Source organism: Heyndrickxia faecalis, assembly GCF_040267745.1.
GTDB lineage: Bacteria > Bacillota > Bacilli > Bacillales > Bacillaceae_C > Weizmannia > Weizmannia faecalis.
The window spans coordinates 2,651,278-2,766,620 of the sequence record NZ_CP158453.1 but is presented as its reverse complement, the minus strand read 5'-3'; the positions used below and the strand labels follow the sequence as shown (position 1 = coordinate 2,766,620).

Annotated in this window: 104 protein-coding genes, 1 tRNA gene and 1 riboswitch (2 of these 106 only partly in view); of the genes, 88 read left to right on the top strand and 17 right to left on the bottom strand. The window is 46.6% G+C overall.

The genetic code is table 11. The annotated features are described in order from the left end of the window. The 15 genes from ABR335_RS13470 to ABR335_RS13400 form a co-directional block, all read left to right on the top strand. Window positions 1–766, top strand: the 3' portion of a protein-coding gene (locus ABR335_RS13470; protein WP_110134300.1) for an ISLre2 family transposase. The gene continues 650 nt to the left of window position 1, outside the view; only the last 766 of its 1,416 coding nucleotides appear in the window; its start codon lies off the left edge, out of view; it ends in the stop codon at window positions 764–766. Between the two features lie 372 nt (window positions 767–1,138). Then, entirely contained in the window at window positions 1,139–1,981 is an 843-nt protein-coding gene (locus ABR335_RS13465) for a DegV family protein (RefSeq protein ID WP_014095894.1), read from the top strand. A gap of 301 nt (window positions 1,982–2,282) precedes the next feature. Then, window positions 2,283–3,668, top strand: coding sequence for a DEAD/DEAH box helicase (locus ABR335_RS13460; protein WP_014095892.1), 1,386 nt, complete (start codon window positions 2,283–2,285; stop codon window positions 3,666–3,668). Then, a complete protein-coding gene (locus ABR335_RS13455; protein ID WP_014095891.1) occupies window positions 3,661–4,368 on the top strand; it encodes a ComF family protein in 708 nt (235 codons plus the stop codon). Before ABR335_RS13460 ends, ABR335_RS13455 begins: the two co-directional genes overlap by 8 nt. A gap of 66 nt (window positions 4,369–4,434) precedes the next feature. Further along, a complete protein-coding gene (locus ABR335_RS13450) occupies window positions 4,435–4,830 on the top strand; it encodes a TIGR03826 family flagellar region protein (RefSeq protein WP_013858610.1) in 396 nt (131 codons plus the stop codon). 70 nt (window positions 4,831–4,900) lie between these two features. Then, entirely contained in the window at window positions 4,901–5,167 is a 267-nt protein-coding gene (gene flgM / locus ABR335_RS13445; protein WP_014095890.1) for a flagellar biosynthesis anti-sigma factor FlgM, read from the top strand. 12 nt (window positions 5,168–5,179) lie between these two features. Beyond that, complete coding sequence (locus tag ABR335_RS13440; RefSeq protein ID WP_014095889.1) at window positions 5,180–5,650, top strand: flagellar protein FlgN; 471 nt, start codon at window positions 5,180–5,182, stop codon at window positions 5,648–5,650. 22 nt (window positions 5,651–5,672) lie between these two features. Beyond that, window positions 5,673–7,289: a flagellar hook-associated protein FlgK gene (flgK, locus tag ABR335_RS13435; RefSeq protein WP_017551636.1), complete on the top strand. Its 1,617-nt coding sequence runs from the start codon at window positions 5,673–5,675 to the stop codon at window positions 7,287–7,289. 14 nt (window positions 7,290–7,303) lie between these two features. Then, the gene (gene flgL, locus ABR335_RS13430; protein WP_013858614.1) at window positions 7,304–8,197 is read left to right on the top strand and encodes a flagellar hook-associated protein FlgL; all 894 of its coding nucleotides are present in this window, start codon (window positions 7,304–7,306) and stop codon (window positions 8,195–8,197) included. A gap of 205 nt (window positions 8,198–8,402) precedes the next feature. Continuing rightward, window positions 8,403–8,852, top strand: a complete 450-nt coding sequence (gene fliW, locus ABR335_RS13425) for a flagellar assembly protein FliW (protein WP_014095887.1) — start codon at window positions 8,403–8,405, stop codon at window positions 8,850–8,852. A 4-nt stretch (window positions 8,853–8,856) separates the two neighbouring features. Further along, window positions 8,857–9,111, top strand: coding sequence for a carbon storage regulator CsrA (gene csrA, locus ABR335_RS13420; RefSeq protein ID WP_017551637.1), 255 nt, complete (start codon window positions 8,857–8,859; stop codon window positions 9,109–9,111). Then, window positions 9,101–9,442, top strand: coding sequence for a type VII toxin-antitoxin system MntA family adenylyltransferase antitoxin (gene mntA, locus ABR335_RS13415; RefSeq protein ID WP_017551638.1), 342 nt, complete (start codon window positions 9,101–9,103; stop codon window positions 9,440–9,442). The genes csrA and mntA overlap by 11 nt, the downstream gene beginning before the upstream one ends. Before the next feature lie 146 nt (window positions 9,443–9,588). After that, a complete protein-coding gene (locus tag ABR335_RS13410; RefSeq protein ID WP_052042106.1) occupies window positions 9,589–10,794 on the top strand; it encodes a YecA family protein in 1,206 nt (401 codons plus the stop codon). Window positions 10,795–11,079: 285 nt separating this feature from the next. Continuing rightward, window positions 11,080–12,324 (top strand): flagellin, encoded by a 1,245-nt coding sequence (locus tag ABR335_RS13405; RefSeq protein WP_035182248.1) that lies wholly within the window; start codon window positions 11,080–11,082, stop codon window positions 12,322–12,324. 442 nt (window positions 12,325–12,766) lie between these two features. Further along, window positions 12,767–13,330, top strand: coding sequence for a glycerol-3-phosphate responsive antiterminator (locus ABR335_RS13400; RefSeq protein WP_017551641.1), 564 nt, complete (start codon window positions 12,767–12,769; stop codon window positions 13,328–13,330). Between the two features lie 40 nt (window positions 13,331–13,370). Here the strand turns inward: ABR335_RS13400 and ABR335_RS13395 are convergent, their stop codons facing one another. From ABR335_RS13395 to ABR335_RS13380, 4 genes are all read right to left on the bottom strand, one after another. Beyond that, window positions 13,371–14,069: an MgtC/SapB family protein gene (locus ABR335_RS13395; RefSeq protein WP_017551642.1), complete on the bottom strand. Its 699-nt coding sequence runs from the start codon at window positions 14,067–14,069 to the stop codon at window positions 13,371–13,373. Next, the gene (locus ABR335_RS13390) at window positions 14,062–14,889 is read right to left on the bottom strand and encodes an HAD-IIA family hydrolase (protein ID WP_035182246.1); all 828 of its coding nucleotides are present in this window, start codon (window positions 14,887–14,889) and stop codon (window positions 14,062–14,064) included. Before ABR335_RS13390 ends, ABR335_RS13395 begins: the two co-directional genes overlap by 8 nt. A gap of 95 nt (window positions 14,890–14,984) precedes the next feature. Beyond that, window positions 14,985–15,761, bottom strand: a complete 777-nt coding sequence (locus ABR335_RS13385; RefSeq protein ID WP_017551644.1) for a sugar phosphate isomerase/epimerase family protein — start codon at window positions 15,759–15,761, stop codon at window positions 14,985–14,987. After that, window positions 15,745–17,103 carry an MFS transporter gene (locus ABR335_RS13380; protein WP_035182286.1) on the bottom strand — a complete coding sequence of 453 codons (1,359 nt, stop codon included), beginning with the start codon at window positions 17,101–17,103 and terminating at the stop codon, window positions 15,745–15,747. Before ABR335_RS13380 ends, ABR335_RS13385 begins: the two co-directional genes overlap by 17 nt. A gap of 436 nt (window positions 17,104–17,539) precedes the next feature. Between ABR335_RS13380 and ABR335_RS13375 the strand changes: the two genes are divergently transcribed. The 4 genes from ABR335_RS13375 to ABR335_RS13360 all read left to right on the top strand — a co-directional run bounded on the left by ABR335_RS13375 (window position 17,540) and on the right by ABR335_RS13360 (window position 23,632). Beyond that, entirely contained in the window at window positions 17,540–18,952 is a 1,413-nt protein-coding gene (locus ABR335_RS13375) for an amino acid permease (protein WP_350346244.1), read from the top strand. Between the two features lie 380 nt (window positions 18,953–19,332). Then, complete coding sequence (locus ABR335_RS13370) at window positions 19,333–21,753, top strand: Lon protease family protein (protein ID WP_035182240.1); 2,421 nt, start codon at window positions 19,333–19,335, stop codon at window positions 21,751–21,753. Between the two features lie 282 nt (window positions 21,754–22,035). Then, window positions 22,036–22,359 (top strand): hypothetical protein, encoded by a 324-nt coding sequence (locus ABR335_RS13365; protein WP_225620970.1) that lies wholly within the window; start codon window positions 22,036–22,038, stop codon window positions 22,357–22,359. A 691-nt stretch (window positions 22,360–23,050) separates the two neighbouring features. Further along, window positions 23,051–23,632 (top strand): DNA-3-methyladenine glycosylase, encoded by a 582-nt coding sequence (locus ABR335_RS13360; RefSeq protein WP_071452401.1) that lies wholly within the window; start codon window positions 23,051–23,053, stop codon window positions 23,630–23,632. Window positions 23,633–23,831: 199 nt separating this feature from the next. Here the strand turns inward: ABR335_RS13360 and ABR335_RS13355 are convergent, their stop codons facing one another. Then, window positions 23,832–24,083 (bottom strand): hypothetical protein, encoded by a 252-nt coding sequence (locus ABR335_RS13355; RefSeq protein ID WP_017551656.1) that lies wholly within the window; start codon window positions 24,081–24,083, stop codon window positions 23,832–23,834. A gap of 268 nt (window positions 24,084–24,351) precedes the next feature. On the opposite strand from ABR335_RS13355, the gene flaG reads away from it, so the two are divergent. From flaG to ABR335_RS13240, 23 genes are all read left to right on the top strand, one after another. Next, window positions 24,352–24,720 carry a flagellar protein FlaG gene (gene flaG / locus ABR335_RS13350; protein ID WP_017551657.1) on the top strand — a complete coding sequence of 123 codons (369 nt, stop codon included), beginning with the start codon at window positions 24,352–24,354 and terminating at the stop codon, window positions 24,718–24,720. 12 nt (window positions 24,721–24,732) lie between these two features. After that, window positions 24,733–26,841: a flagellar filament capping protein FliD gene (gene fliD / locus ABR335_RS13345; RefSeq protein WP_061577062.1), complete on the top strand. Its 2,109-nt coding sequence runs from the start codon at window positions 24,733–24,735 to the stop codon at window positions 26,839–26,841. Window positions 26,842–26,862: 21 nt separating this feature from the next. Next, entirely contained in the window at window positions 26,863–27,267 is a 405-nt protein-coding gene (gene fliS, locus ABR335_RS13340) for a flagellar export chaperone FliS (RefSeq protein ID WP_014095877.1), read from the top strand. After that, window positions 27,264–27,611 carry a flagellar protein FliT gene (locus tag ABR335_RS13335; RefSeq protein ID WP_026104639.1) on the top strand — a complete coding sequence of 116 codons (348 nt, stop codon included), beginning with the start codon at window positions 27,264–27,266 and terminating at the stop codon, window positions 27,609–27,611. Before fliS ends, ABR335_RS13335 begins: the two co-directional genes overlap by 4 nt. A gap of 248 nt (window positions 27,612–27,859) precedes the next feature. Next, on the top strand, window positions 27,860–28,423 hold the full coding sequence (hpf, locus tag ABR335_RS13330; protein ID WP_017551661.1) for a ribosome hibernation-promoting factor, HPF/YfiA family: 564 nt from the start codon (window positions 27,860–27,862) through the stop codon (window positions 28,421–28,423). Between the two features lie 639 nt (window positions 28,424–29,062). After that, on the top strand, window positions 29,063–30,673 hold the full coding sequence (locus ABR335_RS13325) for a gamma-glutamyltransferase family protein (RefSeq protein ID WP_026684156.1): 1,611 nt from the start codon (window positions 29,063–29,065) through the stop codon (window positions 30,671–30,673). A gap of 533 nt (window positions 30,674–31,206) precedes the next feature. Beyond that, entirely contained in the window at window positions 31,207–33,723 is a 2,517-nt protein-coding gene (gene secA, locus ABR335_RS13320) for a preprotein translocase subunit SecA (RefSeq protein WP_350346243.1), read from the top strand. Window positions 33,724–33,813: 90 nt separating this feature from the next. Next, a protein-coding gene (gene prfB / locus ABR335_RS13315) for a peptide chain release factor 2 (RefSeq protein ID WP_110134287.1) occupies window positions 33,814–34,915 on the top strand; the annotation gives its coding sequence in 2 pieces (ribosomal slippage) (window positions 33,814–33,885 and window positions 33,887–34,915; 1,101 coding nt in all). A gap of 137 nt (window positions 34,916–35,052) precedes the next feature. Further along, window positions 35,053–35,916 carry a YitT family protein gene (locus tag ABR335_RS13310; RefSeq protein WP_071451767.1) on the top strand — a complete coding sequence of 288 codons (864 nt, stop codon included), beginning with the start codon at window positions 35,053–35,055 and terminating at the stop codon, window positions 35,914–35,916. Window positions 35,917–36,009: 93 nt separating this feature from the next. Then, on the top strand, window positions 36,010–36,330 hold the full coding sequence (gene cccB / locus ABR335_RS13305) for a cytochrome c551 (RefSeq protein ID WP_017551668.1): 321 nt from the start codon (window positions 36,010–36,012) through the stop codon (window positions 36,328–36,330). Window positions 36,331–37,502: 1,172 nt separating this feature from the next. Further along, on the top strand, window positions 37,503–38,189 hold the full coding sequence (gene ftsE, locus ABR335_RS13300) for a cell division ATP-binding protein FtsE (protein WP_026684159.1): 687 nt from the start codon (window positions 37,503–37,505) through the stop codon (window positions 38,187–38,189). After that, the gene (ftsX, locus tag ABR335_RS13295) at window positions 38,179–39,063 is read left to right on the top strand and encodes a permease-like cell division protein FtsX (RefSeq protein WP_014095867.1); all 885 of its coding nucleotides are present in this window, start codon (window positions 38,179–38,181) and stop codon (window positions 39,061–39,063) included. The genes ftsE and ftsX overlap by 11 nt, the downstream gene beginning before the upstream one ends. 144 nt (window positions 39,064–39,207) lie before the next feature. Next, window positions 39,208–40,551 carry a murein hydrolase activator EnvC family protein gene (locus tag ABR335_RS13290; RefSeq protein WP_017551671.1) on the top strand — a complete coding sequence of 448 codons (1,344 nt, stop codon included), beginning with the start codon at window positions 39,208–39,210 and terminating at the stop codon, window positions 40,549–40,551. 228 nt (window positions 40,552–40,779) lie between these two features. Beyond that, window positions 40,780–42,225 carry a cardiolipin synthase gene (cls, locus tag ABR335_RS13285; RefSeq protein ID WP_014095865.1) on the top strand — a complete coding sequence of 482 codons (1,446 nt, stop codon included), beginning with the start codon at window positions 40,780–40,782 and terminating at the stop codon, window positions 42,223–42,225. A 99-nt stretch (window positions 42,226–42,324) separates the two neighbouring features. Next, window positions 42,325–42,432: riboswitch (SAM riboswitch) on the top strand. A gap of 103 nt (window positions 42,433–42,535) precedes the next feature. After that, on the top strand, window positions 42,536–43,834 hold the full coding sequence (locus tag ABR335_RS13280; protein ID WP_026684160.1) for an O-acetylhomoserine aminocarboxypropyltransferase/cysteine synthase family protein: 1,299 nt from the start codon (window positions 42,536–42,538) through the stop codon (window positions 43,832–43,834). A gap of 254 nt (window positions 43,835–44,088) precedes the next feature. Further along, entirely contained in the window at window positions 44,089–45,072 is a 984-nt protein-coding gene (locus ABR335_RS13275; protein WP_035182209.1) for a homoserine dehydrogenase, read from the top strand. 394 nt (window positions 45,073–45,466) lie between these two features. Further along, entirely contained in the window at window positions 45,467–46,903 is a 1,437-nt protein-coding gene (locus ABR335_RS13270; RefSeq protein ID WP_017551675.1) for a S41 family peptidase, read from the top strand. 249 nt (window positions 46,904–47,152) lie between these two features. Then, window positions 47,153–47,362, top strand: coding sequence for a hypothetical protein (locus ABR335_RS13265; RefSeq protein WP_046721397.1), 210 nt, complete (start codon window positions 47,153–47,155; stop codon window positions 47,360–47,362). 738 nt (window positions 47,363–48,100) lie between these two features. Beyond that, on the top strand, window positions 48,101–49,297 hold the full coding sequence (locus ABR335_RS13260) for a PDZ domain-containing protein (protein ID WP_434063164.1): 1,197 nt from the start codon (window positions 48,101–48,103) through the stop codon (window positions 49,295–49,297). A gap of 312 nt (window positions 49,298–49,609) precedes the next feature. Further along, window positions 49,610–50,560, top strand: coding sequence for an ABC transporter permease (locus ABR335_RS13255; RefSeq protein WP_276211039.1), 951 nt, complete (start codon window positions 49,610–49,612; stop codon window positions 50,558–50,560). Then, a complete protein-coding gene (locus tag ABR335_RS13250) occupies window positions 50,553–51,503 on the top strand; it encodes an iron chelate uptake ABC transporter family permease subunit (protein WP_277613376.1) in 951 nt (316 codons plus the stop codon). Before ABR335_RS13255 ends, ABR335_RS13250 begins: the two co-directional genes overlap by 8 nt. Further along, a complete protein-coding gene (locus ABR335_RS13245) occupies window positions 51,497–52,255 on the top strand; it encodes an iron ABC transporter ATP-binding protein (RefSeq protein ID WP_014095858.1) in 759 nt (252 codons plus the stop codon). The genes ABR335_RS13250 and ABR335_RS13245 overlap by 7 nt, the downstream gene beginning before the upstream one ends. A gap of 14 nt (window positions 52,256–52,269) precedes the next feature. Then, entirely contained in the window at window positions 52,270–53,208 is a 939-nt protein-coding gene (locus tag ABR335_RS13240) for a siderophore ABC transporter substrate-binding protein (protein ID WP_046721395.1), read from the top strand. 56 nt (window positions 53,209–53,264) lie between these two features. Here the strand turns inward: ABR335_RS13240 and ABR335_RS13235 are convergent, their stop codons facing one another. Continuing rightward, window positions 53,265–53,501 carry an indolepyruvate ferredoxin oxidoreductase subunit alpha gene (locus ABR335_RS13235; protein ID WP_026104642.1) on the bottom strand — a complete coding sequence of 79 codons (237 nt, stop codon included), beginning with the start codon at window positions 53,499–53,501 and terminating at the stop codon, window positions 53,265–53,267. Window positions 53,502–53,807: 306 nt separating this feature from the next. Between ABR335_RS13235 and ABR335_RS13230 the strand changes: the two genes are divergently transcribed. From ABR335_RS13230 to pnpS, 3 genes are all read left to right on the top strand, one after another. Then, window positions 53,808–54,110, top strand: coding sequence for a DUF5316 domain-containing protein (locus ABR335_RS13230; protein WP_014095855.1), 303 nt, complete (start codon window positions 53,808–53,810; stop codon window positions 54,108–54,110). 110 nt (window positions 54,111–54,220) lie between these two features. Continuing rightward, window positions 54,221–54,913: a response regulator transcription factor gene (locus ABR335_RS13225; protein ID WP_013858648.1), complete on the top strand. Its 693-nt coding sequence runs from the start codon at window positions 54,221–54,223 to the stop codon at window positions 54,911–54,913. 17 nt (window positions 54,914–54,930) lie between these two features. After that, window positions 54,931–56,718 (top strand): two-component system histidine kinase PnpS, encoded by a 1,788-nt coding sequence (gene pnpS, locus ABR335_RS13220; protein ID WP_350346241.1) that lies wholly within the window; start codon window positions 54,931–54,933, stop codon window positions 56,716–56,718. Window positions 56,719–58,271: 1,553 nt separating this feature from the next. On the opposite strand, the gene hemG is transcribed toward pnpS, so the two are convergent. Then, window positions 58,272–59,684, bottom strand: coding sequence for a protoporphyrinogen oxidase (hemG, locus tag ABR335_RS13215; RefSeq protein WP_014095852.1), 1,413 nt, complete (start codon window positions 59,682–59,684; stop codon window positions 58,272–58,274). A 220-nt stretch (window positions 59,685–59,904) separates the two neighbouring features. On the opposite strand from hemG, the gene ABR335_RS13210 reads away from it, so the two are divergent. From ABR335_RS13210 to ABR335_RS13065, 30 genes are all read left to right on the top strand, one after another. Beyond that, window positions 59,905–60,792: a phosphate ABC transporter substrate-binding protein PstS family protein gene (locus tag ABR335_RS13210; RefSeq protein WP_179234284.1), complete on the top strand. Its 888-nt coding sequence runs from the start codon at window positions 59,905–59,907 to the stop codon at window positions 60,790–60,792. A 722-nt stretch (window positions 60,793–61,514) separates the two neighbouring features. Next, window positions 61,515–62,369, top strand: coding sequence for a phosphate ABC transporter permease subunit PstC (pstC, locus tag ABR335_RS13205; RefSeq protein WP_350346729.1), 855 nt, complete (start codon window positions 61,515–61,517; stop codon window positions 62,367–62,369). Then, window positions 62,366–63,250, top strand: coding sequence for a phosphate ABC transporter permease PstA (pstA, locus tag ABR335_RS13200; protein WP_035189110.1), 885 nt, complete (start codon window positions 62,366–62,368; stop codon window positions 63,248–63,250). Before pstC ends, pstA begins: the two co-directional genes overlap by 4 nt. After that, window positions 63,247–63,612: a hypothetical protein gene (locus tag ABR335_RS13195; RefSeq protein WP_017551686.1), complete on the top strand. Its 366-nt coding sequence runs from the start codon at window positions 63,247–63,249 to the stop codon at window positions 63,610–63,612. The genes pstA and ABR335_RS13195 overlap by 4 nt, the downstream gene beginning before the upstream one ends. Continuing rightward, window positions 63,596–64,417, top strand: coding sequence for a phosphate ABC transporter ATP-binding protein PstB (gene pstB, locus ABR335_RS13190; protein WP_235601114.1), 822 nt, complete (start codon window positions 63,596–63,598; stop codon window positions 64,415–64,417). The genes ABR335_RS13195 and pstB (ABR335_RS13190) overlap by 17 nt, the downstream gene beginning before the upstream one ends. Before the next feature lie 27 nt (window positions 64,418–64,444). After that, window positions 64,445–65,230 (top strand): phosphate ABC transporter ATP-binding protein PstB, encoded by a 786-nt coding sequence (pstB, locus tag ABR335_RS13185; RefSeq protein WP_350346240.1) that lies wholly within the window; start codon window positions 64,445–64,447, stop codon window positions 65,228–65,230. Between the two features lie 158 nt (window positions 65,231–65,388). Beyond that, entirely contained in the window at window positions 65,389–65,607 is a 219-nt protein-coding gene (locus ABR335_RS13180) for an EamA family transporter (RefSeq protein ID WP_350346239.1), read from the top strand. A 115-nt stretch (window positions 65,608–65,722) separates the two neighbouring features. Then, window positions 65,723–66,367 carry an HD domain-containing protein gene (locus ABR335_RS13175; RefSeq protein WP_328004505.1) on the top strand — a complete coding sequence of 215 codons (645 nt, stop codon included), beginning with the start codon at window positions 65,723–65,725 and terminating at the stop codon, window positions 66,365–66,367. Between the two features lie 86 nt (window positions 66,368–66,453). Continuing rightward, window positions 66,454–66,699, top strand: coding sequence for a CsbA family protein (locus ABR335_RS13170; protein WP_014095840.1), 246 nt, complete (start codon window positions 66,454–66,456; stop codon window positions 66,697–66,699). A 14-nt stretch (window positions 66,700–66,713) separates the two neighbouring features. Continuing rightward, entirely contained in the window at window positions 66,714–66,959 is a 246-nt protein-coding gene (locus tag ABR335_RS13165) for a DUF2164 domain-containing protein (protein WP_014095839.1), read from the top strand. A 181-nt stretch (window positions 66,960–67,140) separates the two neighbouring features. Beyond that, entirely contained in the window at window positions 67,141–69,141 is a 2,001-nt protein-coding gene (gene uvrB, locus ABR335_RS13160) for an excinuclease ABC subunit UvrB (protein ID WP_014095838.1), read from the top strand. Continuing rightward, window positions 69,128–71,992, top strand: coding sequence for an excinuclease ABC subunit UvrA (gene uvrA / locus ABR335_RS13155; protein ID WP_350346238.1), 2,865 nt, complete (start codon window positions 69,128–69,130; stop codon window positions 71,990–71,992). Before uvrB ends, uvrA begins: the two co-directional genes overlap by 14 nt. A 383-nt stretch (window positions 71,993–72,375) precedes the next feature. After that, on the top strand, window positions 72,376–72,774 hold the full coding sequence (gene tagD, locus ABR335_RS13150) for a glycerol-3-phosphate cytidylyltransferase (protein ID WP_013858674.1): 399 nt from the start codon (window positions 72,376–72,378) through the stop codon (window positions 72,772–72,774). After that, window positions 72,767–73,957: a CDP-glycerol glycerophosphotransferase family protein gene (locus ABR335_RS13145; RefSeq protein WP_350346237.1), complete on the top strand. Its 1,191-nt coding sequence runs from the start codon at window positions 72,767–72,769 to the stop codon at window positions 73,955–73,957. The genes tagD and ABR335_RS13145 overlap by 8 nt, the downstream gene beginning before the upstream one ends. Window positions 73,958–73,964: 7 nt before the next feature. Then, window positions 73,965–76,112 (top strand): CDP-glycerol glycerophosphotransferase family protein, encoded by a 2,148-nt coding sequence (locus ABR335_RS13140; RefSeq protein ID WP_350346236.1) that lies wholly within the window; start codon window positions 73,965–73,967, stop codon window positions 76,110–76,112. Next, a complete protein-coding gene (locus ABR335_RS13135) occupies window positions 76,109–76,912 on the top strand; it encodes an ABC transporter permease (RefSeq protein WP_019721732.1) in 804 nt (267 codons plus the stop codon). Before ABR335_RS13140 ends, ABR335_RS13135 begins: the two co-directional genes overlap by 4 nt. A 46-nt stretch (window positions 76,913–76,958) precedes the next feature. Continuing rightward, on the top strand, window positions 76,959–78,509 hold the full coding sequence (locus tag ABR335_RS13130; protein ID WP_157775932.1) for a glycosyltransferase family 2 protein: 1,551 nt from the start codon (window positions 76,959–76,961) through the stop codon (window positions 78,507–78,509). A 366-nt stretch (window positions 78,510–78,875) separates the two neighbouring features. Then, on the top strand, window positions 78,876–80,021 hold the full coding sequence (locus ABR335_RS13125; RefSeq protein WP_251459931.1) for a DUF4097 family beta strand repeat-containing protein: 1,146 nt from the start codon (window positions 78,876–78,878) through the stop codon (window positions 80,019–80,021). Between the two features lie 124 nt (window positions 80,022–80,145). After that, window positions 80,146–80,490, top strand: a complete 345-nt coding sequence (locus tag ABR335_RS13120; protein ID WP_014095831.1) for a phage holin family protein — start codon at window positions 80,146–80,148, stop codon at window positions 80,488–80,490. Window positions 80,491–80,894: 404 nt separating this feature from the next. Continuing rightward, window positions 80,895–81,848: an HPr(Ser) kinase/phosphatase gene (gene hprK, locus ABR335_RS13115; protein WP_014095830.1), complete on the top strand. Its 954-nt coding sequence runs from the start codon at window positions 80,895–80,897 to the stop codon at window positions 81,846–81,848. Between the two features lie 63 nt (window positions 81,849–81,911). Further along, the gene (gene lgt, locus ABR335_RS13110; protein ID WP_014095829.1) at window positions 81,912–82,727 is read left to right on the top strand and encodes a prolipoprotein diacylglyceryl transferase; all 816 of its coding nucleotides are present in this window, start codon (window positions 81,912–81,914) and stop codon (window positions 82,725–82,727) included. A gap of 95 nt (window positions 82,728–82,822) precedes the next feature. Further along, window positions 82,823–83,476, top strand: a complete 654-nt coding sequence (ppaX, locus tag ABR335_RS13105) for a pyrophosphatase PpaX (RefSeq protein WP_014095828.1) — start codon at window positions 82,823–82,825, stop codon at window positions 83,474–83,476. Then, the gene (locus tag ABR335_RS13100; RefSeq protein WP_014095827.1) at window positions 83,473–83,988 is read left to right on the top strand and encodes an acyltransferase; all 516 of its coding nucleotides are present in this window, start codon (window positions 83,473–83,475) and stop codon (window positions 83,986–83,988) included. The genes ppaX and ABR335_RS13100 overlap by 4 nt, the downstream gene beginning before the upstream one ends. A gap of 99 nt (window positions 83,989–84,087) precedes the next feature. Continuing rightward, complete coding sequence (locus ABR335_RS13095; protein WP_014095826.1) at window positions 84,088–85,599, top strand: tetratricopeptide repeat protein; 1,512 nt, start codon at window positions 84,088–84,090, stop codon at window positions 85,597–85,599. Between the two features lie 182 nt (window positions 85,600–85,781). Further along, entirely contained in the window at window positions 85,782–86,729 is a 948-nt protein-coding gene (gene trxB, locus ABR335_RS13090) for a thioredoxin-disulfide reductase (RefSeq protein ID WP_014095825.1), read from the top strand. A 786-nt stretch (window positions 86,730–87,515) separates the two neighbouring features. Continuing rightward, window positions 87,516–87,974 carry an NUDIX hydrolase gene (locus ABR335_RS13085; RefSeq protein WP_350346235.1) on the top strand — a complete coding sequence of 153 codons (459 nt, stop codon included), beginning with the start codon at window positions 87,516–87,518 and terminating at the stop codon, window positions 87,972–87,974. A gap of 36 nt (window positions 87,975–88,010) precedes the next feature. After that, window positions 88,011–88,901, top strand: a complete 891-nt coding sequence (gene rapZ, locus ABR335_RS13080; protein ID WP_019721738.1) for an RNase adapter RapZ — start codon at window positions 88,011–88,013, stop codon at window positions 88,899–88,901. Then, window positions 88,898–89,878, top strand: coding sequence for a gluconeogenesis factor YvcK family protein (locus ABR335_RS13075; protein WP_014095821.1), 981 nt, complete (start codon window positions 88,898–88,900; stop codon window positions 89,876–89,878). The genes rapZ and ABR335_RS13075 overlap by 4 nt, the downstream gene beginning before the upstream one ends. Window positions 89,879–89,958: 80 nt before the next feature. Continuing rightward, window positions 89,959–90,912, top strand: coding sequence for a DNA-binding protein WhiA (gene whiA / locus ABR335_RS13070; RefSeq protein ID WP_014095820.1), 954 nt, complete (start codon window positions 89,959–89,961; stop codon window positions 90,910–90,912). A 199-nt stretch (window positions 90,913–91,111) separates the two neighbouring features. Continuing rightward, a complete protein-coding gene (locus tag ABR335_RS13065) occupies window positions 91,112–91,381 on the top strand; it encodes an HPr family phosphocarrier protein (RefSeq protein ID WP_014095819.1) in 270 nt (89 codons plus the stop codon). A gap of 81 nt (window positions 91,382–91,462) precedes the next feature. Here the strand turns inward: ABR335_RS13065 and clpP are convergent, their stop codons facing one another. Next, entirely contained in the window at window positions 91,463–92,053 is a 591-nt protein-coding gene (gene clpP / locus ABR335_RS13060) for an ATP-dependent Clp endopeptidase proteolytic subunit ClpP (RefSeq protein WP_013858693.1), read from the bottom strand. A 241-nt stretch (window positions 92,054–92,294) separates the two neighbouring features. On the opposite strand from clpP, the gene ABR335_RS13055 reads away from it, so the two are divergent. The 4 genes from ABR335_RS13055 to fumC all read left to right on the top strand — a co-directional run bounded on the left by ABR335_RS13055 (window position 92,295) and on the right by fumC (window position 95,768). Continuing rightward, window positions 92,295–92,366, top strand: a tRNA-Arg gene (locus tag ABR335_RS13055). A 344-nt stretch (window positions 92,367–92,710) separates the two neighbouring features. Further along, window positions 92,711–93,637, top strand: a complete 927-nt coding sequence (locus tag ABR335_RS13050; protein WP_071451782.1) for an Rpn family recombination-promoting nuclease/putative transposase — start codon at window positions 92,711–92,713, stop codon at window positions 93,635–93,637. Further along, window positions 93,634–93,909, top strand: a complete 276-nt coding sequence (locus tag ABR335_RS13045) for a hypothetical protein (RefSeq protein WP_014095817.1) — start codon at window positions 93,634–93,636, stop codon at window positions 93,907–93,909. Before ABR335_RS13050 ends, ABR335_RS13045 begins: the two co-directional genes overlap by 4 nt. 470 nt (window positions 93,910–94,379) lie before the next feature. Continuing rightward, the gene (gene fumC, locus ABR335_RS13040) at window positions 94,380–95,768 is read left to right on the top strand and encodes a class II fumarate hydratase (protein WP_350346234.1); all 1,389 of its coding nucleotides are present in this window, start codon (window positions 94,380–94,382) and stop codon (window positions 95,766–95,768) included. A 55-nt stretch (window positions 95,769–95,823) separates the two neighbouring features. On the opposite strand, the gene ABR335_RS13035 is transcribed toward fumC, so the two are convergent. The 7 genes from ABR335_RS13035 to ABR335_RS13005 form a co-directional block, all read right to left on the bottom strand. Further along, a complete protein-coding gene (locus ABR335_RS13035) occupies window positions 95,824–96,030 on the bottom strand; it encodes an alpha/beta-type small acid-soluble spore protein (protein WP_014095815.1) in 207 nt (68 codons plus the stop codon). Between the two features lie 222 nt (window positions 96,031–96,252). Next, the gene (locus tag ABR335_RS13030; protein WP_014095814.1) at window positions 96,253–97,347 is read right to left on the bottom strand and encodes an ABC transporter ATP-binding protein; all 1,095 of its coding nucleotides are present in this window, start codon (window positions 97,345–97,347) and stop codon (window positions 96,253–96,255) included. A 309-nt stretch (window positions 97,348–97,656) separates the two neighbouring features. Beyond that, window positions 97,657–98,544 carry a helix-turn-helix domain-containing protein gene (locus ABR335_RS13025; protein WP_014095813.1) on the bottom strand — a complete coding sequence of 296 codons (888 nt, stop codon included), beginning with the start codon at window positions 98,542–98,544 and terminating at the stop codon, window positions 97,657–97,659. Window positions 98,545–98,609: 65 nt separating this feature from the next. Then, entirely contained in the window at window positions 98,610–99,791 is a 1,182-nt protein-coding gene (locus ABR335_RS13020) for a YheC/YheD family protein (RefSeq protein ID WP_017550236.1), read from the bottom strand. Continuing rightward, window positions 99,788–101,149, bottom strand: a complete 1,362-nt coding sequence (locus ABR335_RS13015; protein WP_014095811.1) for a YheC/YheD family protein — start codon at window positions 101,147–101,149, stop codon at window positions 99,788–99,790. The genes ABR335_RS13020 and ABR335_RS13015 overlap by 4 nt, the downstream gene beginning before the upstream one ends. A 34-nt stretch (window positions 101,150–101,183) precedes the next feature. Next, window positions 101,184–102,281, bottom strand: coding sequence for a YheC/YheD family protein (locus ABR335_RS13010; RefSeq protein WP_014095810.1), 1,098 nt, complete (start codon window positions 102,279–102,281; stop codon window positions 101,184–101,186). Continuing rightward, window positions 102,271–103,614, bottom strand: coding sequence for a YheC/YheD family protein (locus ABR335_RS13005; protein ID WP_035182110.1), 1,344 nt, complete (start codon window positions 103,612–103,614; stop codon window positions 102,271–102,273). Before ABR335_RS13005 ends, ABR335_RS13010 begins: the two co-directional genes overlap by 11 nt. A gap of 282 nt (window positions 103,615–103,896) precedes the next feature. Between ABR335_RS13005 and ABR335_RS13000 the strand changes: the two genes are divergently transcribed. Beyond that, window positions 103,897–105,030, top strand: a complete 1,134-nt coding sequence (locus tag ABR335_RS13000; protein ID WP_017550233.1) for a DUF445 domain-containing protein — start codon at window positions 103,897–103,899, stop codon at window positions 105,028–105,030. A 338-nt stretch (window positions 105,031–105,368) separates the two neighbouring features. Here ABR335_RS13000 and ABR335_RS12995 read toward each other — a convergent pair whose 3' ends face one another. Then, window positions 105,369–106,592 carry an IS110 family transposase gene (locus tag ABR335_RS12995; RefSeq protein WP_350346233.1) on the bottom strand — a complete coding sequence of 408 codons (1,224 nt, stop codon included), beginning with the start codon at window positions 106,590–106,592 and terminating at the stop codon, window positions 105,369–105,371. A gap of 410 nt (window positions 106,593–107,002) precedes the next feature. On the opposite strand from ABR335_RS12995, the gene ABR335_RS12990 reads away from it, so the two are divergent. The 4 genes from ABR335_RS12990 to ABR335_RS12975 all read left to right on the top strand — a co-directional run bounded on the left by ABR335_RS12990 (window position 107,003) and on the right by ABR335_RS12975 (window position 109,449). After that, complete coding sequence (locus ABR335_RS12990) at window positions 107,003–107,350, top strand: YlbF family regulator (RefSeq protein ID WP_026684714.1); 348 nt, start codon at window positions 107,003–107,005, stop codon at window positions 107,348–107,350. A 117-nt stretch (window positions 107,351–107,467) separates the two neighbouring features. Next, complete coding sequence (locus ABR335_RS12985) at window positions 107,468–108,334, top strand: Cof-type HAD-IIB family hydrolase (protein ID WP_026684713.1); 867 nt, start codon at window positions 107,468–107,470, stop codon at window positions 108,332–108,334. 142 nt (window positions 108,335–108,476) lie between these two features. Further along, window positions 108,477–109,259 (top strand): enoyl-CoA hydratase, encoded by a 783-nt coding sequence (locus tag ABR335_RS12980; protein ID WP_350346232.1) that lies wholly within the window; start codon window positions 108,477–108,479, stop codon window positions 109,257–109,259. A gap of 4 nt (window positions 109,260–109,263) precedes the next feature. After that, window positions 109,264–109,449 carry a YhzD family protein gene (locus ABR335_RS12975; RefSeq protein ID WP_350346231.1) on the top strand — a complete coding sequence of 62 codons (186 nt, stop codon included), beginning with the start codon at window positions 109,264–109,266 and terminating at the stop codon, window positions 109,447–109,449. A 60-nt stretch (window positions 109,450–109,509) separates the two neighbouring features. Here the strand turns inward: ABR335_RS12975 and ABR335_RS12970 are convergent, their stop codons facing one another. Further along, the gene (locus tag ABR335_RS12970) at window positions 109,510–110,289 is read right to left on the bottom strand and encodes a TerC family protein (RefSeq protein WP_350346230.1); all 780 of its coding nucleotides are present in this window, start codon (window positions 110,287–110,289) and stop codon (window positions 109,510–109,512) included. A 230-nt stretch (window positions 110,290–110,519) separates the two neighbouring features. Between ABR335_RS12970 and ABR335_RS12965 the strand changes: the two genes are divergently transcribed. From ABR335_RS12965 to ABR335_RS12950, 4 genes are all read left to right on the top strand, one after another. Further along, the gene (locus tag ABR335_RS12965) at window positions 110,520–111,413 is read left to right on the top strand and encodes a permease (RefSeq protein WP_434063209.1); all 894 of its coding nucleotides are present in this window, start codon (window positions 110,520–110,522) and stop codon (window positions 111,411–111,413) included. A gap of 12 nt (window positions 111,414–111,425) precedes the next feature. Then, a complete protein-coding gene (locus ABR335_RS12960) occupies window positions 111,426–112,280 on the top strand; it encodes a TIGR03943 family putative permease subunit (RefSeq protein ID WP_350346228.1) in 855 nt (284 codons plus the stop codon). A gap of 157 nt (window positions 112,281–112,437) precedes the next feature. Then, complete coding sequence (locus ABR335_RS12955) at window positions 112,438–113,673, top strand: metallophosphoesterase family protein (protein ID WP_350346227.1); 1,236 nt, start codon at window positions 112,438–112,440, stop codon at window positions 113,671–113,673. Then, window positions 113,670–115,343 carry the 5' portion of an ATP-binding protein gene (locus tag ABR335_RS12950; RefSeq protein WP_350346226.1) on the top strand. Its footprint extends 1,314 nt past the window's final position, so the window shows 1,674 of its 2,988 coding nt (coding positions 1–1,674); it begins with the start codon at window positions 113,670–113,672; its stop codon lies off the right edge, out of view. Before ABR335_RS12955 ends, ABR335_RS12950 begins: the two co-directional genes overlap by 4 nt.

The following is a 115,343-nucleotide window of genomic DNA, read 5'->3' as shown; positions in this document are numbered from 1 at the left end:
GCCCACAGTCATCATGACGACGGAAGACATTCAGACATTTTGGGATGAAGTCCAAGCCACAGCTGCCAACACCTATTCCCTCGAAAAAGCGCATGTCATTACAAACAGTGATGGAGGTGCTGGGTACACAGCTGAACGGTTTCAAACAGCATTCTCACAGTCGGAATTTCCGGTGCTCAACCAGCTGGATACCTACCACGTTGCACAAGCCATCATAAGGACATTTGGGGGCGGAAAGAGCGAGATCAAGGAGCAAATTAGAAAAGCGATTAGAACGCATGACCTGGACCAATTCACGTTATATTTGGATACGCACGAAAGCACCTTGACGGATAAAAAGGCTCTCAAGAAAATCAAGGAATTCCGTTCGTATATCTTGAAAAACTGGGACCGCATTTTTGACTGGAGAGACAAGGTGAAAAACGTGCCGGAAGGTGCGAGAGGCCTAGGAGCGATGGAATCGAATCAAAGGCATATCTCCTTCAGGATGAAAAAAAGGGGCATGCATTGGAGTGAACTTGGCGCAGAAGCCATGGTGAAAATCAAACAAGGCATACTCAATGGGACATTGAGAGAAGCCTATCTGAAACACCGTTCAAGAAGCGAGAGAAAGCAACGGAACTTGAAACAATCCATCAGGATGTCTCAACTACTCAAGCAGCCTGTACGCCCGTCAGTGGGCGTAAAGCACGGATCAGTTGCCCTGCATTCAAGCAGTTCATCGGCAATGGGACATTTAAGCAAAATATTAGAGCTTTCGTTTTAAGCCTGGCTCAGTGGGGACTGATCGTTGAGGCGCGCGAAATTTACGAGACTCCTGCGGGAAAAGCGAGCCAGGAGAGACCCCGCAGCGAGGTACGAGCGAGGAGGCTCGCCGGCCGCCCGCGGAAAGCGAGTGAATTTCGCGCGCCTCAACATCCCCGTTATCCATCTTTATACGGAAATATCACATCTTTTCTGAAAATTACACCGAGCAAGTAAAGCATGGTAGCCGAAAGTGTACAAAAAGAGTGTCTTGGAATACCCGATATTTAAACCTTGTCGAGAAAAACTTGACACATACGCAAAAAGAAGACGGCTGACAAATGGTTCCTGATTCTATAAAATAAAAATAGGAAAGCGGAAGGGAGATGGAAAAATGAGGACGGCCATTGTGACCGACAGTACCGCTTATATTCCAAAAGAAGTACGCGAAAAATATTCGATTTACATGATTCCATTGAATGTGATTTTCGGGCAGGAAGAATACCGCGAAGAAGTTGACATTACAGCAGATGTGTTTTTTGAAAAAATGCGCATGGCGGACGAGCTTCCAACATCCTCGCAGCCGTCAATCGGCCAGTTTGTCGAACTGTTTGAACAGCTTGCCAAAGACTACGATGCCGTCATCAGCATCCACTTGTCCAAAAAAATCAGCGGGACATACCAGGGTGCCGTAACCGCATCCGGGATGGTGGAAGGGATAAAAGTGTACCCTTACAATTCCGGCTGGAGCTGCATGGCACAGGGATTTTACGCGATTGATGCGGCGAAAATGGCGCTTGCCGGAAAAGAACCGGAAGACATCCTCGCCCGCCTCGATGAATTAAAAGCATCCACGAAAGCCTACTTCATGGTCGATGATCTCACCCACCTTCAGCGCGGCGGAAGGCTGTCCGGATCGCAGGCCGTTATCGGCAGCCTGTTAAAAATCAAGCCGCTATTAACTTTTGTTGATGATGAAATTGTCCCGTTTGAAAAAATCCGCACCCAGAAAAAAGCGCTCAACCGGATTTTTGACCTGCTCGGCGAGGATGCCGCCAAAGGCTTGCCACTAAAAAGCTCCATCATTCATGCCAATCGGGAAGAACAGGCGCTTGAGATCAAAGATGAATTGGAAAAACGCTTTCCAACCGTCGACTTTTCGATCAGCTACTTCGGCCCGGTCATCGCGACCCACCTTGGTGAAGGCGCGATCGGCATCGCCTGGATGCTGAAATAAGAGCCAGGCTGTTCCAAATCGCTGGAACAGCCCGGCATGATGGGATCATCCGGGACAAACTTGGCATAACACGCCCGAGGACAAGTCTTGAAACCCGCCGGACAGTCAATCACTTTGGAGGATTTTACCTCTTGGGACAAGTCCAAAAACCCGCCGGACAGCCAATCCGCGATTGAATAAGCGAAAAGGCGGTTGCACTCCATTATCCATACGGTCCTTTGCCTGCCATTTTCCCAAATCCGTTAGAACCGGGCTGCCCCCATTTTCCCACCCCCGCGATTAAAACAAAGGAGTGATCAGTTTGCCTTCTGTTTTCTCCGAACAGCTTCAACGCCACCTCGCCGGACGGATCCTGTTCGAACCGGAAATCCCTTTTTCACCGGAACTGCTTGATCAGCACTTTAAACAAGGCTGGATCCGCGCTGAGCCGGCGATACAGGGCGAATTCCCGCACTGTGTCTGCTTGCGCTGCGGCAACCGCGCGCCGCATCTTTTTGCCGAATTCCCTTGCGCCCACTGCGGGAAAACGAGCATTTATTGCCGGAACTGCCTGATGATGGGGCGGGTCACCGCATGCAAGCCGCTTATCACATGGGCAGGCCCTGCGCCCGCATTCCACTCGCCCAGGCACCCGCTCCATTGGGATGGCACCCTTTCTGAAGGGCAGCAGGCTGCATCCGAAGCGGTTAAAGCAGCCATTCTTCAAAAAAACGAGCTCTTGATTTGGGCTGTTTGCGGATCAGGGAAGACAGAGATCGTTTTCAAAGGGATTGAAGCGGCGCTTGCAAACGGCGAACGCGTCTGCATCGCAACCCCCAGAACAGATGTCGTCCTTGAACTTGCCCCCCGCTTCCGCCGCGTTTTCCCGGATATTCCGATTGCCGCGCTCTACGGCGGCAGCCCTGACCGCCATAAATGGGCGCAGCTCGTCATCTCCACTACCCACCAGCTGTACCGCTTTGCATCCGCCTTTGATGTCGTGATTGTAGATGAAGTGGACGCTTTTCCGTATACTTTCGATGAAACGCTGCAGTGCGCCGTTCAAAAAGCGGCAAAAGACCGCTGCGCCCGCATTTATCTTACCGCAACACCAAGTGAAACATGGCAGCTTGAATGCAAGACAGGTAAGCGCCCGTTTGTCACGATCCCGGCCCGCTATCACCGCAAGCCCCTCCCTGTTCCTGTATTCAAATGGGCAGGCAACTGGCGAAAAAAGTTTGAGAAAGGCAAGCTCCCGGTTCCGGTTGAAGCATGGGTAAAAAAGAGGCTTGAATCCGGAAAACAGGCGCTTCTTTTTCTCCCGAACATCCGCCTCATGAAAAAAGCAGAGCCGGTTTTTAAACAGCTGCATCCAGCGATTGAATCGGTGCACGCAGAAGACCCGGATCGGAAAGAAAAAGTGGAAAGGATGCGCGCCGGCAAAACGCCGCTTTTGCTAACAACGACCATTCTTGAACGCGGCGTCACGTTTCCGAATATTGATGTCTGTGTCGTCGGGGCGGAAGATGCTATCTTTACGGAAGCTGCCCTCGTCCAGATCGCGGGCCGAGCCGGAAGAAGCGCCGATTTTCCAAGTGGGGACGTGACGTTTTTCCATTACGGAAAATCAAATGCGATGGTGAAAGCACAGCGCCATATTCTCTCCATGAATGAAGAAGCGGGAAAGCGGGGGTTGCTCGATGCATGAATATTGCCTGTTCTGCCATCAGCCGCTTACCCATAAACTGTCCTGGCGCACGCTGATTTTTCCGCAGCCCGGACCACTTCTTTGCGAAGATTGCCGCGCGCAGCTTGAAAAAATTACACCGCCTGTCTGCCCGAAATGTTCCCGACCCCTGGCCAAGTTGGATGCTTCTTATGTGGAGGGAGCTCTGTGTCTTGACTGTGCCAGATGGGAACAAGACCCGGAATGGGCGGGCGTGCTGGATGAAAACATTTCGCTTTATACGTACAACGATTTTTGTAAAGAAATTTTTACCCGTTTCAAATTTCGCGGGGATTATGCGCTTGCCGCCATTTTTGCGGATGGCATCAAAGAGGTGCTTAAGTCCCGCACATTTGACTGCATCGTGCCGGTCCCACTCAGCCCGGAGCGCCTTTCCGAACGGCTTTTTAACCAGGCGGAGGCGCTCGCCCGTGCTGCCGGGCTCGAAACGGCAAACATTCTTCACCGCGTCCACGCTGAAAAGCAATCGAAAAAAACACGGGCTGACCGCATTCATCAAGCCCAAACTTTTTATATGGAAAAAGAAGTTTCAATCGAAGGCCGTTCCGTTTTACTGGTGGATGATATCTACACGACGGGTTCAACCGTCCGCCATGCAGCAAAAGTGTTGCGTGAAGCGGGCGCCCGAAAAATTGTATCGTTAACTGTGGCGAGAAGTTAAACACAACGAAATTTCTGCCGATATAGAAGATAGAAGACAAATGTGCCGGAAAAGGAGGCGGGCCGAATGGCGGAGTTGGCAAACTGCCCGAATTGCGGTAAATTATATGTCAAAAATTCCGTCCGCGATGTGTGTGAAGACTGTTATCGCGAGGAAGAAGCTGCATTTGAACGGGTTTTTCAATTCTTGCGGAAACGCGAAAACCGTGCGGCAACAATCGAGACAATTGTTGAAAAAAACAATGTCCCGGAAAAACTGGTTTTCAAATGGGTGCGGAGCGGCCGGCTTTTGATTGCGCATTTTCCGAATCTGGCATATCCTTGCGACCGTTGCGGAAAATTAATCCAGTCCGGAAAGTTATGCGAAGAATGTGCAAAAACGATTGCAAAAGATCTTGAACGTTTTGAAAAAGAAAAGAAACGGCAGGAAGAAATAAGGAAAAAGACTTATCACATCAAGTAAACATTGCGCAGCTTTATCCGATATAATAAACATAATGGAACGGATACTGTTTGAAAAAGGGGTGAGCCGAATGAAAATCAATCCGGTCAATACTTCAGGGATCAATCCGTATCAGCAGCAAGCCAGGCGGGATGTGCAGCAAACCGCCTCCAGCACCCGGAAAACGGATAAAGTGGAAATTTCTTCAGAAGCGAAACAGTTGCAAAAAACGTCCCAGTTTGAGCAGGAACGGAGCCGGAAAATTGAGGCTTTAAAACAACAGGTACAGCACGGAACCTATCAGCCGGATGCGGAAAAAACCGCTGAAGGCATTTTGAAATATTTTACAGGCAAGTAAGGAGGGGCGTAAATGGCTGCGGAAAAATTGATCCGATGTCTTGAAAAATTGCAGAAGCTCCATGAAAGCCTGTTTATCCTTGCCACCGAAAAAACCGAAGCGGTGAAAAAGCAGGAGATAGAACGGCTGCAAAAAATTACGCAGGAAGAACAGGCCCATATCCGTGCAATCGGCGCACTTGAACAGGAACGGGAAACGCTGGCAAAGACGCTTACCGGCGGCAATGGGACGCTGTCGGACTGCATCGCGGCCGTATCGGGGGAAGCACGGTCCCAGCTCGAAACATTGAGGGACAGCCTGATTGGCATCACAAAGAAGCTGAAACAGCAAAATGAGCTGAACCAGATGCTCCTTTATCATTCCCTTCAATTTACCCAATTCATGCTGGATCTGATTTATCCGAAAAATGAACCCACCACATACGGGCCGCCGTCCGGGCAAAAAGCGGCGGCCGCCATGCCGCGGTTCGACTCAAAAGCCTGAAAGAATACGGAGGAGAAGCAAGGTGTCCACTTTCTTTGGATTAGAAACAGCAAAACGGGCTTTGACGGCCCAACAGAATGCCCTGTACACCGTCGGGCAGAACGTGGCCAATGCCAATACCGATGGCTACACAAGGCAGCGGGTAAACTTGCAGGCGTCAGATCCGTACCCCGCTGCTTCGATGAACCGCCCGGCCATCGCCGGACAGCTCGGGACAGGGGTGGAAGCGGGCGAAGTGCAGCGGATCCGCGACAAGTATCTCGATGTCCAATACCGGGAAAACAACAGTGCAGCGGGTTACTGGTCAGCCAAATCTGGTGCATTAAGCAAAATGGAAGCCGTCATGGATGAAACGGGAACGAAAAGCAGTTTGTCCAACACAATGGAAGCGTTCTGGGAATCCCTTCAGGACTTAAGCACGAATCCAGAAGACGTATCTGCTCGCTCGGTTGTTTTGGAACGCGGGCAGACGCTGACGGATACATTCCACTATTTAAACAGCACGCTTTCCCAGTACAAAACGGATGTCGGCAGCGAAATCAGCGTATCGGTCAACGATATCAATTCCACTTTAAAGCAAATCAGTGACTTAAATAAACAGATCGCTGAACTTGAGCCGAACGGTTATTTGCCAAACGACTTGTATGACAAAAGGGACAGCCTTGTCGATAAGTTGTCCAGTTATTTGAACGTCACCGTCGAAGTACAAAAAAGCGGGGGAAATCCAAAAGCAAACGCGGACGGCATTTACAACATTAAAATGACCGCTGCGGATGGCACAAGCGTATACCTTGTCCAAGGTTCAAATTACAATGCAGTTGAAGTACAAGGGGGAACCGACAGCAACGGCGACGGTATCCTCGACGGCCCACCGGCAAACGGGGAAATGACCGGCATCACAATCGGCGGGAAAAATTTTGCTGTCGCGGATACAACCGGCAAGGTCACGTTCCCGCAAGGCAAACTGTTGGGACTGATTGACAGCTACGGTTATCAGTATGCCGGCGCAAACGGCACAGTGGAAGCAGGGGCTTATCCGAGTTTGCTCGACAGCCTGGACAAACTCGCCTACACATTCGGAAACGTATTAAATGCTGTCCACGAAAAAGGGACAGACCTTAAAGGGAATGCCGGGACTGCCTTTTTTACGTTCGGTACCTTAACGGACTACAAAGGGGCCGCGGGTCAAATTGCCGTCAACAGCAGCCTTACATACGACAAAATCGCCGCCTCTTCAAATGGCGATTCCGGCGACGGGCTGAATGCCATTAATCTTGCAAATGTGGTTACCTTTGATTTAAGCAGCCAATCCGTGCAGCTTGAAGGGATCAGTGGCAGGCTTAACATTGCGGCACTCGGTCTGCCGCTTGCATCCGGCACCATCACCAGCAATTACGAAGGCCTCATTGGAAAGCTCGGGGTTGATGCCGAACAGGCAGGCAATATGCAGACAAATACCGCTTCCCTTTTGGATTCGGTGGATATGAACCGGAAGTCCGTCAGCTCGGTATCGGTTGATGAGGAATTAACCAATATGATCAAATACCAACAAGCCTATAATGCTGCAGCAAGGATGATTACTATGACAGACGAAATGCTCGATAAAATCATCAACGGCATGGGTGTTGTAGGCAGATAGGCAGGTGAAAAACGATGCGTGTAACCCAATCGATGCTCGCCAATAATTTCTTAAACAATTTAAACACAAGCTATAGTAAACTCGCGAAATACCAGGAACAGCTGTCTTCCGGCAAAAAGATCAACAAACTTTCGGATGACCCGCTGTCCGCGATGAAAGGCATTTCCTACCGGAGAACCGTCGCCCAGGTGAAGCAATACGAAGACAACTTCGCGGAAGCCAGCACTTGGATTGAATCGACAAATGACGCTCTTGATGAAGCCAATCAGGTGTTGCAGCGGATCCGGGAACTGACAGTGGAAGGGGCAACGGACACGAAGACTCCGACTGACAGGCAGTCGATCGCCGATGAAGTGGAACAACTTCGCGATCAGCTTGTCAATATTGCCAATACGAAAGTCAATGACAAATATATTTTTAACGGCACCCGGACGACGGAGAAGCCGATCAGTGGCGATATCAGCACGTTTGACGGCTCAACCAGCCTCGGCATGAACACCAATCCGGTAAAAATCGAACTGTCAAATGGCATTTATCTGCAAGTCAATGCGAACGGAGCAAATGCTTTTTCTGATGATCTGTTTAAAGACCTGAACCATTTAATCAGCGATTTAAAATCCGGCACATCGGCAAGCGGCTTTGACAGCTATTTGGGCAAAATTGACGGCCATATTGACAATGTGCTGAGCGAACTGTCGCAGGCCGGGGCGCGGAGCAACCGCCTTGATTTGATGAAAGACCGCGTCACCCAGCAGGAAACAACGGCAACGAAGATCATGGCCGGAAACGAAGATGTGGATATCGATAAGGCGTACACGGACTTTTCCGTTGCATCCGGCGCCTATATTGCTGCGTTAAAAGTCGGCGCACAAGTGATCCAGCCGACATTGCTCGACTTTTTGAAATAATACGGGGACACCACCCTGCTTTGCCAGGTGGTGCCGTTTTTTTATCTGAATGTTTTTGAACCGGGCGGGGCAGGAGCGGAACGCCGGTTAGCAGCAGAAACATGCATGCCCCCCCAAAGGTTTAGAAAACGCAAAAGAATATGCCCATCGAAAGGAGAGAAGGCGGTTTTCCCCGGCAGCAAAAGTCGGGGACCCCTCACTAAACATGATGAAGCTTCAAACAAAATACCACGGTGAAGTGGAAATAGAGGATGCAGCTATATGGCATTTTGAAGGCGGGATTCCGGGATTTCCGGATGAGAAATCCTTTGTTTTGCTGCCGCTTTTGGACGACGGCATTTACATGGTCCTCCAGTCAACGGCGTCACCCTATGTCGCTTTTGTCGTCACAAGCCCGTTTTTGTTTTTCCGAGATTATGAATTTAACATTGATGATGCCACGCTTGAACAGCTGTCGATTGAAAAAGAGGAAGATGTGCGGGTTTATGCCATTTTGACGGTCCGTGATCCGTTTTCGGAAACAACAGCCAATTTGCAGGCCCCGCTCATTATGAACGAAAAGAATCATAAGGCGAAACAACTGATTTTAAACGACCGGCATTACCACACAAGGCACCCGCTCTTTGCGGACGGGCCGGACAAGGAAAAGGGGTGAGAAGATGCTGATTTTATCGCGGAAAAAAGGCGAGTCGATCCAAATCGGCGATGACATTGAAATCACTATCGCCGCGATCCATGGCGACCAGGTCAAAATCGGCATCAACGCCCCAAAACATGTTGAAATTCACCGGAAAGAAGTGTACTTGGACATACAGGAAGAAAACGCGAACGCCGCAAAAAATATCGAAGGCCTGCTCCACCTGCTTGCCCAATCCAAGAAAGACAGTGGGAGCGAGAAGAAGAATGATGGATAAAAAAATTCAAAACCAGCTCGTTCAAATCGGCCTTTCAACAGAAAAGGTAAAGAAAATTATCCTTTTCGGCTCGAGAGCGGTCGGAGATAACACAGACCGGTCTGATATTGATTTAGCCATTGTGGCGCCGGAAATGTCAAAAGAAGAATGGGTATTGTTTGCTTTGGACTTGGAAGACGAGCTGGATACTTTACTTTCCTTAGACATCATTAAGTTTGAAGATGCCTCTCAACAATTGAAAAGTGAAATCTTAAAAAATGGCAAGCTTTTGTATCAGGATGACGATATCCCGAATGAGATGGAAAAAGACAATTTTATAGAAAGTCCATAAACTTCATCACATCATTCCATTTTTTACAGACATCTCAAAAAAGGACTGACACCACTTTTAAATTCTTAACGCGGTGCCAGTCCTTTTTCACTTGGTGTTTGATCCCGGGATCGATTTATAATACAGTTATGATAGAGGTGACGACTTTGAAACATAATCGTACGGATGAACAAATATTATTGCAAGCATTAGAAACCATTCATGATGAGACGGAAAAAATGAGGGAGAAGGAAGCAAAAAAAATTTGGTCTGAGATTTCCCTTCCTTTCTCATTGCATGCCGGGCTTTTGCGATATACAAAAGATGAGTTACACGAAATCAGAAAACGGTTGAACATCCGCAATGCAAGCAGCTTAAAAAAAGCGGATTTAACGGCTGTACTAGAAGAACATATTCCGATACTCATGAAAATCATTCTCTGCCAATTAGATGAGCATTTATTTCGCTTGATTCAAAACATGATCCACAATGGGGGCTTTATATTTGCTCCTGCCATGGAAACCTATCAAATCAAGTTTTTACAATCACTTGGGTTTATCTTCACGGGGACGTACAAGGGAGAAAAAGTACTCGCTCTGCCGGCAGATTTAATCGAGCCGCTGTCTTCACTAGAAGGTGACATGAAAGTGAGATCCATTCTAAAAAGGAACACCGAATGGATTCGCCTCACACAAGGCATGCTGTATTATTATGGTGTGTTGAATTCCCAAACCATGCTGGAAAAAATCGAACAATATACAAAAAAGCCGGTTCGTCCAATCGAGTTTTTCAACGTGATGAGGCAGGCTGACGATTTTTATAAAGTGGTTTGCTTGGAATATCAGGGCCTGATACATCAACGTGTATTTGATCCTTTTAAAATTAAAGAAGAGCAGGACAGCAGAAAAGACCTGGATTACTATCCTTTTACGAAAGCACAGTTACTCCAAGCAGGCGCACCTGACTATGTTTCGGAAAATAAAATCACCAAATCATTCAGGCGCTTCCTTCTTGACAATTATCGGATTACCCGTAAAGAAACCGACCAAATCATCATGGAATGTATCTTTGCCATCAAAGTGGGCGAATCAACAAACAATCTTCTTGAATTCATGCAAACCCAGGTTGAAATCGCCGACTTCAAAACTGCAGAAGCGATGATGAACATTTTAATTCAATTAAATAATCATACAAGACAATGGATTTTAAAGGGCTATATGCCAAGCGAAATATTTAAGGAGGAAAAAGAGGCGCTGCATCCCCTCCCGTTGAAAAAAGAAAACAACAAACCTGTAACAACCAGAAAAATCGGCCGAAACGATCCATGTCCCTGTGGCAGTGGGAAGAAATATAAGAAGTGCTGTGGGAGGTAGGGTATAACCAGTAACAGGCACCAAAACAGTAAAAGAAATTATGCTGTTTTGGTGCCTGTTACTGCAAACACCGGATAACCACAATACAACAGCTCTCCCCCCCCCCCAGTCCCCCACACCACCTCCACAGGAAAGAAAAGAAAAAAATTCAGCAAAACTATTAAATCAAAAGTCCTGCTATCCGATATATAAAGTGAGCGGGGGAACAGGGCGGCCGACCTCGAACCCCGTTGATAATTTCGCCCACAAGGATGTGGGTGCACAACATTCAAGGAGGAAAAACAGATGATTATCAATCACAACATTGCAGCGTTAAACACGTTGAACCACTTAAATGCTGCGACAAACGCACAATCGAAAGCAATGCAAAAACTGTCTTCGGGGCTTCGTATCAACGGTGCTGCTGATGATGCAGCAGGCCTTGCCATTTCCGAAAAAATGCGTTCGCAAATTCGTGGCCTCGACCAGGCAACAAAAAATTCCCAGGATGCCACTTCCTTGCTCCAAACGGCTGAAGGCGCACTGAATGAAACGCATGATATTTTACAACGTATGCGGGAATTAGCGGTACAATCTTCTAACGATACAAATACGGATGATGACCGGCAAAACATTCAAAGTGAAATGTCACAGTTGGAAAGCGAAATTGACCGGATTGGCAATACAACCCAGTTCAACACAAAAAATCTGTTAGACGGTTCAATGGGTAAAGCTGTTACGACTGCTGTGGCAAATGAAAATACAAGCGGCATTTTTAAGGATAAAGGAAATGGGAATGCGGCTGCAACAACAGATACTTTGCTTACCGACCTTACAGATAAGGACGGCAATTCACTAGGCATTACGGCTGGGGACAAAGTCACTGTCACTTATGTCAAAAATGGAACGACAACAACAAATAGTGTAACTGTGGCAGCTGATACTAAATTGTCAGATATTGGGACAAATTTAGGGGGAACACTTACTGCTAACACAGACGGTTCTCTGAAATTGGAAGCTGCTGCAGCAGGAACGGCTGATGCGATTGAAGGCATCACGATTACCGTCCAAGACCAAAATGGGAATGTCAGAACAGCTGCAACCAACGCCCTTTCTTCTTTTAAAGAAACGCAAGCAGCAGCAGATGTCCGTTCCGACGGTTCCGCAACTTTCTTAATTGGGGCAAACGGAGGACAAAATTTACAAGTAGACATCAATGATATGCGTGCCCAAGCCTTAGGTGTCAGCGGATTGCAAGTGTCGACGCAGACACAGGCAAATGCAGCGATTAAAGTCATTGACAATGCTATTCAAAAAGTATCGGCTGAAAGAGGCAAACTTGGTGCTTTTGAAAACCGTTTAGACCATACAGTCAACAACCTGACAACTTCGTCAGAAAACCTGACTTCTGCTGAATCGCGTATTCGTGACGTTGACATGGCGAAAGAAATGTCTGAACAAACAAAGCAATCGATCCTTGCCCAGGCTGCTCAAGCTATGCTGGCTCAAGCCAATCAACAACCACAGCAAGTATTGCAATTGTTGCGTTAATTTTATATTTCACAAAGGAGGCCTTTTCCGGGGTCTCCTTTATATTTTTGTGTATATTTGATTCCCTTCATGATACTTCTTGATAAGCGTATGGCGTTTTTCCGGCATCTGCTGGATTGAAGTGAAAAAACCTGTTTACACCGGTAAAGATCTCACGTATAAAAGATAAGTACAGTCCAGAAGAAAAAATAGAAATAAGAGGAAAGCATTGGGGCAAATATGCTTTCCTTTTTTTAATGGCTACGGGAAAAAGACACTTTGCCATTTGCTAAAATAACGAATGGAAATCACCCCAAATCGTTAAACCATGAACACAATCGGGGTAAGAAGTATTTGCCAATTCTTTCTATTGACGGCTGAAGGAGAGTTTTTTATGAAGGAATTCCAGCAAGGTTAAAGGAATAAGTACATATAGCATGGTTATAAAAAGGGGGTAATTATTTTGAATATTGTTGATCTTGTTCAATCGCAGGTCATTGCTTCAGTGAAGAAAGAAGAAGATATTGAAAAAGCAGCTTTGAGCCGTGCTAATATTGTATTTCTCTTAACAGGGGATTTGCTGAATACGTCAGATTATCTCGAACAGTTAAGAAAGGCCGGAAAGCATATTTTTATACATATGGACTTTATTGAAGGGTTATCCAATGCAAGGAGTGCTGTCAAATTTGTCGCTCAAAAATGGAAGCCAACCGGAATTATCACCACCAAACATTCTTTAATTAAATATGCAAAAGATGAAAAACTAATGACCATTCAGCGCATCTTTCTCATTGATAAATCCGCTGTCCAGAAGGGAATTGACACGAGTAAAACCTGTAGTCCTGATGCCATTGAAGTACTTCCCGGTCTGATGCCAAACATTATCGACCAGCTGACAAGAAAGGTAAAATTTCCAATTATTGCCGGTGGTTTAATTGAATCAAAAGAGGATATTTTGCAAGGATTAGAGGCAGGTGCACTGGCGATTTCAACAGGGGATCCTTCACTTTGGAATTTTGATATTTAATTTGATAAAAAAGAAACGGCCTTTTGTGCCGTTTCTTTTTTTATCCGCTGATTTCCGACCGCTTGATTTCATTCATTTGAATGATTTCACTATAAATATAAGCAATGCTCGTTTTTTCTCTGACTTTTATTTTTAACTCAAGCTGGTATGCTGCATGTTCCAGATCTTTAATATGGGTTTGGATGATTTTCATATCTTGTTTTTCTAAGGAGCGAATGACTTTTTGGATATCACGGCTGTCCTGTAAGATAAGATTGAGAGAAATCTCTTTTGCGTACAGCTTTTCAAAACCAATTTTTTTCATCAATCCCGGAATGATCTCCACGCTAATGATGAGCAGTACGCCCCCTGCAATTGCTTCCATATAAAAGCCTGAACCGGTGGCAATTCCAATACCGGCTGCCCCCCAAACCATGGCAGCCGTTGTTAAACCGGAAATGGTATCATCTTCTTTTCGTAATATTACGCCTGCCCCAAGAAATCCGATTCCGGAAACAATCTGGGCAGCGAGCCTTAAAGGATCCATTTGAATACGGACAAAATCGGATTGCGGAAACGAATAAGCAGACTGGATGGAAACAATCGTCAATAAACAGCTGACAATTGAAATCACAAGACTTGTTTTTAATCCGAGTGGTTTTCTTTTTATTTCCCGTTCAAGCCCGATTGCCAATCCAAGTATGGAAGACATGACGAGTTTTAGGAGCATTTCGCTGTCAAACTGAAAAAATTCAATCATGCAAAGCACCTCGTCTTTCTGCTTTACAGTCCATAATCTCGGACATTTGCATAATTTCTTTTACACTTTCAAGAATGTACTCCGGTTGTATCCCTGTTGTTTTGATCGTTTGTTGCGTGCTGATCCCTGTTAAAACCAAAATGGTATGTAAGCCATACACATTTCCCATATGAATGTCAGTTTCGAGGCGGTCACCGACAATATAGCATTGTTCCGGCTTCAGCTTTAATATATGGTTGACAATAAGATCTGCAGCAAACCTCGAGGGCTTTCCCATAATATGGTCAATCTTGATGCCGCTCACGCCTTCAAATGCTCCAATTAATGCACCACAATCCGGAACCGGTCCTTCTGCAGTAGGGCATGTACGGTCAGGATTGGTGGCAATGATCAAAGCATGATTGTTTCGCCATGCCATATATGCCTGCTTCAGTTTTTCATAAGTAAACTGGCGATCCCACCCCAGCACAATATAGTTTGCGAGATTAGCATCTTCTGTAATTAAAATTCCTTCTTTTTCTAATTCATCATACAAAGCTTTTTCTCCGATCACATAGGCAAGCTCTGATGGATTCATTTTTTGCTTTAAAAATCTTGCAGTCACATAGTTTGAATTGATAATGTCTTCAAGTGAGGTACGGATCCCCAAATGGTTCAATTTTTTTACGTAATCAGTTCTGGTGGCAATAGATTTATTGGTAAAAAAAACAACATGGTGTCCCCGATTCTGCAAGAAGTCAATCGTTTCCGCACTCCCTTTTATTAATTGATTGTCGAGATAAATGGTTCCGTCCAAATCAAAAATAAATCCCTTTTTCAATTGCTTTCCCTCCCAGTAAAAGAAAAATCCCCCAGTTTAATAAACCTTGAAAAAGGTTTACTACCAGCTGGGGGTTTCTAAAGTCTCTGCCCGTGTTATTTTTGCTTTTCTCTAAACTTTGCCATATTATCTGCTATATTTTTTAGAGTATATTGATAAGGATTAATTTCGAATACAACCGGCCCTGTAAACTGATACTTTGTCAAAATATCAATCAGTTTTTCTGTATAATGGTTCCCTTCCCCCGGCAGCAAATGCAAATCCGCTTTTCCGTCATTTTCTGATACATGTATCTCTCCCAACAATTCACCAAGCTGTTTTACAGTCTCTTCCAGTTCATTTCCCATGATCGCCAGGTGTCCCGTGTCCAGGCATGCCTTCAAATTACAGGCTTGAAGCAGGCCGGTCCATTCTTCTAAGCTAGAAGCAACATGGTGGCAGTAATTTAACCGGTCAGGGATTAGATTTTCAAGCAACAACACGATCCCCCGCTTTTGTGCCGCTTCATTTAATTTCATGAGCCGGCTTTGAACACGACACAGCGTTTCATCACGTTCTTCAGAGGACCAGGCATAGCCACCGTGCAAAACGGCATGGCTGCCTCCGTATCCCGCTAAAATATCCATCCATTCATTTAATACATGAAACGCCCTTTCATAGATAATCGTGTCCGGCGTGGCAATGTTCAAATCATGAAATGGAAGATGAATGCTCGTTCTTAAGCCAGTTTGCCGGGCATATTCAAAGGTTTCTTTTGCCCGTAAATGCTCTGCCCAAATTTCAACGCCGTCAAAGCCGGCCTTTTGAAGTATTTTAAAATCATCCAGCGTGCTCTCCTGCCCGATTGACCATATACTAAGCCAAGTTTCCATTTTTACCTCCTGCTTCAGCATTTTTTTCATCAAATTCCTGATTAATAAGTTCGAGGTTTTTCCCTTTTGTTTCCGGTGCTAAAATAGCCGAGATAAGAAGTCCCAGCAATCCGGCGGCGGCAAAAAACCAGAGGGCTTTGCTGTTACCCCATGCCACAACAAGGTTTGGGAATACCAAAATGCCCATGATTGAACCAATCCGGCTGACGGCAGTTGCCAATCCGGAAGCGCTTGCACGAATGCCGGTTGGAAATAACTCAGTTGGATATACAAAATTAAGAATGCCGCCACCCATGTTGGCAAATAGTACGGCAAAACTGAATAAGATGACAAGAAAAGCCATTGTCGGAGAAGGGTTCAGTGCTAAAATGATTAATGCAATGGATAAGCCGGTAAAAGAAGTAATGATCAACGGCCTTCTGCCAATTCTTTCAACCAAATTCATCCCGATAATTGCTCCGATTAAGCCCAACAAACTAACCGTTCCGGAACCAATATATACCATCATTTGCGATCCGTGAGTAAATGGTTTTAGAATGGTCGGTGTATACATGGAAATTCCGTAATAGGCAACGGCATAGCAAAACCAGAATCCGCAAACAAAGAAAGTGCGACGGAAAAGTCCTTTCGTGAAAAGGCTGCTAATCTTTTGTTTTGGCTTCATATTTGGCTGAATTTTGACTTTCTGTCCGGTAATTTTCAGCATAATTTCTTCTGCTTCTTTTTCACGCCCCCTTGCAGTAAGCCATCGTGGTGATTCCGGAAGCGTTACACGGAAAAAGAAGACAATGAGAGCAAAAATGGCGCCAGTAAGTAACATGTAACGCCACGCATTTTCGCCGAGCGGGACAAGCAGTATGCCAACCAGATAGGCAACAACCGCTCCGACAAACCACATGGCGCCGAGTGATGTACTGTGCCTTCCCCGGCTTTGCGTCGCACTGAATTCGGATACAAGCGTAGCGGAAATCGGATAGTCTGCCCCGATCCCTATGCCAAGTAAAAATCTGAAGAGGGCCAGTTGCCAAGGTGCCAGGGCAAACGCCGTAAGTGTCGCAAAAACGACAAATGCCAACAAATCAACCACGTACATGGCTTTCCGTCCATACTTATCTGTTAAATTCCCCAGCCAGATTGCTCCGATAAAAGAGCCAATGACAGCTGAGGAAGTAATCAGTCCCTGCATGCCCGGCCCGAATTCCCAGTGATCAAGGATCAGCGGCATGGCAACAGCAATTACCGTTAAATCAAAGCCATCCAAAAAAGTACCGCCGGCAGACAAAAGTGTGACTTTCCTTTGGAAGCGCTTTAACTGTGGCGAGTCTAAATGCTCAAAAATCATTTTTCTCTCCCTTTCTTTTCCGTATAATCCTGCCGAAAAATAAAAGCCATAGCCAAAAAAACATTTGTCATGTTTTTGGCTATGGCTTCTCATCGTCTCCAGCCATAGAGATTATACGTTTTTTGTTGTTAAATTATTTATACAAGATTTAGGCTAGGCTGTCAATACAAAAAAACAAAATTTTTTATCAGTTCAGATTTTACTCCTCCTTCTTTTCCTTCCTGTCCATTGTCCCGTCCGTCAGTGTTTTGTCAGCCAGCTTCTTCGTTTTCTTCTTTTCATTTTCTTCTTCGTTCTTCAACTGTTTATCGGACATGGTTTCACTCCCTTTTTGTCGTTAGTATACCCCGAGGATTGGAAGCTGAAACATCCGCCGGTTTTGTTTAAACGGTTGGGCAAAGGGTATGCAGACAAAAAAGCGAATGGAGTTGGAAGGATGGAGAATGACAGAAAACAGGGCAATCATTTAAGCCGGTCGCTGAAAAACCGGCATATTCAGTTTTTGGCATTAGGGGGCGTCATCGGCGTCGGTCTGTTTTACGGCGCTTCGCAGGCAGTGAAAATGGCGGGACCGGGCGTTTTGGCGGCGTATATTGCGGCCGGCCTGGTTGTCGCCATTGTCATGCGGGCGCTCGGGGAAATGACGGTTGAAAAACCGGTGGCCGGATCATTCAGCAAGTATGCGCATGATTTGTTCGGCGAGCGGATGGGCTTTGTTTCAGGCGGCATGTGGTGGTTTTTATGGGTGGCGACTGTGATGTCGGAGCTTGCCGCGATCGGAAAGCTGGTCCAGTTCTGGTTTCCGCATTTTCCGGCCTGGATTCCAGGATTTTTGGCACTCATTTTATTCACAGTTTCTAATTTACTGGCTGTAAAAATTTTTGGCGAGATTGAGTTTGTGTTTGCGATTTTAAAAGTCTTTGCGATTCTCGCCTTTATGGTTTTCGGCGCGCTGATGATTTTTACCGGTTTATTTAATGGTGGAAAAATCGTTGGCTTTTCGAATCTTTGGGCGCACGGCGGGTTTTTCCCGGCCGGGTGGTTCGGCGTTTTCCAGGCGGTTGCGATTGTGATTCAGGGATACGCCGGCATTGAAACGCTCGCCGTGGAAGCAGGCGAATCGGACAACCCGCGCCAGTCGATGCCGAAAGCATTCAGAAGTGTTACATACCGGATTTCCTTTTTCTATATCGGATCCATTTTGATCATGTTGTGCGCGTATCCGTGGACGCAACTTGCGGGGCATGACGGCAGCCCGTATGTTCTTCTTTTCTCGCAAGTCGGCATTCCGGTTGCGGCGGCGCTGATGAACCTGATCATTATTTTCTCCGGGCTCTCATCGTGCAATACCGGCGTTTACGGCGGCAGCCGGCAACTTTACAGTATGGCGAATGAAGGATTGCTCCCGCGTTCCCTCAACAAACTCAACAAACAGCGAATTCCGTACGCCGGCGTGTTTGCAACTGCTGTGGCCATGTCGGTTGGAACCGTCATCACGTATCTTGCGCCGGATACTGTCTATGTTTGGATTACGAGTGCTTCCGCCTTTTCGGCTATTTTTATCTGGGCACTGATCCTCGTGCTGGAGCTTGTGAACCGGGCCGCATCCAAAGACAAAGGCGCAAGTTTTCATTACAAAATGCCGTTCTGGCCGGTTTTGCCGATTGCCGGGCTGGTCATGCTTCTTTTAGCTTTTATTGCGATTGCCATTTCACCGTTAACCCGCATCTCCGTTTTCGCCGGTGTTCTCTGGCTCGTCTTTCTGCTTGTATACTACCAAATCGCAGTCGCCCCGAAAGTGCGCGCGAAGAACACGCCGCTCAGGGAATCGCCTGTGAAAGATTACTAATTTCTGAAGTGGGCTGCTCCGGATCGAACCGGAGCAGTTTTTCGTGTTTCGATATTTGGTCCTGGAAGATTGCGGCTGCTCTGCGTTTTTCTTCCCGCGAAATGCTCGGGTTCTTCGCAATGTTTGCGCGTTTTCCCTCTGCAATCGTTTCTGCTCTGAATATGCTGCCACTGGATGCCAAAAAATTCGTTTTCAGGATGTTCCTGCTTTAGGAAAAACCAGACTTTTCCTGTCACCTGGTGAAATGCCGGCGAAAAATGATCACAACAGAGTCCGTTTTAAAAATGTTCACTTTTTGACATGCCACCATTTTGCAGGAATTCCGAAAAAAATGTCGAAATGCTACAGGAAGAGCATTGCCTATATTGGGAGGGATTGCAATGAATCAGGAAGAATATGAAACAGTTTTATCCGTACACCGTGTGCCTGTCTCATCCTTACGTTCGGAATGCAACCCGGACGAGTTTCCGTTTGAAACGACAGATGAGTTGGAAACGCTGCCGAATGAAATGATCGGGCAACAGCGGGCGGAACAGGCGATGGATTTCGGTTTGTCTGTCGAGCAGTCCGGTTACAATTTATTCGTCGTCGGGCCGTCCGGGACGGGGAGAATGACATATACGCAACACAGTGTCGAAAAGCTCGCATCCGAACAGCCTGTGCCGGATGACTGGTGTTATGTCAACAATTTTGAAAATCCGGACCGGCCGCTTGTCATCAATTTGCCGGCTGGAAGTGGTCTCCGTTTTCAACGCAAGATGGAAACCCTTTTGATTGATATTGAACGGGAACTCCGCGCCACTTTTTCAAATGAAGAAACGGAAAAGAAGAAGCGGAATATCATTGACGCGTCGCAAAGCCAGGTTGAGGCACTTTGGAAAGAAACGGAAACGTTCGCGTCCGGGTTGAATTTTAAATTGGAACGGACCCCGGCCGGCATTCAAACCCTTCCGCTTTTTTTCGGCCGGCCGATGGAAAAAGAAGAATACGAACGGCTTTCCGATGCTAACAAAGAAAAATTGAAAGAACGGGAAAAACAGCTTGAGGAAAAAATCAATGAAACGGTGTACCAGATCCGGAAAATTGAAGAACAGCTCCGGAAAAATCTCGATCGTTTTCATAAAGAGACGGCTGCTTTTACAATTGAAGGCCTGTTCCAGCCGCTAAAAGAAGCTTACCGTGATTTTCCAAAAGTTCTCCGCTATCTTGAAGAATACAACCATGATGTTGTCGAGCATTTTTCGCTGTTTTTAACCGACCAGGAAGAAGGAAATGCCGTCGTTCAGGCGTTAACCGGCAGCAAAGAACAGCAGCTCCAACGCTATGCCGTCAATCTCCTTGTCAGCCATAAAAACGGACAGGGTGCGCCTGTCATCTATGAAACGAACCCGACGTACCAAAACTTATTCGGAAAAATCGAGTACCGCGGCGCGTTCGGCAGCTGGACAACCAATTTTACGCTCGTCAAACCGGGCGCAATCCATCTGGCAAACGGGGGCTATTTGATTTTGCAGGCTGCTGAACTGCTTTCACAGCCGTATGCATGGACCCTTTTAAAACGCGCGCTACAAACGGGGAAAATCCAGATTGAAGACCCGTTTGCCGAAAGGGGCGCTTTCCCGACGAGCGGCCTTAAGCCTGAGCCCGTCCCGCTCAATATCAAAGTGATCATCATCGGGTCTTACTATTTATACGATTTGTTATCAAGGGTGGATGAAGATTTCCATAAGCTGTTTAAAGTGAAAGTCGAGTTTGACACGGTGATGAAGCGGGATGCGGAAAACCGCAGGAAAATGGCTTATTTTATCAAAAGCTATGCGGATCGGAAAAATCTTCTCCCGTTCCACCGGCGTGCTGTTGCGAAAATCATTGACCACAGTGCGCGCCTTGCCGAGGAACAGGAAAAGCTGACAGCGCGTTTCCAGGACCTGACAAAAATCCTCGTCGAATCGGGTTACTGGGCGAAAAAAGAAGGGAGCCCCTTTGTAGACAGCCATCATATCCGCAAAGCGTTGGAAGAGCAGGCAAACCGGACGAACCATATTTCCGAGCAATACCGTGAAATGATCCATAACGGGACGATTATGGTGGATACGGACGGTGAACGGGTGGGCCAAATTAACGGCCTGGCTGTGATGGGGACAAGGGATGCAACATTCGGCATTCCGACAAAAATTACGGCGCAAACGTTTGTCGGGAAAAGCGGCATTATGAACATTGAACGGGAAACCTCTTTAAGCGGACAGATTCATAACAAAGGGCTGCTCATTTTAACCGGATTTTTATCCGGCATGTTTGCAAAAAACAAGCCGATCCCGCTTTCGGCAAGCATCACATTTGAACAGACGTATTCGCTTATTGATGGGGACAGCGCTTCCAGTACCGAATTGTATGTGCTTCTTTCATCGCTTGCCGGAGTACCGATCAAACAGGGCATTGCCGTTACCGGTTCAGTGAACCAGTGGGGCGAGATTCAACCGATCGGCGGTGTAAATGAAAAAATAGAAGGCTTTTTCGCCATTTGCAAAGATCGCGGGCTGACAGGGCGCCAGGGCGTCATTATTCCGCAGCAAAATATTTGCAATTTGATGCTGCATGATGAAGTCGTGGATGCCGTAAAAACCGGCCAATTCCACATATGGGCTGTTCGCCATATTTCGGAAGGGATTGAAATTTTAACCGGCGAAAGCGCGGGAGCAGAACGCACTTCAGGAGACCGCTTCCCGGACGGCACCATTTTTGCAAAAGTGGAAGCCCGTTTTCAAAAAATGTATGAATCTGTAAAAGAAACGAAACAATAATGTAATCTGGCGGGCAAAGAGAGCCCGCCTTTATTATAATTTTTCGGCAAGAACTAGTCTGAAAGTATCATTTCCGTTTTACGCTCTATAATGCTTCCTTCCTTTGCGGTTATAATAATAAAATAGGCAAATGTGAAAAATTTTCATCATCCCGTTTTTAATCGTTTCAAATCCGTATTGCATAAAGGGGGAAGGGGGGCGCTGCTGTGGCAATGCAAAAAAAGATACAGAGCGTGCAGCCCGGCATCTGCATAGTCGTGTAGAAAGGATTTGAGTTTGAAATTGAGCAAAACATCAAGTGAAGATTTAAAAAAAATTCCGTTGAGTGAGAATCAAATCAGAGGAATTCTCCACTCTTTCATGCATTCGTTTGAATCGATTGAAGTGCAGACAAGCAAAGACAGGCACCGGGAATTGACAATCGAGCAAGCAATCGATTTGCTTGTCCGCAATATGAGCAGGGAAAGTATACTCGATTTTATCCAACAGCTTAACATCATCCGCGAGCGCCGTTCGAGTGTGCTGGCTTATGTGAAATACATTTTAACCGCATTAGTCGCACGCCTCGAACAAAGCGGAAAAAGGGATATCAATCGTTATCATTGAATTGAGATGGATGCCTTTTCCCCGTCTCTGGTAACTGCTGTAACGTAACCGTTATCGTGGCAGGGAAGATCCATTTTTTGAATGTGCAAAGGAAGCTTTGAATGGAAAACATTTTTCCATTTCGGTTTATAATAAGGGAACGGTGTATAGGTTTTAAAACGAAGGAACCATTGCTGGATGGAAAGATGCGTTTGGTTCCGGATTCCGCAATCGCAGCAGCGTAGCCGTTATCGGTGGTGGGGGTTTTTTTAAAAGCGTGCGGGATATCCATTGTTGCCATTTCATGGGAAAGATTTTCATTCCGGTTTCCGTTCGTATTGCACGTAACCGTTATCGTGGCAAGGTATGTTTAAAAATACGAAGGAACCATTGCTGAATGGAAAGATGTTTTTGTCTCCGGCTTCAGAATGGGTGGGAAGAAAGGGGCCTTCGAAGCGTTCGGGATGTCAAACGTTCATTGCATAGAAAGAGTGTTCATTCCGGTTTTCGCTTATGCTCGGCGAAACCGCTGTCGCGAAAAATGCATGTTTAAGCGCATGAAAGATCCTTTACTGCACGGAAAGATGCTTTTTGGCTGGATACTATAGGATATGGAGGGGTTAAAGTGCCCTTTGCCGGGTATCATGACTGTACGGAAAGTAGCGCCCCAGATAGAAAGGAGGCATTCGAGGTGAGAAAAACCCCGTTGCTTATGCCTTTACCGGCGGATTTTTTTAAAAAAGATACGTTGGAGCTGGCACGTGCCCTTCTCGGTTGCCTGCTCGTCAAAGAGACGGAAGAAGGAACGGCGGCCGGTTTTATTGTCGAAACGGAAGCATACATGGGTGCATCGGACAGGGCCGCGCACAGTTATGGAAACCGGCGGACGAAAAGAACGGAAATCATGTACCATGGCCCGGGCCACGTGTATACATACCAAATGCATACCCATTGCCTCGTGAATGTCGTCAGTGGCCGGGAAGGCACTCCGGAAGCCATCCTGATCCGCGCCGTGGAACCTTTTATGGGAACGGAGCTAATGTTTGCCCGTCGGAAAGTCAAGGAAGCAAAGCAGCTTACAAACGGTCCGGGGAAATTGGCGAAAGCGCTCGGCATTACAATGGAAGACTACGGGCGCGTATTTTACGAATGCCCGCTCTTTATTGCGGAAGGATACGAACCGGAACAAATCGAAACCGGCCCGCGTATCGGGATCGATAACACCGGTGAAGCCAAACATTATCCGTACCGGTTCTGGATAAAAGAAAACCGTTATGTATCGAGGCGGGCGTAAACGGTAGGGTGGTGCGTGAAGAAAGTGCCGAAGAGAAAAAACACCGGCATGTAGCCGGTGCCGAACGATTTTATGAAAGCGAATTTTTCTCATCCCCTGAGTCCTACGATCATCGCTTATCCAAACGAGCAAATGATCCGTTTTTCTATTTTTTAATGGAGGCCGGCAAAATTGGGATAAGCCGGCCTCTTTCGCCAGTCTACCAGAAAAACCCGTAGCCGTACGGGAAGCCGTATCCGCCGTAAAAAGCCGGTCCGAGCAATGCCGATGTTGCTAGGCCGCCTGCAAACCCTCCAAGGAACGGGCCGAAACCGAATCCCCACGGTCTGAATCCCCATGGCCGGAAACCCCATGGCCGGAATCCCCATGGCCGGAAACCCCACGGCCGCAATCTTACATCTTCCTGGTGAAATGTTTCATAATAAGGAACTCCCTGATAATCTGTATTCAAAGTTTTTTCCTCCTCAACCCCATTATTTTTTGTACGATAAAGCATATGTGAAAAAACCGGTGTCTGTATGGGTATCTGCCTTTTATCCCAAAAATTTGCGCTGCATCCCCCGTGCGGCTCAAGTAAGGCATTCGCCAACGTGAAATTTTAAAGCGGCGGATGTTAAAAACGGCTGGAAATATCCGATACAAATAGTAGACAAAAAAGCGGTTTTGTTCCGCCATGAAACAAGGGGCGGGACACGCCGGAAAATAAGGAGATACTTGCTATGATTGGAGCGACGCAGTGGCAGGCTGCGCATCCGCCTCTTGCAAACAGCACACCGCAGGCACAAAAGGCAACCGAGGCGGATCAGGCCAGGCCAATTGTGACAAAAGAAAACAGGGAACAAAGCCTTCCCGCCAATGAAGAAACGAAAGAAAAAGTGAAAAAAGCGGTGGACCAGCTGAACCATTTCTTGTCCGGATCATCCACCCATTTAAAATTTCAATTTCATGACCAGCTGAAAGAATATTATGTTACGATTGTCGACGACAAGACGGACCAGGTGATTAAAGAAATTCCGCCGAAAAGGATTTTGGATACGTATGCCGATATGCTGCACCATGTCGGGATTCTGGCCGATGAAAAGGTATAAGGAGGGAATTGAATGACATCCATACAAAGAATCACAGGGCTTGCGAGCGGCATGGACATCGATTCCATTGTCGAAAAAATGATGACCGCGGCAAAACAGCCTTTGGTCAAACTGCAGCAGCAAAAGCAAATTTTGGAGTGGCAGGAAGAAGACTACCGGACGCTGAACCAAAAATATTTTGACTTCCGCTCCACGCTGTCCAACATGAAATTGACAACCAAGTACAGGGTGCGTACGACAACCTCGTCAAACGAAAATAATGTGACGGCCACTGCGGCAAATAATGCTGCACTCGGATCTGCAACCATCCAAAGCGTTACGCAACTGGCAACGGCTGCGACAAAAATCAGCGGATCAGGATCTGAAACGGCAACAACGATTTCCAAATCCGGTGCCAAAATCAAAGCGGACGCAAGCCTTTACAGCCAGACCGGGAACTTTTTAAACGGCATTACTTGGAACAACGGGGTCGTGGTCTCCCAGTCTTTTTCAGGAGACGGGGATGCGACGGCATCGGTCAAACTGTCCAATCCGCCTGTTTCAACCACGACGGACGGTATTACCTATTATGCTATGAATGTGAAGGTCAATGGCAAAACCTATCAGGTTGTAAATGATAAAAGCAATATTCCTGACAATGAAAAAGGCAATTATGCCGTTTATAACGCGGAAAGCGGCGTGTTGACATTTGACAGCGCGGTATCTTCGGGATCCAGCATCAATGTGGAGTATGTAGCGGGGGCGGTGACAGAAACAAAAACATTGGCCCAGGGTACGGCAACGATGCAGCTGGGGCATGGCTTGATCGCAACGGATGCGGGCGGAGATCAGGCGTTCAGCTTAAAAATCAACAATACAAACTATGTGCTCGAAAACGACAAACTGTACGCAGAATCCGATACAGGAAAAAGCAGTCCGATCGGTACGCTGGATGCTTCAACCGGTCTGATTACGTTTACGGATTCAGCTGTATTAAGCGGAGAAAGCAACACAATTTCCGTCACTTATTCATCAAAATATGCCACCATGTCGCTCGGAAGTTATAATGAAGACGGAAGTATAAATAAAGCGACTTTTTATATTGATGGCACGGATTCTTTAAATACTGTCATGGCAGATGTAAACAACCATTCGACACTTGGGATCGGCATGTACTATGACGCAAATGCGGACAGGGTTTCGCTCACGAGAAAATCGACTGGAGACCTTAACAAAGACGGTGATGAAATCATCATTGGCGGGTCTGGCAATGATTTCTTAAATCAAACATTGCAGTTTAATGGCAGCAAAGAATCCGGCGGTGAGAATGCAAAATTTACGATGAACGGCCTGGAAACAGAACGTACGTCCAACACGTTCGCCATCAACGGCGTAACGTACACCCTTAAAAGCAAATTTGATACACCCGTCACGGTTACGGTCTCTAACGATACGGACACCATTTTCAAAAACATTAAAGATTTTGTGGACCAGTATAACAGCCTGATTGATGCCGTGCAGTCGAAGCTGAATGAAGACCGCTACCCGGATTATGCGCCGCTTACGGACGACCAACGCAAGGAATTGACGGACACGCAGCAGGACCAATGGGATAAAAAAGCGAGAAGCGGCCTTTTAAGGAATGATATGACGCTGAAAAGTTCCCTGTCGAACATGCGGTCATTGATTTATTCAAAAGTAAATAACGCCAATATTTCATCCGAATACAGCCAATTATCAAGCATCGGCATCACGACAACTTCCGACTGGCTGGAAGGCGGCAAGCTGGAAATTGATGAAGACAAGCTGAAGGCTGCGATCCAAAACGATCCGGATTCGGTTGAACTCCTGTTTCGCGCGTCCGGTAGCACAACATCGGAAAAAGGCATTGTCCAAAGGCTGTACGACAGCGTCAATCAAACGTATAACACGATCGTTGACAAAGCCGGAAAGTCCACTTATGTGAACACCCAGTTCACGATTGGGAAAAACATCAACGATTTGACGGATAAAATTAGTGACATGAATGACAAACTGGACAAGCTTGAAGACCGTTATTATGCGCAGTTTACAGCGATGGAGCAAGCGATCCAAAAATATAACAGCCAATATACTTATTTATCCAGCTTTTTCAGTCAGTAATAGTTAAAGGAGGGGCCGCAAATGGCAACACGTAATCCATACCAGGCGTATCAGAACAACTCGATTGCAACCGCATCGCCGGGCGAGCTGACATTGATGCTGTACAATGGCTGCCTGAAGTTTATCCATTTGGCGAAAAAAGCCATTGAAAACAAAAATTTTGAAGAAAAAAATAAAAACATCCAAAAAGCGCAAAACATCATCCGTGAATTGATGATGACGCTCGATACGGGCAAATTTGAAGATGCAGAAAAGATGCTTTCCCTTTACGATTTTATCCTGCGCGAACTGATCCAGGCCAATGTGAAAAATGATATGTCAAAACTCGATACAGCGGAAGAGTTGGTAACGGGTTTCCGCGACACCTGGAAGCAGGTCATCCAGGCGAACCGCCGGCAAACATACGGGCAAGGCGGCAAAGTATGATGGGCGATCTAGCCGCCTGCCTGGAGCTAACGGAAGCGCTGCTTTCGGAATTTCATAAAGAGCAGCCGAGGGATACCTTGATCCAAAACGTCCACCGGCTCCTTGACCGACGCGGCGCGCTGCTTGCTGCCATGAAACCGCCTTTTTCCGCTGAAGCGCAATTGCTTGGAAGAAAAATCATGGATCTTGACAAACAATTGAAGCCCCTGATGCAGGAAACGCTGTCCGGCATCCGGAGCGACATCCAACAAGCTGCGAAAAAGAAAACGTCCATGAAGCAGTATATTAATCCGTACCAGTCCCTGCAGTTAAATGATGGAAGGTTTTATGACCGGAAAAGATAGGAGTTCTGATCAATGCAGAACTTCTTTTTTTTCAGGGAAAGCCGTGTAAACTGCTTTTTACAGCACCATCGGAGGGGGATGACAAATATTTCTAAGAAAAATTCGCCAAAAAAGAAGGAATTTAGACAGGCAATGTGTAAATATATAAGTGTAAGATTATTAGAGAAGGCAGCGCTTTCACTGTTCAAAGTGAAAGTACGAGCATACCGCGGTATGCAAGGGGCTGCCAGTTATGAGGAGGGGTCCACATGATGAACTACAACATTCGTGGCGAAAACATTGAGGTAACTCCGGCGATTCGGGATTATATTGAGAAAAAAGTGAACAAGTTGGATCGGTATTTCGTAGAAACGCCAGACACTTCCGTCAATGTAAAACTTAAAGTCAATCCGGATAAAACTTCCAAAGTGGAAATTACGATTCCGATGCCGCAGGTTGTATTGCGTGCGGAAGAAACCAATGAGGATATGTATGCGGCAATTGACCTGATTGCTGACAAATTGGAGCGGCAAATCCGCAAACATAAAACAAAAGTAAACCGGAAACTGCGCGAAAAAGGAAGCACGAGGGAACTGTTCACTACTCAGGACACCGGACTTAAAGAAAAACAAGCCAGGAAAGAAGAAGACTCAGAACTGCAAATTGTGCGGACCAAACATTTTAACTTAAAACCGATGGACAGTGAAGAAGCAGTGCTGCAAATGAACCTTCTGGGCCATAACTTCTTCATTTACACCGATGCGGAAACAAATCATACGAACATCGTATATCGCCGCAAAGACGGCAAATACGGGCTGATTGAAACAAAATAAGGAACGGACGAAACAAGCACCCGCGGTGAATCCGCGGGTGCTTTTGCAGCGTGGGCCCATCCGGTGAATGCAAAACGGGCCCGGTAAAGCCGGGGGCGGTTTTTAAGCAAACAACGCAAGCCGAAAAGGAACGCGGCACCGGCAGATTGATGAAAACAGCCGGCGCATATGTTCAGGGATAGAAGACCTAATTAGACAATTTGACTTGCCTTGGCAGTTGTTTTGTCTAATTGAAAAACTTAATTGGACATTACAGACTGCCCCGTGGCTCTTTTGTCTAATTAGAGCTTCTAACGGGACAAAATCCCTGGCAGACAAGGATCTTTTGTCTAATTAGGGGCTCCAATTGGACAATTCGCCCTGCCTCGCTAGCGGTTTTGTCTAATTGGAAAACCTAATTGGGCATTTCAATTTGCCCCGTCTGCTTTTTTGTCTAATTAGACGCCATGCCGCAATGAACGCAGCGTCGGCAGAAGGATGAAAATCAGCCGGCGCATAGGTTTAGGGATAAAGAAAATGGCAAGGTAGGCAGGAGAAAAGCCCGGATGACAGACTGAAAACCGGAGCGGACGAGCAGCCGGCAAGGCCTACACTTGCGAACAGGAAAAAAGAGTGCATTTTATACGAGGGGGGAAAATGATGAACCTGGATTACTTGTATCATCCTTATGTATCCACCAGAAATACCATTTTTGCCAAAAAAGGAATGGTTGCCACTTCACAGCCGTTAGCTGCCCAGGCCGGCCTTGAAGCTTTACAAAAAGGCGGCAATGCGATTGATGCCGCTATTGCCGCAGCCGCCGCCTTAACGGTCGTGGAACCGGCTTCGAACGGCATCGGTTCAGATGCATTCGCCATGGTTTGGACGGGCGGGAAGCTGCATGGTTTAAATGCAAGCGGACCTGCCCCGCAGTCGATTTCCATTGAGGCCGTGAAAAAACAGGGGTATGAAAAAATGCCGGCTTATGGTGTGGTCCCGATTACGGTGCCGGGCGCGCCGGCAGCATGGGCGGCTCTATCGGAAAAATTCGGTCGGCTCCCTCTGACAGACGTTCTGCAACCGGCAATCCGGTATGCGGAAGAAGGGTACCCGCTGTCTCCGGTTTTGGGAAAATACTGGGAAAGGGCATTCCGCCGTTTTCAAACGATTTTTAAAGAAGAAATGTTCCGGCCATGGTTTGACACGTTTGCGCCGGACGGCACGGTGCCTGCAATAGGAGAAGTGTGGAAATCGCCCGGGCATGCCGCGGCATTGAAGGAAATTGCGGAAACGAAAGCAGAAAGTTTTTACAGGGGGCCGCTTGCAGAAAAAATCAGTGCCTTCATCCGGAAATGGGGCGGTTTTTTAAGCAGGGAAGATTTGGAAGCCTATCATCCCGAATGGGTGGAGCCGATTTCCACCAGCTACCGCGGCTATGAGGTGTGGGAAATGCCGCCGAACGGCCAGGGGCTTGTTGCGTTGATGGCGCTCAATATTGCGCGCGGATTTGAATTCCGTGAAAAAGACTGCGTGGATACCTATCATAAACAAATTGAGGCAATGAAACTCGCTTTTACGGACGGTAAAGCGTTCATTACAGATGCCGGGGAAATGAAGGCGGACATTGCACATTTGCTTTCGGAAGGCTATGCTGCAAACCGGCGCAGGTTGATCGGGGATCTGGCGCTGGATCCGGAACCGTATGAACTGCCAAAGAGCGGCACTGTCTATTTGGCGGCGGCGGACGGGGAAGGAAATATGGTTTCTTATATTCAAAGCAATTATATGGGATTCGGCTCCGGTATTGTCGTTCCGGGCACAGGCATTGCCTTGCAAAATCGGGGGCATGATTTTTCTTTGGATGAAACGCATGTGAATGCATTGAAAGCCGGCAAAAAGACGTATCATACGATTATTCCCGGCTTTTTAACAAAAGATGGGGAAGCCATCGGACCGTTTGGCGTAATGGGCGGCTATATGCAGCCGCAGGGCCACTTCCAAGTGATCATGAACACGATTGATTTTCATCTTCATCCGCAGCAGGCGCTGGATGCCCCGAGATGGCAATGGACGGAGGGGAAAAAAGTGCTGGTAGAATCCCATTTTCCGAATCACCTTGTGCAAGGGCTGATCCGAAAAGGGCATGATGTTCAAGTGGCTGCGGATACGGGCGGTTTCGGCCGCGGCCAGATCATCTGGCGGAATCCGGACACGGGCGTACTGATGGGCGGCACGGAATCGCGTGCGGACGGCATGGTTGCGGCCTGGTAAAACGCTTTTCTAATTTTAAATGAGTGCGCGCGCCGCTTCATTTTTTATTCAGCACAGTGGCCTGAACATTCCAAACCGGAAAAGCCGGAATCGGTTGTCCGACCATGTAAAAGGAATCTAACCATTTGCATCAAGTCCGGGCACGATGTCTTTTTACAGCAGGCAACAGAGCAGCCATATTTTGTTCATTTTATATAATCTTAAGCACCGGCAGCATCCTCAATCCGGTCTCTTCCGCCCGGGCCTGCTGCCCACCCCGGGTTCTTTTGTTGTATGCGCTCCGTTTCAGTGTTAAAATACAATAAGGTATATTTCAGGAAACAAAATACACGCACCCGGCCGCATCCGGGGCTGTATCATCGGAACTTTCCTCAAAAAGCATGGAAACCCTGGTTTGACACGGCCGGGAAAACCCGGCGAAAAAAGAGACGCAGAAAAGAAACTGTGCTATAATTAAAATTTAAAAGTCATGGCAATTACAACGATAGGGCCGAAAAGTCCTGTTTTGATACTGAAATAAAGGAGCGTTTTGAATGGTGGCTTTTTTGGACAAAGTTTTTGATGCCAACAAACGTGAACTGAAACATCTTGAGAAGATCGCAAACCAGATTGAGGAATTGGCGTCGGATATGGAAAAGCTGTCGGATGAGCAGCTGCGCGACAAGACGGAAGAGTTTAAGCAGCGTTACCAAAACGGCGAGAGCCTTGATGACCTGCTTGTGGAAGCTTTTGCGGTTGTCCGGGAAGGCGCCAGACGTGTGCTCGGGCTTTATCCTTATCATGTCCAGCTGATGGGCGGTATTACGCTCCATGAAGGAAATATTGCCGAAATGAAAACCGGTGAAGGAAAAACGCTGACCGCGACGATGCCGGTTTATTTGAACGCCCTGTCCGGAAAAGGCGTCCATGTCGTCACAGTGAACGAATACTTGGCGAAGCGGGATGCCGAGGAAATGGGCAAGCTGTACCAATTTCTTGGGCTTACTGTCGGCCTGAATTTAACCAATATGTCGAACGAAGAAAAACAGGCCGCATATGCAGCAGATATCACATACGGGACGAACAATGAATTCGGCTTCGATTATTTGCGCGACAATATGGTGCTCTACCAAGAACAAAAAGTGCAGCGGCCGCTTTATTTTGCGGTCATCGATGAAGTCGACTCGATTTTAATCGATGAAGCGCGGACGCCGCTTATTATTTCCGGACAAGCCGAAAAATCGACGGCACTGTATACACAAGCGAACGCATTTGTGCGTACATTGGAAAAAGAAAAAGATTACACTTATGACGTGAAAACGAAGAGCGTGCTGCTGACGGAAGATGGCATCACGAAAGCCGAAAAATATTTTCATATCGACAACCTGTACGATATCCGCAATGTGACAATCAACCACCATATTAACCAGGCGCTGAAAGCCAATGTTGCGATGCACCGGGATGTCGACTATGTTGTGCAGGACGGGGAAATCATCATCGTCGACCAGTTCACCGGCCGCCTGATGAAAGGCCGCCGTTTCAGTGAAGGGCTCCATCAGGCGATTGAAGCAAAAGAGGGCGTGGAGATCCAGAACGAAAGCATGACGATGGCCACGATCACATTCCAGAACTATTTCCGGATGTATGCGAAGCTGGCCGGGATGACCGGTACAGCGAAAACGGAAGAAGAAGAATTCCGCAACATTTATAACATGCGTGTTGTCGTGATCCCGACAAACCGCCCGATCATCCGCGATGACCGGCCGGATTTGATTTACAAAACGATGGAAGGCAAGTTCAGAGCCGTTGTTGAGGATATAAAGCAGCGGCACGACCTTGGCCAGCCGATACTTGTCGGGACGGTTGCGATCGAAACGTCTGAATTGATTTCCCGAATGCTGAAAAAGAAAGGCGTCCCGCATAACGTGTTGAACGCGAAAAACCATGCGCGTGAAGCGGAGATCATCAAACAGGCCGGGCAAAAAGGCGCGGTCACGATCGCGACGAACATGGCCGGGCGCGGTACCGATATCAAGCTTGGCGACGGTGTCGTGGAACTGGGCGGCCTTGCCGTTATCGGAACTGAACGCCATGAATCAAGGCGGATCGACAACCAGTTGCGTGGGCGTTCCGGACGCCAAGGAGATCCCGGGATCACACAGTTTTATCTGTCAATGGAAGATGAACTGATGCGTCGTTTCGGATCGGATAATATGAAGAGCATGATGGAACGGCTCGGCATGGATGATACGCAGCCGATCCAGAGCAAAATGGTGTCGCGCGCCGTTGAATCTGCACAAAAACGGGTGGAAGGCAATAACTTCGATGCCCGGAAACAACTGCTCCAATATGATGATGTCCTCCGGCAACAGCGTGAGATCATCTATAAGCAGCGCGATGAAGTACTGACGGCGGATAATTTGCGTGAAATCGTTGAAAAAATGATCCGCTCGGTCGTAGAACGCGTTGTCAACGCTAATGCACCGCTTCATGAAGATGAGGAAGAATGGAACTTGCAGGGCATTGTCGATTATGTCTTGACCAATCTGCTTCGTGAAGGCGACATCTCGCGGGAAGACTTGCTCGGAAAAGAACCGGACGAAATGGTTGACTTGATCATGGCAAAAGTGAAGATGCGCTATGATGAAAAAGAAGAAGCATTCGGGCCGGAACAGATGCGCGAATTTGAAAAAGTCATTTTGCTGCGCTCTGTTGACTCAAAATGGATCGACCATATTGATGCGATGGACCATCTCCGCGAAGGGATCCACTTGCGCGCGTACGGCCAGATCGACCCGCTGCGCGATTACCAGTCGGAAGGCTTTGCCATGTTTGAAAATATGGTTGCATCCATCGAGGAAGATACGGCAAAATATATTATGAAAGCAGAAATCCAAACCAATCTGGAGCGCCAGGAAGTGGCAAAGGGCCAGGCTGTCGTGCCGGGCGGGGAAGAAACAATTGTGAAGAAAAAACCGATCCGCAAAAAAGTGCGCATCGGCCGGAATGACCCTTGCCCGTGCGGTAGCGGCAAAAAGTATAAAAACTGCCACGGCCGGCTTGAGGCTTAAAATCAGGCAGGCATACGTAAAAAAGGAGGGGCAAAACGCCGCCCTTCTTTTTTGCGGAAAACAGCAGAAAAATTTAATGAGGTGAATGGAATGGAGTTATCAGAAATTAGAGCGGAATTGGAAAATACAGCTAAGAAATTAGCGGGTTTCAGGGGGTCTCTTTGAATTAGAAGAAAAAGAGACACGTATTGCTGAACTGGAAGAAAGAATGCTGGAACCGAACTTTTGGGACGACCAGCAGGAAGCACAAAAAATTATTAATGAATCCAATGCTTTAAAAGAAATGGTAAACGGCTACCGTGAACTCGAGTCGCAACAGGAGGATCTCGAAGTCACGCACGAACTGGCCAAAGAAGAAAATGACTCGGAACTGAAAGAAGAGCTCGAGGCTGAGCTTGAAGCGTTCACGAAAAAATTAAATGAATACGAGCTGCAGCTGCTTTTAAACGGACCGTATGATGCGAACAATGCGATTTTGGAACTGCACCCTGGCGCGGGCGGTACAGAATCCCAGGACTGGTGTTCCATGCTGCTCAGAATGTATACACGCTGGGGCGAGAAAAAAGGCTTTAAAGTCGAAACCCTTGATTACCTCCCGGGCGACGAAGCCGGTGTGAAAAGTGTCACCCTCCTTTTCAAAGGGCATAATGCGTATGGTTATCTTAAAGCGGAAAAAGGCATTCACCGTCTTGTCCGGATCTCGCCGTTTGATGCAGCCGGCCGGCGCCACACTTCGTTCGTCTCGTGCGAAGTGATGCCGGAAATAGACGACAATATTGAAGTGGAAATCCGGCCGGAAGATTTGCGTGTCGACACATACCGGGCAAGTGGTGCAGGCGGCCAGCACATTAACAAAACATCTTCAGCTGTCCGGATGACCCATATTCCGACCGGGATTGTCGTCTCCTGCCAATCGGAACGTTCGCAAATTCAGAACCGCGAACAAGCCATGAAAATGCTGAAAGCGAAATTGTACCAAAAAGAAGTAGAAGAAAAAGAAAAACAATTGGCAGAAATCCGCGGTGAACAGAAAGAGATCGGATGGGGCAGCCAAATTCGTTCTTATGTGTTCCATCCCTATTCGATGGTAAAAGATCACCGCACAAATGTTGAAACAGGGAATGTCCAGGCGGTGATGGATGGCGAAATTGATCCGTTCATTGACGCTTACCTGCGTGCGCATATTTCGTAATGAGAAAAAGTTTTTCTGAAAAATTGAACGCATGACAGGCCGGATGCCACAATGCCAGAAAATATAGAGGGGTGCGAAACAAGCGGTCCTGTATATTGGTGTGTGGCATCCGTTTTTTTATGAAAAGGGGGAGGGAAATGGCAAAGAAAAGGAGAAAGCCGGAGAACAAATACTGGACGATGCTGAAAGAATACATTTATATCCTTGCTGGATCAGCGATCGTTGCCATTACATTTAATGTTTTCCTGCTTCCAAATAATATTGCGTCCGGCGGCGTCAGCGGGATCAGCACGATTTTGCACGGATTGTTCGGATGGAAGCCGGCTTACGTGCAATGGGGGCTCAACATTCCGCTATTTATTGCCGGCCTCATTTTTTTAGGTTACCAATTTGGCATTAAAACACTTGTTGGCACCGTGTTTTTGCCGTTTGTTGTTTTTTTAACGGAAGATTGGCAGCCGTGGACGCATGACGCATTGCTGGCCGCACTTTTTGGCGGAATCGGCGTCGGGGCTGGGCTCGGGATTGTGTTTCTTGGCAGGGCTTCAACCGGCGGAACCGATCTGGCCGCGCAAATTATCCATAAATTTACCGGCATCTCACTCGGGAAATGTGTACTTGGCATTGACGGGCTTGTTGTCCTGTCAGCAGCTGCCGTTTTTGATATTGAAAAGGGTTTGTATGCAATCATCGGGCTGTTTGTCACAAGCAAGACCATTGACCTCGTCCAGGTCGGCCTGAACCGTTCGAAAAATGTACTGATCATTTCTGACAAACACGAGGATATCCGGAAAGAGATTTTGTTCCAGATCGACCGGGGGGTTACAAGGCTCCATGCATATGGCGGATTTACCGACCATGAAAAACCGATTCTCATGTGTGTCGTCGATCAGTCTGAATTTATTAAGTTAAGAAACCTTGTTAAAACCATTGACGGGAAGGCATTTGTTGTTGTGATGGATGCCGCCGAAGTGCTGGGCGAAGGTTTTAACATGCCGTAGCCGCCGGTTTACGCGTTTTTCGTATTTCTTTCCCTACCTAGGCGGACATTCGGTATAATGGAAGAAGAATGTGCACAGGAGGGAGGGCTTCGTATGAAATGGCGCGCAGCTTTGGCGGCGGTTCTGCTTGCAGCTGGACTTTCCGCCTGCGGGAACGGATCTCCATCGTCAGACGGCGGGAAAAACACGGCAAGTGGCGGCGATGCCGAAAAACTGGTAGACCAAAAATGTTCTGCCTGCCATGGCGATCAATTGCAAGGAAATGTCGGGCCGAATTTGCAGCATATCGGTTCTAAGCTCAGCGAAAAACAGATTTTAAATGTCATTGAAAACGGAAAAGGAGACATGCCAAAAGGGCTTTTAAAGGGAGACGATGCCCAAAAAGTCGCGAAATGGCTTTCCAAGAAAAAATGACAAAAACGGACCGGAAAACCGGCCCGTTTTTTGGTAAAGGTGGAAAGTTTTTTCTACAGCAACTGCAAAAATACCGGCTCAGTAAGGGATAAAAAGGCGAGCGTTACGCGACCTTTTTTAAAAAACGAAAAAAATAAAATTAAACGTTTACAAATATAAAAGTCATGTGTTATAATGTAAAAAAATTTCCAATAGGTTGTAATACAGGAAATAAATTCACATCATGTTTCTGTTATTCGTTTGTACCTTTGTACTACTTCTAACCATACGGAGATGGGTTTACAAAAACGGGAAGCCAAAGAGATAATGGATCTTTATGGAAGAATGGGGGAGAAAAATCATGGGGTTTTGGGTCATGCTTTTTTGCTTTGTTGTCGGAATTGTTCTTCTTGTGAACAGCTTTAAGTACAGGAAAAACAAGACAGCCAGATTTGGGATTGAACTTGTAGTCGGGTTCATTTTTTTGGCAATATCAGTATATATGGCACTGCCAAAATGAGAATGCTTATGATATAAAGGAATCATTTGTAACCATGCTATCTATATTACAATTGATTAGTAGTGGTTAGGTTCAGGCATTATTATGATCTTCGTACCAACTAACATTACAGGTCAAGGATATAATGAAAATAGATGAATAGGGACATTTTTAGTGGCGGACTGTGTTGTAAGCGTAATTTCTTTTATTACCGGGTTTTTTTCGAAAAAGTGAATGCGAGGACACAGTGAATGAAAATAGGGATTCCCATACGACGGGAATCCCTATTTTTTGTCGAGGGAGGGAGAATGATGGGGAAGTGTCAACGGTATTCATTTATAGTTTCAGACAAGGCTTAAAAAGTTCCAAAATGCGAAGCGATCCTCAAAAAAATGTTCACCCCCATTAGAAAATTTGAAACAAAACTGTAATGTCGCTCAAGGGTAGGGATGCTATAATAATAAATGTGCGAATTTCGAGCAATTATGCGAATTCTCGCGCGTGAAAAAAAGAAAAAGTCAAATTTTATGCAGAAAGGCTTTAACGCAGCCTTTTCTTACAGCAAATAACCCACCTGTACGGATCTTTTACAGGGACGGTTGTATGGGTATTGCAAAAATTGGCGTTTTTTGCCGGTGCCGTTGACACATTTTTCATTCCGGCACGTTACATTGAAAAAAAGCTAGGTGAGGAAATGATAGAATTAAAGGACGTCTATAAAAAGTACCCGAACGGCGTCATGGCTGTGAGCGGGTTAAATATAAAAATCAACCAGGGCGAATTTGTTTATATCGTTGGCCCGAGCGGCGCGGGTAAGTCCACGCTCGTCAAACTGATTTACCGCGAAGAAAAGCCGACAGCAGGGACCGTCACTGTAAACGGCATCAATCTTTCAAAACTCCGGGACAAACGAATCCCTTATTTCCGACGGCAGATCGGTGTCGTATTCCAGGATTTTAAGCTGCTACCGACATTGACTGTATATGAAAATATCGCGTTTGCTCTCGAAGTGATCGAGCAGGAACCTTCTTATATCCGGAGCCGCGTCATGGAAGTACTCGACCAGGTCGGGTTGAAAAATAAAGCAAGAATGCTGCCTTCTGAGTTGTCCGGCGGTGAACAGCAGCGGGTTTCCATCGCGCGTTCCATCGTCAACATGCCGAAAGTGGTCATTGCCGACGAGCCGACAGGAAACCTCGACCCGGAAACTTCATGGGACATTATGAAAATCCTCGAAGACATCAACGTAACCGGGACAACGGTTGTCATGGCTACCCATAACCGTGATATTGTAAACACAAACAAGCACCGCGTCATTGCCATTGAAGGCGGGAAAGTGGTGCGCGATGAGCAGCTGGGAGGTTACGGTTATGAAGATTAATACGCTTAAACGCCACTTCCGGGAAAGTTTTAAAAGCCTTGGCCGGAATGGCTGGATGATGTTTGCATCGGCAAGTGCCGTAACGATTACCCTGCTTCTTGTCGGCGTATTTTTCGTGATCATCCTGAACATGAATAAATTTGCTTCCGATATTGAAAACGACGTGGAAATTCGCGTCCATATCGACTTAGCGGCGAAGGCTGCCGACAGGGAAAAACTGGAAAGCGAGATTGAGAGTCTGAATGCCGTCAATTCCGTCAAGTTTTCTTCTAAACAACAGGAACTAAAAGAATTGATTAAAAGAATGGGTGATGACTTTAAACTGTTCCAGCAGGACAACCCATTGTATGACGTATTTATTGTCAAAACAAAGCAGCCGACGGACACGCCAAAAGTTGCGGCGCAAATTCAAAAAATGGACCATGTCGAATCCGTCATTTATGGTAAAGGAAAAGTGGAAAAGCTGTTCCATGTTTTAAGTATCTGCCGCAATGTCGGGCTTGTGTTAATCATTGCCCTGCTGCTTACGGCGATGTTCCTTATCTCAAATACGATTAAAATTACGATTTTTGCCAGAAGAAAAGAAATCGAGATTATGAAACTGGTAGGGGCGACAAACTGGTTTATCCGCTGGCCGTTTCTTCTCGAAGGGCTCTGGCTCGGAATCCTGGGGTCCATTCTGCCGATTGTGCTGATTTCCTTCGGCTATTACTCTGTTTATAAAATCGTAGAGCCGAAGCTGCAAAACAATATTATCCATATGCTTGATATCAGCCCGTTCATTTACGGCGTAGACGGCCTGCTGCTTGTACTTGGCGTCTGCATTGGAATCTGGGGCAGTTCGATGTCGATCCGCCGTTATTTGAAAGTGTAACGGGAACGGCCGGGATGCATTCCACTCCCGTCCGCCTGATTTTTTATTCTATACCCTTTCTGTTCATTTTAAAACACAGGAAAAACGGGGCGTTGCGTCCCCGGATACATAAAACAAAAACATTTTGCTTTGAGGGGGAAAAAGATGAAGAAGCGTTCCATTCTGCCTGCTGCCGTTGTGTTCACGCTCAGCTTGGGCGGCATGCTTGGCTACCAGTCCAATGCTGCTGCGGCCGGCGATTTGCAGCAGAAAAAAAGCGAGATTGAGAGTAAACTTTCCAATGTCGAATCAGAGATGAACAAAAAAGAAAACCAGATTTCCGACATTCAAGACAAGCAGGCTTCTCTCGGCGGCCAGCTTGAGGCCATTGAATCGAAAATTCAATCGGCGAACAAAAAAATCAGCGAGCAGGAACAGAATATCAGCACAACGAAAGACCAGATTGCTGATTTGAAGAAAAATATCGCTGAAATCAAAAAGCGGATTGAAGACCGGAACGCTATTTTAAAAGATCGCGCCCGTGCCATGCAGAAAAACGGCGGCGGTTCGGTCAATTATTTGGATGTTTTTCTTGAAGCGAAAAGCGTTGGTGATTTTATTGACCGCTTTTCAGCAGTGAAGACATTGGTTGAAGCAGACCGGCAAATTTTGGAAGAACAGAAAAAAGATGAACAGGATTTAAAGGACAAACAGGCTTCAGTGGAAAAGAAACTGTCCGATTTGGAATCGATGCTGTCTGATTTACAATCATTAAAAGACAGTCTGAAACAGGATGAGAGCGAGAAATCGGCATTAATCAAAAAGCTGGAAAAACAAAAAGACAGCCTTAAAGAAGAGAAAATGTCGCTGAGTGAACAAAAGAGCATCCTGGCTGACCAAAAAGCTTCCATTGAAAAAGCCATTGCGTTTGCGAAAAAGCAAGCGGAGGAAGAAAGAAAGGCTGCAGCAAAAGCAGATGCAGCAGCAAAGGCACAAACGAATGCAGGATCAACAGGATCAGCAGGATCAAACGCAGGGACAACCCGCTCTGCATCGGTCAAGTCAAGTTCCGGGAGCCATTCCGGCGGATCCCTTCCGCAAGTATCTTCCGGGTCCTTTACGCGACCGGCATCCGGATATATTTCATCTGAATTCGGCGGGCGTTCCGGCGGGTTCCATCCGGGCATTGACATTGCCAACAGCATCGGGACACCGGTTGTCGCTGCAGCCGACGGTGTCGTGTTCAGGGCGTACCACTCTTCTTCATACGGGAATTGCGTCATGATCACCCACTATATTAACGGGAAGTTGTACACAACCGTTTATGCCCATTTGAGCTCGTACAGCGTCAGCACCGGGCAGCACGTCAGCAAAGGGCAGCAGATCGGAGCAATGGGAAATACCGGGGAATCAACAGGACCGCATCTTCACTTTGAAATTTATAACGGCCGCTGGACACCACCGCCACATACCGGTGCCCAAAACCCGAGAAACTATGTTAACTTTTAATAAGGACGAAAAAAAGAACCGTATCCATTGGTGCGGTTCTTTTTGCATGCAATGGCAGGGAAAGTGCTGTACGATAGGTAAGGCGCAAATATTATGGTATGATACAATTGTTATTTTTGCTGCGCAAACATATCCTATATCAATTCCAAAACACTTCACCGTGTTCCCGGATACCGGCCGGGAACAAACCTCAAGCAGGAACAAAGGGTGTACGAAAAGGAGAACGCAATGATTATAACGGTACTACTGGTTATCTTGTTTCTTTTGAATTTTATTCTGGCGGGAACCGTTATTTTCCTGGAACGGCGAGATGTCGGCGCAACTTGGGCATGGCTTTTGGTGCTATTATTCCTGCCGATTGCCGGCTTTATCCTGTATTTGGTATTCGGGCAAAATTTAAGCCGCCGGAAAATTTTTGACTGGAAGGTACAGGAGAAGATCGGCATTAAAGAAATTTCCCAGCAGCAAATTGAACTGCTGCGCGAAAACCGGTTTCCGTTTCATGATGAGCGGACAATCCAGTACAAGGATCTCGTTTATATGCTGCTGATGAATGACGGGGCAATCCTTTCCCAGGACAATCACGTCGATATATTTACAGACGGCAGGAAAAAATTCGAGGCTTTATTTGAAGACATCCGGAATGCAAAAGACAGTATTCATCTTGTATATTATATTTTCCGGAATGACCGCCTCGGCCATGAATTGATTGAACTGCTGTCGCAAAAAGCAAGAGAAGGCGTAAAGGTGCGGCTGCTTTATGATGATATGGGGTCGCGGATGCTGTTCCGCCGCAAATTTTTCCGGCCGCTTGTTGTTGCTGGTGGGGAAGTGGCGTCCTTTTTTCCTGCCCGGATCCCGCTCGTCAATTTGCGCGTCAATTTCAGGAATCACCGGAAATTGGCGATTATTGATGGGCAGATCGGATATATCGGCGGTTTTAATGTCGGGGATGAGTATCTTGGCCTGAATAAGAAATTCGGTTACTGGCGGGATACGCATCTACGGATTGTAGGGAGTGCTGTTTATGCCATGCAGACCCGCTTTATTTTGGACTGGAATCAGGCGTCACCGCATGATGTAAGAGATGAAGAACGTTATTTCCCGGTCATCCCATCGCAGGGTGAAACCGATATCCAAATCGTCTCAAGCGGCCCCGATTCTGAATGGGAGCAGATTAAAAACAGCTATATTAAAATGATCAATTCCGCCAAAAAATATATTTATTTGCAAACACCGTATTTTATTCCGGATGACAGCCTCCTGAATGCGCTGACGCTTGCCGCCTTATCCGGAGTGGATGTTCGGATTATGATTCCAAATAAACCGGATCATATGTTTGTCTATTGGGCGACGCTTTCCAACATCGGCCAGCTGTTAAAAACGGGCGTCAAAGTGTACATTTATCAAAAAGGGTTCATCCATGCGAAAATGATTGTCGTAGACGGGAAAATTGCTTCCGTTGGGACGGCCAATATCGATGTGCGCAGTTTCCGTCTCAATTTTGAAGTGAACGCCGTGCTGTACGACCGTGAGCTTTCCGGCACACTTGCCGGCGTTTTCCGGGACGATATGGCCGAATCAACCGAATTAACGCTCCATGATTACCAGAACCGGCCGCTTTATGTGCGGTTTAAAGAGTCCATTTCCCGGCTATTGTCGCCAATATTGTAGAAGAAAAAGAAAATTTTTTCAAAAAAAGGTTGACGGTTTGCCATTGTTCTTCTATAATCTTAAACAATAAGTCATTCAAAATTGAATTATGAAAAGAAACTCTTATCGAGAGCGGCGGAGGGACTAGGCCCTGCGAAGCCCGGCAACCTTCAGGCATTTGCCTGAAAAGGTGCTAATTCCTACAGACATGCGTCTGAAAGATAAGGGAGGAACTTACATACATTGTAACCCTCTTCCCTTACGAAGAGGGTTTTTTCATTTCCTCTTCCATCTTTCACGAAAAAATTTTAAAAAATCAGGAGGCTTTAAAATGACACAACCATCATTCCAACCGGAAACTTTATTGTTGCACGGCGGCCAGGAACCGGACCCGGCGACAGGATCGCGCGCCGTACCGGTATACCGGACGACTTCTTACGTTTTTCCGGATACAGAACATGCGGAGGGCGTCTTCAATTTATCAAAAGAAGGTTTCATTTATTCCCGTCTCGGCAATCCGACTGTGGATGTTTTTGAAAAACGTGTTGCTGCACTGGAAGGCGGAACAGCGGCTGTCGGTTTATCATCCGGCGCATCGGCCATTGCCTTTTCCATTTTGAACATCGTGCGTGCGGGTGATGACATCGTATCCGCCAGCAATCTTTACGGCGGCACCTATAATTTGTTTGCTGTGACATTGCCGAAATACGGCATTAACGTCAAGTTTGTGGACGGGTCCGACCCTGAAGCGTTCCGCCAGGCGATCACCCCGAAAACAAAAGCATTGTACGCGGAAATTATCGGCAACCCAAGCCTGCAGGTGCTCGACGTGGAAAAAGTGGCGGAAGTGGCCCATGAAAACGGTATTCCTTTGATTGTCGACAACACGTTTGCTTCTCCGTATGGTGCGAATCCGATCAAATGGGGCGCGGACGTGGTTGTCCATTCGGCGACAAAATGGATCGGCGGGCACGGAACGGCGATCGGCGGTGTTGCCGTTGACGGCGGGTGTTTTGACTGGAACACAGACAAATTCCCGGACTTTAGCGAACCGGATCCGAGCTATCACGGCTTGCGCTACGGCGTCGACACGGCACAGGCTGCGTTCGCCACAAAACTTCGCGTTCAGCTTTTGCGCGACTTCGGGCCTGCTTTAAGCCCGGACAACGCCTTTTTATTCCTGCAAGGGCTTGAAACGCTGCATCTGCGTGTGGAAAGGCATAACGAAAATGCATTGAAAGTCGCGGAATTTCTGAAAAACCATCCAGATGTTGCTTGGGTCAATTACCCGGGCCTTGAAGACCATCCGTCCCATGAGCTGGCGCAAAAATATTTGAACGGCGGTTACGGCTCCATTGTCAACTTTGGTGTGAAAGGCGGCCGGGAAACAGGAAGACGCGTGATCGACAATATTAAGCTGTGGTCGCATGTAGCGAATGTCGGCGACGCGAAATCGCTGATCATCCACCCGGCAACGACTACGCATTCGCAGCTGAGCGATGAAGAACTGGAAAAATCAGGGGTCACAGGCGATTTGATCCGCCTGTCCGTCGGGCTTGAAGCCGTCGAAGATTTGACAGCCGACCTCGATCAGGCCATTACAAAAGCAACAGCCGTTACAGCCCGGTAAAAGCGGGGAGCGGGTCCGGCAGATTCGTGCGAAGGCCGCCATGCGAATGCCAACAGGCGATCCGGAAAACTTATACGATGTTCTGGGCTGATCCCATTGAACAATGTTGCGGCCCGGACGGTCTGCATACCTGATCCAGATCGGGAGCTTCTGGATACCGGCTGCACCGAATACTGTCGGACCGCTTGACCGTTTTAAATGAACAAAACGCTTCAGAGGCGAAAGAGCGCTAGATGTAGGGAGGAGTTTGGATAATGAGAGTGATTAAAGCAGCGCTGCTCGGCTTTGGGACGGTCGGCCAGGGCGTGTACGAAGCGGTCCGGACCCACCGGGAGCAGCTGAAAGAAAAGCTGCATGCCGAGGTAGAGATTGCAGCGGTTCTGATCAAAAACCCCCGAAAAAAGCGGAACATTGACAGTTCTGTACTCGTTACGACGGACTTCCGGGAAGTTCTCGCCATTCCCGGCCTTGAAGTCGTGTTTGAAGCGATTATCGGGGAAGAACCAGGCTTTTCTTACTGTTTACAAGCGATTGAAAAAGGCTGCCACGTCATTACTGCCAATAAAGTCATGTTTGCACGATATGGGAATGTGTTGCTTGAAAAAGCGAAAGAAAAAGGCGTGTTTGTCGGTTACGAAGCGACAACTGCAGGCGGCATCCCTGTGATTCGGACGATTTCCCAGCAGCTTCAGGTTAATGATATCCAGCGTGTACAGGCGATTTTAAACGGCACATCCAATTTTGTTTTATCGGCCATGCGCGAAAAACATCTTCCGTTTGAAGAAGCGTTGGAAATTGCCAGGCAGCACGGCTATGCAGAAGCTGACCCGGGCAATGATGTAAAAGGGCAGGACGCCTTTTGCAAGCTGATGATCCTGAGTCGGCTCGTATTCGGAACCCAGCCGGACTGGGAGAAAGTAGAAGTTGAAGGCATAGGCGGCCTCTCGCTTGCGGATATTGAAAGAGCGGATCGGCAGGGACTCCGTTATAAGCATATTGCGGACATATACCGTGATGGCGGTACGCTGAAAGCATCCGTTAAGCCTGTCCTTGTCCCTCCCGAACACGCCCTTTATGCGGTGGAAGGCGTCAACAATGCCATCACGATTTACGGCAGCCTGATCGGAAAAATTACCCTTACAGGTCCGGGTGCCGGAAAATTTCCGACGGCAAGCGCCATGATTGAAGACTTTGCGGCGGGTTACCGGCCCGTTCCGCAATTGGATGCCGTTTCGTGAACCAAGGAAACGTATCCATATTTTTTGCGATGCTAAGATGTCATTTTAGCGCGGGGGGAGAACCCCTCAACCTCTTTACGGCTTCTTCCGTTTTTGCTTTGCCGGCTTAGCGGAAGAGGCTTCTTTTTTACATGTTGTGATGGTGGCTCCGTCCCGTTCGTGCTGTTTTGTGAACAGCATGGTCATGGCCGGATCGCGTATCCCCTAAAGAAACCAGAGCCCGTTTTGCATTACGCATTTTTTAGCTTCACGGCAGCCTGTTTGCATCCTCGGCGGGACTTTCGCCGTCTTTTTCCGCTACCCGGCATATGCCCCCCGGCTTGTACATATATTGAATTATCGAGATGAAGAACCCCGCTTTTGGCGGCGCTTCTTGTACAAGGAGGGCATCACCATGAAACGAAAATGGCTGGCGCTTGCGATTTCGGGATCGCTGCTTGCCGGTGCAGGCGGCGGCTATACGGCAGGCCAATGGTTTTCACAAAAGGACAAGGCAGCCCCCACCCGCCAGGAAACAACCGGTGGGACAAGCAATATGCCGGACCTCACAAAAATTGCCCAGGCATACCAATTAATCAAAAGTTCCTATGTCCGGAAAGTTGACGAAAAAACACTCGTGGAAGGCGCAATCAAAGGCATGGTCAGTACATTGGACGATCCGTATTCCGTCTACATGGACAAAGAGACAGCCGCGCAATTCAATGACACGCTGGATTCCTCTTTTCAAGGCATCGGCGCCGAAATTACCAAAAAAAACGGAAAAATACTGATTGTTTCTCCTTATAGAAACTCCCCGGCGGAAAAAGCGGGACTGCGCCCGGAAGACGTGATTACAACAATTAACGGAAAAAGTACGGCAGGCATGGACTTATACGAAGTGACAACACGAATCAGAGGAAAAAAAGGCTCCAATGTGAAGCTGGGTATTTCAAGGGCCGGATCCGGCAAACAGATGACAGTGACGGTCAAACGTGATGAAATCCCGCTTGACACGGTCTACTCGAAAATGAAAAAGGCAAACGGGAAAAAAATCGGTTATATCGGCATTACCCAGTTTTCAAAAGATACGGCAACAGATTTTGCACAGCAGCTCGAAAAACTTGAAAACCGCGGCATGGAAGGGCTTGTTATTGATGTACGGGGAAATCCGGGCGGCCTTCTTTCCAGTGTTGAAGCGATTCTCAAGCAGTTTGTTACAAGAAACAAGCCGTATTTGCAAATTGAGGAACGGAGCGGGCACCGTGTCCAGTATGTGTCCAAACTGAAGAAAAAGAAGGCTTACCCGGTTGCGGTTCTCGTCGATAAAGGCAGCGCGAGCGCTTCTGAAATAATGGCGGCAGCACTTCATGAAACGGAAAATTATCCGTTAATTGGCGTCCGGACATTCGGCAAAGGGACGGTGCAGGAAGCGGTGCCGATGGAAGATGAGAGCATCATCAAACTCACCATGTTTAAATGGCTTACGCCCGATGGCCATTGGATCCATCATAAAGGCATTGCCCCGACGATTGAAGTGAAACAGCCGGACTATTTTGATGCCCAGGCTTTGCAAATTGCACACATTTTGAAAAAGGATATGAACAACACCCAAATCAAAACCGCCCAGCAAATGCTAAAGAGTCTTGGTTTTTCACCGGGAAGGGAAGACGGTTATTTCGATATCCAGACGGAAAATGCCGTCAAGGCGTTCCAGTTTGACAAAGGCCTTCCGGTAACCGGCAGCATCAATCAAAAAACGGCCGATGAAATGGAAAAATCGCTGTACAAAATGGCGCACGCGGAAAAAAACGATTTGCAGCTGCAAGTCGCATTAAAGGTTGTCAGCAAGTAACACCGTTTTAGCGGACCGGGTTGCAAGCCAACGTGCAGCAACTTGCTTTTTTTGCCCTTAACTCTCATGTCTCTGTCTTACTGCCACTTTTTGCGACTCCCAGCGCAATTGTAAAAAAACGGAAAAATAAACGTGGATGCCGGTTTGGACAGAAAATCTATGAGTCTGGAAAAAATCCTTATGGTCATTGTCTTATGACGGTAATATAATAAAGAAAAGATAACTATGCCTTTGAAAAAGGGGTTAATGATGTATTGGAAATTAAGAATTCCTTTATTGTTACTTGTTTTTGGTGTTACAGCTGGTTTTTGTCAAAAGTATCCCACGCTCTTTTTGGCGAATGTAAGTAACTTTGTAGCAAGTGCAGTATATATTGGATTGGTAGCAGTCATAATTCTTATTTTAGAAAGAACAGGAATAAACGAAAAAAGGTCCACTTCCTTTTTGCAATTCTCTTAATTTGTGTAGGATACTTATTTGACAGTTGGATGGCATAAGGGCTTGCTGAACGAATCCGCTTCTGCGTTTGTCCCCACTTTGTCAGTAAGCTCTAGAAGAACTTCGAAAATGCGATTCTGTCTTTTCTATACATTGAATCAGTTTTCAAGTGCAAGCTTTTCTTTGGATTTTTATAATCCCCTTGTATTTAAATTTTTGCCAAAGCTGTCAGCATCCTTGCCAAATCTAGGAATTTTACTTATTTAGCAAGCCCTATGTTAAGGAAGCGCGGGAAAAAGAAGGCCTTTCTTCACATAGAGTGCGTCTACGTTAAGAAAGCAAGCAAAAACGAGACTCTTCCTTCACATAGGGCGCGTCTAGTTATGCCCCTTTGAACTGTCCTCCGGAACTCTTTGAAGTCCATCCCCGCAGCGAGGCACGAGCGAGGAGGCTCGCCGGCCGCCCACGAAAAGCGAGTGGATTTCGCGCGCATTAACACCCCTGTTATCCATCTTTATACAGAAATATTACGTCACTTCGGGGCAGCTTCCTCCTGAGCCAGGAAAGCAAGCATAGCGCGGTAGCCAAAAGTGTACAAAAAGAGCGTCTTAGAATACCCGATTTTAAACCCCTGTCGCGAAAAACTTGGTACATATCCCTATCGCTGAAAAACTTGACACATACAAAATCCGGAATTTCGAAGCGCTTTTCGCCAAAATCTGCTAAAATAATACTACAAATAGGTACGTGCGGGGGATGGTGTTTCGGTTGGAACAGATTTGGCTCATTGAAGTGTTAAAAGGCATCGGAAGATTTTTTCTCCATCCGATATTCTATTATGCGCTGTTGCTCGCGCTCGTTTCTGGTGCGGCAAGAGTGAAGCGGGAAAGAAACGATTTTCATATCAGGATTTATAAAGGATCGCTTGAACTGCGGTCTTTATTTCCTGCCGGGCTCATATGCGGGTTGATCCTTTCCGCTCTCTCAGTGGCGGCGGGGGTTGAAGTGTCATGGCCTGTTCTTGCTGCGGTGGCGGCTGCGACGATTTTATTTTCGCTCGTAGGCCAATTCCGGTTTCTCTCACCGGCATTTACCTTGGGCATACCGGTACTCCTGTTTTTTGTTTTCACATGGCTGCCGGTTCAACTGCCGGATTGGATGAGCGGCACAACCGATGCGATGGTTGCCGGGCTCTCCATTTTAGCAGGTCTTCTTTTGTTAGCGGAAGGCGTGCTGCTGAGGACAAGCGGCACGAAGCATGTTTCCCCGAAACTGCGGAAAAGCCGGCGCGGTTTGAATGTCGGTGCATTTGTGGCCAAAAAACTCTGGCTTGTGCCGGTCGTTTGTTTTCTGCCCGCAGGCCCGCTTTCGGTCACCGCTTCATGGTGGCCTGTTGTGAACTGGGGTGGACATACGTTTTCACTGGTGCTTGTCCCGTTTTTAATCGGTTTCCAGCACCAAATCCAGAGCACTTTACCGCAATCTGCATTGAAGCGGATCGGGACCTGGGTTATTTGGGCGGGCATCATGACGACCGCAATCGGAGCAGCAGGGCTCTATTTTCCTTATTTTCCTGCAGCAGCAGCCGTTTTTGCCATTGTCGCGAGAGCATGGATCTCCATTCGCCACCGGATGCGTGAAAACAACGCACCGTATTATTTTACACAGCAGAACAACGGCATGATCGTTTTAGGGATCATACCGGGTTCAAAAGCGGAGAAAATGGGGCTTTCCATCGGTGAAGTGATTTCCAAATGCAACGGCGAGCCCGTTCGCAATACGGATGAATTTTACTGTGCCCTACAGAAAAGCCCGGCTTATTGCAAACTTGAAGTCATCGATACGAACGGGGAAATGCGCTTTGCCCAGGGCGCGCTTTATGAAGGCGAGCATCATGAACTTGGCATATTGACCGTAAAAAATAACATCAACTGGGATCCGGACCAGGCGGGATGACCGGAAAATAGAAAGCGGCGGAAACTTCCAAAAGGAGGTCCCGCCGCTTTTTTCATCGACACATCGTAACCACAATTGCGTTTGTCACTGACCATCTCGTACGGAAGCGATTTCAAAAGGCCGGTTGTGTTTTTCGTTGACTATGATCCTTGCAATTCTATCTGTCAAAATTCAAAACCTGTTTTCTATGGAAAACACGGTAAAAATATTGAAAACTTAATTGACAATGATTCTCACTATCAATATAATTATAATTGATAATGAAAATCAATTACAACGAGCTGACAAAAGAAACGGGGGAGTACGAATGGAATGAAAAAAAGATATTTAGTGCCCCTGCTTGCCGTCCTGTCCATCATTTCAATTTTCATCGGCGCAGAAAATATCAGACCGGCGGATATGCTCCATTTAAGCAGGGAGCAGACGGAAATTTTGCTGGCAAGCCGCCTGCCGCGTCTGATCAGCATCATCATTGCAGGCATGGGCATGAGCATTTGCGGCCTTGTGATGCAGCAGTTGACGAGAAATAAATTTGTCTCTCCGACGACAGCCGGCACGATGGACTGTGCCCGGCTCGGCATTTTGGTTGCGATCATTCTGTTTTCGGCGGCAAGCCCGCTGATCAAAATTGCGGTTGCTTTTTGCTTTGCACTGGCTGGCACCTTGCTGTTCATGAAGATACTGGGCCGGATTAAATGGAACGATACAATTTTCATCCCTCTTGTCGGGCTGATGTTTGGCAATATCGTAAGCTCTGTATCGACTTTCTTTGCGTATAAATTCGATTTAATCCAGAGCCTGTCCTCATGGCTGCAAGGCGATTTTTCAGGCGTGCTGAAAGGGAAGTACGAGATGCTTTATTTAGCAGTTCCCGCCGTTTTGGTCGCGTATGTGTTCGCAAACCGGTTTACGGTCGCCGGCATGGGGGAAGATTTTGCCAAAAACCTTGGCCTGAATTACAAGCAGGTGGTCAATATCGGCCTTACCCTTGTCGCGCTGATTACTTCGGCAACTGTACTGACAGTCGGCACCATCCCGTTTCTGGGCTTAATTATTCCAAATATTGTGTCCATTTACCGCGGCGACCATATGAAAAAAAGCATTACGGTGACGGCGCTGCTTGGGGCAGTGTTCCTGCTATTTTGCGATATTTTGGGGCGCCTTGTCATTTATCCATATGAAGTGCCGATCAGTTTAACAGCCGGCATCATCGGGAGTGGCATTTTTGTATATTTGCTGCTGAGGAGACACGCTTATGCATAGTCGTTCAAAACTGCTTATGCTTGCCGCAATCGCAGCGGGCCTCATTGCAGCGTATATTTGCATCGGATCTTACTGGGATTTCAACTATATTATCCCTTCAAGAATCCGGAAAATTTTCGCCATCATCCTGACCGGCTGTGCGATTGCCTTTTCAAGCCTTATTTTTCAGACGATTACAAACAACCGCATTTTAACGCCGAACGTACTCGGGCTGGATTCCCTTTATCTCATGATCCAGACGGCGGTCGTTTTCGCAATGGGAGCCAAAACGCTAACGATGATGCAGAGCCATGTCAATTTTGTGGTTTCACTCGTGGCGATGGTGCTGTTTTCTGCCGTTTTGTTCCACTTAATTCTTCGCCGGGGCAGGCAAAATATGTATTTTCTGCTATTGATCGGGATGATTTTTGGCACTTTATTCGGCAGTTTCACTTCTTTTATGCAAATGCTGATCGATCCGAATGAGTTTCAGGTGCTGCAGGATAAAATGTTTGCCAGCTTCAACAATGTGAATGTCCATTTGCTGTGGGTTTCTTTTGTGCTTGTTGTATTGTGCGGGTTGTATTATTTGCGTTTTGCCAAGTTTATGGATGTGATGCTGCTCGGGCGGGATCAGGCGGTCAACCTTGGTGTCGATTATAACCGGGTAGTGCGGCATCTGCTTTTGATTGTCGTCATCCTTGTCTCCGTCTCGACGGCGTTGGTCGGGCCGATCACATTCCTTGGCCTGCTCGTTGTCAACGTCGCTTATCAATTTTTTGATACATACCGGCATACAATCCTTATACCGGGTGCGATGCTGATCAGCGTCGTCTTCCTGACAGGAGGGCAGCTGCTTGTGGAAAGAGTCTTCCAGTTCTCTGTTCCGCTCAGCGTCATCATCAATTTTGCCGGGGGCATCTATTTTATTTACTTACTTTTAAAGGAGAGTCGCGCATGGTAAATGTGATGAATGTCTTAAAAAGCTACGGGAGCAAGAAGGTCATTGATCATGTGTCTGTTAAAATTCCAAAGGGAAAAATCACTTCTTTTATCGGGCCAAATGGTGCCGGAAAAAGCACCTTGCTTTCGATCATCAGCCGGCTTGAATTTTCGGATGAAGGGGATGTATACATAGACGGGGAGGCCGTCAGCCGTACAAACAGTAAAAAGCTGGCGAAAAAAATATCCATCCTGAAGCAGTCCAATCATATGAACATCCGGCTGACAGTAAGGGAACTTGTCGCATTCGGGCGCTTTCCGCATTCAGAAGGACGGCTCACGGATTCGGATCAAAAAATGATTGATAAAGCGATTGCCTATATGGAACTGGAAGAATATGAGAACCAGTACCTGGATGAACTGAGCGGCGGGCAGCGGCAGCGCGCATACATCGCAATGGTGCTGGCCCAGAACACGGAGTATATTTTGCTTGATGAACCGTTAAATAATCTTGACATGAAACATTCGGTCCAGATTATGAAAGTGTTGCGCAAGCTTGCCGATGAGCTGGGCAAAACCGTTTTAATTGTCATTCACGACATTAATTTCGCCTCGTTTTATTCCGATTACATTGTGGCGATGAAAGACGGGAAAATCGTAAAACAGGGGAAAACGGATGACATCATTCGCCCTTCTGTTTTAAAGGAAATTTACGATATGGATATTCAAATTCAGGATTACTGTCAAAATAAGTTTTGCTTATATTATGGATGAAAAGGGGATTTGAGATGAGAAAGCGCTATTTGGCCGGAGTCATGATTTTGTTGTTAGCAGTATTTGCTGCCGGGTGCGGAACGAAAGAAAGCGCCGGGGGTAGCAGTGCCTCATCAAAGAAAATAACTGTAAAGCATGAACTTGGAACCACGAAAGTCACGGAAAACCCAAAGAAAGTCGTCGTGTTTGACTTTGGTGTGCTGGATTCGATGGATAAGTTGGGCATTAAAGTGACAGGTGTGCCGCAGGACAATCTTCCGCCATATTTGAAAAAATACAAAAGCAGCAAGTATGAAAATGTCGGCGGCGTCATGGAACCGGATTTTGACAAGATCAGTGAAATCCATCCGGACCTGATCATCATTTCCGGCAGGCAGCGGGACAACTACAAGGAATTTAAGAAAATTGCCCCGACGGTTTATATGGGGCTGGATACAACGAAGTATATGGATTCCTTTAAACAGAATATGGAAACGCTCGGCAAAATTTTCAATAAAGAAAATGCCGTGAAAAAGCAATTGGCCGATATTGATGATTCAATCAACAGCCTGCATGCAAAAGCGGAAAAAGTGAACGGCAAAGCGTTGATTGTCCTGACAACCGGCGGAAAAGTGAGCGCGTTCGGACCGGGTTCACGGTTTGGCCTCATCCACGACGTATTTGGTGTACCGGCTGCGGACAAAAACATTAAAGCATCCATTCACGGGCAGAATGTGTCATTTGAATATATCATGAAAACCAATCCCGACTATTTGTTTGTCATTGACCGCGATGCAGCCATCGGGCAGGGCGGAAATGCCAAGAGCATCATCGAAAACGACCTCGTCAAGAAAACGAATGCTTACAAGAACAAACATATCGTTTACCTTGACCCGGGCTACTGGTACCTTTCCGGCGGCGGGCTCGTCTCCGTATCCGAAATGGTGAAAGAAGTCCGGAATGCGATTGATTAAGCCGTGCCAACGCCCGGTTTTAAAAATAACCCCCGCATATGGTGCGGGGGTTATTTTTACTCTGAATAAAATTTGCGGGCTTTTTCCAGGAAGGCCATATCCTCTTCTTCCAGTTCTTCTTCATGATAGATGGCTTCTACCGGACAAACTGCCTGGCAAGCGCCGCAATCGATGCAAATATCCGGGTCGATAAAGTACTGGTCTTCCCCCTCGGCAATACAATCCACGGGGCATACATCCACGCATTCGGCCGCTTTTTCGCCGATGCACGGTTGGGTAATTACAAATGCCATTTTCCAGATCACCTTTTTCCTATATGTTAATCATTATCCGTCTAGCGTTGCGTTTATATCCATCCATTTTGCCAGCCGGACATCCCCGGGCCGGCAGGGTGACAATACGCAATATTCGAAGCCGGGCGTCCATGCTTTATCTTTTAACGATCATTTTTAATATAACAAAATGGTAGGAATCTTTCAATCAAAACTCTCTGCGTGTGGGAAGGAGATTTAAAAAACACGCAACAAGAGACGTCTTAAAAGCAGGACATTTTATGACGGAGGCTGAATATAACAATAAAGAAAAGGAGGGGGCAAAAATTGAAGGCATATGCTGTTATAACCGGAATGATCATTGCTGCGGCTGGCATCATTGCAGGGCTGTTTACCAGGGATTTTTCAAAAACCTATTGGATCTGCGGGATAGCGGCAGCAATTGGGATTGTTTTCTCCGGCATCACGATGGGGGCGTTTGTGGGCGGCATGGAGACACGGGCTAACTATTTTTCTGAAACAAAAGAACATCACCAATCAAGATTCAGCCTGACGATGCTTTTTTTCCTGTTCGGATTGCCGAATCTTATTGCCGTTCTGGCAGTATTTCTCATCCAAATGTACGCTTAACATTTACATATTTTCCGGCCGCGCGTGGAATGCTTGAGATCCAGCTTTACAATGGAAAAGCAGGCACGATACAATGAAGAAAAACAAGTCGGGGAGCGGGGCTATAACAGATGGCTAAAAAAGTTTTGGTTGTGGATGATGAACCATCCATTGTGACCCTTTTAAAATTTAATCTCGAGCAGGCCGGTTTTGAAGTGCTGACTGCCAGTGACGGAAACGAGGGATATGATACAGCAAGGAAAGAAAAACTTGATGTCATTATCCTCGATCTGATGCTGCCAGGCATGGATGGCATGGACGTTTGCAAGCAGTTGCGGCTTGGGAAAATCAATACGCCCATTTTAATGCTGACAGCTAAAAGTGATGAACTGGATAAAATTCTCGGCCTTGAACTCGGGGCAGATGATTATATTACAAAACCGTTCAGCCCGCGGGAAGTGGTGGCACGTGTGAAAGCGATCCTGCGGCGGGCAGAAACAAAAACAGAAGAAGAAACCGCTGAGGCGATAAAAGTGGGCGACCTGCGCATTTTACCGGAACAATTCGAAGCCTATTTTAAAGAGAAAAAACTGGAGCTGACCCCGAAAGAATTCGAATTGCTTTTGTATTTGGCAAACCATGCAGGAAAAGTGTTAAGTCGCGACCAGCTGCTTAATGCTGTTTGGAATTTCGATTTTGCGGGTGATACAAGAATCGTCGACGTACACATCAGCCACCTTCGCGAAAAAATGGAAGAAGATACGAAACAGCCGCAATATATTAAAACAGTCAGGGGTTTTGGCTATAAAATGGAAGTGATGTAGCAGGAAAGGGCTATGCAATGAATAAATTATGGATCCGCATTTTTATTGCATTTTTATCGATTTTGGCCGCCGTATTGCTGGCTATCGGTTTTTTCGTTGCTGATATGATTCAACATACATATATGGACATGGCGCGCACGCAGCTTTCCCAGGATGCAGATCTACTGATGAAAACGATCCGTCCGCAAACATTCAAAGACAAGCCGGATGTACTGCAAGGAAAAGTCCGGCATTATTATTCCAACCACGAACCGCGTATTACCATCATTGATACAAACGGGAAAGTGCTCGCAGATTCGGACGATGATCCGGCAAAGATGGAAAATCACGCAAACCGACCGGAATTCAGGCAGGTTATAAGGCAGCATAAAGCAAGCGGTGAGTCCATCCGCTCAAGCCATACGCTCGGGTACAATATGATGTATGTCGCAAATCCGGTAAAAGAAAATGGGAAAGTTATCGCAGTCATCCGGACCTCCATTGCGCTTAACCGGATTGATGCTGTGCTAAAAGGATTGTGGTTCAGCCTCGGGCTTGCAATGGCGGTGGCCTTCCTCATTTCCGGCTGGATCAGCTATGTGCTGGCACGGAAATTTACGCGCCCGATTGAAGCGAGCATTGAGGTTAGCAACCGCCTGATTGAAAAAGATTATGACAGCCGTGTCCGTGTCAATGCAAGCGGGGAATTGCGGCAGCTGACAAAAGCCATTAATAATCTTGCCCATAACTTAAAGCAGCAAATGAACGAGATTGATGAAAACGAGCAGCAGCTGACCGCCGTATTGGAAAATATGGACAGCGGGGTCATGCTTATTCAGACATCGGGGCGGATCATGCTCGTGAACCGGGCAATGGAAGAAATGACGGGTTTGTCGTCCGGCGAATTGATTGGAAAGCGCCATATCGAAGCGGGAAAAAGTTTCGGGCTCAGCCAGCTGATCGATCGTTCATTAAAAACGGGTGAACGGTTTCGGGACGAGGTCCATCTTTATTACCCGAAAGAGCGCATTCTCGATGCCCATATTGCGCCATATGTCGGGGAGAGCGGAGAGCTGCGCGGCGTTGTGGCGGTCCTGCACGACGTAACAGAAACGAGACGACTTGAGCAGATCCGCAGCGAGTTTGTTGCAAATGTCTCCCACGAATTGAAAACGCCTGTCACCTCTGTCAAAGGGTTTGCGGAAACGTTATTAGACGGTGCCATGTATGATGAAGCGACACTCAGGGAATTTTTAAAGATCATCTATGACGAGTCTGACCGGCTGCACCGGCTCATTTCCGACATTCTCGATTTGTCCAGGATCGAGCAGCACCGCATTCCGTTGAAAATGGAACAGCTCAATGTGGTGGATGTTGTCGCAGAGACCGCCCAAACGATGCGGAAGAGAATAGAAAAGAAACAGCTGGAACTTGTCCTGCCACAAAAGCGGCACGTCATGATGGAAGCAGACAAAGACCGGCTCCGCCAAATCCTGTTGAATTTGGTTACGAACGCGATTGCTTATACGCCGGATAAAGGCAGGATTGAAATCAGCCTGATCGAAAGGGAAAATGAGCTGGACCTGATTGTAAGCGATACAGGCATCGGTATTTCCGAAAAGGATTTGCCGCGCATCTTTGAACGGTTTTACCGGGTCGATAAAGCCCGGTCAAGGCAGTCCGGCGGTACGGGGCTCGGCCTTGCGATTGTTAAGCATCTTGTTGAATCATACCATGGTAAAATCCGGGTTGAAAGCGAGGAAGGAAAAGGGAGCACCTTTATCGTCACTCTGCCGCGGACGCAAACCAGGCCGGACGCTGTTTAAAAGCGTCCGATCTGTTGCTTTTTGCGGATAATAAACGCGTTTTATGTGAAGGAAGCGCTTCGTTTTTGTTTGCTTTCTTAACGTAAACGGGCTCTATGTGAAGGAAGCGCCTCGTTTTTGCTTACTTCCTTAGCATAGGCGGGCTCTATGTAAAGGAAGGTCGTCAATTTTCCGCGCTTTCTTAACATAGACGGGCTCTATGTAAAGGAAGGTCTTCGTTTTTCCGTGCTTTCTTCACGTAGACGGGCTCTATGTGAAGGAAGGTCTTCGTTTTTCCGTGCTTCCTTAACGTAGATGGGCTCTATGTAAAGAAAGGCCGTCAATTTTTCGCGCTTCCTTAACATAGACGGGCTCTATGTAAAGGAAGGCCTTCGTTTTTCCACGCTTTCTTAACATAGACGGGCTCTATGTGAAGGAAGGTCTTCGTTTTTCCGCGCTTTCTTAACGTAGATGCGCTCTATGTGAAGGAAGGTCTACGTTTTTCCACGCTTTCTTAACATAGACGGGCTCTATGTGAAGGAAGGTCTTCGTTTTTCCGCGCTTTCTTAACGTAGACGCGCCCTATGTTAAGGAAGGTGTTCGTTTTTCCGCGCTTTCTTAACATAGACGCTCTCTATGTGAAGAAAGGCCGTCTTTTTTTTGAGCTTCCTTAACATACAAAAACTGAAATGTCCTTCATAAGCAGGATGAAGGACAAAAGGGTGCGATCTGCAAGTTGAAATGTCCTTCATAAGCGGGATGAAGGACAAAAGTAGGCGAACTGCAAGCTGAAATGTCCTTCATAAGTTAAATGAAGGACAAAAGGGTTGGAACCGCAGTCTGAAATGTCCTTCATAAGCGGAATGAAAGACAAAAGGGTGCGAACCGCAGTCTGAAATGTCCTTCATAAGCAGGATGAAGGACAAAAGGGCAAGAGTTGCGAGCCGAAACGTTCTTCATAAGCGGGATGAGGGACAAAAGGGGACAAACCGCAGTCTGAAATGTCCTTCATAAGCGGGATGAGGGACAAAAGGGGACAAACCGCAGTCTGAAATGTCCTTCATAAGCGGAATGAAGGACAAAAGGGGACGAACCACAAGCTGAAATGTCCTTCATAAGTTGAATGAAGGACAAAAGGGGCGAGCTGCAATTCGAAATGTCTTTCATAATTGGATTGTAAGACAAAAGAGCAGGAACTGCATCTCCGGTAGAACTGTCCCGTTAGGCGTTCCAATTAGACAAAAGGCCCGCGCCCGGCGCAAGCTTTGTCCAATTGGCGGGTCTAACTAGACAAAAAGCTCCCGTTCCCCGCAAGCTTTGTTCCGTTAGGCGTTCTAATTAGACAAACCCTCCTGACCTCCGTAAGTTTTGTCTAATTAGACGTCAAAACCACATTCACTGAGGCACCAGTGGAAAAATAAAAAATCAACCGGCGCATCTTTTCAGGATAGACAAGATAAAAATGGCCGATCCGTGTTTTGCCCGATCAGTGCAGCCAATCTTGTCTGCGGGTTTCAACAGAAATGCCGAATGAACAAAGCTTTGCAAGTTTTGTCCATTCGGCAATACATGATTTACACATTTAAACTGCCCTGCTCCCTTAGTTTTTCCATTACCTTTCCCGCCGTTTCTTTTCCATTCACGATGCAATCGGCGATGCCGACGCCGTAGTAAGAGCAACCGGCGAGCACCACGTCCGGGTCGCTTGCTGATAGCTTTTTGGTTAGCGCTTCTACCCTCTGACGGTGGTGCAAATCGTACTTCGGCATCTTGCCCAGCCATTTTGTCACTTCCGCTGCCACTGGCTGTGCACTTATCCCGAGCGCCTGCCGCACATCTTTCAGCGCCGTTTCAATCAGGCCCTCCTGATCCATCGCATTCAGCCGGTTAAACAGTGCGGCATCCGCGTCTTTATAAAACAAGCGCAACAGCAGGCGTCCATTTTTCGACGTGTGCGGCCATTTCCGGCTTGTCCATGTGCAGGCATTGCAAACGAGCCCACTTCCGCCAGAAACAATAAAACCTGTCCCGTCTTTCGGCAAGACTGCATCCGGCACGTCAAAACCAAGATAAACGGTGATCACCGAAGCGGCCTTAAACTGATCCCATTCCTTATCCAAAGCAGGGTTCGCAAGCAGTTTCTTCGCTGCAGCATGCGGTACGGCAAGCACCACCACATCTGCTTTAAGCCTGCGCCCGTCCGACAATACAACAGTATAGCCTTTTTCGTGCCGTTCAAGCGCAACTGCTTTCACGCCTTTTATGATGTCAGCGCCCGCTGCCTTTTCCTCAAGGCGGTCAGCCAGTTCGGACAAACCGTTTTTAAACGATACAAATTTTTTCTTCTCAGGAGACAAGAAAGTTTGCTTATGTTCGGACAAACCTTTCATAATGCTGCCATACCGATTTTTATAATCGACAAGAAACGGCATTGTTGTCGCCAATGTCAGTTCATACAAATTGCCGGAGTAAACGCCGGACAGCACCGGCGCAATTTGTTTCTCCACCAGTTCTTTGCCGAAAAAAGCCTCCAAAAATTCTCCGGCTGAACTGTCTTTTGTAAAAGAATGGTTTTTCGTAAACAAATCTTTCAGCGCCGTCAGTTTCCCTTTCGTTGAAACAAGTTCACTGCCAAAAAGGGCATCCAAACTTGCCGGAATGCCAAACACTGCCTCTCGCGGAATCGGTTTTAACCCATCTTCCCGGTAAAGATACGAGATGCCGGTAGCATTGTGGCGGATCCGGTTTTCAAGCCCAAGTTCTTTCAAAAACCCGGCTACCCCTTTTTTGCGGGCAACGATCGAATCCGCGCCCGTTTCCATAATAAAACCCTCTTTCCGGACGGTACGGAGCTTTCCGCCGGCTTCCGGATTTTCTTCCACAAGGGCCAAGGATACCTGTGCCCCTGTTTTTTCAATCTGTTTATGAAGCTCGTACAATGCGGTAAGGCCCGTAATGCCCCCGCCAATGATCACGACCGATTTCAATTTTATACCTCCGTTCAGCCTCTGTTACTTCTATTATAAACAAACCGGTTTCTTCTATTTTTTATGTTTTTGCCTAAAATGTGACAATCACCCTTTAAAATCTTACACCTGGTTCTATCATCTTTACAAACTCTTAACATTCCATTCATATCTGCTTAATACCGCACGATTATCTTTAAAAGTGCAAGGAGCAAGCCAATAAAAAACAGGGGGCAAAAAAATGAAGAAAAAGTTTGCAGCGGTATTTGGCTTATTCACGATTTTCGCAGTGATTGCAGCCGGGTGCGGGAACACAAAAGAGACGACAGTATCCGGCAAGGGCGCAAAACAGGAAAGCATCACGGCTGTCGGTTCAACCGCACTCCAGCCGCTTGTGCAGGAAGCCGCGACACAATATATGAATGATCATCCTGAAGCAACCATTAACGTACAGGGCGGCGGCAGCGGAACTGGATTGAGCAAAGTTGCGGAAGGCGCTGTCCAAATCGGGAATTCTGACGTTTTTGCCGAGGAAAAAGACGGCATTGACGCAAGCAAAATTACGGACCATAAAGTTGCGGTTGTCGGATTTGCGCCGGTTGCAAATCAGGATATCGGCGTCGATAACCTGACAAAACAGCAGCTGATCGGCATTTTCACTGGAAAAATTAAAAACTGGAAAGAAGTCGGCGGAAAAGACCTGAAAATCGTTGTGATCAATCGTGCGGAAGGATCTGGCACACGGGCCGTCTTTGAAAAACAGGCTTTAGATGGCGCTACTGCAGTGAAGGCGCAGGAACAGGACTCTTCGGGTACTGTGCAAAAAATTGTCAACGAAACACCGGGGGCTATCAGCTATCTCGCATTCTCTTATATGAACAATAAAGTCAAAGCTTTAAAAGTGGACGGCGTTGAACCGACAGAAGAGAACGTCAAAACAAACAAATGGAAAATTTGGGCTTATGAACATATGTACACAAAAGGAAAGGCAAAAGGCTTAACGAAAAAGTTTATAGATTACATGCTTTCGGATGAAGTGCAAAAAAACCTCGTTCCGAAACTCGGGTACATGCCTATTTCTGAAATGCAAGTTGAACGGGATGCAAGCGGAAACGTTACAACAAAATAAAGTGGATTTAAAACTTTGCGGAGCTCTGAACTGATGCAAGCAGCAGAATGATCGCCAGAACGATACGGTTTCCGGTTATCCGGGGCACGTCCGGCGGCACATTTCTGCTTGTCTTGTCCTTTTTTGAAAACCGCAACTGAAAAGGATAGACCATGTAAAAGCACAAGCAGCCAAGCGGGCAGAGCGGGTTGCTCGCAAAGCAGAAATGAGTTCGGCAATCAAAGCGGCAACCATGCCCGTTTTTCAAAACCGCAACTGAAAAGGATAGACCATGTAAAAGCACAAGCAGCCAAGCGGGCAGAGCGGGTTGCTCGCAAAGCAGAAATGAGTTCGGCAATCAAAGTGGCAACCATGCCCGTTTTTCAAAACCGCAACTGAAAGGGATAGACCATGTAAAAGCACAAGCAGCCGATCGGGCAAAGCAGGTTGCTCGCAAAGCAGAAATGAGTTCGGCAATCAAAGTGGCAACCATGCCCGTTTTTCAAAACCGCAACTGAAAGGGATAGACCATGTAAAAGCACAAGCAGCCGATCGGGCAAAGCAGGTTGCTTGCAAAGCAGAAATGAGTTCGGCAATCAAAGCGGCAACCATGCCCGTTTTTAGAAACCGTAACCGGAAGGGGATAGAACAACGTGAGTGAAAATGCACTCAAATGGACAGAACAGGTTGTCAAAAATAAAGCTAAGCCGCGTTCGAAAATCAAAATAGAACGGCGCGGGAAAATGATGACACTGATTTGCATTGCTTTGATGGCGATTGTGGCCGCATCAATTTTTATTTTTGTCGCAACAAAAGGGCTTGCCCTTTTCTTTGAACATCATGCCAGTGTCTTAGAATTTTTCACCGGAAAGGACTGGAACCCGGGTAAAAAGGATGCTGCCGGAAACCCGGTTGCGGGGGCTTTGCCGATGATAACCGGTTCCTTTGCTGTCACATTTCTTGCCGCTATCGCTTGTGCGCCGCTTGCAATCGGCGGGGCTGTATTTATGACGGAAATTTCCGCTAAACGGGGGCAAAAAATGTTGCAGCCGGTCATCGAATTGCTTGTCGGCATTCCGTCGGTTGTTTACGGATTTATTGGATTAAGTGTCGTCGTCCCGTTTCTTCGTGAACATATATCAGGAAGCGGCTTTGGCATTGCGGCAGGAACCATTGTGCTTGCGATCATGATTTTGCCGACTGTGATGAGTTTGTCGGTGGATGCAATCCGTGCTGTTCCCGATTCGCTCCGGGAAGCCTCGCTTGCGCTTGGGGCGACGCGCTGGCAAACGACTTACAAAGTGGTGCTGCGGACGGCGCGGCCGGGTTTGTTAACGGCTATTATTTTCGGGATGGCCCGGGCATTCGGCGAAGCGCTCGCGGTGCAGATGGTGATTGGCAACGCAACGGTGATGCCCCGTTCATTGTTCGAACCGGCATCCACTTTAACAAGCATTTTAACGATGGGCATGGGCAATACCGTGATGGGAAGCGTGGAAAATAACGCGCTTTGGACGCTAGCGCTCGTGCTGCTGCTCATGTCGCTCGTCTTTATCATCATCGTCCGTTTTATCGGCCGCAGGAGGGATGCATCATGAAAGCAAAAATGGCGGACCGTATCGCAACATCCGTTCTTTACTTCATTGCCATGTTTATCGTCGCCATTCTTGCGGGGCTCGTCGGATACATTCTTGTAAAAGGGCTGCCGCACGTTAGCTGGTCATTCATTTCGTCCCCTCCCCAAACCTTTAAAGAAGGCGGGGGAATCGGGCCACAGTTGTTCAATTCCTTTTATTTACTCGTGTTGACAATGGCGATCAGCATGCCAATCGCACTTGGCGCAGGTATTTATATGGCAGAGTATGCACGGAAAAACCGGCTGACGGATTTGCTCAGGACGGCGATTGAAGTGTTGTCTTCGCTTCCGTCTATTGTGGTCGGGCTGTTTGGTTTTCTGTTCTTTGTCCTGTCGATGGGCTGGGGATTTTCGATTTTGTCCGGCGCGTTTGCATTGGCGCTTTTCAATTTGCCGCTGCTGGTCCGGGTCGTGGAAGATTCGCTCCGTGCCATTTCGCCAGCGCAGCGGGAAGCAGGCCTTGCACTTGGGGTGTCAAGATGGGAAACGATTCAATCGGTGCTGCTTCCGGCTGCGTTGCCGGGGATCATCACCGGGATTATTTTGGCCTCCGGGCGCGTTTTCGGCGAAGCGGCAGCCCTAATTTATACAGCAGGCATGAGCTCGCCGAATCTTGATTTTTCAAACTGGAACCCGTTCAGCATGAACTCTCCGCTGAACCCGCTCCGCCCGGCTGAAACATTGGCTGTGCACATTTGGAAAATCAACGGGGAAGGCCTCATGCCGGATGCCGCGTCCGTATCAAGCGGCGCGTCCGCAGTGCTGATCCTGTTTGTGCTTATCTTTAATTTTTCAGCAAGGTTTATCGGCAAATGGCTCCACAACCGGATGACTTCGCAATGAAGGCACCGTATCCATTTGGAAACGTGCCGTGCCTGCTTTCAAATCGGTGCATGGCAGGATTAAAAGCAACAGCTTCGCAACCGGATAAGTGGGGATGTTCAAAAACTAACAACGCTACGTCTGTTTGGCATCATAGCTCGTTTTTACTTAGCGAGAATGAGAAGCAAACAGCTCGACAATCGGTTGAGTTCGCCATAAGAGGTTGGGCATGTACCGGTCCAAAAACTGGTAACGGCCATCCGTATCAAACGCTAGGCTTGCACACGTTTCCTTTTAGCCAAGACAAAAAACAGATCCACCTGAATCATTTCACAATAAAAGGAGGAATGACCCATGGCAGTATCGATGCTGGCACGGAATGAAAAAATAGTGCTACCCGCGGTTGAAATCCCTGGGCAGATGCCGGAAGCACAGAACATTATCATCGAAACCAAAAATTTAAGTGTTTTTTACGGGGAAAAAGCAGCGATCCAAAATGTTAGCCTCGCGTTTCCCGAACATCAGGTGACGGCATTAATCGGCCCGTCCGGATGCGGAAAATCCACCTTTTTGCGGAGCCTGAACCGCATGAATGATGAAATTGCAGGCTGCAGGATGTCCGGCGGGATTTTTTATAAAGGAGCCGACATCACCCGGCCCGGCGCGGACGTTTTTGAAATCCGGAAGCATATCGGCATGGTGTTCCAGCGCCCGAATCCGTTCGCAAAATCGGTTTTTGAAAATGTCGCGTTCGGCCCAAAGCACCATGGCGTGAAGAAAAAAGCATGGCTGGAAGAAATTGTCGAAGAAAGCTTAAAAAAAGCAGCATTATGGGATGAAGTGAAGGACCGCCTGCATACGTCCGCGCTTGCCCTATCAGGCGGCCAACAGCAGCGGCTCTGTATCGCAAGGGCGCTCGCCATGAACCCAGATGTCCTGCTTCTTGATGAACCGGCATCGGCGCTCGATCCGGTCTCAACCGGTAAAATTGAGGAACTGATGCTCGAACTGAAAAAAGATTATACCGTTGCCATTGTCACGCACAATTTGCAGCAGGCCGCCCGCATTTCCGACAAAACCGCCTTCTTTTACATGGGTGCACTGATCGAAGCGGGGGACACGACGAAAATGTTTACGAAACCGGAAAACCAACAAACAAGGGACTACTTATCCGGCTTTTTCGGTTAAATCCCGGTGGAAAAGGAGAAATGCAAAATGGCAGCAGTATTGGAAAAACGGGCAGATAACCAAACGGCTATCCGGGCTGAGCGTGTGAATGTGTTTTATAAAAACTTTCAAGCCCTTTACGATATCAATCTGGCATTTCCAAAAAAGCATGTGACAGCACTGATCGGCCCGTCCGGATGCGGAAAATCCACGTTTTTGCGGACGTTGAACCGAATGAATGACAACATCCCCGGTTTCCGAATGGAAGGCCATATTACGATTGGAGACGAACATATTTATGCGCCAAAAACGAATGTTGTCCAATTAAGAAAAAATGTCGGCATGGTCTTCCAGCGCCCGAATCCGTTTCCGATGTCCATTTACGATAATGTCGCGTACGGTCCGCGCATCCACGGTGTTAAAAACCGGCATGTGCTGGATGAAATCGTAGAAAAATGTTTGATGCAGGCTGCGCTGTGGGATGAAGTGAAAGACCGCCTTCACACCTCTGCCACGGGGCTTTCCGGCGGGCAGCAGCAAAGGCTTGTGCTTGCAAGGGTGCTCGCGGTTGAACCGGGCATTATTTTAATGGACGAACCGGCATCGGCACTTGATCCGGTATCGGCCGCAAAAATTGAGGAGTTGATCCTCGAATTGAAAGCACAATACACGATCATTATCGTCACCCATAATATGCAGCAGGCGATGCGCGTGTCCGGACATACCGCTTTCTTTTTGAATGGCAGGGTGGTGGAATTCGCTGAAACAACCAAAATGTTTACAAATCCTGCATCGAAGCAGACAGAAGACTATATTTCAGGACGGTTCGGCTAATCCTTTCCATCGCTTGACAGGTGAAGGAAAGCACTTCCATTCAAGTTCAGCTGAGAGGGTGACTGTTTGGCTGTTCTTTTCCATTTTCTTATGCGTAAAAACATATAAAAAATGTCTTTTACTCATTCTTTTTCATAAAAAATCATCTCCGATGAGAATTGAATCTTGATATTGGCGGTGTTCTCTATGTATTAGGGGCATTGCTGAATATTCAGTTGCTGAAAATGATGCCGTATACGATTGTGTATCCATTAACATCCATCACATATATTTGGACCTTGATCCTTTCTTCCCTTTTTTTGTTGGAAAAAATGAACAGGAGAAAATGGTTCGGGATTCTGCTGGTCATTACAGGGGCATTTTTCCTTACCATGTAGATTTTAAACCCAGTTGCTTGACGCTGGGTTTATTTTTTTCTAGAATAGTGGAAATATCAAAAAACCAGTCCCAATCCTATAAGAAAAGAAAATCGGACAGCAAGGAGGGAGCAGGATGGGGGTTCACCAATATTTTAAAAGTTTGTCTGACCTGGAAAAAATTTACCGTTGCCCGGGCAAATTTAAATTTCAAGAACACTCGGTGGCAGCCCATTCTTTTAAAGTGGCAAAAATCGCCCAGTTTTTCGGCCATGTGGAAGAGAAAGCCGGCAATAAAGTGAACTGGCGCGCGCTCTACCAAAAGGCGCTGAATCATGATTATCCGGAACTGTTTACAGGCGACATCAAAACGCCGGTCAAATATTCTTCAAAAGAGCTGCATGAGTTGTTCAAACAGGTCGAGGAAGAAATGACGAAAAACTTTATCAACGGCGTATTTCCGGAAGAATACCGGGAAATTTATTTTGATTTGTTCAAAGAAGGCAAGGACGATACGCTGGAAGGAAAAATATTATCCGTTTCCGACAAAGTCGATCTTTTGTATGAATCTTTTGGGGAAATTCAAAAAGGCAATCCGGAGCCGCTGTTTCTGGAAATTTACGAGGAATCGCTGCGGACCATTTTGCGGTTTTCGGGGCTTGCATCTGTCCAATACTTTTTAACGTCCATTTTGCCTGATCTGCTCGCAGAACGATTTATCGAACGGAGCCAGTTGCGCGGCATTACAGATGAAATCATTGAAAATGAATTCAAAAGATAATTCATTTTCAATGATTTTTCTTGTATTTTCAGGCGGAATGTTAAAAAATAGGGATAGCAGAAGAAAGGGCTTGGAGTGGGGTGAGGATGATCGTTCAATTGGTGGTAGCCGCTGTTTTTCCATGCTTTCTCGTCATCTTTTTTTCGCGGGTTACGTTTAACCAGGTGATTGGGCTGATCCTTACGGTTGCGCTCATTGTCGCTTCCGTTTATAAAGGCTATACGCGCACGTGGCCGGTGTATATCGTGGATGCAGCTTCATTGACAATCGGGTTTTATTTTGCTAATACAATGATACGGAAGGCAAAGATGAAAAAAGGAATGAAAAAATGAAGACGGAGGCGCCCATGACCGGATTCAAAATGAACCCTGCAGAAAAGCAGCGGGTTCTGCGGGAAATACAGCAATTTGTCTGGGAACAGACAGGTGAAGAAATCGGCGTGATTGCCGCACAGGCGTATTTTGACTTTTTTCAGGAAAAGCTTGCGGCACACTACTATAATAAGGGAATTGAGGATGCGAAGAAAATATGGGAAGGGCAAAATGCACGTCTTGAAGAAGAATGGTACGCTCTGGAAATCCCGGTGAAATAACGGCCATCCGTTCCTAAAAGCGGTAGGGAAAATCCTTACCGTTCTTTCTTATGAAAAAGATAGAAAACTTGTTCGCTTTTTGTTGGAGACAGGGCAGGATTTATGTTAAAATAAAAAGACTGAAAGACGAAGAACGCCTTTTAAGGTTGAAATAGATGATGCCGGTTAAGGAGGCTCATGGATGGAACAGCATGCTTTTGAACTTGTTTCGAAATACAAGCCGGAGGGGGACCAGCCGGAAGCGATCCGCCAGCTTGTGGACGGCATCCGTGCAGGCAAAAAGATTCAGACACTGCTCGGGGCGACCGGAACGGGAAAAACGTTTACGGTTTCGAATGTGATTAAAGAAGTGAATAAGCCGACGCTTGTCATTGCCCACAACAAAACGCTGGCCGGGCAATTGTACAGCGAGTTTAAGGAGTTTTTCCCGAACAATGCAGTAGAGTATTTCGTCAGTTATTACGATTATTACCAGCCTGAAGCGTACGTGCCGCAAACCGATACGTATATTGAAAAAGATGCAAGCATTAATGATGAAATTGACAAACTGCGGCACTCGGCAACGTCTGCCCTGTTTGAGCGCAATGATGTCATTATTATTGCGAGCGTCTCCTGTATTTACGGCTTAGGTTCGCCGGAAGAATACCGCGAGCTTGTCGTCTCGCTCCGGACCGGGATGGAAATTGAGCGGAACCAGCTGCTGCGGCGGCTTGTTGATATTCAGTATGCCCGCAATGATATTGACTTCCAGCGCGGGACGTTCCGTGTGCGCGGCGATGTCGTCGAAATTTTCCCGGCTTCGCGCGATGAACACTGCATTCGTGTCGAGTTTTTCGGTGACGAAATTGACCGGATCCGCGAAGTCGACGCGCTGACCGGCGAGATTATCGGTGACCGCGACCATGTGGCGATTTTCCCGGCTTCCCACTTCGTTACGCGCAATGAGAAACTGCAGATTGCGATCCGGAATATTGAAGCGGAACTTGAAGAACGGCTGAAAGAGCTCCGCGATAACGGTAAACTGCTCGAAGCGCAACGGCTCGAACAGCGAACGCGCTATGATCTGGAAATGATGCGGGAAATGGGCTTTTGTTCCGGGATTGAAAACTATTCCCGCCATTTGGCGCTGCGCCCGCCCGGTTCGACGCCGTATACGCTTCTGGACTATTTCCCGAAAGATTTTCTGCTCGTCATTGACGAATCCCATGTTACGCTCCCGCAAATCAGGGGAATGTTTAATGGGGACCAGGCGCGCAAGCAGGTGCTCGTCGACCACGGGTTCCGGCTGCCGTCTGCGCTTGACAACCGGCCGCTCCGGTTTGAGGAATTTGAAAAACATATTTCGCAAATGATTTGCGTATCCGCTACACCGGGGCCGTATGAACTTGAGCATACGCCGAAAATGGTGGAACAAATTATCCGCCCGACAGGCCTTTTGGATCCGGAAATTGAGGTGCGGCCGATCGAAGGGCAAATCGACGACCTACTCGGGGAAATTCAGGACAGGATTGAAAAAAATGAGCGCGTGCTTGTCACGACACTGACGAAAAAAATGGCGGAAGATTTAACGGACTACTTGAAAGAAGTGGGCATTAAAGTCCAGTATCTCCACTCCGAAGTAAAAACGCTCGAACGGATTGAAATTATCCGCGACCTCCGTCTTGGCAAATATGATTGTATTGTCGGCATCAACCTGCTCCGGGAAGGGCTGGACATCCCGGAAGTGTCGCTTGTTGCCATTCTCGATGCCGATAAGGAAGGCTTCCTGCGTTCCGAACGGTCACTGATTCAGACGATCGGCCGCGCCGCCCGGAATGCAAACGGCAAAGTGATCATGTACGCCGACAGAATCACGGATTCGATGGAAAAAGCGATCAGCGAAACGAAACGGCGCCGTACCGTCCAGGAAGCCTATAACAAAAAACATGGCATCACGCCGAAAACGATCCAAAAAGATATCCGCGATACGATCCACGCGACCTATGCGGCGGAAGATGCAACGCCGTATGAAGCGGAAGAAACGAAAAAGCCGCTGACGAAAGAAGAACGCATACGGATGATTGCAGAACTGGAAGAAAAGATGAAAGAAGCGGCAAAAGCGCTTGACTTCGAGCAAGCCGCCCGGTACCGTGATGCCCTTTTAGAACTGAAAGCAGGTGACGACCACAATGGTATTAGATAAAATTGAAGTAAAAGGGGCCCGTGTTCATAATTTAAAAAATATTGATGTAACCTTGCCGCGGGACCAGCTTGTTGTGCTGACGGGATTGTCCGGGTCCGGAAAATCTTCGCTCGCATTTGATACGATTTATGCGGAAGGGCAGCGGCGCTATGTTGAATCGCTGTCCGCCTATGCCCGGCAATTTTTAGGGCAGATGGACAAGCCGGATGTGGATGCGATTGAAGGCCTTTCCCCGGCAATCTCCATCGACCAGAAGACAACGAGCCGCAATCCGCGTTCCACCGTCGGGACGGTAACAGAAATTTATGATTATTTGCGGCTTCTGTATGCCCGCGTCGGCCACCCGATCTGCCCGAACCATGGCATTGAAATTGCTTCTCAGACGGTCGAACAAATGGTGGACCGGATCATGGCATACCCGGAACGGACACGGCTCCAGGTGCTTGCCCCGGTGGTATCGGGTAAAAAAGGCCGGCATGTGAAACTGCTGGATGATATTAAGAAACAGGGTTTCGTCCGTGTCCGCATTGACGGGGAAATGCTCGACCTCGGCGAAGAAATAGAGCTGGACAAAAACAAAAAACATTCCATTGATATCGTTGTTGACCGTATTGTCGTAAAAGACGGAATTGAGCCCCGCCTGGCCGATTCGCTTGAAACAGCGCTGAAATTGGCGGACGGGCGTGTGGTAATTGATGTGATCGGGGAAGAGGAACTGCTGTTTAGCGAGCACCTTGCCTGCCCGATTTGCGGCTTTTCGATCGACAAACTGGAACCGCGCATGTTTTCGTTCAACAGCCCGTTCGGCGCCTGCCCGGAATGTGACGGGCTCGGGGCAAAGCTTGAAGTGGATCCAAGCCTTGTCATTCCGGACGCCTCGCTTACGCTCAATGAAGGCGCGATCGCCCCGTGGGAACCGATCAGCTCACAATATTATCCGCAGCTCTTAAAAGCGGTGTGCGAGCATTTTGGCATTGATATGGACACGCCTGTAAAAGATTTGCCAAAGCATCAGATGGAGATCATTTTATACGGATCCGGCAATGAACGGATTTATTTCCATTATGAAAATGATTTCGGCCAGGTGCGCGACAATATGATTCAATTTGAAGGCGTACTGAACAATATCGAACGCCGTTACCGCGAAACCAGTTCCGATTTTACGCGCGAGCAGATGGAAAAATATATGGCCCAGCAGCCATGCCCGAAATGCAAAGGCTACCGCCTGAAACCGGAAAGCCTTGCTGTGAAAGTGGGCGGGAAACATATCAGTGAAGTGACGGATTACTCGATCGCGGAAGCCCGCACCTTTTTTGCCCATCTTGAATTGACGGAAAAAGAGCAGGCGATCGCCCGGCTGATCCTGCGCGAAATCGAATCCCGGCTCGGTTTTCTCGTTAATGTCGGCCTCGATTATTTGACGCTGAGCCGTTCTGCCGGTACGCTTTCCGGCGGTGAAGCCCAGCGTATCCGGCTTGCGACGCAGATCGGATCGCGGCTTACAGGCGTTTTATACATTCTCGATGAACCGTCGATCGGCCTCCATCAGCGCGACAATGACCGCCTGATTGCAACGCTCAGGCAAATGGCCGATATCGGCAATACGCTTATTGTTGTCGAACACGACGAAGATACCATGCTTGCCGCAGACTATTTAATTGACATCGGCCCGGGGGCAGGCGTCCATGGCGGAAAGGTTGTTGCGGCCGGCACGCCGCGCGAAGTTATGAAAAATCCGGATTCACTCACCGGCCAGTATTTATCCGGAAAGAAATTCATCCCGCTCCCTCTTGAACGGCGGAAAGGGGACGGCCGTTTTATTGAAATCAGAGGCGCAAAAGAAAATAATTTAAAAAACATAAATGTAAAATTTCCGCTCGGCATGTTTATTGCCGTAACCGGCGTCTCCGGTTCCGGAAAGAGCACGCTTGTCAATGAAATCTTGCATAAGGCCCTTGCCCAAAAATTGCAGCGTGCAAAAGCAAAACCGGGCGCTTACAAAGAAATCAGGGGCATTGAGCATCTCGAAAAAGTCATTGACATCGACCAGTCCCCGATCGGCAGGACGCCGCGGTCCAACCCGGCGACCTATACCGGCGTGTTCGATGATATCCGCGACGTGTTTGCTTCCACGAACGAAGCAAAAATCCGCGGCTATAAAAAAGGGCGGTTCAGCTTTAACGTCAAAGGCGGCCGCTGTGAAGCCTGCCACGGCGACGGGATTATCAAAATTGAAATGCACTTTTTGCCGGATGTGTACGTACCGTGTGAAGTATGCCACGGCAAACGGTATAACCGTGAAACGCTCGAAGTCCAGTACAAGGGCAAAAATATTGCAGATGTCCTCGATATGACGGTGGAAGATGCGATTGCGTTTTTCGAAAACATTCCGAAAATCAGACGGAAACTGCAGACCATCGCGGATGTTGGTCTTGGTTACATCAAACTCGGGCAGCCGGCAACAACCCTGTCCGGTGGAGAAGCGCAGCGCGTGAAACTCGCATCCGAACTGCACCGGCGTTCGACCGGCCGTTCTTTCTATATTTTGGATGAACCGACAACCGGCCTTCACGTCCATGATATTGCCAAACTGCTTGATGTGCTGCAGCGGCTGGTGGAAAACGGCGATACGGTGCTTGTGATCGAGCATAACCTCGATGTCATCAAAACCGCCGACTATATCATTGACCTCGGACCGGAAGGCGGAGATGGCGGCGGAACCGTTGTTGCTACCGGTACGCCGGAAAAAGTTGCGGAACACCCAACCTCCTACACCGGAAAATATTTGAAACCGGTGTTGGAACGCGACCGGGAAAGAATGGAAAAAGAAATAGAAAACCTGGCGCGCTGAGGCATGCTTACCGTTTTTTCGGCTAATAGGAAAGTATAAATTTTTCAGTTTCTACTTTCCTAGCGCATAAGTGCAACTACGGTTTTGCTCTCGCCTAAAGGCCCGGACGCCCGCGTTTTCTTTACGCCGGATGAATAACTGAATGCGGGATGTACGGCGCCTTTTGGCAATTTTTTCTATTATGTGGGAAATCGGGGTGCTAACTTTATGGTGCTCCTCCCCCGCTAGCGGGAGGGGGTCTCTTGTACGTAGGGCACTTATTAAAGAAGTATTTGAATTCTGCTTGAAATAGACATATAATAAGTAAAGATTAGGGAAAAATAATGAAAAGTGTCGCATTGTGCAGGAATGTTGCCTATTACATTTAGCAGGGAGAGAACTGTATGAAAAAAGTAATCACATATGGAACTTTTGACCTTCTCCATTGGGGGCATATCAATTTACTGAAACGCGCAAGAGCATTAGGCGACTATTTAATCGTCGGCCTTTCATCGGATGAATTTAACGAAATCAAAAATAAAAAATCGTACCATAGCTATGAAAACCGGAAATTAATTTTGGAAGCGATCCGTTACGTTGACCAGGTCATACCGGAACATTCGTGGGAACAAAAAATAGACGATATTAAAAAATACAATGTCGATGTTTTCGTGATGGGCGATGACTGGAAAGGCAAATTTGATTTCCTAAAGGATTATTGCGAAGTGGTTTACCTGCCGCGAACGGTCGGCATCTCTACGTCAAAAATTAAGAAGGACCTCTTCTCTGTGAAAAATGGTTAGGGAACTGTTCATTTCCTTATACTTACTGCTTTTTCGCGTGCTGTTTACATTGTGTAAAATTTTTCCTTTGAAAAGGAAAATCACATTTGTCGTTTCATTTGAGCAGAACAGTTTATATGTGTATGAGGAATTGAAAAAGCATCCTGATCCTTTTCAGGTAGCGTTCGTTTGTACTTCTTCCTGCTACCGCCGTGTTGCGGAAACCGTCCGGCAAGAGAAGGTATTTCTGTTTGAAATGAAAAATTTGCAGCATTTTATCCGTAGCATATACAACATTGCGACATCGAAATTTGTGATTGTCGATAATTATTACGGTTTCCTGGCTGCCGCCCGGTTTAAAAAAGGGGTGGAATGCATCCAGCTCTGGCATGCAGCAGGGGCTGTTAAAACGTTTGGCCTTGAAGACAAAACGATCCACACGAGGGGCAAGCGTGCATTGAAACGGTTTAAAAAAGTGTATGCCCATTTTGACCGGGTAGTGGTGGGGTCTGAAAAAATGAAGCATATTTTTATGAGGGCTTTCGGGCTTCCTCCTGAAAATTTTCTTTGCACAGGCATACCACGGACCGATCTTTTTTTTGACCAAAACAGGATCCGGGACATAAAGAGGGAGCTGTACAAACGGTATCCTGCCTTTCAAAAGAAAAAAGTGATCTTGTATGCCCCGACTTTCAGGGACCAGCATCTGGATCATTTTGAAGTGCCGCTTGATTGGGACCGGCTTTATGATGAACTGAAGGATGAGTATATTTTTGTTGTGAAATTTCATCCGGCTGTCAATAAAGGGGCGGGTTTGAACCAACGTCATGATTTTATCATTGACTGCCCGAAGGACGTGGATGTAAACGAATTATTGCTCGTAACTGACTTTTTAATTACCGATTACTCATCCATTCCCTTTGAGTTTGCGCTTTTAAATAAACCTATGATATTTTATCCGTATGATTTAAAATATTATCAGGAAAATCGAGGTTTTTGGGGAGAATATGAGCGAATGGTACCTGGACCTTTAGCTTTTTATACTGAAGAGATTATTCAGTACATTAAAGCAGATAATTTCGACATGAAGCGGATTATTAACTTTTCAAGCATTTGGAATCACTACTCTACAGGAAATTCCAGTTATAATTTAATCACATATTTGTATCAATATAGTAGGAAACCTGCTTCCGGGAGGAGTTAAAATACATATGGTGGAAATAAAAAGATGTACTTTGAAAGAACTAAAATTTCAGCATGATGATTATTTCCTTGAAATATATGTTCCATTGCATATTGTTGAAGACCAGTCTCCGCTGCAGCTTACCCTCATTAGCCGTTATAGAGGGTTAAAAAAAACATATAGCATACAAGAACTATCAAAAAGTGAGGAAGTTTGTGTAGTTTGTTCAAAAATAGAAAAAAATGAGCTTGATCATTTTGTGCTTACTGACGATATTTGGGATGCATATATAACAAAAGAGAAAATAACAGAGCTGGAAACGGAAGAAGATGAAGAAACAGTAGAACCTTCCAAATTTAGATTGAGAAGTAATAATCAGCATATTGAGTTATTACATTATGTTAATCGTCAAGAAAATAAAATTTTTTTGCCGTATTCAACGAATAAAAGAAACGTTTCGTTTCGGATAAAGAATCCAGGAGTAATTGCGAAAGTTGAAAGAGTGTCCATTGATAAAACAGGGCTAATTTCATTGAGCGGTTTTGTTGTAGATCCAACAGGAAAAGACCGATTGGAAGAGAGAGAATTTATTTTAAAGAATGCTGGGCAGGGAATTGAAATTAAATACCCGGTTCAATTTATTGAGCGTGCGGATTTAACAGAAGGTTATAGCCATCATGGGTTGGATTTTAGTCATGCGGGCTTTTACGTTGAAATAAAGGCTCAAGATATCGCTCTCTTAGGAGAGGGAAAAGTCCGATATAAATCGTATTTAAAAATAAATGTAGACGGACAGGTAAAAGAGTCGGCACGTCTAAAGTTTATCCCAGACAGCCCAGTTACTAAAGGAAAAAAATACATTAAAAAATTTAATGGTCAAAAGAAAAAACTGCTTGTGACTAGGACAAAAAAAAAGAAGTTTTTATCAATTTCTGTAGATGATTACCGTTTTTCTACTCATATGAAATTAATTATAAAGAGAAGACTGCGGAAAATTAGGAAAAGCAGATATACAAAACGAGCATATCAGTTTGCATTTAAATTTGTTGGAATGTTTCCGGCAAATAAAAAGCTCGTTATGTTCGAAAGTTTTCTTGGAAAACAGTATAGCGATAACCCTCGCGCGATTTATGAATATATGAAGGAAAAGTATCCGGAATTTAAATTATATTGGAGTGTTGATAGGAGATTTTCTTTTAATTTTGAGAATAGGGATTTGGTTGTTGTAAAACGACTTTCGATCAGATGGCTGTTTGCAATGGCAAGAGCAAAATACTGGGTTGTGAATACCAGGATGCCGCTTTGGATACCGAAACCGGCCCATACAGTTTATCTTCAAACCTGGCATGGAACGCCTTTAAAAAAACTAGCGGCCGATATGGAAGAAGTTCATATGCCTGGTACAACAACTGAGAAATATAAACGTAATTTCCTTAAAGAAGCGAGCCGTTGGGACTACCTTATTTCCCCAAATGCTTATTCTACGGAAATTTTCAGACGAGCATTCCGCTTTGACAAGGAAATACTTGAGACGGGGTATCCTCGTAACGATTTTCTTTTTAAACAAAATCACACTGAAGAAATAAGGGCACTTAAACTTAAATATGGGCTCCCGGAAGATAAAAAAATCATTCTATATGCTCCGACATGGAGAGATAATAAGTTTTACGGGAAGGGTAAGTACAAGTTTGATTTGCCATTAGATTTGGAAAAACTTAAGGAAGAATTAGGTGATCAATACGTCATTGTGATGCGGATGCACTATCTTGTTGCCAGTAAATTGGATCTAACTCTTTATACTGAGTTTGCTTACGATTTTTCAAATCATGAGGATATTCGAGAACTATACCTTATAGCCGATTTGTTAATTACAGATTACTCATCCGTGTTTTTTGACTATGCAATTCTAAAGCGGCCAATGATCTTTTTTGTTTATGATATTGAGGAATATCGAGACAATTTGCGTGGGTTCTATTTTGATTTTGAAAATAGCGCTCCAGGACCATTAGTAAAAACAACTGATGAAATCATTAATGAAATTAAAAAGCTTGATGCGAACGACTATAAACTTCCGGAAACTTTCGGAGCTTTTTATAAACAATTTTGTTATTTGGAATCCGAAAGATCATCTGAAAAAGTGGTAAATCGCGTTTTTCTAGGAAGGAAAGAATTATGAAATCAGCTATTACTGTTATAAAGGAACAAGTAAGTAGTTTTTATCTGATCCTAAGATTGTCGGCTTATGAAATGAGGAGCCAAAATAAAAGTAATTACCTGGGAGTTTTATGGGAAATCATTAACCCGATGATTCAAATATCTATATATTGGTTTGTATTTGGTTTTGGTATTAGAGGAGGGCACCCTCGCCCTGAATTTATTCCATGGCTGCTTGCAGGTATATCTGTGTGGTTTTTTATTTACCCTTCCGTCATGCAGGGTTCTAGATCTGTTTATTCAAGAATTAAAATGGTAGCTAAGATGAATTTTCCACTAAGTGCTATTCCCAGTTATGTAATTTTGTCAAAGATCTACCAGCATTTCATGCTTTTAGCGATTATTATTGTGATCTTGAATTTAAAGGGGTATACGATTTCAATTTATTATTTTGGTATAGCTTATTACTTTATTAGTGTCTATATTTTTGTATTTGGGTTGTCTCTTGTTACTTCTACTTTATCAACTATTGTTAGGGATGTACAAAATATAGTTCAGGCTCTTATGAGAATGATGATTTATCTCACGCCGATATTGTGGAATCCGAATACGCTTTCTCCCAAAATACAAGCAGTTTTAAAGCTAAATCCTTTTTATTATGTCATTGAAGGTTATCGATCCTCATTACTTGGAAATGAAGGGTGGTATTTTATTAATCATTGGCACTATACATTATATTTTTGGGGAATGACCATTGTTATTTTTATTATTGGCAGCAGCTTACATGTAAAATTTAGAAACCGGTTTGTTGACTTTCTTTAATTTAACCTTTTGATAAAAGGAATATCTAAAAAAGGCTGGGATTGTTGTGGATGAAAAACAATTGCTAGAAAAAAGGAAGATTTTCGAGAAACAAAATAATATTAAGTATAACTGGGAAGGTTATTTTGTTAAAAATAAAAAATACTTTTTGAAGACTAATGTTTATCCTAAGGTTACAGTAGTAACGCCGGTTTATAATGCGGAGAAGAATTTAAGAAAGACAATTAATTCAGTAATTGATCAAACGATTGGTTTTGAAAATATTGAGTATATCCTAGTAGATGATTGTTCGAACGATAATTCCAGGGAAATCTTACTGGAATATAGTGAAAATTATTCAAACATTGTAGTTGTTTTTTTAAAGAAAAATACAGGCACACCTGCACAGCCTAGAAATTTAGGGATAAAGTTGTCAAATGCAGATTATATAACGTTTTTAGACGCTGATGACTGGCTTGATCCAAATGGTATAAAGGTATTGTATGATATTTTAGAACAAACAGGAGATGACTACATTGTAGGTAAAACGATTGAAATGAATTCAAAGGGGATAAAAATAATAGGAGAACATGAGTCATGCGAGGAAAGAAGGAGTGTTTCTCCATTTTCAATTCCACATATTTTTCAACATTTGGGACCAAGAGCCAGAATGATGAGAACAAAGTTATTAAAGGAAAATAAAATAAAATACCCTGAAATGCGATTTGCAGAGGATAAACAATTTTTTATAGATGTTCTTATCAATTGTAAAGCAATCTCTACAACGACTACGCCAATTTATTATCTAAACAGGCTTGATGAAAATAATGATTCCTTAACAAAAAAAACGGATATTACTGAGAAAATGGAGAGCAATATTGCGGTAATCAATTATGTTATCAAGAAACGTTTAGATGTAGAAAAAGAAAAAATGATATTAAATCGATTATATGAATTCGATTCCATTACTCGGCTCTTTAATAGGCATCACTTTTTAAAGAGCAAAAATAAAAATATATATTTCAAAATATTTGGGGACGTATTAAAAACAACTAAAAAGTTAAGGTATGATTTTTCAGAAAACTTTTTTAAACCAATCAACAAAGTCGCGTATGAACTTTTTAAAGAAGGACGATATGACGATATTGAAAAATTGTTCAAATGGGAAAAAGGTGAGAAGGTGAAAGATGTATTAATTAGAAACCAGCTTCCTTATGTTGTTTCTCCTTTAAAAGATGAAAAATATAAATTCATCAGAGTTCCAATGCTCGCTGTTTTTCAAAAAGACTATTTTGAAGACAATTACTACCATTTAATGTTTAATGTTTATGGGGACTATGTAGACAACGTAAAAGATGTTTTGTTTGTTGATAAACAGAATGCGCTTTACCAAAAAAATTATCCTATTGATATTGACGAAAACGGAACTGCTCATCTGATGGTGAGTATGGAGGAATTAAAAAATCTTCCGACTTCTAGTTTTACAATATATTTGCGATATAATGATTATGAAAAAACAAATATAAGAAGAATTAATGAAAATAAAATTACTTATGAAGGAAGAAACTATTCTTTTTATACAACTGTCAACTCTAATATCGCCCTTAAAATAAAATGATTAAAAAGCGACTTCCAATAAACTGGCCCCATGACACAATAAAAAAGTTTAAGCAGCTGGGAGATGATTCCTATTATATTAAATAGGGGTCATTTTTTTAACATTGATAACGGTAATTGTTGTAATAAACTATTTAAGGCTTGCTGAATAAGCAAATATACCAAGTTTGACAAGCATTTCGGACGCTTTTGTCGAATATAAAGTATAAAGGATGAAATTGAAATATAACATGATCTTGGCTTTTTTAGCACACAATAATTTGAACATAAACTTATGATCGAATATGTTACAAATGCTTGAAAGATGAAACTTTCCATCCTTGCTTTTCGTAATACACTTTTATATATACAAATAAGGAGGCCCCCCATGGAAAACAAACGAAAACGGATTTTGGATATGGTGAAGGATGGGAAATTGTCGACGGATGAGGCGCTGATGCTGTTGGAGGCTTTGGACCGGGAAGAGGCGGGACAAATGGCGGCGGAAGAGGATCCGGCAGAACACGGGGAACAGGCTGCAAACGGCGGCAACGGAGAGGCTGGCAGCGATACGGGGCAGAAAAAGTTCCGCGATACAGACCGGAATTTTAATGAAACGAAAGAAAAGCTGTTTGATCTTGTCGGTGGCGCGCTGAAAAAAATAAAGGACTTTGATCTCCAGCTGGGCCAGTCTGCCGAAGTTTCCCATGTTTTCCAGCAAAGCCTGCCGGAAACCGATACCATTGAATTAGATATCGCAAACGGACATTTAACGTTTAAACAATGGGATCAGGAAGATGTGCGGGTGGAATGCCAGGCAAAAGTGTACCGCACCAATGACAGGGAAGATGCCCGCAGTTTTCTGCTGAACAATAGCACGTTTTCGGTGGAGGGCGGCAGGCTTGTGTTTTCTACGCAATCCAAATGGATGAAAGTGGATACAGCCGTTTACGTTCCGGCGTCCCGCTACCGGAAAATCACGTTGAGCACTTTTAATGGAAACGTCCAGGTGAAAGACATTCAGGTAGACCAGTTAAAAGTGAAAACACTCCACGGAAAAGTACTGGTGGAACATGCCGATTTGGAAACGGCGGAAGTCGAAACGGGAAACGGCACCGTTGATTTTGACGGAAATACAATCGGGCAAGTTGAAGTACAGACGATGAACGGGGACATCCGGTGGAACGGAGCGTGCAGGCGGTCAGACTTTGAAGCATTTAACGGCAATATTACGGTAAAAATGGCTCCGGGCGCCGATTCATTGCACAGCAAGACCGTCTCCGGAAACATTGAAATGGCCATCCCGGAAAACATCTCCGTACACGGGGAAGGAAAAACCAACTTCGGCAACTTTGCAATTGACCTTCAAGGCATGGAAAAATATGAAGAACGAAAAGAAATGATTCAGAAAGTGGCGCGCTTCAGCAGAAAAGGCACCGCTGAGTCCGCATTATATATTTTTGCCGACGCGAAAACGGGGTCCATCACGATCAACGAACAAAAGCCGGAGGAAGAAGAAAGCCCGGAAGCATAATCGTTTTTTTGCCTAGAAAGCAGAAATTTCGCGAAAAAAAGATGCGTACCTGCTGTGCTGCTGGAATCCACTGCTGTACCGTTATATACTGTAAAAAGAACCACACAGAAAAGGTTTGATGATCATGCGCTGGTTACTTGGAATTTTGATCAATGCGGTGTTATTTATTGCACTTTCCGGCTATTTTCATGGCTTTTATGTCGAAAATATTGGGGCTGCCGTTATGTCAAGTCTCGTCTTGTCCATTTTAAATATTCTGGTACGGCCGATCCTGATTCTGCTTACATTGCCGATCACAATTCTCACGCTGGGCATCTTTTTGCTCGTCATTAACGCCATTACACTCGTGCTGACGGATGAACTGATGGGTGCAAGCTTTGAAATTGACAGCTTCGGCATGGCGCTTTTCGTTGCGATCATCATGGCGATCGTAAACTTAATTTTACAGGAAACCGTATTCCGAAAATAAGACAGGCGGCGGCCCGACACCGGAGCTTTGAAAAAACGGCGGCGAAAACCCGCCGTTTTTTCATGCCATGGCCCGATGGATATAGGGTAAATCATTTTCAGGCAGCCAAACTATTTTTAAAATGAAAAATGCACCACACGGCATTTATCTCAAAAGAAGTAACAGGGTGGCGACTTTTCGTTCATTTATAGCATCGTCCTTTTGGAAAAGGAGAAAAGCAGCGTCCGCTCTGATTTGCCATTAGGCCCTGAACCGCTTTAACGCAGTTTTACACGGCACAGGATGATTTTTGGTTGAAAAGGGTGGAACGGGCCCTTTGGGAAATGATAAAATAATAAGAAGCCTTTGAATCATCAACAAGCCGTTCCGGTGGTTTTTATCCGGACTTAACAGGAGGAATTACAGTGGCAAAGGTGCGCGTAGCAGATATGATTAAACATTTTAATCTGGAATTGATCAGTGGGGAAGAGGGCATCCATCGCCCGATTACCACAAGCGATATTTCAAGACCGGGGCTCGAGATGACGGGATTTTTCGATTATTATCCAGCCGACCGGATCCAGCTGCTCGGGATGACGGAAATCACCTTCAGCAAGAGGCTCTCGCCGGAAGAACGGAAAAGCAGGATGGACAACTTATGCAGCGATATTACACCGGGCATCGTGATATCACGAAATTTGGAAGTGCCAGATGAGTTAATAGAAGCTTCCGAAGAAAAATCGATCCCTGTGATGCGGACCCCGATGAAAACAACCCGGTTTTCAAGCCGCTTAACCAATTATTTGGAATATAAGCTCGCCCCGGCAACAGCCATCCATGGTGTGCTTGTAGATGTGTACGGGGTCGGCGTTCTGATCACCGGCAAGAGCGGGGTCGGAAAAAGCGAAACAGCGCTTGAACTTGTCAAAAGGGGGCACCGCCTTGTCGCGGATGACTGCGTGGAGATTGTCCAGGAAGAAGAAGGGTCTCTGATCGGGCATGCGCCGGAATTGATCGAGCATTTGCTTGAAATCCGCGGCCTTGGCATTATAAATGTTATGACGCTGTTTGGCGCTGGCGCGGTCCGGAGCCATAAAAAAATTACCATGATCGCCAATCTCGAGCTGTGGGACGAGCATAAGCAATATGACCGGCTCGGGCTGGATGAGGAAAAAGTCAAAATCCTTGATACCGAAATTACAAAGATGACGGTACCGGTACGGCCGGGGCGGAACCTTGCCATTATCATCGAAGTGGCGGCGATGAATTACCGTCTGAAAAATATGGGCGTCAATGCGGCGCGGCAATTTACGGCCAAGCTCGCAAACGTCATCGAAGAACACGAGCAGGGAACGGAAGAAGAAAAGAACGAACCGTAAAAATGGCCGGCTGTATTTTAGGCTGGCCTTTACGGCGCGGAAAAGAAGGAGTGGTTGTGAAAAATGGATTCGAATATTACCCCGCTGAATCCGATTGCGTTTCATTTAGGCGGGTTTAGTGTGCACTGGTACGGAATCATTATCGGCTGCGGCATTCTTTTGGGTCTTGCCCTTGCGATGCGGGAAGCTGACCGGCTTTCGGTTGACCAAAATATCATTGCCGATTTATGCATTTGGGCGATTCCGGTTTCCATTATTTGCGCCCGCATTTACTATGTCCTGTTTGAATGGGAGTATTATGCCCAACATACAAGTGAAATCATTAAAATTTGGAATGGCGGCATTGCCATTCACGGCGCGCTAATTGGGGCGGTGGTCACCGCCATTCTTTTTACACGTGCAAAGGGCGTTTCTTTCTGGAAAATTGCGGATATCGTTGCGCCGAGCCTGATTTTAGGGCAGGCGATCGGGCGCTGGGGCAATTTTATGAATCAGGAGGCGCATGGCCGGGCTGTGTCCAGGGCTTTTCTCGAGAACTTGCATCTCCCGGACTGGATCATTAATCAAATGTACATAAACGGCACTTATTACCAGCCAACATTTTTATACGAATCACTTTGGGATCTTGCAGGTTTCATCTTTTTGCTTTTGTTGAGAAGGCGGGCGGCGATGCACAGGGGCGAAATTTTTCTAACCTATCTTATCTGGTACTCGATCGGCCGGTTTTTTATCGAAGGTTTGCGGACGGACAGCCTGATGTTGACTGCGCATATCCGCATGGCGCAAGTTGTATCCTTCATCCTGATTGTTTGCGCGCTTCTTCTCTGGTTTTACCGCAGAAAAACAGGCTTATCGGCCAAACGATACGATGAAGAGTGAAAAAGGCTTAATTTTTCCGGATGGTTCAGCCCGTTTCAGAGAGGCAAACAGGCTTTCCGGCCAAACGGAGCCAGGAAAAGAAAGAGGGAAGCAGATTGAAAAACCGGATTACGACATTGTTGTTTGACTTTGACGGCACTTTAATTGACACGAACGAATTGATTATCCAGTCCTTTTTGTATACGCTCAATGCGTACTATCCGGGCCGTTACAGCCGCGAGGACGTGCTCATTTTTAACGGCCCGCCTTTAATCGACACGTTTCTATCGATCGATCCGGAACGGGCGGAAGAAATGACCGCCAAATACCGGACGTATAATATTCAGCAGCATGATGCGCTTGTAAAGGAATTTCCGGGCGTATATGACACGATTAAAATGCTCAAGGAACACCGCTTTAAGCTCGGAATTGTTTCAACAAAAATGAAGGACACGATCAAGAAAGGACTGAAACTGGCAAAACTGGACCCGTTTTTTGATGTGATTGTGGCGCTTGATGATGTCAAAAAGGCCAAACCGGATCCGGAGCCTGTTCAAAAAGCGCTCCGCCTTCTCGGTTCAAAGCCGGAAGAAGCGATGATGATCGGCGACAATTACCATGATATCGAAGCGGGGAAAAATGCCGGCACCTTTTCGGCCGGTGTGGCATGGTCGGCAAAAGGGCGCGCTTTTCTCGAGCAATACAACCCGGATTTTATGCTCGAAACGATGACGGATCTTGCTGAAATTGTCGGGGTCCATGTGAAATGAGAAATACAAAGCGGTATCCGGTTAAAGGATCGAATGCCCTTTGGCAAATTTATAAAACCGTTTCATTCTGGAAAGTTTTTAAAAACGTGCTTGTCATTGAAATTGCGCGCTTTCTTCCGTTTTTGCGTCTTAAAAACCAAATGTACCGCATCTTTTTGCACATGAAAGTCGGGGACAGGACGGCTTTTGCCTACAAAGCGCTTGTCGATATTCTGTTCCCGGAGATGATCACAGTCGGCAAAAATTGCGTGATCGGCTATCATACGACCATTCTCGCGCATGAATATTTGATTGATGAATACCGAATCGGTGAAGTTGTGATTGGCGATGATGTGATGATCGGGGCGAACACGACGATCCTTCCAGGTGTAACGATCGGAGACAGGGCGGTGGTGGCCGCCGGTTCTGTCGTCCATAAAGATGTGCCGGCTGGTGCCTTTGCTTGCGGGAATCCGCTTCAAATCAGGCAGAAAAGTAGCGAAAAGAAAGACCCGGAACAAACAAAACGATAAAAAAGGGAAGAATTACTTTATCCCAAAAGGTTAAAGGCTTTCCAATTGTATGTTATACTACAAGAAACGATGAATGTTACTTGTTTGTGAGGGAACAACATGAGCAAAGATTCCAAATTAAGGCAGGAACATGACAATGTGCTGTCTTTTGTACCAACGGGAGAATACTATTTTAATAAAGGTGTCCAGGCTTATGACCGCCATGACATCAAAAAGGCATTGAAATATATGCAGCGCGCTGCCCAGCTTGACCCGTATGATCCGGTCATCGCCTGCCAGCTTGCGATCATTTATACCCATTGTGAAGCGTTTCGGAAGGCGATTGACATTTTTCGCCATATTTTAGCAAAACTCGATCCCGGCATGGTCGAATGCCATTATTTTATTGCCAATAATTATGCGGATCTCGGATTTTTTAACGAAGCTTTATACCATGCGCGAAAATATCTTGAACTGGACCCGTTTGGCGAGTACAGGGAAGAAGCAGAAGAACTCATTTATGTGCTTGATTTGGAAGAAGAGGACGAAACGGGCGCTATTTCGTATGAACAGGACGAACTCATGGCCAGACAAGAGGAAGCAAGGCGGTATCTCGAAGCGGGACATTTCGATACGGCGCTTTCGGAGTTGCATAAACTGATCAAGAAATACCCCGATTTCTGGTCTGCCTACAACAACATGGCGCTTGCGTGTTTTTACCTTGGCCAGACGGAAAAAGCGGTCGAGGTACTGATGGATTTGCTCGAAAAGAACCCTGGCAACCTTCATGCACTTTGCAATTTAGCGGTTTTTTACTACCATAAACGCGATGACGAAAAGCTGGAACAGATTTTACGCGGCCTTGAAAAAGTTCGGCCGGTGTTACTGGACCATCAATATAAACTCGGTGCAACATTTGCAATTGTCGGGCGCTATGAAGAGGCGTACCTTTGGCTGAACCGGTTGAAAAAAGTTGGATTTGACGGGGATGCTTCGTTTTACTACTGGCTTTCGCGGGCGGCTTACCATACGAACCGGCAACAGGCAGCAGAAGCCGCCTGGGAGCAGCTTGTGGAACTGAATCCGGAGAAAAAAGGCTGCGAACCATGGAACCGGGAAATGGAAAAGAAAATGAACGAGAAAAATGTCCAGTTTATTTTGGACAGGTTGAACAGCACGGAGTTGCCCGAGCGGTTCTTCGGAATTTTCATGATCGGATTGTCTTCCAATCGTTCGGATATCGTATCGCATCCGGATTTTAAACCGCTTGACGATTTTACGCTGACCGAAAAAATTTATCTCGCCCATGTGCTGGAGTCGGATATTCGCGAATCGTTTGACCCGGATGAGGTGTTTGTGCGCGGCCACAATATTGCATGTATCCTCCACAGCCATTACGGTCCGATGTTTCCGGGCTATACGAACTTAATGCTCGCCTGGTTTTCGATTTTTTTAACCGGTCTGAAACGCGGGGAACGGTTTCAAAATGAGTCCGGTTTTGCCGCCGCTATCGATTACTTGTGGCATCACCAAAAAGGCGATAAAGTATCCCAACAGGCAATCGCAAGGGAGTACCGGATTTCCGTCTCCACATTAAGGAAATACGCAAACCGGATCAAATCGCTCCTTTAAGCACAAAAATAGACGATAAACCAATATTCCTTTACTATAGAGAATGAAAGAAAACCCCACTGCATAAAAGAGAGTGGGTTTTTTTCAAAAAAATCGTATGGAATTGCATCTTTGTGGAACGATGAAAACAGGCGGCCTGCGGTTTCCCGGCCGCGGCCTTTCAATAAGGAGTGGTACAAACGATGAGTGAAGAACAAATTTATGATGTGATCATTATCGGGGCGGGGCCTGCCGGGATGACAGCTGCCGTTTATGCATCGCGGTCAGACTTGAAAACCTTGATGATCGAGCGTGGCGTTCCAGGAGGCCAGATGGTCAACACGGAAGAAGTGGAAAACTATCCGGGTTATGAATCGATTCTCGGTCCGGAGCTATCAAATAAAATGTTTGAGCATGCCAAAAAGTTCGGTGCCGAGTATGCATACGGCGATATTAAAGGCATTGAGATAGACGGGGATTATAAAATTGTCAAAGCAGGCGCAAAAGCATACAAAGCGCTTGCTGTGATTATCGCAACGGGCGCCCAATATAAGAAACTCGGTGTCAAAGGCGAAAACGAACTGGGCGGCCGCGGCGTTTCTTATTGTGCAGTGTGCGACGGCGCTTTCTTCAAAGGAAAAGATCTCGTTGTCGTTGGCGGCGGTGACTCGGCTGTTGAAGAGGGAAATTACCTGACGCGCTTTGCCAATAAAGTGACGATTGTGCACCGGCGTGATCAGCTGCGGGCGCAAAAAATCCTGCAGGACCGGGCTTTTAAAAATGAAAAAATTGACTTTATCTGGAATCATACGGTGAAAGAAATCCATGAAGAAAACGGAAAAGTCGGCGCTGTGACGCTCGTTTCGACTGTGGACGGATCAGAAAAACCATTTAAAACGGACGGCGTTTTCATTTATATTGGCATGGTGCCTTTGACCAAGCCTTTTGAAAACCTGGGCATTACGAATGAAGCCGGTTATATTTTGACGAATGAGGAAATGGAAACGAAAATTCCGGGCATTTTTGCAGCCGGCGATGTCCGTGAAAAAACGCTCCGCCAAATCGTCACGGCAACGGGCGACGGCAGCATTGCCGCACAAAACGCCCAGCATTATGTAGAAGAAGTGAAAGAAGCCATGAAAGCCGGTTGATTGCTGGATAAAAAGGCGTGCATCCTCGGCATTTTGCTAAAAACAGGGAAAACGTCAAGTGGTTTTAACGTGTTTGTAACCCGCATGAAATAAACTTGCGGTATGATGTAAATATAAATTGACCCCCTTTTTTATATGTTTGAACCAAGAACACTTATGGCTCCGGCTATAAGCGGTTCAAGGAACCTATCTCCCAGGCACAGGAAAATCCTGTGCTCTTTTTTTGCGCAAAAATTGCGGTGCGGGATATTGCGCTGCTTTTTCCGGCTGATAAATGCGCTGGCTCGTTTATACGGGAGATGAAAGACATTTTAAAGGGTGGCGGGCGCCTATTTGTCCTTCACCGGTTTGATGAAAGACAAAACAAAGCGCGACTGCTTGCCATTTGTCCCTCATCGATGCGATGAAAGACAAAACAAGGTATGACGGGTATCGATTTGTCCTTCATCACCCCGATGAAAGACATTTTATAAGATGGCTGCCAGTATTCTGTCCTTCACCGGCATAATGAAAGACAAAACAAAGCGCAGCTGCCAGCCATTTGTCCTTCATCTGCCCGGTGAAAGACAAATCAAAGTTCAGGAGCCACGGACTTGTCCTCACCCATGCGATTTTCACGATTGGGGAAAACTTGACACAAACGGGGCAGGTGCATTCATTGTTCAACCATTTCATTAATAGTATAATAAAAAGGTACATGGTTTTACGCACGGGAAAGGTTTATCCATCGGTTGAATAGATGCGGATTTGTCCGCATCATTCCGGTTCAGATATGAGGTGACTCCTTTGCAAAGAATAACAAATTGTGTATTCATCAAAGACGGACAGGTTTTATTGCTGCAAAAGCCGCGGCGCAACTGGTGGGTTGCACCCGGTGGGAAAATGGAGCAAGGAGAAACGGTCCGTGAAGCCGTGATTCGCGAATACCGCGAAGAAACTGGCATTTATTTAAAACACCCTGATTTAAAGGGCGTTTTCACGATTGTCATCAAAGACAGGGATAAACCCGTGTCTGAATGGATGATGTTTACGTTTGTCGCAACAGACGGCGACGGCAAAAACTTCGAGCAATCTGCTGAAGGAATTTTGCAGTGGCATGCTATTGATGAAATTAAAAACTTGCCGATGGCGGCGGGAGATACCCATATTTTGGAATATATGGTCCACGGAAGCGGCATCATCTACGGCCAGTTTACGTACACGCCCGACTTTGAATTGCTTTCATACAGGCTCGATCCAAGCTGAAACGCCATGCTAAATTTTCCGTCAGGGGGAAAAAGAATGGGTTTAGAAGGAAATCAAATGCAGTTTGTCATCATTACCGGCATGAGCGGGGCCGGAAAAACGGTTGCGATCCAAAGCCTGGAGGATCTCGGGTTTTTCTGTGTCGATAATTTGCCGCCGACGCTTTTGCCAAAATTTCTGGAACTGATGAAAGATGCCAGTAATAAAATGAATAAAGTCGCGCTTGTAATGGATTTGCGCGGCCGTGAATTCTTTGATGACTTGTTCCGGGCACTGGATGAACTTGACAAGTCTTCGTGGGTTACGCCCACCATTTTATTTTTGGATGCGGATGATTCTGTGCTCGTGCGCAGGTATAAAGAAACGCGCCGGTCCCATCCGCTTTCGCCGGATGGGACGCCGCTCGAAGGGATACAGCAGGAAAGAAAAATCCTCGAGGAGCTGAAAGGGCGCGCGCAGCTTATTCTCAACACATCCAATTTAAAACCGCGCGAACTCCGCGAAAAAATCGTGTTGGAGTTTTCGGCGAATAAGCAGTCGGTTTTCACGGTCAATGTCCTGTCGTTCGGCTTCAAAAACGGCATTCCGATTGACTGCGATCTTGTTTTTGATGTCCGGTTTTTGCCGAATCCGTTCTACATTGAACATATGCGCCAGAAAACCGGACTGGACGAAGAGGTATACACTTACGTTTTAAAATGGAATGAAACGCAAAAATTTCTTGAAAAGCTGACCGATTTGCTTGCTTTTATGCTCCCGCATTACAAACGGGAAGGGAAAAGCCAGCTGGTGATCGGCATCGGGTGCACGGGCGGCCAGCACCGTTCTGTCGCGCTTGCCGAGTATATCGGCCATTTTTTTGAAAAAGACTATCATACAACGATTTCTCACCGTGATATTAAAAGAAAAGAGGAGCGTAAGCCATGAGGCATCCGAAAATTGTACTGATCGGAGGCGGGACGGGGCTTCCCGTGCTTTTGCGGGGGCTGAAAAAATACCCGGTTGAGATCAGTGCCATTGTAACTGTTGCAGATGACGGCGGGAGTTCCGGAAGAATCCGCAATGAAATGGACATTCCTTCACCGGGGGACATCCGCAATGTGCTTGCGGCTTTATCCGATGTGGAGCCGCTGCTTGAAAAAATGTTCCAGCACCGCTTTGAAACCGGCGATGAACTTTCCGGGCATTCGCTTGGCAATCTGATTATTGCGGCGCTCACTTCGATAACTGGAGATTTTGTGCACGCCGTAAAGGAACTGAGCAAAGTCCTGAATGTACGGGGGCAGGTTTTACCATCCGCCAACCAAAGTGTCGTGTTGCACGCCGAAATGGAAGACGGATCGATCGTTTCCGGAGAATCCAAAATTCCGTGTGCCGGCAAAAAAATCAAAAGGGTGTTTTTGACCCCAGAAGTCATTCAGCCGCTTCCGGAAACATTAACGGCCATTCAGGAAGCTGACTTGATCGTGATCGGCCCAGGCAGCCTTTATACAAGTATTTTGCCGAATTTAATGGTGCCAGGTCTTGGAGAAGCAGTATGCCAGGCAAATGCGAAAAAAGTGTATGTATGCAATTTGATGACGCAGGCGGGCGAGACGAATCATTATACTGCCGCGGATCATGTGCAGGCGATTTTCAACCATATGGGTAGTGCCTGTATTGATACGATCCTCGTTAATGATGAAGATGTGCCGGAACCGATTATGCACCGGTATCGCAAGGAGTTGGCACAGCCTGTTGTATACGACGTGAAGCGTTTAATGGGGCTCGGCCTGGAGGTGGTTTCGGGAAATATTTTAACGTATAAAGGCGGGGTCATCCGCCACGATACGGAAAAAGTTGCCGAAATCCTTTATGATATTTTGAAAAAGCAGCAATGGCTTTCACGCTCCAGTGCCCGGTGAAAGGATAAAGGTGGAACATCCCCTTTTCATGTGCATTTTTTCGCATAGCTCTAAATTTTGCCAAGGGAGGGGCCTGGAGGATGTCATTTGCATCAGAGATCAAAAAAGAGCTGACCAATTTAGCAGTAAAAGATTGCTGCGTGAGATCCGAATTATCGGCACTGATCCGGATGAACGGATCTTTATCTTTTTCCAACAAGGTGCTGGTTGTCAATGTGCAGACGGAAAATGCCGCCATTGCTAGGCGAATTTACGTCCTTGTAAAAAGATTATATGACGTCCCGGTGGAATTATTAGTCAGGAAAAAAATGCGCCTGAAAAAAAACAATGTCTACATTGTCAGGCTAAAGGCCCGGGCAAAAGAAATATTGGAAGATTTGCATATTCTCGGTGAACATTTTACCTTTACCCGGAACATTTCCCCGGAACTGCTGAAGAAAAAGTGCTGCAAACGTTCCTATTTGCGTGGGGCTTTTCTGGCGGGCGGATCCGTTAACAATCCGGAAACTTCCTCTTATCATCTGGAAATTTCCTCCCAATACAAAGAGCACAACGATGCGCTATGCCGCCTGATGAACGGGTTTCATTTAAACAGCAAGACGCTTGAAAGAAAAAAGGGCTATATTACGTATTTAAAAGAAGCGGAAAAGATTACGGAGTTTCTCAATATTATCGGTGCCCATCATGCCCTGCTCCGGTTTGAAGATGTCCGGATTGTTCGGGATATGCGCAATTCCGTCAACCGGCTCGTCAATTGCGAAACGGCCAATTTGAATAAAACGATCGGAGCCGCCCTCCGTCAAGTGGAAAACATTCGCTATATTGAAGAAACGGTCGGCCTTGATGCACTGCCGGAGAAACTGCGCGAGATTGCAGTATTGCGCGTGAACCACCAGGATGTGACTTTGAAGGAACTCGGCGAAATGGTGTCCGGCGGGCATATTAGCAAATCCGGCATCAATCACCGGCTCCGCAAAATCGATGAAATTGCCGAGAAACTGCGGGCAAACGGGCCTGTCAATAAAAATTCATAATGGGTACCAACATCTATATATTATAAGCTTTAGTTTTTCGCGCAAATTACGAGCAGGATAAGACATGGCTTCTCATAACATGTAAAGAAGTAGTTATGTTAAAATTCAACTTATCTAAGATGAATAGGTTTAAAAAGTACAAAGATGGGGGGCGTATTGGCAGCGCCCCTATCCTGCTACTTGAAAGGAGAGGGTTATCGTGATCGAAAAACAATTGGAAGTGAAATTAAAATCCGGTTTGCAAGCGCGTCCTGCAGCCCAATTTGTCCAGGAAGCCACCCGCTTTTCATCGGAAATTTTTCTTGAAAAAGAAGGAAGAAAGGTGAATGCAAAAAGCATTATGGGGCTGATGACCCTTGCCGCAGGCCATGGAGAAACTGTTACGCTGAGCGTGGACGGGAGTGATGAAGAAGAAGCATTTGAACATTTGGCAAACTATATTGAAGGAAAAGAAAAACTTCCGTCCTAATGTAAGCGCATGCGCCGGTCAGCCTGCAGGTTTTTCAAACACAGTACAAGGCCGCCCGCTTGCGGACGGCCTTGTTCAATTTTATTTCAATTCTTTTTTTGTCATAATATGGTCAATCAAACCATATTCTTTTGCTTTTTCCGCGCTCATGAAGTTATCGCGGTCTGTATCCCTTTCGATCACTTCAATCGGCTGGCCGGTATGGTCGGACAAAATTTTGTTTAATTTCGCGCGCGTATACAAAATATGTTTTGCCGCGATTTCAATTTCTGTTGCCTGGCCTTGGGCGCCGCCTAATGGTTGGTGAATCATCACTTCGCTGTTCGGCAGGGCATAACGTTTCCCTTTCGTGCCGGCGGTCAACAGCACGGAGCCCATTGATGCAGCCATCCCGACGCAAATCGTTTGCACGTCCGGTTTGATGATCTGCATGGTGTCATAAATGGCAAGGCCCGCAGTGACACTCCCGCCAGGACTGTTAATATAAAGATAAATATCTTTTTCAGGGTTTTCCGCTTCCAGGAACAAAAGCTGGGAAACAATCGAGTTGGAAACATTGTCGTCAATCGCGCTGCCAAGCATAATAATCCGGTCTTTTAACAGGCGGGAATAAATGTCGTATGCGCGTTCCCCGCGGTTTGTTTGTTCAATTACTGTGGGAATTAAATTCATATTGAGTATCCTCCTTCTTCTCTTCGGAATGGTCCATCATATGCTATATCATGGATGTTAAAGGAATTATTCTCCATCCTTATGTACTGATCATACAATATTGGTCAATGAAGGTCAAAAGAATTGCCTTCACCTGAACTACAATACCCATCATAACCAAATTCCGATAAAATAAAACCAAAAAGGGGCTTGCTTTTTTGTTCATTGTCCTTTATAATCTATTATTGTTGAATCACTTATTGCCCTCGTGGTGCAAAGGATAGCACGTGAGATTCCGGTTCTCAAAATGTGGGTTCGATTCCTGCCGAGGGCGTTTTCTAAAAACTGAACAATTAGCTTAAAATTTTTTAAACCCTTGATACGACTGCATTTGCAGTCGTTTTTCTTTTTCTCTGATACGGAAAAATAAGGCGAAAATTGAATGAATTTTGCACCACAAATCTCATTCATTGCGCCACCTGCGACATTTCCTTCATAGTGCCATATATTCAGGTTTTGAACAGTTTTTGTATAAATCATGGAGGGCTTTATTGGTTACGATAAATTGATAAGAAATATGCAAAAGGAGAATGCCGGACCAAATTTGCAAAATCCACTTGAAAAACGAACGTTTGTCCTTTATAATAAAACTGAAAAATGAGAAAAGGGGTGTTGCCATTGGAACTTGTAATGGAAAAACATGCCGGTTATCACGTGCATGATCGTTTTTTTAAGGAGCTGATCCAAAACTTTTTTCAGGAGTTTATGGAGGCGTTTTTCCCGGATGTGGCAGCGGATCTCGACTACCGCCGGGTGCGGTTTTTGTCGCAGGAACAGTTTACGGACTTTCCAGGCGGTGAGCAAAAACGGGTTGACATCCTTGCCGAAACGAAGGTAAAAGGCAAAGATACCGTGATTCTCATCCATGTAGAGCCGCAGTCGTATTACGAGAAGCCTTTTCCTGAACGCATGTTTCGTTATTACATGATGATCAATCTCCGGCACCGGAAACCGGTATTGCCGATTGCCGTTTTTAGTTACGAGGAGAAAACAGAAACCCCTGATACATACATCTTTGCGTTCCACAACATTGAAATTCTTCGTTTTCACTATTTATCCATTCATCTGATGAAACAAAATTGGAGAAATTATATCCGGAGCAACAACCCAGTTGCCGCAGCATTATTAAGCAAAATGGGGTATACAGAAAAAGAACGGGTGCAGGTCAAACTGGAGTTTCTGCGGATGCTGGCCCGGATGGAGCTTGACCCTGCAAAAATGAGGCTGCTATATGGTTTCTTTGATTATTATTTAAAATTGAACGAAAAAGAGGAGGCGGAAGTAATGGAAAACATTAAAATGCTGGATCCGGACGAAGCGGAGCAAGTATTGAAGCTGCCGAATTCCTATTTTGACCGCGGGTATAAGAAGGGGAAAGAGGAAGGCAGAGAAGAAGGAAGGGAAGAAGGGGAAGAAAGGTTAAGAAGATTTATTGTTAACTTGTTGAAAAATCAAGTGGATGTGAAGGTCATTGCCCAAGCATCCGGCTTGAGTGAAGATGAGATCATGAAAATCAAAAGGCAGATAGAAGGGGAAAAGCCTTGAACCCGAGTTATGACGAAGCAGAGCAAGTATTAAAGCTGCCGAATTCTTACTTTGATCGCGGGTATAAGAAAGGAATTGAAATAGGAGTAGAGAAGGGAAGAGAAGAAGGAAGGGAAGAAGAAAGAAAAGAATTGTTACAAACGATTCCAATTGCCATCAAAATGTTGCTGGCAGGTACGGAGCTTCAATTAATTGTAGAAAAAACCGGCCTGAGCCAGACAGAAGTGGAAAAAATAAAACAGCAACTGGAGACAAAGCAGGACAAGTATTGAAGCTGCCGAATTTTTATTTTGATTTCGCGAATATATGAAATAAAATAAATGCACACCATTGCGAACAGGCTGCTCAGGGCGGTAGCGACCCGCAATGCATTGAAAAAACGGCCGGCCTGAGTCAGCAGGGGTGCCGTTCAAGCGGTCGTTAGCGGGGAATGATGTCTGTTACAATCCGGCAAATCCGGAGAGTGGCAGGCATTTTTTCAGGACTGTGATACCGGCAAACGGTAAATGTACGGCATTGGCCGGCTCGTGAACGGATATGCCGCTTTTTTGGTGCAAGTTTCATTCCTGAAAATTGTTTTCAAAAAGGAATTGATCAGCGACTCGCGAGCGTTGAGGTGTTGCTTTGCGGGAATTTATAGTAAAATAAACTTGCAGCTACATACCGGCAAGTTTTTTAGGCTTGCCACCGTTTCCACCGTTTTGCAAAACTCAATTGTAAGCACATACAGGAGGGGAAGAAAGTGGAGTACCGAATTGAAAAAGACACACTCGGAGAAATGAAAGTGCCGCGGGACAAATATTGGGGGGCACAAACGCAGCGCAGCAAGGAAAACTTCCCGATCGGCGGGGAAAAAATGCCGATGGAAGTGATCCGCGCTTTTGCCCATTTGAAAAAGGCGGCTGCCGTCAGCAACAATCGCCTCGGCAAATTATCGGATGCCAAAATGAAGGCCATTGTCCAGGCTTGTGAAGAAGTGCTGGACGGGAAATTTGATGAACATTTTCCGCTTGTTGTCTGGCAAACAGGCAGCGGCACCCAGTCAAACATGAATGTGAATGAGGTGGTGGCAAGAAGGGCAAACGAAATTCTTTCCGGAGAAAATAGTGCTGAACACGTCCATCCGAACGATGATGTGAATATGTCGCAAAGCTCGAACGATACGTTCCCGACTGCAATGCATATTGCCGCCTACCATGAACTACAGACAAGGCTGTTGCCGCCGCTGGAACAGCTGAAAGAAACGCTGCTTGAAAAAGAAAAAGCATACATGAAAATCATCAAAATCGGGCGCACGCATTTGCAGGATGCAACCCCGCTTACTCTCGGCCAGGAAATCAGCGGCTGGCGTGCCATGCTGGAAAAAAGCGAACGAATGATCAAAGAAAGTGCAAAACATATTTTGAACCTGGCGATCGGCGGCACGGCTGTCGGCACCGGCATTAATGCGGACCCGACTTTCGGTGATAAAGTTGCGGAAGAACTAGAAAGACAGACCGGCTACCCGTTTGTTTCTTCTGATAACAAATTCCATGCACTCACAAGCCATGACGAAATCGTTCATGTCCACGGGGCATTAAAAGGGCTTGCTGCAGATTTAATGAAAATGGCCAATGATGTCAGATGGCTTGCAAGCGGGCCGAGAAGCGGAATCGGTGAGATTACGATCCCGGCCAATGAACCGGGCAGCTCGATTATGCCTGGCAAAGTCAACCCGACCCAGTGCGAAGCGTTGACGATGGTAGCGGTCCAAGTATTCGGGAATGATGCCGCAATCGGGTTTGCCGCGAGCCAGGGCAACTTTGAATTAAATGTATTTAAACCGGTAATTATATACAACTTCCTGCAGTCCGTCCATCTGCTCGGCGATGCGATGAAGTCATTTGATGAAAGATGCGTGCGCGGCATCGAACCGAATGTAGAAACGATCCGGGAAAATGTCAATCGTTCCCTCATGCTGGTGACGGCCTTAAATCCGCATATCGGTTATGAAAAAGCGGCCCAAATTGCGAAACTTGCTTTCAAGGAAGGTACGACGCTGAAAGAAGCCGCCATTAAAACAGGTTATGTAACCGAAGAACAATATGAGGAGTGGATTGTGCCGGAAAAAATGGTCAATTTAAATCACTGATAAAAAGGGAGGCGATTGCCCCCCTTTTTTTCAGCCATTTTATTGGTTTGTTTTATTACGAATGGAAAGTACCACCAAGTTGTTGTTCAGCCATTTGCACAAGGCGTTTTGTAATTTCTCCCCCGACAGATCCGTTCGCGCGGGATGTCGTATCTGCGCCGAGGTTTACGCCGAATTCTTGTGCAATTTCGTATTTCATTTGGTCGAGAGCCTGCTCAGCACCGGAAACTAACAATTGGTTTGAATTGCTGTTGTTTGCCATCTGTGTCATCTCCTCGTTGTAAGTTTTTGGTTGGGTCGGCTGGAATTGCACCAGCAAGCGGGGAATTCCCCGCCACCTTCTTGGTTGAACCCAGCGGAATTTGATCGATGTACTACGTATTATGGAGGAAAAAATTTTAATTATACTGGTTCCTGGATGGTAATCGCTGGTGATTTTTGCAGTGAAAAAATGCCGGCTGCAACCAGCAGCCGGCATTTCTATTCACCCAATCCTTAATTCTGTTTCAGCATCAAAGAAATGGGCTTTGTTCATATCAAGCCCGAGCGTAATTTCGTCACCCGGTTTGACAACCGTCCTGGAATCGATGCGGGAGATAAACTCTTGCCCGTTGATTCTGGAATAAAGCATTGTTTCAGCGCCATGAAGTTCGGAAACATCAATCGTGGCTTTGATGGTAGCGCCCGGCATTGTCTCAATGAAAACAGGTTCATCGTGGATGTCTTCGGGGCGGACGCCGAGGATGACATCTTTCCCGATATGGCTTTTCAAGTGTTTCATTTTTCCTTCCGGCACATCAATCTGAACCGATTCGTTTAAGTGGAATTTGCCGTTATCCAGTTTACCGCGGAAGAAGTTCATCGCTGGTGAGCCGATAAAACCGGCGACGAACAGGTTAGCAGGTGAGTCGTATACTTCACGCGGCGTTCCGACTTGCTGGATGACACCATCTTTCATGACGACAATCCTCGAAGCCATCGTCATTGCTTCCGTCTGGTCATGCGTCACATAAATGGTCGTCGTTTGCAAACGCTGGTGAAGCCGGGCAATTTCGGCCCGCATTTGCACCCGCAATTTTGCGTCCAGATTTGATAAAGGTTCGTCCATGAGGAAGACTTTTGCATCCCGTACAATCGCGCGGCCGAGGGCAACCCGTTGCCTTTGTCCGCCTGATAAAGCTTTTGGTTTCCGTTTTAAATATTCTTCAAGGCCAAGAATTTTTGCGGCTTCCTGTACCCGCTTGTCAATTTCCGCTTTCGGCACTTTGCGGAGTTTCAGCCCGAATGCCATATTGTCGTATACCGTCATATGCGGATAAAGCGCGTAGTTCTGGAATACCATCGCGATATCACGATCTTTCGGCGCGACATCGTTCACCCGTTTGCCATCCATGTATAAATCGCCTTTTGAAATTTCTTCAAGCCCGGCAATCATCCTGAGCGTCGTCGATTTCCCGCAGCCGGAAGGACCGACAAATACAATGAATTCCTTGTCATTAATATGTAGATTAAAATCGGATACAGCGGTTACATTATTGTCGTAAATCTTATAAATATGCTCAAGCGCAAGTTCTGTCATCGTAAAATCCTCCCCCGTTATAAGTTGTCTTTATTATAAAGAAAACCCTTTCATAATGGGAACGTCAGGATGCACAAAAAATGCAGGGCGATTTTCGGCACCCTGCCCACACGATTTTCCCGGTTGACGCAGTGAAATGAGAGAGCCGGGATCCTGGCAATGTAAAAGCAGCTCGTTTTCCATTCTTCTGGTTGCCGCATTCATTACAACATGGGAGCTGATGCCGGCATGCCACTCTTGATACAACCATTTTTTGTAAAATAGGCCTATTCCATCTCAAGGCAGATCACGTAAGACTTATCGGAAGGGTTAGCCGCCAAAGGTTTCGAGACAGGCGAAATACGCAAAGATCGCATCTGTAAAATGTTTTAAATTCAAACCCGTTTTTTCTTCGAATTTTTCAATCCGGTACTGCAAGGAATTGCGGTGGATGAATAATTGTTTTGCCGTCAGGCTGGCATTCGCAAAATTTTCAAGATACCGTTTGATCGTTTGCCCCATTTCCCGGTCTTCTTCAAACAGCCCGTGCAGGGATTGAAAGAGCAGGCCCTTTTCACTTTCAGGCAAATTAGACAGCAAATAAAGGGGAAGCAGGGAATGAACCGTGAACAAAGCGGACGTTTTCCGGCGGCTTTTGGCAAATTCGAAAAGCCGGCGTTCGAATGAGAAGTGGTGCTTTAATGCTGCCATTTCCTGAAATTCGCCTAAATACAGCAAAACAGGGGTGTAGAAATCCCCTTCAAACGCACGGAGGGATGCCGTCAGATCGTCTTTGGTTGCAATTGTTTCACTTTTTTCTTCAATCACAATGCCTTCCAGCTGATTGGTCACAATCACCAAGACATCAGGCACAAACATGTTTTTGATAGCTTCCTGAACGCCGGATACATCCGACCCTGCTTTTGCCAGCGCAAATTGTGTAACGCGATATACGCCGTCATGGACAGGGGCATCGGCATCCGGCAAAAACAGGTAGTCATACCATTTGGATGCTTCGCTCGTCGTGCCGGCAGTATTTTCTTGAAATTTTGGGAATAATGTCTTTAACAGCAGCGTTTCTTCCGGTGTCAATTCGACCGGATCAATCCCGAAATACTTTTTTTCTTCTTCCATCCAAAACCACAACAAAGGTTTCGCCGCAATCGGTTCATTTGCAATGCAAGCATTTGGATACCTCGTTTTTAATCTTTCCAGCATGTTTGGACCCCTCAGTTTTTCATTGGATATAGTCTATTTTACTCAATTTTTTTAAAGGGAGGGAATCATTTTGCCAAAAATCCGGTAACGGCATAAAACAAATCGGCAAGTTTCTGGGTTTTTGCTGTTTCAATTTCAGGTTCATCAAAGGACATTGGTTTCGCATTCAGTTCAAACAAATAAAAGCTGTCTTCATTGCCGGGTGCGATGTCAGCGGTAAATTCCCCGAAAAAGCCGTATGATTCCGCTAAAGCATTGCCGCATGCTGAAATGAGCGGCGCAAGCTTTTTTTCAATCTCCGTTTTTTCCCGGGAAGATAGCACCAGCGTTTCCCCGCCCTTTGCCGTATGGGTTGTCATGCCGCCGGGGCGGGCAACCCGCACGCCGATGCTGGTAACCCGGTAACCTGTTCCGTCGTAATGGACGTGGACACGGTAGTCATATTTCCGACCATCAAGCAATAATGTTGGCACGGTTTCTTGGACAATGTACGTTTCTTTTTCCGCAAGCAGGCCAATCTCCTGCCACACATCCGAAAAGCTGGCGGGCAAGCGGGCGGATTGGGGCGTGTAAAATGTCCATGTCTCACAGGGTCCCTCTACAATGCGGCGGATGCCGTATCCTTGCGAACGGGCGGCGGGCTTGATATAGACATCCTTGTGCGTCAATAAAAAAGCGTGCAAGCTGTCTTCATCAGAAATAAGCGCCGTTTCCGGAAGAAAACCAGCAATCGCCGGGTCCTGCTTCAATTTTTCGTACACATCATATTTATTTAAAAAATGCGGGTTGAAAAAAGGAATCCTTTTTTGCCGGAGAAGCGTGGTGAAGCGGTGGAAATCTTCGCCCGATTCTTCCTCCCGCTTCCGGATCCGGTTATAAACCACGTCCGGAAGCGGGAACATTGCCCTGTGCCATTTTTCTTGTTTTATATCCCAAAACACACCGGTAATATGTGCTGAAATATCGGCAAGGCTGAATAAAAAAGACAGACCGCCCTGTTTTTCCTGCAATGCTTGTTGAATGGCGATAAAAAAATCACGATCTCCGCTGATGGCTTTCTTTGATTTACTGATAAGTATCCCGATAAGGGGGCCGGCCGATGCTCCTTTTAACATCAGGCGGTGAGGCGTTTCCTCACCGGGTTTCGCGGAGAAAGGAATCAGTTCCGCTTCTTTTCCCCAAAAAAGCGGGGACGGGGTAGTGCGCTTAAACATTTTTTCCTTGCGGTCAAACCAGATGACGGTCATGGGAACATTTCCCCTGGTGACTGCACCTGCCGTTCCGTCAAATAAACGGCAAATGATAAGCTCATTTTGCGCGTCAATAAATCGCACGCCTTCATGAACGGATGGTTGAAAATGGAGCGCCCGGGCTTTGAATTGGCTTCAAACAGCCATACTTTTCCGTCCGTACTGATGCCGAGGTCAAACCCGATTTCTCCAATGATTCCTTCGACATGTTCATCGATGGCACGGGAAAGTTTGAGGGCGGCTGTTTCCAGTGCATGCCGGTACATCTCCTGTTGTTCCGGGTTTTCCGTAAGCTCGGGAAGTGTTTTAATTAATCCGCCGCTTCTCACATGCGTTGTCGGGCTTCCCGGGCCGGCCACTTTTGCCGCGATTGCTGTAACGACCCAGTTTCCATCCCCGTCTTTATTGGTATGGACCCGGAAATCAACCGGCCGCCCTCCGTCTGTTACGAGAAAAATGCCCTGCTGGACAAGCAGCCGGTTCCATTGCTTTTTGGAAAAAACACGGTTCATTAAGTTTTCAAGGCTGCTGAATTTTAACAATCGGTTGCCAGTGTCCCGGTACCGGCAATAATACGCACCGGAAGCATGGTGGTAAAGGATTTGATGGACGCCGAGGCCAAGGCTGCCATTCACCGGTTTGATATAGACCATCCCGTAGTCAGACAGCATCCGTTCAATTTGATGAAAAGAGGTGAGCGGGTTTGTTTCCGGCAAATATGGGCGCACATCCGGATCTTGAAACAGCCGCTCGTTAATTTCTAGTTTGTTGAAAAAACCGGGATTGTACCATGGAATGAAATATTCATTTTCCAATTTTTCTTTAATTTTCTGCGCATTTACAAGTTTTTCACTCTTCCGGTTCGGGAGCCGGTCGTAAATGGCATTGGGAAATGGAACTTCCTGTTTTTCCCAGCCCGCTCTCCCGTAAAAGTAGCCGGTGATCACACCCTGTTCCCAATCTATATGCTGTTCGCCGAATAAAAACGGCACAACACCGGCGTCCGGCTGGGCGGAAAGAAGTTTTGCAAACCACGCTGACCTTGCGCCGGCCGGCCGGTTTTCAAAAGGGGTGAAGCCGGCCGTAAAAATGCCGACAAGCGGGCCGAGCATTAGGATATCGCTGTTTTGGAAACAGTGAAGAACCGTTAAAAAGGCGGGCATTCTCAGTTCACCGGCAAGTGCGCTTGAGACGGAAAAAACATTGCGGCCATTTGGATGCGGTTCGATTTTTGCGGCAGCGATCTTAGAGCCGAAAGCCACTTTGTCGGTGTGTTCAAGTATCGGAAGGCTTTGCGGCGTGTACAGGATCGGGTCGGATGCCTCAAAAAACTCGATTTTATATTTTCTAGCCATTTGCAAAACACCTCGTTTCATTTTCAGCTTCGTGCTATACAGTTTCGATATTTGCCCGCGCGCAGCTTCCGGTTTCCTGTAAATGCCGGCAGTAGGCAAGCGGGGCTTCAGCCATTTGCCCGGTTTTTTCCGGATGGAGAAGGCTGACCATTTTCCTGCCCGGTTTCGAATTGATGTCGAGTATCCAGATCGATTGGTCTCCCGCAATGAGCAGATCGATCCCCAGCTCAAACAGCGGTTGAAAAGTTTCTTCCAAAACAGCCGGCAAGGTGCTGATGATGTCAGAGATTTCCTGGCTGATATAGACGTGATTAAAATGCGGCGTTTCGCGTTGCCAGTTCTCGTATGTTGAGAGGCTTGCCCCTGCGCTCAAATTGGTTAGAATGCCGTTTTCCATGCCGGTACGGATGCCCCGCGCCACTTCCTGCCACTCGCCGCGGCTGTCTTTTTGCAAAAAGATGCGGAGATCAAAAGGCCGGTTTTTCCGGTCCATATTGTCAATCCTTGCCTGAATGAGAAAATCATGCTTTCCAAGCAGCTGATTGAGCCAAGCTTGAAATTGATCCAAACGGTCGAAGTTCCGCGATATAAGACTGCCGTTTTTCGTCGTACTCACAAGCAGTCCGCCCGTTCTCTTTTCGAGGGAATATACCGCATAACCATGCGCACCGTTTGCCGGTTTTAAAATAATGGAAAGGTATTTGTTCAGCTCCCGCAAAACCGTTCCCGTGCTGTCCGCCTTTACTGTCTCCGGCAAATACGGAGAGATCTCCGGAATTTCTTTTAGGCGGTCATAAAGCATGGCTTTATTCGGCAGCCCGTATCCGAGAAAGGTAAGGTCTTTCCGTTCTTTCAGCCATGCGACAATTTTTTTGGCATCTTTTGATGGCTGGTCTTCACCGTAAAAGCAGCGGTCATAAAGGAATTCCGGAATTTGGAAAACTTCTTCTTTCCATATGCCGCTTGCAGTGTCAAAATGGAGTCCTTTTGCTTTCTGCGTGCCGGGCAGTAAATCAAGGGGGGAGAATGAATAAAGATCGGTCCCGTATTTTTTTGATTCATGTGCCATTTGGTCAAAATATTCCTGCCGGGAAGCAGGATCCAGCGTTAGAATGCCTAATTTATCCGGCATGTTCCATTCCCCTTTCAGTCCATAGAAATAAACCGTAACGGTAAAGTGCTTTTACGGATGGGCGGATGCCGCCGCGGGATACGCCAAACGCGGCCTTAGACGGCTTAACGTTTGCTTCAATTACCCACGGTTTTCCTTCCCGGTCCACGCCTATATCGATCCCGAATTCCGCAAAATGCCCGTTTCCGGCAGAACAGAGCGTGATGGCGGCGGCTTCCGCCAGCTCGTGCATGAGTTCCAGCGCAAGCCGGCCTTTTTCCTTTCCGAAATGATGGAAGATCAGCGGCGCCGGTTTTGCCGGAAGCCCTCCTTGTGAGAGGTTTGATACAATCGCATCATCTGCCGCTGTTCTTGCGAGGGATGACGCGATCTGCCAATCGTTTTTTGCGCCGGTTCTCCAGACAAGAAACCGGAAATCGGTTTGCCTTCCATCTGCCGAAAGCAATGGAATGCCTTGTTGAAGGATATACGGAAGGTTTCCGGTGAGTTGGTCCATTTTTTTAACGGTGTCTTCCACATTTTCCGCAACTTCCGGCAAACTGTTTTCCTTGTGCGTATTATGGTCAAGGAGGAACCGGCCTTCTTTTTTTTCAATCCGGATGATGCCGCGCCCCTGGCTTCCGTTTTCGGGCTTGACATACAGGACGCTTGATGCCTCAAGTTTTTCCGCAAGGCACGCTGGCCCGTACCGGCAAGTTTCCGGTAAATACGGCCGCAAAAATCGGTTTGCATAAAGGCATTCGTAAACTTCCATTTTTGTTAAATACTTGGCGTTAAAAAAATCGATTCCCTTTTCTTTGTACGCCGCTGTTTTTTTCTCAAACTGACGGCTTTTTTCAGCCAGCCTGGAGTGAATGCGGTTATAGACGATGTCCGGTTCCGGCACTTCCCTTGTTTTCCAACGGTCGTCGGAAAACGTGCAGCCGGTACCGGCACGGGAATCCAAGCCTTCTACAAAAAGGTAGCCGCCTTCTTTTTCGAGCAGGTTGTGCAGTTCTTCGCAAAATGGCCGAATGTTTTCGGAAGGGGCACTTCCAGTGAGTTCTGTTAGGACGGCAATTACCGGGCCAAGTTCAAGCGCTCCCTGCCGGCAGAAGGCTCTCATCCGTGCGGGCGGAACAGGGAGCTTCAGATGTTTGTAACCATCCGCAGAGAGCATCATCACCGTTTTGCCGGATGCATCGGTTTCTACTTTTGCCGTGGCTGTTTTTCCCCCGAACCGGATGGTGAGCTCGCCGTTTGAAATGTGCAAAAAGGAAAGGAGCGCCCGTGGAATTTCCGCCGCCGCGCCTTTCGTTTCATCATCATGCCGGAATGCAATGGTTGATGCCAATCCGTTCCCTCCCTTCCTCCTGAAAACACGGGCACGAACACGGTCCATTTTTGACTTTATTGGGCTTTTGCTGATATCTTATGATTAGCACAGAAAATCGGTTCAAAAAAAATAGCTGATTTTAGAAATACCCGGCCGCAAAAAAGGGTATTTTTTCATTAAGTTTGCGGTTTTCCGCAGCATAGAACCAAAATCAACGGTTGTGTCCGCATAGCGGGCTGGAAACTTCCCGTGCTTCTTTGGAAAAAATTTCACAACGAAAACAATGAGGGATGATTGTGTATGCATGCATTTTTGGAAATTTTGTTTATGACTGTCGTGGGGGCAGTGATCGGCGGATTCACAAATTATCTGGCCATTAAAATGCTGTTTCGGCCGTATGAGGCGATTTATATTAAAAATTGGCGGCTTCCGTTCACGCCCGGGTTGATTCCGAAAAGGCGCGAAGAAATTGCGAAACAGCTCGGCGAAATGGTGGTGCGTCATCTGGTCACCCCGGAAAGCATCGAAAAAAAGCTGTTGTCGCCCGGGTTTCGGAAAGAGACGGCCCGATGGATGACGGATACTTTTTTGAAATGGCTGGAGATGAGTTGGACAGCCCCGCAAATGGCTCGTTTTTTTAAAGTGGATTTGTCGGCGGAGCGTGTGCAAACCGGGATCAAAGCATTCATCCGCACCCGTTACGGGCAGGCAAAACAACATATCGCACCTCAAACGCTTGAAGCACTGCTGCCCGAAGCCGTGATCAAAAAAGCCGAAGAAAAAATCCCTGTTTTGGCGGATTTGATCATTGCAAGGATTAGTGAATACATTTCGAGCCCTGCAGGCCGCACGAAAATTGAAGGGATGATTAGCCATTTTCTCGATGACCGCGGCATGATCGGCGCGATGGTGAAACGTTTTATCGGAAATACTTCGATTGCCGATAAAATTCAGCCTGAGATCATCCGGGCGCTCCAGGAACCTGGAATGAAAGCAACCATGGCGGAAATGCTGGAAAGGGAATGGAACGGCCTGAAAGCAAAACAGGCCGGGGAACTTTTGCCGGATTTGCCGGATGAAGAAATAAGCGGATGGCTGGAGAAAAATGTATTGTCTCTCCTCCCTGTCGAACGTTTTTTGGACACACCCGTCCAGGCATTTGTTGCCCGGTACCGGAATAAAATTGAAGAAGAATGGATCCCTGTATTGGCGGAAAAAGCGCTGCACCTTATTAGCGAAAACGTGCATTTGATCATCCGGAAGCTGCAGGTAGCGGATCTTGTGCGCCAGGAAGTGGAATCTTTTCCGATTGAGCGCCTGGAAAGTCTGATTCTTGGCATTACCGCCCGCGAATTTTCAATGATTACGTATCTTGGCGCGTTACTGGGCGGCCTGATTGGGATCGTTCAGGGGGTGATCGTGCTGCTTGTATAAAGGAAGCAAGCTCCGGCGCATTGTTGGCATAAGGCCGGCCTGATCCTGCTTTTCGTGCAGGAAAGAGAAAACAGGAAACCTATGTATTCCGGCATTTCTGTGACAGGTTTCAGGCGGCCCGGCCGCTGCTTGTGTAACGCGTCAAAACCGTGAAACCATCCGTGACGAATAAAATTTGATAAGTCCTACGGTGTGATGTCAAGGGTTAAAAACAAGTGAATTGGAAATTTTGTTGGCTCTATGTCGTAAAAATGGCAATACTGAACTAAGCCTCCAGATAATTGGAATAATCTGGAAGTTTTCAAGTTCAGGCTATCGATGATGGTTACCTGGTTACCTCATCGCGTCACCTTCTTTTTCGGCGCATAAATTTGATCGTTGCGGAGCAGCGCATCGATCAGGCGCACCAGTTTTCTTGCCGTTAAGACGAGGGCGCGTTTGTGTGAGTGCTTATGCACCTCACGATATTTCTTTTGGTAAAAGGCGCGGTACTCAGGTTCGTGTCGCCGGACCAGATTGGCAGCCTCAACCAGGTAATACCGGAGATAACGATTGCCTGTACGCGCAAGCATTTTGTCATCAGCCTCAAAATCACCCGATTGGTGGCGGGGCCAGAACAATCCAGCAAATTTTGCGATCGCGGCTTGGTCGTCAAAGCGCTCAATGTCGCCGATTTCAGCGAGAATCCCAGCACAGCTCACCGGGCCTATTCCCGGAATGGTCTGGAGGGTATTCGGGATTCCATCAAGAACGCGGGCAATCGCCTTATCCAAATCCTTGATTTGGCGTTTAAGATGCCGGATGATCTCAATAGAACTGCCCAGGACCAAGTCAATCGAATCCTCCACACATTTAGAAAGCCGGTAAGAGGACCGGGCAGCTTTTTGGATGGATGCGGCCAAATCCTCGGGATCGCTAAAGCGGCCATGGCCTTTGGTCTGGAGATACATCGCTAAGTCCTCCAGAGGCATTTGGGCAATTTCATCGAGGCTATAGGCCTCAAGCAAAAATTCCGTTATGGCATGGCCGAAGACCGGTGTATCCACTTCAAGGTTAAAGGCACTGAATTTGAAAAACAGATGATTCAAAAATACCTGTTGTTCCCGGGTTAAACTTTGAATCAGGTGATAGCGCATCCGTGTTAACCGTTGAAGGGCAAGGTATTGTTCTGACTGAATCACGGATTTCGGCAATCTCCCGAAACGCAAGCGGTCCGCAATTACCCAGGCATCTTTGGGATCGGTCTTGTCCATCTCGGCATAAGCCCTTTTGAAATTTCTCACCAGCTTCGGATTCAGGGTAAACACCTTTGTACGACGCTGTTTCAGCTCGGGATCTTCATGGAAAAACATTGCCGGGTGCCAACTATACACAGATGTGGCCTCCATGGCGATCTGGATGGTGTCATCCGCCTCCGCATGTTGGAGGATGGCGTCTCTTAACTCAGAGGCACCGGGAAGATTGTTTGTCACCGTTTGGGTGGCCAACGTTTCCCCCATTCCATCCATCAGGCAGGCATCGAGGTTTTTGGAGCTCACGTCAATACCGACAAATAAGGGCATATGATTTCCTCCTCTCTGTATTGGGATCGATGGAATCGGACGCTTCGGGATATCCCCAGATGGCTTGCCGATCTGTCAGCCTCGCGTATGAGAACTCATCCGGGCCGTGGGCTGCCTGGAACTGCTCATTTCCAGCACGGAGATCCGGAGGAACGGCCTACGGGTTAGACGTTCAAGCAAGAACCTGGGGATGCAGACTTTTCGAGTAGTCAGGCTACAAGGAGGGGAAGCATTGACCCAAACGATCCTAAGACCATTATCCGGGAACATCGCGAAGCGTCCAAGTCCGAACTTGTATTCCGGGCGAGCCCGGAATACAAAATCTTATATTCACTTGTCAATGAGCAGCAGAATGAACTGGAAATTGACATCCACTTTGGATTTAAACTTATTATACGAGGAGGAGTTATATGCCATCCCATTTAAATGAGTACGCGCGTATGCTTGAAAAAGGAATTCGGGAAAGCCATGAATTTGCTGCATTGAAGCAGGCGTACGAAAATGTTCGGTCAAACGGCCAGGCGAGAGCATTGTTTGACCGTTTCAGGCAGCTTCAACTCAATTTGCAAGATAAACAAATGCAGGGGCTTCCGGTTACAGAAGAAGATGAAAAACAGGCGCAGGCTGCCATGCAAGCGGTCCAGTCAAATCCCGCCATTATGCAGTTGATCGGCGCTGAACAGCGGCTAAGCGATCTGCTCAGCGAAATCAACCAGGTGCTGATGAGGCCTGTCGAAGATTTGTACGCCGGAAAATAGAAGAATGGAGCCGGAAAGTTCTATTTCCCCCTTTTTTCTCATACATCTGTAAAAGAAAGCAGGCTGTGTGAGAAATCAGCCCGGCAGCCGGGAGCATCATGAAGAGGGGGAGCATCCATGATCTATAAAATGCTGGCGTTAAATATTGAGGGAACATTGCTGCAGGATAACGGCCGGCTCGGCAAAACAACGAAAGAAGCAATCGAATATGCAGGTGCAAAAGGCATTGCGGTGACGCTCATTACGTCAAAAAATTTCGCTTCGGCCCACCGGATTGCCAAATGGCTGAAGCTGCATTCTTCCTTAATCACGCACCAGGGCGCTTATATTGCCAGTGAACTGGATAAACCGATTTTTGTCAGAAGGATCAGCGAAGAGGCCACCCGTGACCTTGTGCGCTTTTTGGAAGGGTTTCACGCCCAAATCCGCCTTGTTTCCGAGCGGTTTACATTGTCTAACAGAGTGAAGCATCCGAATAAGTTGATGGGAAAAGTCATTTATCAAACGTCCAATCCGTTTTCTTATGCAGAACAATATGTGGACGATTTATCGGCAAAACTGGAACAAACGCCGCTTTCCCCGCCCAAAATCGAAGTGATTTTTTCTGACGGAGAGGACATTCAGGCAGCTAAAAAAGCGATTGCCAATATGTTCCATGAAGTGGATTGTATTTTTTGCGGAAACGGGAAGCTGGATATTGTGCCGGCTGGTATTTCCAAGCTTCGCGGGCTTTTATATGTATGCGACCGGATGAACATCCGTCGTGAGGAAGTGGTCGTAATCGGTTCGGGCCTTGATGATCTCCCGCTTGTCGAGTGGGCTGGGCTCGGCGTTGCGATGGGAAATGCGCATCCCGCTGTCAAAAACGCGTCCGACTGGGTGACCCGTTCCAACAATGAAAACGGGGTGTCTTATATGGTAAAAGAACATTTCCGGAAACAGCAGCCGATCGACTTTTTGAAAAAAATGAAACTGTTGAAATAAGGATGGAAGGGGCTGTTTGCTTTAGGCGGCAGCCTCTTTTTTTTGATGAATTTTTTAAAAAGCCGCCATTTTGTATTGGAAATTGCCGAATATTTCGCTATCCTAGTAATAGGAAGAATAAAACAAAGGGAGAGGGATTTCGGTGATTTCAACGTATGAAACGATCCAAGTGGAGGAAAAAGGCGGGGCAGCCTATTTGTATTTCAACCGCCCGGACGCAATGAATGCGCTGAACTTGGAGATGATTAAGGAACTGGCGGACTCGTTGAAAGCGATTGCGATGAAGGATGACATTCACATTCTCGTCTTATCCGGAAACGGCAAAGCATTCTCCGCAGGCGGGGACATTAAAGCCATGCTGGCGATGGAGGAAGAGAAAGGGTTCACCTCTTTTATGAACCAAATAAATGAAGCCGTTTCCATCCTTGTGGGCATGCCGAAACTCACCATTGCGGCGATTAATGGCGCTGCTGCAGGATTGGGCTTAAGCCTTGCCCTAGCCTGTGATACCATTATCAGTGATTTGGACAGCAAAATCGCGATGAACTTCATCGGGATCGGCCTTGTGCCGGATGGCGGCGGCCACTATTTGCTGCAGCGCCGGATCGGCCAGGAAAAGGCGAAAAAAGTGATTTGGGAAGGAAAAGTCATGTCCGCTGAAGAGGCAGCCGAAACGGGCATTATCGATGAAGCGGTGCCCGATCTTGCGCTTGCCGTTGACCAAAAAATTACAGAATGGCAGAAAAAACCGGTCCTCGCGATGATCAAAACGAAAAAAATCTATACGGAACTGGACCGCCCTGATTTCAATAAATCATTGGAACTGGAAAAACATGCGCAATGGAAAATGCGCCAGACGAAAGACCACAAGGAAGGCATCCGCGCTTTTGTAGAGAAGCGGGCGCCGCAATTCAAAGGGGAGTGAAAACATGCGCGACTATAAGCTGACTGCCTTTGAACCGACAGGGAAAAAGATTCTCGATGAAGGTTTTGAAGCACAGGATGACACGGAAGCAAAGAAAAAAGGGGAGGCGCTTTTAAAAGAAAAAGGCGTCGATGAGAAAACGCACCGTTGCGTATCCCCTGAAGGAAAACTGATTTTGTTCCACCGGTAAAAAGAACCCGGGCCAACCCAGCCCGGGTTCTTTTTATGGGAACGGTGTACGCGCTCGCCATTAATGGATATGGACACGCTGCTGCACATCCTGCTTAACATCCTGCTTAACATCCTGCTTTACTTGCTTAACCTGCTTTACCGCCGCCCGACGGTTCGAAAGCCAGCCAAGGAACAACACCAAAACCGTAAGAATGCCGCCGATCGTATACGTTACCGGCCCGTGTGATATATTCAGCCATTTCAGGATTTGTTCATCTTTAAAGAGCATTTCCGCCGCTGTCCAGGCGAGGATGCCCGACCCGACATAGGCAATCCAGCTGTAACGGTTCATCGCTTTTACAATCATCTTTGAACCGAAAATCATGACCGGAATACTGATGGCAACGCCGAGCGCAATCATGCCGATATGCCCGTTTGAAGCACCGGCCAGCGCCACCACATTGTCAAGGCTCATAATTGCATCAGCCATAATAATCGTGCCAATCGAAACCAGCAGCCCATTTTTTGCCTTTACATGGACATTTTCATCTCCGCCGCCGAGCACTTTATATGCGATCCATAGAAGCAAAAGCCCGCCAATGACATTTACATAAGGAATTTTCAGCAAAGCAACAATTGCCATTGCCAGCAGAATTCTTAAAATCACCGCACCGGCTGTCCCCCAGAAAATCGCTTTGTTTTGCTGTTCGCGCTGCAGTTTCCGGGTCGCCATGGCGATCACAACCGCATTGTCGCCCGATAAAATGATATCGATCATAATGATCTTAAGCAGCGCAACAAAAGCCCCGGCAGAAACAACCAACCCAAAGTCAAATATAGATACCGGCAATTGCTTCATTCCCTTCACGTTCTTAATACTAGTTCATTTGACACTATCATAACACAGTCCAGCCCAAAAAGTAATAGAATCGCATGGGTTTCATCAAATTGGAAATCATTTTTTCACATCGTTTCCTTGCTTACCCGCCATTTCCTGGTTTTCTTCATTTACGCCAAAGAAGACTTATAGTATCCTAGTTGGGAGAGTTTTTTGTGAGTGTGATAGAAAAAGGAGAGCGATATGCCGTTATGGGCCAATCCTTATTGCAAATGAATACCATTTTTATCAGCATTATCATCGAGGCGTTGCCTTTTATTGTGCTGGGTGTGTTCATTTCAGCGGTGATCCAGATGTTTGTCACTGAGGAAATGATTGCAAAAGTTATGCCTAAAAACCGCTTTTTATCCATTGCGTTCGGCACGGGCATGGGCGCGCTTTTTCCGGCCTGCGAATGCGGCATTGTCCCGATTACGGAAAGGCTTGTCCGGAAAAATGTCCCGCTTTCTGCCGCCATCGCGTTTATGCTGACGGGGCCGATTATCAACCCGGTTGTCATTTTTTCTACGTTTGTCGCGTTTGGCGATTCCTGGAAAATGGCACTGCTTCGCTGCGGGCTGGCGATTTTTACTGCTGTTTTAACCGCGATTGCGATTTCATATTTTTTTTCCGAAAACCAGCTTCGCGAATTTGTGGAGGCCAAATTGCACCACCACGGGGATGACCACGAAGCACATGATAAACCGAGTTTTCTGCAAAAAATCACCGGTACGATCGACCATGCGATTGATGAGTTTTTTTCCGTCGGGAAGTTTCTCGTGTTTGGCGGCCTGATTTCTGCCGCAATGCAGACCTTCTTCCGGACGAGCACGCTGCTGTCGCTCGGGCAGACAAAAATGGCGGCGATTCTGATTATGATGCTGCTTGCTTTTATTATGTCGATCTGTTCCGAGGCGGATGCCTTCATTGCTTCGTCTTTCAACGGGATGTTCGGGACGTCGGCCATCCTTGCGTTTTTAGTATTTGGCGCGATGGTGGATATAAAAAATCTGCTCATGATGATGCATTCCTTTAAAAGAAAATTTGTCTTTTCGATGATCGGGCTGATTATCGTTTTTGTGTTTACGGGTGCATTCTTGATATAGAAGGTGTTTAAAATGTTGCGATTTATCGTTTTGTTCGGCTTCGCGTATTTTTTTATGAAGCTGCACGCGACAGGAGATATTAGCAAATACATTAATATGAAGTATGCGTATTTGTCGTTTTCCATGATTTTTGCGATGGGTTTTTTATGCTTGTACCAGCTCGTGAAATGGGTCAGGGCGGGAAATGAGGCGCATGACCATCATCACGGCGCCCACCACGGCCATTCGCATGAAACGGATGAAAATACATGGTACAAAAAAATGTTTACGTACGGCATGATTTTAATCCCAGTTGTAACGGGTATTTTCCTTCCGGTGGCCACCTTAAATTCCACCGTTGTCAAAGCAAAGGGCTTCCACTTTTCGATGATTGACAATGACAAGGACCAATATGCCAATCACCAGATTTTACGGCCGAATTCCAGCCTTTACTATGATAAGGACCAGTATACAGAAATGGAAAGTTCGGATTTGAAAAAGTACAGTAAATTGCAAAGCATCGTCCTCGATGATGACCATTATTTCCACGGGCTTGAAACAATTTACAATTATCCGGGGAATTTTATCGGCAAAAAAGTGGCGATTAAAGGGTTTGTCTACCGGACGGATGATATTAAAGCGAATCAGCTGTTTGTGCTCCGGTTCGGCATTATCCACTGCATTGCCGATGCTGGCGTATACGGGATGCTCGTTGATTTTCCGGACAATATGGCAAACGTGAAGGAAAATACATGGATTGAGGTTGAAGGGAAACTGGATACGACGTACTATACGCCGTTTAAAGAGAATATCCCGTATTTAAAAGTAACAAGTTACCATAAAAGCAGCGAGCCGAAAGATCCATACGTATACCGGCAATACAATTAAAAAGGTTTGGCATGTTCAGCCATTTTTTTGTTGCCTGAACGTGCCAAACCTTTTATAATGAAGATAGAACATATATTCTATTAAATGCGTTTGATTACGAACAGGCTGGATTTCACAAAAAATGGAAAAATGCCGGTTATTTTTTTACGAAAGAGTGATGGCGTTGAAAAGGATTCGCTTTGTCCATGCGGCCGACCTGCACCTTGACAGTCCGTTTGCGGGGCTCCGCAAGCTTCCGCCGGCGCTGTTTGAACGGGTAAAGGAGAGCACTTTCCGGGCATTTAAAAATCTATGTGACCTTACAATTGAAAAAGAAGCGGATTTCCTGCTGATATGCGGGGATTTATACGACGGGGAAGACCGCAGCCTGAAAGCCCAGGTGAGGCTGAAGAAGCAGTTTGAGCGGCTACAAGAGGCTGGCGTTGCCGTATTTGTGCTGCACGGCAATCACGACCATCTAAGCGGGTCATGGACAAAATTGGACATGCCCGCAAATGTCCGGATATTTTCCGAGCGTGTTGAAGCCAAATCTTTTACAGCTAAAAACGGGTCCAAAGTTCAGGTGTACGGGTTCAGCTACCCAAAGCGGCACGTGCTGGAGAACAAAACGGATGAATACAGGAAAACGGGAGATGCCGATTTCCACATCGGTATGCTGCACGGTTATCTTGAAGGCGGGACGAAAATGCACCAGCCTTATGCGCCTTTTGCCTTGCAGGATTTGCTGGAAAAGGGGATGGATTACTGGGCGCTTGGCCATATCCACAAGCAGCAGATTTTACATACGCATCCCTATATCATTTATCCCGGGAATATCCAGGGGAGAAACCGGAAAGAAACGGGTCCGAAAGGCTGTATGGTTACCGAAATGGATCCGCTTGGCACGCATACCGCATTCTATGAGACGGCGGACATTTTATGGGAAAAACGTACCGTTTCCGTAAAAGGAGCAAATGATTTTAATCGTCTGTACACAGTTTGCCGCAATGCCCTTGAAGAAGAAAGAAAAGAGGCGCAGGGTGTATTTTTGCAATTGGATATAAAAGATCCGGATCTGCTCGATGATGAAGCACTTGGAAAAGTGAAAAACGGCGAACTGATGGAAGTGTTGCAGGAAGGCGAAGAAGCAGACCGCAATTTTGTCTGGGTACACCGTATCACACTGCCTGAAAATGTCCTCATATCCGCACGGGATGACGGCTTTATTTTGCAGGAAATGAAGAAAACGCTGGCACAATTGGAAGAAACCGCCGTAGATGAAGCGGTCTCCCCGTTGTACAGCCATATGGTTGCGGGCCGCTACCTGGACTTGGACGGAGATGAAAAGCAGAGGCTTCTGTTGGAAGCGGAAGCGGCTGTTTTTGAGAAGTTGAAAGGCAGGGGGAAACGATGAAAATACGGGAGGTCCATATTTACGGTTTTGGCCGGCTTGTTGATTTTCATATGAAAAATCTTTCGGATCTGCAGGTCATTTACGGGGAAAACGAAGCCGGCAAATCAACCTTCATGGCTTTTATCGAAGCCGTTTTATTCGGGTTTCCTTCAAGACAGCAAAACGGGCAGCACTATGAGCCGAAATTTTCACCGGTGTACGGCGGGAGGCTTGTCCTCGAAACAGAAAAAGACGGAAAAATAACGGTGGAACGGATAAAAGGAAGAGCAGCCGGAGAAGTGTCCGTCACCTTTGCAGATGGCAGAACAGGCGGCGAAGAGGTACTTGCACAAGTTTTAAACGGGCTGAACCGGCAAATGTTCCAGTCCATTTATTCTTTTAATCTGCAAAGCCTCCAGGAAATCCGCAAATTAACAGGCGATGATATCAGCCGCTATTTATTTGCTGCAGGGACAATCGGGACGGATGCGCTGCTTTCGGCGGAACGGGAACTCGAAAAGGAAATGGAGGCGCGTTTTAAACCGAACGGGCGGAAACCGGTCTTGAACGTGCAACTCCGGAAACTTCAGGCCATGGAAAAAGAACTGAATCACCTGAAAGCGGAAAACGGCCGTTATGGCGAATGGAAAGCACGGCTGGCAACGATTGAAGCAGCACAGGAAGAAGCGGAGGCGGAGCTGGAAGCCTTAAGGGGAACGGTTCAGCAGTATGAACATCTCACAAGCCTTTGGCCGCTTTATGCAGAAAGAAAGCATATCAAACTGCAGCTGGCGGAAATCGGTCCCGTCCGCTTTCCCGCTGACGGAATCCGGCGCCTCGACGCGCTGATGTCGGAATGGCGCGCTTCTACCGGGCGCCTGTCAGCCGTTAAAAAACAAAAACAGGTACTGGTTGAAAAAATGGAAGGAGAGCAGCCGGATCCGCTTTTCGTCCGGCATGAAGGGGAGATTAAAAAGCTGCTCGATGACTGGCCGCAATACCGCGGGTGGCAGGCGGAAGCAGAGCGCCTCCAGTCTGAACGCGAAATCCTGAACAGCCAAATCGCCGAATTATCGGGAATGCTGCATCTTACGACATCGCAAGTTGAAAAAGTACCGCAGCTTGACTTAAGCATTGCGGCAAAAGAAAGGCTCAGCACCCTCATCAAGGCGTATGACCATCACCGTTCCCGCAACGATGCTTTACAGGCACAGCTTGAGGACTTGCGGGCTCGGATGAATGCTGTTGAGCAGCAATGCGCACTTTTGGAAAAAGAGCTCGTATCCGAAGAGGCTTTTCGCGATTTATCGGCAAAGCGGCAGGAAAAGGAAAAAAAATCATTGCTTGAAGCCGATATCAGGCGCGGGAAACAGCAGCTTTCCCGCCTGAAAAAAATGGCGGATGAGGCCCGGAAGCCCCCGGTCCTGTTTTTTGGCCTTGCATTATTGTTTCTGATGGCCGGCGTGTGGAGTTTGCTCACAGGGCAATACCTGTTTCTGGGCGTTTTTGTGCTTGGTGCAATCGTGTCAGGCTACCATGCTTTGAAGGGAAAGCGGAACCCGTTGGAACAAGAAATCCGAGCGCTCGAACAGGAACTGGAGGAAGAGGAAAAAGAGCTGCGGAATTGGAAAGACGGGGACACGGATTGGCATGAATATGAACGGCAGAAACAGCTGCGCGAAAACTGGAAA

What these genes read in the sequence shown, in the direction of transcription:
- ABR335_RS13465 (WP_014095894.1), top strand. Translation starts at nt 1,139, where the DNA reads ATGAGGACGGCCATTGTGACCGACAGTACCGCTTATATTCCAAAAGAA.
- ABR335_RS13455 (WP_014095891.1), top strand. Translation starts at nt 3,661, where the DNA reads ATGCATGAATATTGCCTGTTCTGCCATCAGCCGCTTACCCATAAACTG.
- ABR335_RS13450 (WP_013858610.1), top strand. Translation starts at nt 4,435, where the DNA reads ATGGCGGAGTTGGCAAACTGCCCGAATTGCGGTAAATTATATGTCAAA.
- flgM (WP_014095890.1), top strand. Translation starts at nt 4,901, where the DNA reads ATGAAAATCAATCCGGTCAATACTTCAGGGATCAATCCGTATCAGCAG.
- ABR335_RS13440 (WP_014095889.1), top strand. Translation starts at nt 5,180, where the DNA reads ATGGCTGCGGAAAAATTGATCCGATGTCTTGAAAAATTGCAGAAGCTC.
- flgL (WP_013858614.1), top strand. Translation starts at nt 7,304, where the DNA reads ATGCGTGTAACCCAATCGATGCTCGCCAATAATTTCTTAAACAATTTA.
- fliW (WP_014095887.1), top strand. Translation starts at nt 8,403, where the DNA reads ATGATGAAGCTTCAAACAAAATACCACGGTGAAGTGGAAATAGAGGAT.
- csrA (WP_017551637.1), top strand. Translation starts at nt 8,857, where the DNA reads ATGCTGATTTTATCGCGGAAAAAAGGCGAGTCGATCCAAATCGGCGAT.
- mntA (WP_017551638.1), top strand. Translation starts at nt 9,101, where the DNA reads ATGATGGATAAAAAAATTCAAAACCAGCTCGTTCAAATCGGCCTTTCA.
- ABR335_RS13405 (WP_035182248.1), top strand. Translation starts at nt 11,080, where the DNA reads ATGATTATCAATCACAACATTGCAGCGTTAAACACGTTGAACCACTTA.
- ABR335_RS13395 (WP_017551642.1), bottom strand. Translation starts at nt 14,069, where the DNA reads ATGATTGAATTTTTTCAGTTTGACAGCGAAATGCTCCTAAAACTCGTC.
- ABR335_RS13385 (WP_017551644.1), bottom strand. Translation starts at nt 15,761, where the DNA reads ATGGAAACTTGGCTTAGTATATGGTCAATCGGGCAGGAGAGCACGCTG.
- ABR335_RS13380 (WP_035182286.1), bottom strand. Translation starts at nt 17,103, where the DNA reads ATGATTTTTGAGCATTTAGACTCGCCACAGTTAAAGCGCTTCCAAAGG.
- ABR335_RS13375 (WP_350346244.1), top strand. Translation starts at nt 17,540, where the DNA reads ATGGAGAATGACAGAAAACAGGGCAATCATTTAAGCCGGTCGCTGAAA.
- ABR335_RS13370 (WP_035182240.1), top strand. Translation starts at nt 19,333, where the DNA reads ATGAATCAGGAAGAATATGAAACAGTTTTATCCGTACACCGTGTGCCT.
- ABR335_RS13360 (WP_071452401.1), top strand. Translation starts at nt 23,051, where the DNA reads ATGCCTTTACCGGCGGATTTTTTTAAAAAAGATACGTTGGAGCTGGCA.
- flaG (WP_017551657.1), top strand. Translation starts at nt 24,352, where the DNA reads ATGATTGGAGCGACGCAGTGGCAGGCTGCGCATCCGCCTCTTGCAAAC.
- fliD (WP_061577062.1), top strand. Translation starts at nt 24,733, where the DNA reads ATGACATCCATACAAAGAATCACAGGGCTTGCGAGCGGCATGGACATC.
- fliS (WP_014095877.1), top strand. Translation starts at nt 26,863, where the DNA reads ATGGCAACACGTAATCCATACCAGGCGTATCAGAACAACTCGATTGCA.
- ABR335_RS13335 (WP_026104639.1), top strand. Translation starts at nt 27,264, where the DNA reads ATGATGGGCGATCTAGCCGCCTGCCTGGAGCTAACGGAAGCGCTGCTT.
- hpf (WP_017551661.1), top strand. Translation starts at nt 27,860, where the DNA reads ATGATGAACTACAACATTCGTGGCGAAAACATTGAGGTAACTCCGGCG.
- ABR335_RS13325 (WP_026684156.1), top strand. Translation starts at nt 29,063, where the DNA reads ATGAACCTGGATTACTTGTATCATCCTTATGTATCCACCAGAAATACC.
- secA (WP_350346243.1), top strand. Translation starts at nt 31,207, where the DNA reads ATGGTGGCTTTTTTGGACAAAGTTTTTGATGCCAACAAACGTGAACTG.
- ABR335_RS13310 (WP_071451767.1), top strand. Translation starts at nt 35,053, where the DNA reads ATGGCAAAGAAAAGGAGAAAGCCGGAGAACAAATACTGGACGATGCTG.
- cccB (WP_017551668.1), top strand. Translation starts at nt 36,010, where the DNA reads ATGAAATGGCGCGCAGCTTTGGCGGCGGTTCTGCTTGCAGCTGGACTT.
- ftsE (WP_026684159.1), top strand. Translation starts at nt 37,503, where the DNA reads ATGATAGAATTAAAGGACGTCTATAAAAAGTACCCGAACGGCGTCATG.
- ftsX (WP_014095867.1), top strand. Translation starts at nt 38,179, where the DNA reads ATGAAGATTAATACGCTTAAACGCCACTTCCGGGAAAGTTTTAAAAGC.
- ABR335_RS13290 (WP_017551671.1), top strand. Translation starts at nt 39,208, where the DNA reads ATGAAGAAGCGTTCCATTCTGCCTGCTGCCGTTGTGTTCACGCTCAGC.
- cls (WP_014095865.1), top strand. Translation starts at nt 40,780, where the DNA reads ATGATTATAACGGTACTACTGGTTATCTTGTTTCTTTTGAATTTTATT.
- ABR335_RS13280 (WP_026684160.1), top strand. Translation starts at nt 42,536, where the DNA reads ATGACACAACCATCATTCCAACCGGAAACTTTATTGTTGCACGGCGGC.
- ABR335_RS13275 (WP_035182209.1), top strand. Translation starts at nt 44,089, where the DNA reads ATGAGAGTGATTAAAGCAGCGCTGCTCGGCTTTGGGACGGTCGGCCAG.
- ABR335_RS13270 (WP_017551675.1), top strand. Translation starts at nt 45,467, where the DNA reads ATGAAACGAAAATGGCTGGCGCTTGCGATTTCGGGATCGCTGCTTGCC.
- ABR335_RS13265 (WP_046721397.1), top strand. Translation starts at nt 47,153, where the DNA reads ATGTATTGGAAATTAAGAATTCCTTTATTGTTACTTGTTTTTGGTGTT.
- ABR335_RS13255 (WP_276211039.1), top strand. Translation starts at nt 49,610, where the DNA reads ATGAAAAAAAGATATTTAGTGCCCCTGCTTGCCGTCCTGTCCATCATT.
- ABR335_RS13250 (WP_277613376.1), top strand. Translation starts at nt 50,553, where the DNA reads ATGCATAGTCGTTCAAAACTGCTTATGCTTGCCGCAATCGCAGCGGGC.
- ABR335_RS13245 (WP_014095858.1), top strand. Translation starts at nt 51,497, where the DNA reads ATGGTAAATGTGATGAATGTCTTAAAAAGCTACGGGAGCAAGAAGGTC.
- ABR335_RS13240 (WP_046721395.1), top strand. Translation starts at nt 52,270, where the DNA reads ATGAGAAAGCGCTATTTGGCCGGAGTCATGATTTTGTTGTTAGCAGTA.
- ABR335_RS13235 (WP_026104642.1), bottom strand. Translation starts at nt 53,501, where the DNA reads ATGGCATTTGTAATTACCCAACCGTGCATCGGCGAAAAAGCGGCCGAA.
- ABR335_RS13225 (WP_013858648.1), top strand. Translation starts at nt 54,221, where the DNA reads ATGGCTAAAAAAGTTTTGGTTGTGGATGATGAACCATCCATTGTGACC.
- pnpS (WP_350346241.1), top strand. Translation starts at nt 54,931, where the DNA reads ATGAATAAATTATGGATCCGCATTTTTATTGCATTTTTATCGATTTTG.
- ABR335_RS13210 (WP_179234284.1), top strand. Translation starts at nt 59,905, where the DNA reads ATGAAGAAAAAGTTTGCAGCGGTATTTGGCTTATTCACGATTTTCGCA.
- pstC (WP_350346729.1), top strand. Translation starts at nt 61,515, where the DNA reads ATGATGACACTGATTTGCATTGCTTTGATGGCGATTGTGGCCGCATCA.
- pstA (WP_035189110.1), top strand. Translation starts at nt 62,366, where the DNA reads ATGAAAGCAAAAATGGCGGACCGTATCGCAACATCCGTTCTTTACTTC.
- ABR335_RS13195 (WP_017551686.1), top strand. Translation starts at nt 63,247, where the DNA reads ATGAAGGCACCGTATCCATTTGGAAACGTGCCGTGCCTGCTTTCAAAT.
- pstB (WP_235601114.1), top strand. Translation starts at nt 63,596, where the DNA reads ATGCTGGCACGGAATGAAAAAATAGTGCTACCCGCGGTTGAAATCCCT.
- pstB (WP_350346240.1), top strand. Translation starts at nt 64,445, where the DNA reads ATGGCAGCAGTATTGGAAAAACGGGCAGATAACCAAACGGCTATCCGG.
- ABR335_RS13175 (WP_328004505.1), top strand. Translation starts at nt 65,723, where the DNA reads ATGGGGGTTCACCAATATTTTAAAAGTTTGTCTGACCTGGAAAAAATT.
- ABR335_RS13170 (WP_014095840.1), top strand. Translation starts at nt 66,454, where the DNA reads ATGATCGTTCAATTGGTGGTAGCCGCTGTTTTTCCATGCTTTCTCGTC.
- ABR335_RS13165 (WP_014095839.1), top strand. Translation starts at nt 66,714, where the DNA reads ATGACCGGATTCAAAATGAACCCTGCAGAAAAGCAGCGGGTTCTGCGG.
- uvrB (WP_014095838.1), top strand. Translation starts at nt 67,141, where the DNA reads ATGGAACAGCATGCTTTTGAACTTGTTTCGAAATACAAGCCGGAGGGG.
- uvrA (WP_350346238.1), top strand. Translation starts at nt 69,128, where the DNA reads ATGGTATTAGATAAAATTGAAGTAAAAGGGGCCCGTGTTCATAATTTA.
- tagD (WP_013858674.1), top strand. Translation starts at nt 72,376, where the DNA reads ATGAAAAAAGTAATCACATATGGAACTTTTGACCTTCTCCATTGGGGG.
- ABR335_RS13145 (WP_350346237.1), top strand. Translation starts at nt 72,767, where the DNA reads ATGGTTAGGGAACTGTTCATTTCCTTATACTTACTGCTTTTTCGCGTG.
- ABR335_RS13140 (WP_350346236.1), top strand. Translation starts at nt 73,965, where the DNA reads ATGGTGGAAATAAAAAGATGTACTTTGAAAGAACTAAAATTTCAGCAT.
- ABR335_RS13135 (WP_019721732.1), top strand. Translation starts at nt 76,109, where the DNA reads ATGAAATCAGCTATTACTGTTATAAAGGAACAAGTAAGTAGTTTTTAT.
- ABR335_RS13125 (WP_251459931.1), top strand. Translation starts at nt 78,876, where the DNA reads ATGGAAAACAAACGAAAACGGATTTTGGATATGGTGAAGGATGGGAAA.
- ABR335_RS13120 (WP_014095831.1), top strand. Translation starts at nt 80,146, where the DNA reads ATGCGCTGGTTACTTGGAATTTTGATCAATGCGGTGTTATTTATTGCA.
- lgt (WP_014095829.1), top strand. Translation starts at nt 81,912, where the DNA reads ATGGATTCGAATATTACCCCGCTGAATCCGATTGCGTTTCATTTAGGC.
- ABR335_RS13100 (WP_014095827.1), top strand. Translation starts at nt 83,473, where the DNA reads ATGAGAAATACAAAGCGGTATCCGGTTAAAGGATCGAATGCCCTTTGG.
- ABR335_RS13095 (WP_014095826.1), top strand. Translation starts at nt 84,088, where the DNA reads ATGAGCAAAGATTCCAAATTAAGGCAGGAACATGACAATGTGCTGTCT.
- trxB (WP_014095825.1), top strand. Translation starts at nt 85,782, where the DNA reads ATGAGTGAAGAACAAATTTATGATGTGATCATTATCGGGGCGGGGCCT.
- rapZ (WP_019721738.1), top strand. Translation starts at nt 88,011, where the DNA reads ATGGGTTTAGAAGGAAATCAAATGCAGTTTGTCATCATTACCGGCATG.
- ABR335_RS13075 (WP_014095821.1), top strand. Translation starts at nt 88,898, where the DNA reads ATGAGGCATCCGAAAATTGTACTGATCGGAGGCGGGACGGGGCTTCCC.
- whiA (WP_014095820.1), top strand. Translation starts at nt 89,959, where the DNA reads ATGTCATTTGCATCAGAGATCAAAAAAGAGCTGACCAATTTAGCAGTA.
- clpP (WP_013858693.1), bottom strand. Translation starts at nt 92,053, where the DNA reads ATGAATTTAATTCCCACAGTAATTGAACAAACAAACCGCGGGGAACGC.
- ABR335_RS13035 (WP_014095815.1), bottom strand. Translation starts at nt 96,030, where the DNA reads ATGGCAAACAACAGCAATTCAAACCAATTGTTAGTTTCCGGTGCTGAG.
- ABR335_RS13030 (WP_014095814.1), bottom strand. Translation starts at nt 97,347, where the DNA reads ATGACAGAACTTGCGCTTGAGCATATTTATAAGATTTACGACAATAAT.
- ABR335_RS13025 (WP_014095813.1), bottom strand. Translation starts at nt 98,544, where the DNA reads ATGCTGGAAAGATTAAAAACGAGGTATCCAAATGCTTGCATTGCAAAT.
- ABR335_RS13020 (WP_017550236.1), bottom strand. Translation starts at nt 99,791, where the DNA reads ATGACCGTCATCTGGTTTGACCGCAAGGAAAAAATGTTTAAGCGCACT.
- ABR335_RS13015 (WP_014095811.1), bottom strand. Translation starts at nt 101,149, where the DNA reads ATGGCTAGAAAATATAAAATCGAGTTTTTTGAGGCATCCGACCCGATC.
- ABR335_RS13010 (WP_014095810.1), bottom strand. Translation starts at nt 102,281, where the DNA reads ATGCCGGATAAATTAGGCATTCTAACGCTGGATCCTGCTTCCCGGCAG.
- ABR335_RS13000 (WP_017550233.1), top strand. Translation starts at nt 103,897, where the DNA reads ATGCATGCATTTTTGGAAATTTTGTTTATGACTGTCGTGGGGGCAGTG.
- ABR335_RS12995 (WP_350346233.1), bottom strand. Translation starts at nt 106,592, where the DNA reads ATGCCCTTATTTGTCGGTATTGACGTGAGCTCCAAAAACCTCGATGCC.
- ABR335_RS12990 (WP_026684714.1), top strand. Translation starts at nt 107,003, where the DNA reads ATGCCATCCCATTTAAATGAGTACGCGCGTATGCTTGAAAAAGGAATT.
- ABR335_RS12985 (WP_026684713.1), top strand. Translation starts at nt 107,468, where the DNA reads ATGATCTATAAAATGCTGGCGTTAAATATTGAGGGAACATTGCTGCAG.
- ABR335_RS12975 (WP_350346231.1), top strand. Translation starts at nt 109,264, where the DNA reads ATGCGCGACTATAAGCTGACTGCCTTTGAACCGACAGGGAAAAAGATT.
- ABR335_RS12970 (WP_350346230.1), bottom strand. Translation starts at nt 110,289, where the DNA reads ATGAAGCAATTGCCGGTATCTATATTTGACTTTGGGTTGGTTGTTTCT.
- ABR335_RS12965 (WP_434063209.1), top strand. Translation starts at nt 110,520, where the DNA reads ATGGGCCAATCCTTATTGCAAATGAATACCATTTTTATCAGCATTATC.
- ABR335_RS12960 (WP_350346228.1), top strand. Translation starts at nt 111,426, where the DNA reads ATGTTGCGATTTATCGTTTTGTTCGGCTTCGCGTATTTTTTTATGAAG.
- ABR335_RS12955 (WP_350346227.1), top strand. Translation starts at nt 112,438, where the DNA reads ATGGCGTTGAAAAGGATTCGCTTTGTCCATGCGGCCGACCTGCACCTT.